Origin of the sequence: Streptomyces sp. NPDC051136 (assembly GCF_044455745.1) — a bacterium.
Classification (GTDB): Bacteria; Actinomycetota; Actinomycetes; order Streptomycetales; family Streptomycetaceae; genus Streptomyces.
On sequence record NZ_JBITFE010000006.1, the window covers coordinates 285360 to 396751 of the forward strand.

At 72.3% G+C, this 111392-nt stretch carries 105 protein-coding genes (1 of these 105 only partly in view); 43 read left to right on the top strand and 62 right to left on the bottom strand.

Going from position 1 to position 111392, the window contains the following annotated elements; all coding sequences use genetic code 11:
• Nucleotides 1-226: 226 nt before the first annotated feature.
• Both ACIBCJ_RS19190 and ACIBCJ_RS19195 read right to left on the bottom strand, forming a co-directional pair.
• Nucleotides 227-1930 carry a DUF3152 domain-containing protein gene (locus ACIBCJ_RS19190; protein ID WP_365980010.1) on the bottom strand — a complete coding sequence of 568 codons (1704 nt, stop codon included), beginning with the start codon at nt 1928-1930 and terminating at the stop codon, nt 227-229.
• Between the two features lie 8 nt (nt 1931-1938).
• On the bottom strand, nt 1939-2979 hold the full coding sequence (locus ACIBCJ_RS19195; protein ID WP_362107981.1) for an alpha/beta hydrolase: 1041 nt from the start codon (nt 2977-2979) through the stop codon (nt 1939-1941).
• A gap of 274 nt (nt 2980-3253) precedes the next feature.
• Here ACIBCJ_RS19195 and ACIBCJ_RS19200 point away from each other — a divergent pair, with 274 nt between their 5' ends.
• The 4 genes from ACIBCJ_RS19200 (at nt 3254) to ACIBCJ_RS19215 (ending at nt 5289) form a co-directional block, all read left to right on the top strand.
• Nucleotides 3254-3475 carry a hypothetical protein gene (locus tag ACIBCJ_RS19200; RefSeq protein ID WP_362107978.1) on the top strand — a complete coding sequence of 74 codons (222 nt, stop codon included), beginning with the start codon at nt 3254-3256 and terminating at the stop codon, nt 3473-3475.
• A 233-nt stretch (nt 3476-3708) separates the two neighbouring features.
• On the top strand, nt 3709-4350 hold the full coding sequence (locus ACIBCJ_RS19205) for a TetR/AcrR family transcriptional regulator (protein WP_133887233.1): 642 nt from the start codon (nt 3709-3711) through the stop codon (nt 4348-4350).
• A gap of 127 nt (nt 4351-4477) precedes the next feature.
• Entirely contained in the window at nt 4478-4705 is a 228-nt protein-coding gene (locus ACIBCJ_RS19210; protein WP_115744078.1) for a DUF3107 domain-containing protein, read from the top strand.
• A 314-nt stretch (nt 4706-5019) separates the two neighbouring features.
• The gene (locus ACIBCJ_RS19215; protein ID WP_362107973.1) at nt 5020-5289 is read left to right on the top strand and encodes a hypothetical protein; all 270 of its coding nucleotides are present in this window, start codon (nt 5020-5022) and stop codon (nt 5287-5289) included.
• 47 nt (nt 5290-5336) lie between these two features.
• Here ACIBCJ_RS19215 and ACIBCJ_RS19220 read toward each other — a convergent pair whose 3' ends face one another.
• The gene (locus ACIBCJ_RS19220; RefSeq protein WP_362107970.1) at nt 5337-6110 is read right to left on the bottom strand and encodes a ferritin-like domain-containing protein; all 774 of its coding nucleotides are present in this window, start codon (nt 6108-6110) and stop codon (nt 5337-5339) included.
• A 492-nt stretch (nt 6111-6602) separates the two neighbouring features.
• Between ACIBCJ_RS19220 and ACIBCJ_RS19225 the strand changes: the two genes are divergently transcribed.
• Nucleotides 6603-9239 carry a DEAD/DEAH box helicase gene (locus ACIBCJ_RS19225; RefSeq protein WP_365980011.1) on the top strand — a complete coding sequence of 879 codons (2637 nt, stop codon included), beginning with the start codon at nt 6603-6605 and terminating at the stop codon, nt 9237-9239.
• Between the two features lie 147 nt (nt 9240-9386).
• Nucleotides 9387-10319, top strand: coding sequence for an alpha/beta hydrolase (locus tag ACIBCJ_RS19230; protein ID WP_365980012.1), 933 nt, complete (start codon nt 9387-9389; stop codon nt 10317-10319).
• Here ACIBCJ_RS19230 and ACIBCJ_RS19235 read toward each other — a convergent pair.
• Entirely contained in the window at nt 10316-11212 is an 897-nt protein-coding gene (locus ACIBCJ_RS19235) for an NYN domain-containing protein (protein WP_362104588.1), read from the bottom strand. The two genes, ACIBCJ_RS19230 and ACIBCJ_RS19235, sit on opposite strands and share 4 nt — an antisense overlap.
• Before the next feature lie 293 nt (nt 11213-11505).
• Here ACIBCJ_RS19235 and ACIBCJ_RS19240 point away from each other — a divergent pair, with 293 nt between their 5' ends.
• The gene (locus ACIBCJ_RS19240) at nt 11506-11658 is read left to right on the top strand and encodes a hypothetical protein (protein ID WP_362104593.1); all 153 of its coding nucleotides are present in this window, start codon (nt 11506-11508) and stop codon (nt 11656-11658) included.
• Nucleotides 11659-11725: 67 nt separating this feature from the next.
• On the opposite strand, the gene ACIBCJ_RS19245 is transcribed toward ACIBCJ_RS19240, so the two are convergent.
• The 3 genes from ACIBCJ_RS19245 to ACIBCJ_RS19255 form a co-directional block, all read right to left on the bottom strand.
• The gene (locus ACIBCJ_RS19245; RefSeq protein WP_362104595.1) at nt 11726-12331 is read right to left on the bottom strand and encodes a MarC family protein; all 606 of its coding nucleotides are present in this window, start codon (nt 12329-12331) and stop codon (nt 11726-11728) included.
• Nucleotides 12332-12393: 62 nt separating this feature from the next.
• Entirely contained in the window at nt 12394-13251 is an 858-nt protein-coding gene (locus ACIBCJ_RS19250; protein ID WP_365980013.1) for a PHP domain-containing protein, read from the bottom strand.
• 170 nt (nt 13252-13421) lie between these two features.
• The gene (locus ACIBCJ_RS19255; protein WP_362104599.1) at nt 13422-14072 is read right to left on the bottom strand and encodes a DUF6758 family protein; all 651 of its coding nucleotides are present in this window, start codon (nt 14070-14072) and stop codon (nt 13422-13424) included.
• 181 nt (nt 14073-14253) lie between these two features.
• Here ACIBCJ_RS19255 and ACIBCJ_RS19260 point away from each other — a divergent pair, with 181 nt between their 5' ends.
• A complete protein-coding gene (locus ACIBCJ_RS19260; protein ID WP_365980014.1) occupies nt 14254-15477 on the top strand; it encodes an MFS transporter in 1224 nt (407 codons plus the stop codon).
• 157 nt (nt 15478-15634) lie between these two features.
• Here the strand turns inward: ACIBCJ_RS19260 and ACIBCJ_RS19265 are convergent, their stop codons facing one another.
• The gene (locus ACIBCJ_RS19265) at nt 15635-16231 is read right to left on the bottom strand and encodes a suppressor of fused domain protein (RefSeq protein ID WP_365980015.1); all 597 of its coding nucleotides are present in this window, start codon (nt 16229-16231) and stop codon (nt 15635-15637) included.
• Nucleotides 16232-16786: 555 nt separating this feature from the next.
• On the opposite strand from ACIBCJ_RS19265, the gene ACIBCJ_RS19270 reads away from it, so the two are divergent.
• Both ACIBCJ_RS19270 and ACIBCJ_RS19275 read left to right on the top strand, forming a co-directional pair.
• On the top strand, nt 16787-17902 hold the full coding sequence (locus ACIBCJ_RS19270; RefSeq protein WP_133887225.1) for a magnesium and cobalt transport protein CorA: 1116 nt from the start codon (nt 16787-16789) through the stop codon (nt 17900-17902).
• Between the two features lie 33 nt (nt 17903-17935).
• Nucleotides 17936-18448, top strand: a complete 513-nt coding sequence (locus tag ACIBCJ_RS19275) for a hypothetical protein (protein ID WP_362104606.1) — start codon at nt 17936-17938, stop codon at nt 18446-18448.
• Between the two features lie 41 nt (nt 18449-18489).
• Here ACIBCJ_RS19275 and ACIBCJ_RS19280 read toward each other — a convergent pair whose 3' ends face one another.
• Nucleotides 18490-19227, bottom strand: coding sequence for a hypothetical protein (locus tag ACIBCJ_RS19280; protein ID WP_362104608.1), 738 nt, complete (start codon nt 19225-19227; stop codon nt 18490-18492).
• A 285-nt stretch (nt 19228-19512) separates the two neighbouring features.
• On the opposite strand from ACIBCJ_RS19280, the gene ACIBCJ_RS19285 reads away from it, so the two are divergent.
• From ACIBCJ_RS19285 to ACIBCJ_RS19295, 3 genes are read left to right on the top strand one after another with little or no spacing between them, the layout of a single operon-like run.
• On the top strand, nt 19513-20832 hold the full coding sequence (locus ACIBCJ_RS19285; protein WP_362104611.1) for a magnesium transporter MgtE N-terminal domain-containing protein: 1320 nt from the start codon (nt 19513-19515) through the stop codon (nt 20830-20832).
• Nucleotides 20822-21421 (top strand): DUF1003 domain-containing protein, encoded by a 600-nt coding sequence (locus ACIBCJ_RS19290; protein WP_362104614.1) that lies wholly within the window; start codon nt 20822-20824, stop codon nt 21419-21421. Before ACIBCJ_RS19285 ends, ACIBCJ_RS19290 begins: the two co-directional genes overlap by 11 nt.
• A gap of 44 nt (nt 21422-21465) precedes the next feature.
• Nucleotides 21466-22599, top strand: coding sequence for an Mrp/NBP35 family ATP-binding protein (locus ACIBCJ_RS19295; RefSeq protein ID WP_365980016.1), 1134 nt, complete (start codon nt 21466-21468; stop codon nt 22597-22599).
• Nucleotides 22600-22666: 67 nt separating this feature from the next.
• Here the strand turns inward: ACIBCJ_RS19295 and ACIBCJ_RS19300 are convergent, their stop codons facing one another.
• The 5 genes from ACIBCJ_RS19300 to sigE form a co-directional block, all read right to left on the bottom strand.
• On the bottom strand, nt 22667-23338 hold the full coding sequence (locus ACIBCJ_RS19300) for a hypothetical protein (RefSeq protein WP_362104619.1): 672 nt from the start codon (nt 23336-23338) through the stop codon (nt 22667-22669).
• A 230-nt stretch (nt 23339-23568) separates the two neighbouring features.
• Nucleotides 23569-24030 (bottom strand): sec-independent translocase, encoded by a 462-nt coding sequence (locus ACIBCJ_RS19305; RefSeq protein ID WP_362104622.1) that lies wholly within the window; start codon nt 24028-24030, stop codon nt 23569-23571.
• A 147-nt stretch (nt 24031-24177) separates the two neighbouring features.
• The gene (locus ACIBCJ_RS19310) at nt 24178-26238 is read right to left on the bottom strand and encodes a trypsin-like peptidase domain-containing protein (RefSeq protein WP_365980017.1); all 2061 of its coding nucleotides are present in this window, start codon (nt 26236-26238) and stop codon (nt 24178-24180) included.
• Between the two features lie 94 nt (nt 26239-26332).
• Nucleotides 26333-27325, bottom strand: a complete 993-nt coding sequence (locus tag ACIBCJ_RS19315) for a zf-HC2 domain-containing protein (RefSeq protein WP_365980018.1) — start codon at nt 27323-27325, stop codon at nt 26333-26335.
• Complete coding sequence (gene sigE / locus ACIBCJ_RS19320; protein WP_362104632.1) at nt 27322-27990, bottom strand: RNA polymerase sigma factor SigE; 669 nt, start codon at nt 27988-27990, stop codon at nt 27322-27324. Before sigE ends, ACIBCJ_RS19315 begins: the two co-directional genes overlap by 4 nt.
• Before the next feature lie 290 nt (nt 27991-28280).
• Here sigE and ACIBCJ_RS19325 point away from each other — a divergent pair, with 290 nt between their 5' ends.
• The gene (locus ACIBCJ_RS19325) at nt 28281-28979 is read left to right on the top strand and encodes an O-methyltransferase (protein WP_166661816.1); all 699 of its coding nucleotides are present in this window, start codon (nt 28281-28283) and stop codon (nt 28977-28979) included.
• A 97-nt stretch (nt 28980-29076) separates the two neighbouring features.
• Here ACIBCJ_RS19325 and ACIBCJ_RS19330 read toward each other — a convergent pair whose 3' ends face one another.
• A complete protein-coding gene (locus ACIBCJ_RS19330) occupies nt 29077-29244 on the bottom strand; it encodes a DUF3117 domain-containing protein (protein ID WP_003966491.1) in 168 nt (55 codons plus the stop codon).
• Between the two features lie 359 nt (nt 29245-29603).
• On the opposite strand from ACIBCJ_RS19330, the gene ACIBCJ_RS19335 reads away from it, so the two are divergent.
• Entirely contained in the window at nt 29604-30407 is an 804-nt protein-coding gene (locus ACIBCJ_RS19335) for an enoyl-CoA hydratase-related protein (protein ID WP_362512387.1), read from the top strand.
• Between the two features lie 49 nt (nt 30408-30456).
• Here ACIBCJ_RS19335 and ACIBCJ_RS19340 read toward each other — a convergent pair whose 3' ends face one another.
• Both ACIBCJ_RS19340 and ACIBCJ_RS19345 read right to left on the bottom strand, forming a co-directional pair.
• Nucleotides 30457-31041: a DNA-3-methyladenine glycosylase I gene (locus ACIBCJ_RS19340; RefSeq protein WP_365980019.1), complete on the bottom strand. Its 585-nt coding sequence runs from the start codon at nt 31039-31041 to the stop codon at nt 30457-30459.
• Nucleotides 31038-31397, bottom strand: a complete 360-nt coding sequence (locus ACIBCJ_RS19345) for a DivIVA domain-containing protein (protein WP_362104815.1) — start codon at nt 31395-31397, stop codon at nt 31038-31040. Before ACIBCJ_RS19345 ends, ACIBCJ_RS19340 begins: the two co-directional genes overlap by 4 nt.
• Before the next feature lie 190 nt (nt 31398-31587).
• Here ACIBCJ_RS19345 and folP point away from each other — a divergent pair, with 190 nt between their 5' ends.
• Nucleotides 31588-32460: a dihydropteroate synthase gene (gene folP, locus ACIBCJ_RS19350; RefSeq protein ID WP_362104818.1), complete on the top strand. Its 873-nt coding sequence runs from the start codon at nt 31588-31590 to the stop codon at nt 32458-32460.
• Between the two features lie 29 nt (nt 32461-32489).
• Here folP and ACIBCJ_RS19355 read toward each other — a convergent pair whose 3' ends face one another.
• Entirely contained in the window at nt 32490-33248 is a 759-nt protein-coding gene (locus tag ACIBCJ_RS19355; RefSeq protein WP_362104641.1) for a TIGR00730 family Rossman fold protein, read from the bottom strand.
• Nucleotides 33249-33365: 117 nt separating this feature from the next.
• A complete protein-coding gene (gene dapE, locus ACIBCJ_RS19360; protein WP_362104644.1) occupies nt 33366-34445 on the bottom strand; it encodes a succinyl-diaminopimelate desuccinylase in 1080 nt (359 codons plus the stop codon).
• An 83-nt stretch (nt 34446-34528) separates the two neighbouring features.
• Between dapE and ACIBCJ_RS19365 the strand changes: the two genes are divergently transcribed.
• On the top strand, nt 34529-35518 hold the full coding sequence (locus tag ACIBCJ_RS19365; RefSeq protein WP_362104647.1) for a heavy metal transporter: 990 nt from the start codon (nt 34529-34531) through the stop codon (nt 35516-35518).
• A gap of 353 nt (nt 35519-35871) precedes the next feature.
• Nucleotides 35872-36303: an ATP-binding protein gene (locus ACIBCJ_RS19370; protein ID WP_362104650.1), complete on the top strand. Its 432-nt coding sequence runs from the start codon at nt 35872-35874 to the stop codon at nt 36301-36303.
• Between the two features lie 117 nt (nt 36304-36420).
• On the opposite strand, the gene ACIBCJ_RS19375 is transcribed toward ACIBCJ_RS19370, so the two are convergent.
• Entirely contained in the window at nt 36421-37518 is a 1098-nt protein-coding gene (locus ACIBCJ_RS19375; RefSeq protein WP_362104653.1) for a bifunctional succinyldiaminopimelate transaminase/glutamate-prephenate aminotransferase, read from the bottom strand.
• 119 nt (nt 37519-37637) lie between these two features.
• Nucleotides 37638-37958: a ferredoxin gene (gene fdxA, locus ACIBCJ_RS19380; protein WP_003973842.1), complete on the bottom strand. Its 321-nt coding sequence runs from the start codon at nt 37956-37958 to the stop codon at nt 37638-37640.
• A gap of 140 nt (nt 37959-38098) precedes the next feature.
• On the opposite strand from fdxA, the gene ACIBCJ_RS19385 reads away from it, so the two are divergent.
• Together ACIBCJ_RS19385 and ACIBCJ_RS19390 are read left to right on the top strand one after the other, a co-directional pair.
• On the top strand, nt 38099-39127 hold the full coding sequence (locus ACIBCJ_RS19385) for a GNAT family N-acetyltransferase (RefSeq protein ID WP_362104658.1): 1029 nt from the start codon (nt 38099-38101) through the stop codon (nt 39125-39127).
• A gap of 56 nt (nt 39128-39183) precedes the next feature.
• Nucleotides 39184-40071, top strand: a complete 888-nt coding sequence (locus tag ACIBCJ_RS19390; RefSeq protein WP_362104661.1) for a transglutaminase-like domain-containing protein — start codon at nt 39184-39186, stop codon at nt 40069-40071.
• 70 nt (nt 40072-40141) lie between these two features.
• On the opposite strand, the gene ACIBCJ_RS19395 is transcribed toward ACIBCJ_RS19390, so the two are convergent.
• The 5 genes from ACIBCJ_RS19395 to mshB all read right to left on the bottom strand — a co-directional run bounded on the left by ACIBCJ_RS19395 (nt 40142) and on the right by mshB (nt 45901).
• Entirely contained in the window at nt 40142-40756 is a 615-nt protein-coding gene (locus tag ACIBCJ_RS19395; RefSeq protein ID WP_362104664.1) for a response regulator transcription factor, read from the bottom strand.
• The gene (locus ACIBCJ_RS19400) at nt 40753-41919 is read right to left on the bottom strand and encodes a histidine kinase (protein WP_362104667.1); all 1167 of its coding nucleotides are present in this window, start codon (nt 41917-41919) and stop codon (nt 40753-40755) included. Before ACIBCJ_RS19400 ends, ACIBCJ_RS19395 begins: the two co-directional genes overlap by 4 nt.
• Nucleotides 41920-42114: 195 nt before the next feature.
• Nucleotides 42115-44439: a hypothetical protein gene (locus ACIBCJ_RS19405; RefSeq protein WP_365980020.1), complete on the bottom strand. Its 2325-nt coding sequence runs from the start codon at nt 44437-44439 to the stop codon at nt 42115-42117.
• Nucleotides 44440-44594: 155 nt separating this feature from the next.
• Complete coding sequence (locus ACIBCJ_RS19410) at nt 44595-45017, bottom strand: DUF6113 family protein (RefSeq protein ID WP_362508973.1); 423 nt, start codon at nt 45015-45017, stop codon at nt 44595-44597.
• Complete coding sequence (mshB, locus tag ACIBCJ_RS19415; RefSeq protein WP_362104676.1) at nt 45014-45901, bottom strand: N-acetyl-1-D-myo-inositol-2-amino-2-deoxy-alpha-D-glucopyranoside deacetylase; 888 nt, start codon at nt 45899-45901, stop codon at nt 45014-45016. The genes ACIBCJ_RS19410 and mshB overlap by 4 nt, the downstream gene beginning before the upstream one ends.
• Before the next feature lie 150 nt (nt 45902-46051).
• On the opposite strand from mshB, the gene ACIBCJ_RS19420 reads away from it, so the two are divergent.
• Entirely contained in the window at nt 46052-46915 is an 864-nt protein-coding gene (locus ACIBCJ_RS19420) for a helix-turn-helix transcriptional regulator (RefSeq protein WP_362104679.1), read from the top strand.
• Nucleotides 46912-47109: a DUF397 domain-containing protein gene (locus ACIBCJ_RS19425; RefSeq protein WP_362104682.1), complete on the top strand. Its 198-nt coding sequence runs from the start codon at nt 46912-46914 to the stop codon at nt 47107-47109. Before ACIBCJ_RS19420 ends, ACIBCJ_RS19425 begins: the two co-directional genes overlap by 4 nt.
• On the opposite strand, the gene ACIBCJ_RS19430 is transcribed toward ACIBCJ_RS19425, so the two are convergent.
• Nucleotides 47099-47293: a hypothetical protein gene (locus tag ACIBCJ_RS19430; RefSeq protein ID WP_121749054.1), complete on the bottom strand. Its 195-nt coding sequence runs from the start codon at nt 47291-47293 to the stop codon at nt 47099-47101. The genes ACIBCJ_RS19425 and ACIBCJ_RS19430 overlap by 11 nt on opposite strands.
• Nucleotides 47294-47479: 186 nt before the next feature.
• Here ACIBCJ_RS19430 and ACIBCJ_RS19435 point away from each other — a divergent pair, with 186 nt between their 5' ends.
• On the top strand, nt 47480-49603 hold the full coding sequence (locus ACIBCJ_RS19435) for a prolyl oligopeptidase family serine peptidase (protein ID WP_365980021.1): 2124 nt from the start codon (nt 47480-47482) through the stop codon (nt 49601-49603).
• Between the two features lie 132 nt (nt 49604-49735).
• Here the strand turns inward: ACIBCJ_RS19435 and ACIBCJ_RS19440 are convergent, their stop codons facing one another.
• From ACIBCJ_RS19440 to ACIBCJ_RS19460, 5 genes are read right to left on the bottom strand one after another with little or no spacing between them, the layout of a single operon-like run.
• Nucleotides 49736-50794 (bottom strand): dipeptide ABC transporter ATP-binding protein, encoded by a 1059-nt coding sequence (locus tag ACIBCJ_RS19440; protein ID WP_362104688.1) that lies wholly within the window; start codon nt 50792-50794, stop codon nt 49736-49738.
• Nucleotides 50787-51770, bottom strand: coding sequence for an ABC transporter ATP-binding protein (locus ACIBCJ_RS19445; RefSeq protein WP_362104691.1), 984 nt, complete (start codon nt 51768-51770; stop codon nt 50787-50789). The genes ACIBCJ_RS19440 and ACIBCJ_RS19445 overlap by 8 nt, the downstream gene beginning before the upstream one ends.
• Before the next feature lie 9 nt (nt 51771-51779).
• Complete coding sequence (locus tag ACIBCJ_RS19450) at nt 51780-52760, bottom strand: ABC transporter permease (protein WP_362104694.1); 981 nt, start codon at nt 52758-52760, stop codon at nt 51780-51782.
• Complete coding sequence (locus ACIBCJ_RS19455) at nt 52753-53676, bottom strand: ABC transporter permease (RefSeq protein ID WP_133887196.1); 924 nt, start codon at nt 53674-53676, stop codon at nt 52753-52755. The genes ACIBCJ_RS19450 and ACIBCJ_RS19455 overlap by 8 nt, the downstream gene beginning before the upstream one ends.
• Before the next feature lie 13 nt (nt 53677-53689).
• Nucleotides 53690-55324, bottom strand: a complete 1635-nt coding sequence (locus tag ACIBCJ_RS19460; RefSeq protein WP_365980022.1) for an ABC transporter substrate-binding protein — start codon at nt 55322-55324, stop codon at nt 53690-53692.
• Between the two features lie 199 nt (nt 55325-55523).
• On the opposite strand from ACIBCJ_RS19460, the gene ACIBCJ_RS19465 reads away from it, so the two are divergent.
• Nucleotides 55524-55967 (top strand): hypothetical protein, encoded by a 444-nt coding sequence (locus ACIBCJ_RS19465; protein ID WP_365980023.1) that lies wholly within the window; start codon nt 55524-55526, stop codon nt 55965-55967.
• A 68-nt stretch (nt 55968-56035) separates the two neighbouring features.
• Here the strand turns inward: ACIBCJ_RS19465 and ACIBCJ_RS19470 are convergent, their stop codons facing one another.
• The 7 genes from ACIBCJ_RS19470 to ACIBCJ_RS19500 form a co-directional block, all read right to left on the bottom strand.
• Nucleotides 56036-57184 carry a dipeptide ABC transporter ATP-binding protein gene (locus ACIBCJ_RS19470; RefSeq protein WP_362104705.1) on the bottom strand — a complete coding sequence of 383 codons (1149 nt, stop codon included), beginning with the start codon at nt 57182-57184 and terminating at the stop codon, nt 56036-56038.
• Nucleotides 57177-58226 (bottom strand): ABC transporter ATP-binding protein, encoded by a 1050-nt coding sequence (locus ACIBCJ_RS19475; RefSeq protein ID WP_362104708.1) that lies wholly within the window; start codon nt 58224-58226, stop codon nt 57177-57179. Before ACIBCJ_RS19475 ends, ACIBCJ_RS19470 begins: the two co-directional genes overlap by 8 nt.
• Before the next feature lie 11 nt (nt 58227-58237).
• Nucleotides 58238-59200 carry an ABC transporter permease gene (locus tag ACIBCJ_RS19480; RefSeq protein WP_362104711.1) on the bottom strand — a complete coding sequence of 321 codons (963 nt, stop codon included), beginning with the start codon at nt 59198-59200 and terminating at the stop codon, nt 58238-58240.
• Nucleotides 59193-60122, bottom strand: coding sequence for an ABC transporter permease (locus ACIBCJ_RS19485; RefSeq protein WP_133887191.1), 930 nt, complete (start codon nt 60120-60122; stop codon nt 59193-59195). Before ACIBCJ_RS19485 ends, ACIBCJ_RS19480 begins: the two co-directional genes overlap by 8 nt.
• Nucleotides 60123-60257: 135 nt before the next feature.
• On the bottom strand, nt 60258-61874 hold the full coding sequence (locus ACIBCJ_RS19490) for an ABC transporter substrate-binding protein (RefSeq protein WP_362104716.1): 1617 nt from the start codon (nt 61872-61874) through the stop codon (nt 60258-60260).
• A gap of 630 nt (nt 61875-62504) precedes the next feature.
• A complete protein-coding gene (typA, locus tag ACIBCJ_RS19495; protein ID WP_362104719.1) occupies nt 62505-64421 on the bottom strand; it encodes a translational GTPase TypA in 1917 nt (638 codons plus the stop codon).
• 132 nt (nt 64422-64553) lie between these two features.
• On the bottom strand, nt 64554-66800 hold the full coding sequence (locus tag ACIBCJ_RS19500; RefSeq protein ID WP_365980024.1) for an ABC transporter family substrate-binding protein: 2247 nt from the start codon (nt 66798-66800) through the stop codon (nt 64554-64556).
• Nucleotides 66801-67101: 301 nt separating this feature from the next.
• Here ACIBCJ_RS19500 and ACIBCJ_RS19505 point away from each other — a divergent pair, with 301 nt between their 5' ends.
• From ACIBCJ_RS19505 to ACIBCJ_RS19520, 4 genes are read left to right on the top strand one after another with little or no spacing between them, the layout of a single operon-like run.
• A complete protein-coding gene (locus ACIBCJ_RS19505) occupies nt 67102-67392 on the top strand; it encodes a hypothetical protein (protein ID WP_133887187.1) in 291 nt (96 codons plus the stop codon).
• 60 nt (nt 67393-67452) lie between these two features.
• Nucleotides 67453-68286 (top strand): hypothetical protein, encoded by an 834-nt coding sequence (locus ACIBCJ_RS19510; RefSeq protein WP_362508998.1) that lies wholly within the window; start codon nt 67453-67455, stop codon nt 68284-68286.
• Nucleotides 68287-68312: 26 nt separating this feature from the next.
• A complete protein-coding gene (locus tag ACIBCJ_RS19515; protein WP_365980025.1) occupies nt 68313-70262 on the top strand; it encodes a fumarate reductase/succinate dehydrogenase flavoprotein subunit in 1950 nt (649 codons plus the stop codon).
• Nucleotides 70259-71041 (top strand): succinate dehydrogenase/fumarate reductase iron-sulfur subunit, encoded by a 783-nt coding sequence (locus ACIBCJ_RS19520; RefSeq protein ID WP_365980026.1) that lies wholly within the window; start codon nt 70259-70261, stop codon nt 71039-71041. Before ACIBCJ_RS19515 ends, ACIBCJ_RS19520 begins: the two co-directional genes overlap by 4 nt.
• Here the strand turns inward: ACIBCJ_RS19520 and ACIBCJ_RS19525 are convergent.
• From ACIBCJ_RS19525 to ACIBCJ_RS19560, 8 genes are all read right to left on the bottom strand, one after another.
• On the bottom strand, nt 71038-72267 hold the full coding sequence (locus ACIBCJ_RS19525) for a glycosyl hydrolase family 18 protein (RefSeq protein WP_365980027.1): 1230 nt from the start codon (nt 72265-72267) through the stop codon (nt 71038-71040). The genes ACIBCJ_RS19520 and ACIBCJ_RS19525 overlap by 4 nt on opposite strands.
• Nucleotides 72268-72507: 240 nt before the next feature.
• Nucleotides 72508-75111, bottom strand: a complete 2604-nt coding sequence (locus ACIBCJ_RS19530; protein WP_362509007.1) for a SpoIIE family protein phosphatase — start codon at nt 75109-75111, stop codon at nt 72508-72510.
• 332 nt (nt 75112-75443) lie between these two features.
• A complete protein-coding gene (locus ACIBCJ_RS19535; protein ID WP_362104741.1) occupies nt 75444-75872 on the bottom strand; it encodes an ATP-binding protein in 429 nt (142 codons plus the stop codon).
• A gap of 38 nt (nt 75873-75910) precedes the next feature.
• Entirely contained in the window at nt 75911-76345 is a 435-nt protein-coding gene (locus tag ACIBCJ_RS19540) for a (deoxy)nucleoside triphosphate pyrophosphohydrolase (protein ID WP_365980028.1), read from the bottom strand.
• A gap of 61 nt (nt 76346-76406) precedes the next feature.
• Nucleotides 76407-76598 (bottom strand): SPOR domain-containing protein, encoded by a 192-nt coding sequence (locus tag ACIBCJ_RS19545; protein WP_362104747.1) that lies wholly within the window; start codon nt 76596-76598, stop codon nt 76407-76409.
• A gap of 427 nt (nt 76599-77025) precedes the next feature.
• Nucleotides 77026-77778, bottom strand: coding sequence for a GntR family transcriptional regulator (locus ACIBCJ_RS19550; RefSeq protein ID WP_133887178.1), 753 nt, complete (start codon nt 77776-77778; stop codon nt 77026-77028).
• A 147-nt stretch (nt 77779-77925) separates the two neighbouring features.
• A complete protein-coding gene (locus tag ACIBCJ_RS19555) occupies nt 77926-79059 on the bottom strand; it encodes a DUF4190 domain-containing protein (protein WP_365980029.1) in 1134 nt (377 codons plus the stop codon).
• A 199-nt stretch (nt 79060-79258) separates the two neighbouring features.
• Complete coding sequence (locus tag ACIBCJ_RS19560; RefSeq protein WP_365980030.1) at nt 79259-80089, bottom strand: oxidoreductase; 831 nt, start codon at nt 80087-80089, stop codon at nt 79259-79261.
• An 86-nt stretch (nt 80090-80175) separates the two neighbouring features.
• On the opposite strand from ACIBCJ_RS19560, the gene ACIBCJ_RS19565 reads away from it, so the two are divergent.
• Nucleotides 80176-81096, top strand: a complete 921-nt coding sequence (locus ACIBCJ_RS19565; RefSeq protein ID WP_362509016.1) for a LysR family transcriptional regulator — start codon at nt 80176-80178, stop codon at nt 81094-81096.
• 65 nt (nt 81097-81161) lie between these two features.
• On the opposite strand, the gene ACIBCJ_RS19570 is transcribed toward ACIBCJ_RS19565, so the two are convergent.
• Entirely contained in the window at nt 81162-81773 is a 612-nt protein-coding gene (locus tag ACIBCJ_RS19570) for an XRE family transcriptional regulator (RefSeq protein ID WP_362104760.1), read from the bottom strand.
• 113 nt (nt 81774-81886) lie between these two features.
• On the opposite strand from ACIBCJ_RS19570, the gene ACIBCJ_RS19575 reads away from it, so the two are divergent.
• Nucleotides 81887-82513, top strand: coding sequence for a class I SAM-dependent methyltransferase (locus ACIBCJ_RS19575; RefSeq protein WP_365980031.1), 627 nt, complete (start codon nt 81887-81889; stop codon nt 82511-82513).
• Between the two features lie 56 nt (nt 82514-82569).
• Nucleotides 82570-83067 (top strand): DinB family protein, encoded by a 498-nt coding sequence (locus tag ACIBCJ_RS19580; protein WP_362104766.1) that lies wholly within the window; start codon nt 82570-82572, stop codon nt 83065-83067.
• A 99-nt stretch (nt 83068-83166) separates the two neighbouring features.
• Here ACIBCJ_RS19580 and ACIBCJ_RS19585 read toward each other — a convergent pair whose 3' ends face one another.
• Together ACIBCJ_RS19585 and ACIBCJ_RS19590 are read right to left on the bottom strand one after the other, a co-directional pair.
• Complete coding sequence (locus tag ACIBCJ_RS19585; protein WP_362104769.1) at nt 83167-84432, bottom strand: hypothetical protein; 1266 nt, start codon at nt 84430-84432, stop codon at nt 83167-83169.
• Nucleotides 84429-85778, bottom strand: coding sequence for a ThiF family adenylyltransferase (locus ACIBCJ_RS19590; RefSeq protein ID WP_365980032.1), 1350 nt, complete (start codon nt 85776-85778; stop codon nt 84429-84431). The genes ACIBCJ_RS19585 and ACIBCJ_RS19590 overlap by 4 nt, the downstream gene beginning before the upstream one ends.
• A gap of 257 nt (nt 85779-86035) precedes the next feature.
• Between ACIBCJ_RS19590 and ACIBCJ_RS19595 the strand changes: the two genes are divergently transcribed.
• On the top strand, nt 86036-87340 hold the full coding sequence (locus ACIBCJ_RS19595) for a M14 family zinc carboxypeptidase (RefSeq protein ID WP_365980033.1): 1305 nt from the start codon (nt 86036-86038) through the stop codon (nt 87338-87340).
• A gap of 201 nt (nt 87341-87541) precedes the next feature.
• On the opposite strand, the gene ACIBCJ_RS19600 is transcribed toward ACIBCJ_RS19595, so the two are convergent.
• Entirely contained in the window at nt 87542-87853 is a 312-nt protein-coding gene (locus ACIBCJ_RS19600; protein WP_365980034.1) for a hypothetical protein, read from the bottom strand.
• Nucleotides 87854-88406: 553 nt separating this feature from the next.
• Between ACIBCJ_RS19600 and ACIBCJ_RS19605 the strand changes: the two genes are divergently transcribed.
• Both ACIBCJ_RS19605 and ACIBCJ_RS19610 read left to right on the top strand, forming a co-directional pair.
• Complete coding sequence (locus ACIBCJ_RS19605; RefSeq protein ID WP_362104781.1) at nt 88407-88622, top strand: DUF6199 family natural product biosynthesis protein; 216 nt, start codon at nt 88407-88409, stop codon at nt 88620-88622.
• Between the two features lie 125 nt (nt 88623-88747).
• On the top strand, nt 88748-89626 hold the full coding sequence (locus ACIBCJ_RS19610; RefSeq protein WP_365980035.1) for a hypothetical protein: 879 nt from the start codon (nt 88748-88750) through the stop codon (nt 89624-89626).
• A gap of 136 nt (nt 89627-89762) precedes the next feature.
• On the opposite strand, the gene ACIBCJ_RS19615 is transcribed toward ACIBCJ_RS19610, so the two are convergent.
• A complete protein-coding gene (locus tag ACIBCJ_RS19615) occupies nt 89763-91943 on the bottom strand; it encodes a DEAD/DEAH box helicase (protein WP_365980036.1) in 2181 nt (726 codons plus the stop codon).
• A 90-nt stretch (nt 91944-92033) separates the two neighbouring features.
• On the opposite strand from ACIBCJ_RS19615, the gene ACIBCJ_RS19620 reads away from it, so the two are divergent.
• Nucleotides 92034-92426 carry a DNA-binding protein gene (locus tag ACIBCJ_RS19620; RefSeq protein ID WP_365980037.1) on the top strand — a complete coding sequence of 131 codons (393 nt, stop codon included), beginning with the start codon at nt 92034-92036 and terminating at the stop codon, nt 92424-92426.
• Between the two features lie 126 nt (nt 92427-92552).
• Here ACIBCJ_RS19620 and ychF read toward each other — a convergent pair whose 3' ends face one another.
• Nucleotides 92553-93641 carry a redox-regulated ATPase YchF gene (gene ychF, locus ACIBCJ_RS19625; RefSeq protein ID WP_133887165.1) on the bottom strand — a complete coding sequence of 363 codons (1089 nt, stop codon included), beginning with the start codon at nt 93639-93641 and terminating at the stop codon, nt 92553-92555.
• Nucleotides 93642-93825: 184 nt separating this feature from the next.
• Between ychF and ACIBCJ_RS19630 the strand changes: the two genes are divergently transcribed.
• Complete coding sequence (locus ACIBCJ_RS19630) at nt 93826-94416, top strand: DUF6542 domain-containing protein (RefSeq protein ID WP_362104795.1); 591 nt, start codon at nt 93826-93828, stop codon at nt 94414-94416.
• A gap of 10 nt (nt 94417-94426) precedes the next feature.
• On the opposite strand, the gene ppgK is transcribed toward ACIBCJ_RS19630, so the two are convergent.
• Both ppgK and ACIBCJ_RS19640 read right to left on the bottom strand, forming a co-directional pair.
• Nucleotides 94427-95167 (bottom strand): polyphosphate--glucose phosphotransferase, encoded by a 741-nt coding sequence (gene ppgK, locus ACIBCJ_RS19635; RefSeq protein WP_362509052.1) that lies wholly within the window; start codon nt 95165-95167, stop codon nt 94427-94429.
• Between the two features lie 29 nt (nt 95168-95196).
• Nucleotides 95197-96222 carry a 4-hydroxy-3-methylbut-2-enyl diphosphate reductase gene (locus tag ACIBCJ_RS19640; protein ID WP_362104802.1) on the bottom strand — a complete coding sequence of 342 codons (1026 nt, stop codon included), beginning with the start codon at nt 96220-96222 and terminating at the stop codon, nt 95197-95199.
• Nucleotides 96223-96326: 104 nt separating this feature from the next.
• Between ACIBCJ_RS19640 and ACIBCJ_RS19645 the strand changes: the two genes are divergently transcribed.
• The 3 genes from ACIBCJ_RS19645 to ACIBCJ_RS19655 are packed head-to-tail and all read left to right on the top strand — an operon-like array spanning nt 96327 to nt 99246.
• Complete coding sequence (locus tag ACIBCJ_RS19645; protein WP_362509055.1) at nt 96327-97709, top strand: APC family permease; 1383 nt, start codon at nt 96327-96329, stop codon at nt 97707-97709.
• 55 nt (nt 97710-97764) lie between these two features.
• Nucleotides 97765-98973 carry an exodeoxyribonuclease VII large subunit gene (gene xseA / locus ACIBCJ_RS19650; RefSeq protein WP_362104808.1) on the top strand — a complete coding sequence of 403 codons (1209 nt, stop codon included), beginning with the start codon at nt 97765-97767 and terminating at the stop codon, nt 98971-98973.
• A 9-nt stretch (nt 98974-98982) separates the two neighbouring features.
• Nucleotides 98983-99246 (top strand): exodeoxyribonuclease VII small subunit, encoded by a 264-nt coding sequence (locus ACIBCJ_RS19655; RefSeq protein WP_362104811.1) that lies wholly within the window; start codon nt 98983-98985, stop codon nt 99244-99246.
• A 100-nt stretch (nt 99247-99346) separates the two neighbouring features.
• Here the strand turns inward: ACIBCJ_RS19655 and ACIBCJ_RS19660 are convergent, their stop codons facing one another.
• From ACIBCJ_RS19660 to ACIBCJ_RS19675, 4 genes are all read right to left on the bottom strand, one after another.
• Nucleotides 99347-99565: a DUF4287 domain-containing protein gene (locus ACIBCJ_RS19660; RefSeq protein ID WP_362107638.1), complete on the bottom strand. Its 219-nt coding sequence runs from the start codon at nt 99563-99565 to the stop codon at nt 99347-99349.
• 119 nt (nt 99566-99684) lie between these two features.
• Nucleotides 99685-101241, bottom strand: a complete 1557-nt coding sequence (locus ACIBCJ_RS19665; protein WP_365980038.1) for a polysaccharide deacetylase family protein — start codon at nt 101239-101241, stop codon at nt 99685-99687.
• Between the two features lie 100 nt (nt 101242-101341).
• Complete coding sequence (locus ACIBCJ_RS19670; RefSeq protein ID WP_365980039.1) at nt 101342-102805, bottom strand: glycosyltransferase family 2 protein; 1464 nt, start codon at nt 102803-102805, stop codon at nt 101342-101344.
• A complete protein-coding gene (locus ACIBCJ_RS19675; RefSeq protein ID WP_399282849.1) occupies nt 102802-104124 on the bottom strand; it encodes a nucleotide sugar dehydrogenase in 1323 nt (440 codons plus the stop codon). Before ACIBCJ_RS19675 ends, ACIBCJ_RS19670 begins: the two co-directional genes overlap by 4 nt.
• A 224-nt stretch (nt 104125-104348) precedes the next feature.
• On the opposite strand from ACIBCJ_RS19675, the gene ACIBCJ_RS19680 reads away from it, so the two are divergent.
• Nucleotides 104349-104939 carry a malonic semialdehyde reductase gene (locus ACIBCJ_RS19680; RefSeq protein WP_362107626.1) on the top strand — a complete coding sequence of 197 codons (591 nt, stop codon included), beginning with the start codon at nt 104349-104351 and terminating at the stop codon, nt 104937-104939.
• A 128-nt stretch (nt 104940-105067) separates the two neighbouring features.
• Here the strand turns inward: ACIBCJ_RS19680 and ACIBCJ_RS19685 are convergent, their stop codons facing one another.
• Nucleotides 105068-105604, bottom strand: coding sequence for a DUF4245 domain-containing protein (locus ACIBCJ_RS19685; RefSeq protein ID WP_365980041.1), 537 nt, complete (start codon nt 105602-105604; stop codon nt 105068-105070).
• 125 nt (nt 105605-105729) lie between these two features.
• Here ACIBCJ_RS19685 and glpX point away from each other — a divergent pair, with 125 nt between their 5' ends.
• Nucleotides 105730-106761 carry a class II fructose-bisphosphatase gene (gene glpX / locus ACIBCJ_RS19690; RefSeq protein ID WP_365980043.1) on the top strand — a complete coding sequence of 344 codons (1032 nt, stop codon included), beginning with the start codon at nt 105730-105732 and terminating at the stop codon, nt 106759-106761.
• A 259-nt stretch (nt 106762-107020) separates the two neighbouring features.
• Here the strand turns inward: glpX and ACIBCJ_RS19695 are convergent, their stop codons facing one another.
• Complete coding sequence (locus ACIBCJ_RS19695; RefSeq protein WP_133887154.1) at nt 107021-107398, bottom strand: WhiB family transcriptional regulator; 378 nt, start codon at nt 107396-107398, stop codon at nt 107021-107023.
• Nucleotides 107399-107503: 105 nt separating this feature from the next.
• Nucleotides 107504-108184, bottom strand: a complete 681-nt coding sequence (locus ACIBCJ_RS19700) for a DUF1707 domain-containing protein (RefSeq protein ID WP_362107614.1) — start codon at nt 108182-108184, stop codon at nt 107504-107506.
• Nucleotides 108185-108375: 191 nt separating this feature from the next.
• On the opposite strand from ACIBCJ_RS19700, the gene ACIBCJ_RS19705 reads away from it, so the two are divergent.
• A complete protein-coding gene (locus ACIBCJ_RS19705) occupies nt 108376-110052 on the top strand; it encodes a fumarate hydratase (RefSeq protein WP_365980044.1) in 1677 nt (558 codons plus the stop codon).
• A gap of 141 nt (nt 110053-110193) precedes the next feature.
• Nucleotides 110194-111392, top strand: the 5' portion of a protein-coding gene (locus ACIBCJ_RS19710; protein WP_362107608.1) for a class II fumarate hydratase. The gene runs 208 nt beyond the window's last position; the window shows 1199 of its 1407 coding nt (coding positions 1-1199); its start codon is at nt 110194-110196; its stop codon lies beyond the right edge, outside the window.

Consider the following 111392-nt stretch of genomic DNA (forward strand, 5'->3'; position numbering starts at 1 on the left):
GCCCCCCCCCCCCCCCCCGCCCGGCCCGGGGGGCGGGGCGGGCGGCGCCGCCCCCCCCCCCCCGCGGGCCGGGGGGGGGGGGGGCCCCGGCCCGCCCCCCCCCCCCCCCCCCCCCCCCCCCCACCAAAAGGGGTGAACGGTCGTAACTTTCCCGTGCGACGTGCGTTCGGTCGCGCTAAGGGATCAAGCGGTCACCCTGTGCGATGCACGGGCCCGGCCTGTCCGGTCAGTCGTTCGGGAAGGCCCAGGCGTTGGGGCGGCAGTCGATCCCGTCGTGGTCGACGAACTTGGTCTGCTGCTGCATGACCGGGGCGAGTTCGCCGTCCTTGTCACAGGTGACGTGGTTGAAGCCGATGCGGTGACCGACCTCGTGGTTGATCAGCATCTGCCGGTACGCGTGGATGGCGTCGCCGTACGGCTCGGCTCCCTGAGCCCACCGGTAGGCGTTGATCATCACGCGGTCGGTGGCGGCCGAGTCGCAGGACACGTTGTCCTCGGTGGTGTCCAGGCCGGACATGGCGCACCACTCCGCGGTGGTGCCGGGGCTGGCCAGCGTGATGACGAAGTCGGGCTGTCCCGAGTGGATACGCTCGAAGCTGCGCGCGCCGTCGTGCGCCCAGCTCCGGTCGTCGTTGAGCGTCTTCTGCACGGCCTCGGCGAAGAGTGCGCCGTCGAGACCGAGCCCCTGCTCCACGTCCACCCGGTAGGTGTACTTCTGCCCCTTCCCCGGCCCCTTGGCGGCGCCCGGGACCGCGTCGAACTTCCCCGAGGCCTTGAGCGTGGCCTTCATCGGGTACGTCTTCCCCATCTTCTGTGCGTACGTCAGCGGCGCCGCGGCGTCGGACGCGGCGGGCGGCCGTACGTCGTCCCGCGAGGCGGAGTGGGTGTCCCTGGCCTGGTCGGTGGCGGCCTGCGCGCGAAGGCCCGACCCGTCCGACCCGTCGGCCACCTGCCCGGCCACGACGACGGCGAGCACGGTGGTGACGGCGGCCGCCGCGATCCCCGTGAAGGTCCGCCCCTTCGCGCCCTTGGCCGGCGCGGGCTCACCCGCGGGCGCCCGGTCGTCCGCGTCGACGCCGCCACCACCGCCGCCGTTCCCGGCGGCGGCACCGTCGGCGGCGCTCCAGTCGGTGACGGAGGCGTACGGGTCGGCAGACCGGCCCGCGTCGGAGGCACGGCGCGGGGGGCGGGCGGCGAAGAGGTCGTCGTCCGCCTCGAAGGCGTCCAGGTAGTCCTGGCGCGGTCCGGCCTGGGGCCCACGCCGCTGCCGCGGGAAGGGCACGGACGGTGCGGACGCCCCGGAGGGCGAGGCCGGCGCGGAGGACGCGGGGGCGCCGGTGCGCGGTCCGGCCGCGGGTCCGGCTCCGGCACCGGGCCGCCTGCTCGGCTCGCCCCAGCCTCCACCCGGTTCCCGCTGCTCGGGGTGGCCGCCCCGGACCTCCGGCACACCGTGGGCCGGGGTGCCGTCGGAGTACCTGGGCACGCCGTGGGCAGGGGTGCCGTCGGTGACCCTCGGGACGCCCCGCGCGGGGGTGCCGTCCGCCATCCGCGGGAATCCGTGGGCCGGGGTGCCGTCCGCGAACCGCGCACCCGGACCTCGTCCCTGACCCTGGCCGGGGCCCGGAGCCGCGTACCCCTGGCGGCCGCCCTGGACCGCGCCCGGCGCCGCACCACGAACCCCCTCCGGCGCCCGCTGCGGCCAGTCCGGCTGATCGGACACGTGCGACCCGGCCGTCCCGTTCTGCTGCTGTCGCGACCCACGCGGCCCCTGCGACCCCTGCGGCCCGTGCTGCTCTGAGGACCCTGCCGGTCCTTGCGAGGGCCCGTCCGCTCGGCGCGGGTCCGGCCGCCCCGGGCGGCTGTCCCGGGCCGCGGCGGTGTCCGCGGCGTCGGCCTTCGGGGCGGGTCCTCGGCGGCTGTGGCGTCCCACGTCGCGCCTCAGCCTCCTGTCGTCTGGTTGGCGGGCTCGCTGTCGACGGCCCCGTCGGCCCTCTCACCGGCCACCGGCTTCCCGGTGCCCGCGGCGTCCACGGTGTCAGCGAGGAGTTCGCGGAACGCCGTGGCCACGGCCTCCGGGTACTCCATCATCGCCACGTGTCCCGCGTCCGGCAGGGTCAGCAGCCGGGAGTCACGGAAGGCGCGGGCAGCCCGCTGGGCCATGCGGTAACCGACGAGTTGGTCCCGACCACCGTAGACCAGGAGCGTGGGTGCGAGAACCCGCGCGGCCTGTCGCCACAGTCCGTGCTGGCCGCCCACCGTGTACGCGTTGACGAGTCCGCGGGTGGAACGCGCCATCGCGTCCCAGAAGTAGGGGAGCCGCAGCCGCCGCTCCATCTCCTCCACGGCGTTGCGGAAGCCTTCCTCGCTCACCCGGCCCGGGTCGCCGTGGCAGAGCGCCGTGACACCGCGGACCCGCTGCTCGGCGGTCCAGTCGCGGGTGAGCCGGCTGAACAGCGGCACCACGCCCGGCAGCGCCAGCAGTCCCGTCGGCACAGCGCTGCGCTGCACGCGGATCTCCGGCAGCGCGGGCGAGACGAGGGTCAGCGTCCGCACCAGGTCGGGCCGCGCCGCGGCGACACGGGTCACGACGGCACCGCCGAGCGAGTTCCCGAAGAGGTGCACGGGGCCGCGCCCGGCCGCGTCGAGGTGGCGGACGACCGCGCGCGCGTGGCCGGTGATCGAGTAGTCGCCGTCGTCCGGCGGCGGGGAGTCGCCGAAGCCGGGCAGGTCCAGGGCCTCGCTGTGGACGACACCGTCCAGCAGCGGCATGAGCGCCGACCAGTTCTGCGAGGAGCCGCCGAGACCGTGGACGTAGAGGGCGGGCGGCAGTCCTTCGCGGGCGGGCGGCCTCGACCGCACCGTCAGGGTGATGCCCGGGAGGTGGACCGTCCGCAGCCGCTCCCCGTCCGCGACCCTGACGGCCGCGACCTTCGGCAGCACGGTGGCGGGCGGCACGGACGGCGGCTCGGTCGAAGGCATGCGGCAATATTACGAGATGATCACGCAGGGGTTCATGTGTTCGCAGTCACAGGCGGTGCGGTGGCGGCGCCCCGGCGGGGTACGGATGCCGTGGGCGCCGGGGTCGTCGGGGACGACCGCCGGAGCCGCCCACGGCGTGTCGCGGGAGCCGTCCGCGCGGGACCGGGGGCGGGCGACGCATGGCGTCCGGAACGGGTGTCTCCTACGCTCGTGAAGTGGGCACCCGCGTGTGACCCCCTGCATCCCAGGGACGTTCGTAGGAAGGGAGCCCAGCATGACCGTCGACCCGACCGACCCCGAGACCTTCGCCGACGAGGCACGGGACGTGGAGGAACGCGATGTGGAGGCGCCGGACGCCGACACGGCCGAGCAGCGGGCGGACATCGGGCAGGAGCGCGACGAGCCGCTGACGGACGTGGAGCCGGACCGCGCCAACGAGGCCGACCTGGCCGAACAGGCCCGGGTCGTCTCGCACGACGAGGACGACTACCGCTGACACGAGGCTGCCGGGACGAGCACGGGTCACGACGCCACCGGGCGACGGAGACGCAGTTCCGAGCAGGAGGGAGGTCGATCTTTGCCCGGCCTGAGCCCTTTTGAAACCTGTTGTGCGGCTATCGCCGCCGTCCGGTCCGTGAAATTCTGCGCTCGCAGCACCCACACCACGGTTACCGAAAAGTACGATGTCGACGCGGCGCACACCGCACGAGGACGACTATGGGAGGCGGCGTGACAGCCATCGAGCAGACAGAGGCGGTACGCCCGCGGGGCACACGCCTTCCCCGCCGAGCCCGACGCAACCAGCTGCTGGGCGCCGCACAGGAAGTGTTCGTGGCCCAGGGGTACCACGCGGCCGCGATGGACGACATCGCCGAGCGCGCCGGTGTCAGCAAGCCGGTGCTCTACCAGCACTTCCCCGGCAAGCTCGACCTCTACCTCGCGCTGCTGGACCAGCACTGCGAGGCACTGATCCAGTCCGTGCGCAGCGCGCTCGCGTCGACCTCCGACAACAAGCAGCGCGTACGGGCCACCATGGACGCGTACTTCGCCTACGTCGAGGACGACGGCGGCGCCTTCCGCCTGGTCTTCGAGTCGGACCTGACCAACGAGCCCGCCGTGCGCGAGCGCGTGGACAAGGTCACGAACGAGTGCGCGGAGGCGATCTGCGACGTCATCGCCGAGGACACCGGCCTCTCCCGCGCGGAGTCGATGCTGCTGGCCTCCGGTCTGGGCGGCCTCGCGCAGGTGGTGGCGCGTTCCTGGCTGCACAGCGACCGCAGCGTCCCGCGCGACCAGGCGGTCCAGCTGCTGACCTCGCTGGCCTGGCGGGGCATCGCCGGCTTCCCGCTGCACGGCACCGACTCCCACTGAGCCTGTTCCCGTCGGCTGTTCGCTCCTGGCGTTCTCGGACGCAGCGTGTACGTCCCCTCACCGGGCTAATGTGTGCTGGTACGGCGCGGAAGGTCGCGCATTTACTGACCGTCGGAGGGACATAGCCGTGGAGGTCAAGATCGGCGTGCAGCACGCGCCCCGCGAGATCGTTCTGGAGAGCGGTCAGAGCGCCGAGGAGGTCGAGCGCGTGGTGGGTGAGGCACTGGCGGGCAAGTCGCAGCTGCTGAGCCTCGTGGACGAACACGGCCGCAAGGTCCTGGTGCCGGCCGACCGTCTCGCCTACATCGAGATCGGCGAGCCGGCTCCGCGCAAGGTGGGCTTCGGCGCGCTGTAGCCGGCGGACGCGGGCGACGGACGAGCAGCACGAGTGACGGGCGGGGCCCGGCGGAGGATCTCCGCCGGGCCCCGCCCTGTTTCCGCCGCCTCGTCTCCGCCGGTTTCCGCGGCCCCGTCTCCGTCGCCGGTTCCCGCCGCCTCGTCTCCGTCGCCCCGTTCCCATCACCCTGGCCCCGTAACCCCGTTCCCCCCACTTCGCCGTTCACGGGCGGAGCACAGTTCACCCACAGGGGGAGGGTTGCATTCCGCAGGTCAGGGGTATGTCGGCTGTGACCGTTTGGGGCAGGCCGGCCACGTGGGAGGGACCCAGACATGCTCTTGGAAGCGCTCAGCGCCGCGATCCTCGGCCTCGCCCTGGCATGGGCCGCCGCGCACCGTCTGCCCCACCGTCTGCCCGCCCCCCTCCTGGTCCTGCCGACCGGGATCGCCGGGGCCCTCTTCGGGGCGTTCGTCACGCACACCGCGCTGGGCGCCGGAGGGTTCGTGCTGGTGCTCCTGGGCGCGGCGACGCTCTCCGCGGCCTCGCTGTCGCTGCTGCTGCGCCCCGCCGGACGGCTGCGCCGCAGCTCGGCGACCGCCTGAGGGCAGCCGCCGTACCCGCGCCGGCGCCCGCACCCGTGCCGAGCGGGTCAGGCGGCCAGGCCCAGCGCCGCCATCCGCTTCGTGTGCGCCTCGGTGATCCGGGAGAACATCTTGCCGACCTCTGCCAGGTCGAAGCCGTCCGCGACCCCGCCCACCAGCATCGTCGACAGCGCGTCCCGGTCGGCCACCACCCGCTGGGACTGCGAGAGGGCCTCCCCCATCAGCCGCCGCGCCCACAGCGCGAGCCGCCCGCCCACGCGCGGGTCGGCGTCGATCGCCGCGCGCACCTTCTCCACGGCGAAGCCGGCGTGTCCGGTGTCGTCGAGCACGGCGAGGACCAGCTCGCGGGTGTCCGTGTCGAGGCGGGCGGCGACCTCGCGGTAGAAGTCGCTGGCGATGGAGTCGCCGACGTAGGCCTTGACGAGGCCCTCCAGCCAGTCCGAGGGGTCCGTCTGCTTGTGGAATCCGTCGTAGGCCGCCACGAACGGCTCCATGGCGCCCGTGGGCTCCTCGCCGATCTCGGCCAGCCGGTCGCGCAGCCGCTCGAAGTGGTGGAACTCCGCCGACGCCATCTTCGCCAGCTCCGCCTTGTCCGCCAGCGTGGGTGCCAGCTTGGCGTCCTCGGCGAGCCGCTCGAACGCCGCCAGCTCGCCGTACGCGAGCGCGCCGAGCAGGTCCACGACCGCGGCGCGGTACTGCGGGTCGGCCGCGGCCGACGCCCAGTCGCGGGCGGCGACCGGGGTGGCCCCGGCGGTACCGGCCGTTCCTGCGGTCTCGGCGGGTGCGTCTGCGGCGGTGCCAGGCTTGTCAGAGCTCGTCATGCAGCGCACAATAGCGGCCCCTTCGGGGGTGGTAAGGCCCTGGTCAGTCAGTGTGACGACGACTACGTGAGCAAATCGGCCATCGCGTGTGCGCGAATCCGGGGTATGGTGGTAATGCGCCTGCCGAGTATGTGACGTACGGGTACGTGACATCGTCGTCGGGCCGCACGCATGAGGATGCCCGGTCGGTGGCCCGATCGGCTCCGACCCGACAGCCCTCCCGCCGTACGCCACGCTGCGTACGGAGACCGGAGGGGGACCCTCAGTGGTACGAGCGCTGGAGCGTCGACAGAGGTCCCGTGTCCTACGGCTCAGTCCGTAAGGCAGCCGACGTCCCCGACACAGTCCGGCACGACCCGCGCGCTCGCCTCGCACCACGTACACAGAAGAGGCAGCACCCTGACTACGACGTTCCGATCCCTCGGGATCCTCCCCGAGACCGCCGAAGCCCTCGAAGCCGTCGGCATCACCACCGCCTTCCCCATCCAGGAGATGACGCTCCCCGTAGCCCTTTCGGGCAAGGACGTCATCGGCCAGGCGAAGACCGGCACCGGCAAGACGCTGGGCTTCGGCCTTCCGCTCCTCGAGCGCGTCACCGTCCCCGCCGACGTCGAGGCGGGCCGCGCCGCTCCCGAGGCCCTGACCGACGCCCCCCAGGCCCTCGTCGTCGTCCCGACGCGCGAGCTGTGCCAGCAGGTCACCAACGACCTCCTGACCGCCGGCAAGGTCCGCAACGTGCGCGTTCTCGCGATCTACGGCGGCCGGGCGTACGAGCCGCAGGTGGAGGCCCTCAAGAAGGGCGTCGACGTGATCGTCGGCACCCCGGGCCGCCTGCTCGACCTCGCGGGCCAGAAGAAGCTGAGCCTGAAGCACATCAAGAGCCTGGTCCTCGACGAGGCCGACGAGATGCTCGACCTGGGCTTCCTGCCCGACGTCGAGAAGATCATCAACATGCTGCCGGCCAGGCGCCAGACCATGCTGTTCTCGGCGACCATGCCGGGCGCGGTCATCGGACTGGCCCGCCGTTACATGTCGCAGCCGACGCACATCTCCGCCACCTCGCCGGACGACGCGGGCGCGACGGTCGCGAACACCAAGCAGTTCGTCTACCGCGCGCACAACATGGACAAGCCCGAGATGGTGGCCCGCATACTGCAGGCCGAGGGCCGCGGTCTGGCCATGGTCTTCTGCCGCACCAAGCGCACCGCGGCCGACCTGGCGGACCAGCTCAAGCAGCGCGGCTTCGCCTCCGGCGCGGTCCACGGCGACCTCGGCCAGGGCGCCCGCGAGCAGGCCCTGCGCGCCTTCCGCAACGGCAAGGTGGACGTGCTCGTCTGCACCGACGTCGCCGCCCGCGGCATCGACGTCGAGGGCGTGACGCACGTCATCAACTACCAGTCGCCCGAAGAGGAGAAGACGTACCTGCACCGCATCGGCCGCACCGGCCGCGCGGGCGCGAAGGGTACGGCGATCACGCTGGTCGACTGGGACGACATCCCGCGCTGGCAGCTGATCAACAAGGCGCTGGAGCTGGGCTTCAACGACCCGGCGGAGACCTACTCCACCTCCCCGCACTTCTACACCGACCTCGGCATCCCCGAGGGCACCAAGGGCGTCCTGCCGCGCTCGGAGCGCACCCGCGCCGGGCTCGACGCGGAGGAGCTCGAGGACCTGGGCGAGCCGGGCGGCCGCGGTGGCCGCGGGCGCGGTGACCGAGGCGGCCGGGGTGGACAGGGCCGCGACGACTCGCGTGCCGGTGACCGCGACCGTTCGTCCCGTACGACGCCGCGCCGCCGCCGTCGGATGCGTGGCGGTGCTCCGGTGGACGCGGAGACCGTCGCGAGCCCCGCGGCTCAGACCGTGACCGGCGGTGCGGACAGCGCCGCGGACGCGGGCACCGACGCCGCCCAGGGCCCCCGCACCCTGCGCCGCCGGCGCCGTACGCGGGGCGGCGAGGCTGCACGTCACCCGGAGACGGTCACGACGTCCCCCGCCGCCGAGGACACCGCTCCGGCGCCCTCCGGGGCCGCGGTCACCGAGGTCGCGCAGGCCGCCGAGGTCGTGGAGACCCCGGCGAAGCCGCGCCGCCGCCGCACCCGCAAGTCGGCCGAGACCCCGGCCGCTCCGCTGGACGCCGCTCCGGTGGCCACCGAGGCCCCGGTCGTGGAAGTCCCGGCGGTCGTCGAGGCCCCGGTGGCAACCGAGGCGCCGGCCGCCGAGAAGCCGCGCCGCCGCACCCGCAAGGCCACGGCCGCCGAGACGGCGGTCGACACCGCCGAGGGCGCGGCCGGGGCCGTGTCGGAGCAGGCCGAGCCGGCCGAGACCAAGCCGCGTCGGCGTACCCGCAAGGCGGCCACCGCCGAGCCCGAGGCCGCTACGGCTCCGGAGGCGGCCGAGGCCAAGCCGCGCCGCACCCGCAAGACGGCGGCCGCCAAGGCGACAGCGGTCACGGAGACCGCCGCGGAGGCCGCCGCCGACACCGCCGAGGGCACCGAGGCCAAGCCCAAGGCCCGCCGCACCCGCAAGACCGCGCAGTCGGCCGAGACGACCGGGGCCACCGAGGCCGCGGCCGACATCCCGGCGCAGACGGCGGCTCCGGAGGCGGCCGAGGCCAAGCCGCGCCGCACCCGCAAGACGGCGGCCGCCAAGGCGGCAGCGGTCACGGAGACCGCCGCGGAGGCCGCCGCCGACACCGCCGAGGGCACCGAGGCCAAGCCCAAGACCCGCCGCACCCGCAAGACCGCGGAACCGGCCGTTCAGGCTCCCGAAGCGGAAGCCCCGGTCGAGGCGAAGCCGCGGCGCACGCGCAAGACGGCGGCCGCCAAGGCAGCAGCCGTCACGGAGACGGCCGCGGAGACCGCCGCCGACACCGCCGAGGGCACCGAGGCCAAGCCCAAGACCCGCCGCACCCGCAAGACGGCCGCCGCCGAGGCGGAGACCGCCGCCGGGATTCCGGCCCAGACCTCGCAGGAGCCGGAGGCCGCACCGCGGCGCCGGACCCGCAAGGTCGCGGCTGCCGCGGAGGCGCCCGCCGAGGCCGCCGACCCGGCGGAGGCGAAGCCGAAGGCCCGCCGCACCCGCAAGACGGCCGCCGCCGTCGCGCAGCCCGCGGAGGCCGGCGAGAGCTGACCCGCACCGCTCGACCCAGACCGCCGGCCCGGTCCCGCCCACCACGCGGGACCGGGCCGGCGGCGTCGCCGTACCCGCACCCCCGCCCCGGCGGCGTCGCCGTACCCGCACCCCCGCCCGGCGGCCTCCGCCCGATAGCCTCTGCCCGTGAGCAGGAACGCCGCCTTCAGCCCGCCCCCGGACGCTCGCGCGTACCGGCTGCGCACCGCCCGCGGCGAGTTCGCCGTCGTCGACTCGCCCGTGGCCGACGGTGTCGCGCCGAGGGGCGTGGTGCTGATGCTGCCCGGGTTCACGGGGAGCAAGGAGGACTTCACCCTGCTGCACCGGCCGCTCGGGGAGTGCGGCTACCGCACCGTCGCCGTCGACGGGCGGGGGCAGTACGAGTCGGACGGACCCGAGCACGACGAAGGGCCGTACGCGCGGCCCGAGTTGGCCCGGGACGTGCTCGCGCAGGTCGCCGCCCTCGGGACGCGCGTGCACCTGCTCGGGCACTCCCTGGGAGGGCAGATCGCACGGGCCGCCGTCCTGCTCGACCACGCGCCGTTCCGGTCGCTCACTCTGATGTCCTCGGGTCCGGCGCGGATCTCCGAGTCGCAGCGGCAGCGGGTGAAGCTGCTGCGGGACGCGCTCGACACCATGACGATGGCTCAGGTCTGGAAGGTGATGCAGGCCATGGGTCCGCCGGAGGAGGCCGGTGCACCGGCCCCCGCCCACGGCCCGGAGGAGCCGGCCCGGCTGCGCGACCGCTGGCTGGGCACCAGGCCGGCCCAGCTGCTCGCCACCGGACGCCAGCTGTGCACCGAGCCGGACCGCGTCGCCGAGCTCGCCGCGGTGCCGCTGCCGTACCACGTGCTGTCGGGCGCCTACGACGACACCTGGCCCGTGCCCCTGCTGGACGAGATGGCCCTGCGGCTGGACGCGCGCCGGACGGTCGTCGCGGGCGCCGAGCACTCCCCCAACACCGACCGGCCGCTGCCGACCGCCCGGGCCCTCGCCGACTTCTGGGACGACCTGGACCCGGCCTCGCCGCCACTGCCGCCGCCACTGCCGCCGCCGGACGACCCGCCGGGCCGGTCCTAGTACTGCGCCCGCAGGTGCTCCCAGAAGCCGTCGCGCAGCGCCCGCCGCAGGTCTGCCTGGCCGCGCAGCGAGTACTGGAGCAGCCCCTCGGCCTCCACGAGCAGGTCCTGGTCCACGGAGCCGGGGAGGTAGGGATGGCCGGGGAGCAGTTCCACCAGGGATTCGCGCCCCCGCGCCGACAGCCACTTCGCGGCGATCTGCGCTCCCACGAAGCGGACGTCCTCGCGGAGGGGGCGCAGGCCGCCGGCCGCCTCGGCGGTGGGGACCGTGCGCCGGGAGACGTACGGCTTGAAGAAGTCCAGGTCGAGGGTGCGCTGGCTGTCGACCTCCCAGAGCAGCGCCTCGGCCTGGTTGCGGCCCTCGGGGGCCTCGATGCCCCACAGGTGGACGCGGGCACCGTACCCCTGGGCCGCCTCGACCGCGGACACGAGGTCCTCGTCGCCGCCGAGCAGGGCGGCGTCGCTGATGGCGCGGTGCCGGGCGAGGGACTCCAGGTCGGAGCGGATGAGGGAGTCGACGCCCTTCTGCTGGTTGTTGGCGTTCAGGTTGCCCAGGCGCACCTTGACGTCCGGCAGCTCGGCGATGGACTGCTGCTCGGCGGTGTGGATGCGGCGACGGGCGCCGTCGTACCAGTAGACGCGCAGCAGGCGGCTGTCCGCGAAGATGGTGCGGGCCTTGTCGATGAGCGCCTCGATCAGTCCCTCGGCGTCCAGGTCGAAGGCCCGGCGGTCCTCGGTCCCGGCCACCAGTCGCCCCGCCGCCGCGTACAGGTAGCCGGCGTCGACGAAGATCGCGTGGGTCGAGGGTGTCTTCGCCACCTCGGCGAGCATGCGCTGGAGCAGCTCGTTCGTGCGATCGATACGAGCGTTCAGGGGCGCGAGGTCGTCGTTCATCGCGTCCATTGTCCCGGCGGTCACGCTACGAACACAACCGGTCCCCGTCAGTCTTGTCCGGACGGCCCCGTCCCGTCCCGGCTCCTCGCGCCCGGCCTCGCCCCACCCCCGGGTCCCCGGGACCCGTAACAAGCGGCTTACTTGTCAGTAATTAGTCGTGCGAAAAATTTCCTTAGCGTAGGGAATGTTTGCACAGGGCATCCCGTTGACCACTACGGAAGCCCGGGCACCGACGACCCAGGAGCCACACCAGTAGTTCTCCGCAGGAGGATGACCAGATCAAGGGAGAGGCCATGCGCTTTGAAGTCATGCGACTCGACGACGTCGACGGGACCCCCGTGGACACGACTGTCGTGGACGCCGCCTCCGTGAACCGTATCGTTCAGCAGGCCGCTGCCGTGGGGCAGCGCCTGTGGATCCGCCCCGCCGACACCTCGGCCTTGTAACGCGGACCCTTCACACACGCCGGGGCCCCCGCACGGAACGAACCGTGCGGGGGCCCCGCCGCTCGTGTCACGCGCCCTGGACGACCTGGGTGACGCCGTTGATGATCTGCTGCACCGCGATCGCGGAGAGCATCATGCCGGCGAGGCGGGTCACCAGGACCACGCCGCCGTCCTTGATGACCCGGATGATCAGCAGCGAGTAGCGCATCACCAGCCACAGCACCACGTGGATGGCGAGGATCGCGGCCCACACCGAGACCTGCGTGGTGACGCTGTGCGCCTTCTGCACGGCCAGGATGACCGACACGATCGCCCCGGGCCCGGCCAGCAGCGGCATGCCCAGGGGTACGAGTGCGACGTTGACGTCCTTGGTCTGCTTGGGCTCGTCCGTCTTGCCGGTGAGCAGGTCGAGGGCGATCAGCAGGAGCAACAGCCCGCCCGCGATCATCAGGGCGGGCACGGAGACGTGCAGGTAGTCCAGGATCTGGTGCCCGAGCAGACCGAACACCGTGATCACGCCGCCGGCGACGCAGACGGCCTGGAAGGCCATCCGCCGCTGCACCTTGGCGGGGCGGCCGGCGGTCAGCGCGAGGAAGATCGGGGTGATCCCGGGGGGATCCATGATGACGAAAAGGGTCAGGAAGAGGGAGCCGAAGACGGCGACGTCGAACATGGGTGAGCCACTGGCCTTGCGAAAGAGGGGAGGATGGAGGGAGGTCGCGTGGGAGGTGAGGCTCAGGCCCCGCCGGCTCCCGGCACGGGGAACGCCCCGAACGCCCGTCGCGTGATCTCCCCGTACACCTCGGGGTCGGTCGTGTACTCGCCGAGCACACAGGTCTTCCGGCTGCCGTGGTAGTCGCTGGAGCCGGTCACCAGGAGCCCCAGCTCCTTCGCCGTCCCGCGCAGCCGGGCCCGCGTCCGCTCGTCGTGGTCCATGTGGTCGACCTCGATGCCGTCGAGGCCTGCAGCCGCCAGGTCGGCGATCGCGCTCTCGGGCACCGTACGGCCCCGCTTGGCGGCGGCCGGGTGGGCGAACACGGCGACGCCGCCCGCACCCTTGATCAGCCGGAGCGCCTCGAAGGGGTCGGTCTCGTGCTTCGCCACGTGGGCGCGGCCGCCGTCGGCCAGCCACTGGGAGGTGAAGGCGTCGTTCACGCTCGGCACGACGCCTAGTTCCACGAGTGCCGAGGCCACGTGCGGACGGCCGACCGAGCCCTCACCGGCGATCCTGGCGACCTGCTCCCAGGTGACGGGCACCCCCAGCTCGTTGAGCCGGGCGACCATGGCGCGGGCCCGCGGCACGCGGTCGTCCCGGACCAGCTCCCGCTCGGCGAGCAGGGCGGGCTCCTCGGGATCGAAGAGGTAGGCCAGCATGTGCATGCTGATGCCGTCGAGGCGGCAGGAGAGCTCGGCGCCGGTCACGAGGGTGAGGCCCTCGGGCAGCGCGGCGACGGCCTCGGTGTGGCCGCGGGTGGTGTCGTGGTCGGTCAGCGCGACGACGTCGAGTCCGGTCGCGGCGGCCTTGCGCACGAGCTGGGCCGGGGTGTCCGTGCCGTCGGACGCGGTGGAGTGGGTGTGCAGATCGATGCGCACGACGCTGACTCCAGGCGGTGACGGGGCGGACGGGGACGCTCAAGGATAACCGGAACTCGACCCGCCACCGTCACACCCGCAACGCCCCTGCGCCCCCTACGCACCCCGACGCCCGCAGCGGCGCCTCTCCGCGGGCACGGACGCCCGCACCCGCACGGCACCCCGCGCGATCACCGCGCCGTCGGCTCGATCAGCCGCGGCGACAGGGCCCCGCAGGGCACCAGGTCGACCTCGGCGCCCGCGTCCCGCAGGTCGGTCAGCACCAGCTCCTCGTACATCAGCAGCCCCGACCGCTCGGGCCACACGACCGCCCACAGCCACATCCCCAGGGCCTCCCCGGCGAAGACGGCGCGGTCGACGGGGCCGCCGGAGACGTGCCAGAGCGGGGTGGGGCGGCCCGCCGCCAGAACCTTGGCCTGGGGCGGCTTCTCGACGTCCATGTACGGCCCGGGGTCGGGGGCGTCGAGGCCCGCGTACCGCGCGCCGAGGCCGACGCCCAGCTCCTCGGCGATCAGGATCAGCTCGCCTATGCCGCCGAGCGGACCGGGTCCGGAGCAGGCGACGGCGGTGGCCCTGCCCCCGCTGCGGTCGTCACCCGCACAGGCGACGCCGGTGAACAGCCAGCCCACCGGCAGCGGCCAGGGCATCCAGACCGGCACCCGGGTGCGGTGCACCACGACGCCGAGCGCCTCGACGCTGGGCGGAAGCACGGGCTGCAGCGGGTGCACGGTGCCGTGCAGGTCGCACTGCCAGGAATCGGCGAAGAGGCCGGGAGCCCTGACCCGGCCACCACACTTCGGGCAACTGGGTTCGCCCCTCATAGAGCCCCACGGTCCTACCCTCACTCCCCCACGTCAAGGACGATCACCCATCCGGTGGCGGGTGCGCCGACCGGGCCGGATCCCGACGAGTTAGATGTAGTTTGCATTAATTAGCACAGCTAACTTACTATGTGTAAACGCCAACCATCTGGCACCGTCTCGTCGGTATTGGAGAGCAAGCATGGACACCTTCGACGCGGGTGCGGGCGGCATCCTGCGGCAGCCCAAGGCCGTGTGGGCGACCGCGGGCGCGTCCGTCGTGGCCTTCATGGGCATCGGGCTCGTCGACCCGATCCTGCCGTCCATCGCCAAGGGCCTGGACGCGAGCGCCGGCCAGGTCTCCCTCCTGTTCACCTCGTACTTCCTCATCACCGCGCTGGCGATGCTGGTCACCGGCTTCGTCTCCAGCCGCATCGGCGGCCGCAAGACGCTGCTGCTCGGCCTCGCCTTCGTGGTGGTCTTCGCGGGCCTCGCCGGCACCTCCGACACCGTCGGCCAGCTCGTGGGCTACCGGGCCGGCTGGGGTCTCGGCAACGCGCTGTTCGTCTCGACGGCCCTCGCGGTGATCGTCGGCGCGGCGGCCGGCGGCAGCGCCGCGGCGATCCTGCTCTACGAGTCGGCCCTCGGCCTCGGCATGGCCTGCGGCCCGCTGCTGGGCGCACTGCTCGGCGACGCCAGCTGGCGCTACCCGTTCTTCGGCACGGCCTTCCTGATGGCGATCGGCTTCCTGTGCATCTCGGTGTTCCTGAAGGAACAGCCCAAGCCGGCCCGCAAGACCTCGCTGCTCGACCCGATCAGGGCGCTGGGTCACGGCGGCCTCGCCTCCGCCGCGGTCTCGGCGTTCTTCTACAACTACACGTTCTTCACCGTGCTGGCCTTCACCCCCTTCGTGCTGAACATGACGCCGTACAAGTCCGGTGCCGTGTTCTTCGCCTGGGGTGTGCTGCTCGCCGTCTTCTCGGTGCTGGTGGCACCGCGCATGCAGAAGCGCTTCGGCTCGCTGAAGGTGCTAGGCGGCTCGCTGGTGCTGCTCGCGGCCGACGTCCTGGTCCTCGGCTACGGCAACCACACCACCGCGATCGTCTGCACGATCCTGTCCGGCGCGTTCATCGGCGTGAACAACACCGTCTACACCGAGCTGGCCCTCGGAGTCTCGGACGCGCCGCGCCCGGTGGCGAGCGCGGGCTACAACTTCGTGCGCTGGTTCGCCGCGGCGGCCGCGCCCTACTTCGCACCGAAGATCGAGGAGTGGACCGACGTCCACATCCCGTTCGTGGTGGCGGCGGTGACCGCCGTGCTCGGCGCGGTCGTGGTCGGCGTACGGCGCCGCGCGCTCACCCACGAGGCCGAGGAGCTGGAGCCGAAGCACGCGGCCGAGGACTCGGTGACGGTCTTCGCCGAGTGAAGCCCCGCCGGGCCACCGGCCCGGCCCACCGCCCGACCGGCCGACCCGCCAACCACCCGACCACCCGACCACCCGACCGGCCGACCGGCCGACCGGCGAGACGCTCCGGTGAGTTGTGTCACCCCGGCGTGCCGGTCCCGTGGGCCGGTCGCCCGCCTCAGTCCAGGGGAACGGACCTGCGCGACGGATCGCGCAGGTCCGTTCCGTGGTTCAGCCAGCGTTCCTGGAGGGCCGATGCGCCGTGCACGCGCTTCCAGGCGGCCTCGTTCGGCGTCATCGGCAGCAGCGGCAGGAACCGCACCGCCTCCATCGGGGCGTCCAGCTCCAGGTCCTCGACCAGGCCGCCCGGCTCGGCGACCAGGACCGACGTGAAGGGGGCTCCGGGCCACAGCGGCTCACCGACGTCGAGCGAGGCGCCGGGGGCCACGATCACGCCCTCCACCTGCGGGGAAGCGGCGAGTACGGCGAGCGGGCGCAGCACCTTGTCGGTGTCGGCCGCTCCGGCCCTCACGGAGAGCAGCAGCTCGGCGCGGGGCCCCTTGACCGGGTCGGCGAGCGCGGCGGTGGGGTCGGCCATGGGCTGGGCCGACATGCCGAGGGTGGCGTAGCGGACGACGTCGCCCTCCTGGCCGGCGGCGGGGAAACGCAGCACCTCGATGCGGTCGGTGCCGAGGAAGGTGACCGCCGCGCGCGCGTCCGGCTCGCCCAGCGCGCTGTGCAGCCGGGCCTCGACCAGAGGAAGAACATCAGCCATGCGGCGAGCATAGAACTCGTCGTGAAGAGGCAAAGCGGCGCCTTGACACGTCGGTGGCTGATACTCTGGCCCAGCGGTTCGGGGCAGCACGCAGAGCGTCGCGATCGAGTCCCCGACGCTGTGGTACTTCCCCTACGGGGAACCCCTCCAAACAAGGGGAATGGATCGTCCCTCACGAGGGACCGGCCGGAGGAGGTGGGGCTGGCATGGACCGAAGTCGACCGTGCAGTACCACCCGCTCTTCCGGCCGCTGACCGAGCCGTTCCGGTTCTTCCCGCTGCCGCTTTCCGTTCGCGCGCCTTCACACGGAAGAGCACTTCGTCCCGTTTTGCCTGATCTTTTGTCTGATCCGATCCGTCGACGCGGTCACCGCCGATCCCGTCGACCGCGTCGATCCGTGTCAGCAGCTGAATCAGCAGCGAAGTCGGCCACCGCGACGGTGCGGTGCCCCCCGCTTTGTGGACGCGCCGAGCACGCGTAGCCAGGACGTCCCCATTCCGGGCGGTTCCACCCGTCACCGGCCTCGTTCGCTGCCCCGCCGCGAAGGAGCCTGCCATGTCGATGATCCGTGACCTGCGCGCCGTGGTCCGCCCGTCCCGCGTCTCCCTGCGCAAGGACGGCGGCACCTACGACACCACCCGCGACCCGGCGACCGCCTCCGCCGTGGTGGACTGCGCCGTCTACCGCGACGGCACCCGCGTCGAGACCGACGTGCCGCTGACCCCGCACACCGCGATGCGCCAGGTGCGCCGCGACGGCGGCTTCGTGTGGATCGGTCTGCACGAGCCCACCGAGGACGAGTTCGCCGGTATCGCCCGGGAGTTCGGGCTGCACCCGCTGGCCGTGGAGGACGCCGTCCAGGCCCACCAGCGCCCCAAGCTGGAGCGCTACGACGACTCCCTGTTCACGGTCTTCAAGACCGTCCACTACGTCGACCACGACCAGCTCACCGCCAACAGCGAGGTGGTCGAGACCGGTGAGGTCATGTGCTTCACCGGTCGGGACTTCTTCATCACCGTCCGGCACGGCGGGCAGGGGTCGCTGCGTGCCCTGCGGTGCCGGCTCCAGGAGGACCCCGAGCTGCTGCTCAAGGGCCCCTCGGCGGTGCTGCACGCCATCGCCGACCACGTCGTCGACGGGTACATCGCGGTCGCCGACGCGGTGCAGGACGACATCGACGAGGTCGAGACCGAGGTGTTCTCGCCGGGCCGCAAGGGCACCCCGCGCGGCACGGACGCCGGGCGGATCTACCAACTCAAGCGCGAGGTGCTGGAGTTCAAGCGGGCGGTGGCGCCGCTGCTGCGCCCCATGCAGCTGCTCAGCGAGCGGCCGATGCGGCTGGTCGACCCGGAGATCCAGAAGTACTTCCGGGACGTCGCCGACCACGTGGCGCGAGTGCAGGAGCAGGTCATCGGCTTCGACGAACTGCTGAACTCCATCCTCCAGGCCAACCTCGCCCAGGCGTCCGTCGCGCAGAACGAGGACATGCGCAAGATCACCTCGTGGGCCGCGATCATCGCCGTGCCGACGATGGTGTGCGGTGTCTACGGCATGAACTTCGACTACATGCCGGAGACGCACTGGAGGTTCGGCTACCCGATGGTCCTGTCCGTCACGGTCGTCATCTGTCTGGGCATCCACCGCACGCTCAAGCGCAACGGCTGGCTCTGAAGCGGCCCGCGGGCTCCTGGATAGGCTGACCGCATGACAAGCGAGCTGCTCCGCCAGGCCCTCGTCGAGGAGGCCACCAAGAAGTCCGGCCTCATCTGGGTCGAGGGCCCCGGGGTGCCCGCACGGGCGCTGTGGCACGTCTGGCACGAGGGCGCGGCCTGCGTCGTCGGTGACGGACCCGGCGAGCAGCCGCTGCCGGGCCTGACCGACGGGGCCGCCGCCGAGGTGACGGTGCGCAGCAAGGACAAGGGCGGCCGGCTGGTCTCCTGGGCCGCGCGGGTCGTGGAGCTGCCCTCCGGTTCCGAGGCGTGGCAGGCGGCGGTCGGCGACCTCAAGGGCAAGCGGCTCAACGCCCCCGACGGCGAGGCCATGACCGACCGCTGGGCCCGCGAGTGCCGGGTGCTGCGCCTGGAGCCGACGGGAGACACTGCGCCGCTGCCCGACACCTCGCTGGCCGAGGCGCCGCTGCCCAGCCCGGCGACGACCCGCCGCCCCGCTCCGGCGGGGCTGCCCAGGCTGCTCCTGAAGCGCCGCAAGCGCCGCTGAGGTCCGGGGGCCGCCTCACGGACAGGCCCTGCCGGCTCTCCTCAGGACGCCGGCAGCTGCTTGCCGTAGTCCAGGGTGTCGTCCTTCGCCGGCTGCTCCAGCGCGAAGCCCTTGTTCCAGTCCGAGAAGCCGATCGTGCCCGCGCTGCCCGCACGCACCAGGCGCAGCGGGTAGGGCCTGCCCTCCAGGGAGACGTCGAGCGAGCCGCCGGCGCCGTCGTCCCCGGTGATCCGGATGGTGCGCACGCCCGCCTGCTCGTGCCGGCCGTCGGTCTTCACCGTGCCGTGCAGGGTCAGCAGACCGCCGAGGAGGACGTCCTTGTCCGTGAAACCGCTGAACTTCTTGTACGCGGGGTCGTTCTGCGGCACCTTCACGTACTTGCCGGCGAGCTTGTCGGCCGCCTTGGCGTCACCGTCGTCGTGGCTCCAGAACCCGGCGTCGGCCTTGAGGAAGAGCTGCTCGCCGACCCGCAGCAGTCCGAACGTCGTCCCCTGCGCGGCGACCGTCCCGGTCCCTCCGTCGGCCTTCAGCCGCATGTCGAGGGTGTACGTGTCGCCGCCGGCCTCCACCGAGCCGTGCAGACGTACCGTGTCCGCGGTCTCGGCGGCCGTACGGGCCTTGGCGTGGATCTGGTCCGCCGTGAGCTTCCCCAGGCCGTTGGTGCCCGCGTCGGGGTCTTCGCTGCCGCATCCCGTCAGCCCGGCTCCCGTCACGGCCAGGGCGCACACCGCGCCCAGCCAGGCGGCCCTGCGGATTCGGCGCCGGGGAGTCACAGACACAGGTGGGACTGCCTTTCTGTCGGGGCTGACACGGGGCCGGCGGACGTCGGCGGCGGACCGACCGGGCCAGGGCGCAGCGTACCGGGGCCGCCGACGGCGAACGGAGCCAGTCCGTCCGGACCGGCCGCCAGGGCACGGCCGATCGGGACGGGCTAGCCTGAAGCGCGTCCGAGCGGGCAATTCGGAAAAGGGACTCCGTACGAATCAGCTGTCACGCACTCTCACCCGACGACCTTCACGCGCGCTCGCCCGGACCCGCGCAGCGTGAGGAAAGGAGCCGCGGCCATGGCGGCTGGCGCCCCCCGGATCTTCGTCTCCCACCTCTCCGGCATCGCCGTGTTCGACCCGGCCGGCGACCAGGTGGGACGCGTCCGCGATCTGGTCGTCATGCTCCGCGTCGGCCGCAAACCCCCGCGCGTCCTCGGGCTGGTCGTCGAACTCACCACCCGCCGGCGCATCTTCCTGCCCATGACCCGGGTCACCGGCATCGAGTCCGGCCAGGTCATCACCACCGGCGTCCTCAACGTCCGGCGCTTCGAGCAGCGGCCCACCGAGCGCCTCGTCTTCGGCGAGCTGCTCGACCGGCGGGTCACGCTCACCGAGACCGGTGAGGAGGCCACGGTGCTCGACCTGTCGGTGCAGCAGCTGCCCGCCCGCCGGGACTGGGAGATCGACAAGGTCTTCGTCCGCAAGGGCAGGAAGGGCGGCGCCTTCCGGCGCAACAAGGGCGAGACGCTCACCGTCGAGTGGTCCGGCGTCACCGGGTTCTCCGTCGAGGAGCAGGGGCAGGGCGCGGAGAACCTGCTGGCCACCTTCGAGCAGCTGCGCCCCGCCGACCTCGCCAACGTCCTGCACCACCTGTCCGCCAAGCGCCGCGCCGAGGTCGCCGCCGCCCTCGACGACGACCGCCTGGCCGACGTGCTGGAGGAGCTGCCCGAGGACGACCAGATCGAGATCCTCGGCAAGCTCGCGGAGGAGCGCGCCGCGGACGTCCTGGAGGCGATGGATCCCGACGACGCGGCCGACCTGCTGGGCGAGCTGCCCGAGGCGGACAAGGAGCGGCTGCTGAGCCTGATGCAGCCCGCCGACGCGGCCGACATGCGGCGCCTGATGGCGTACGAGGAGCACACGGCCGGCGGTCTGATGACGACCGAGCCGATCGTGCTGCGGCCCGACGCCACCGTCGCCGACGCGCTGGCCCGCATCCGCAACCCCGACCTGTCCCCGGCGCACGCCGCCCAGGTCTACGTCTGCCGGCCGCCCGAGGAGACCCCGACCGGCAAGTACCTGGGCACCGTCCACTTCCAGCGCCTGCTGCGGGACCCGCCGTACACGCTGGTCGGCTCGATCCTCGACGACGACCTGCAGCCCCTGGAGCCGGACGCCGCGCTGCCGGTGGTCGCCGGGTTCTTCGCCGCGTACGACATGGTCGCGGCGCCGGTCGTCGACGACTCCGGGGCGCTGCTGGGCGCGGTCACCGTGGACGACGTGCTGGACCACATGCTGCCCGACGACTGGCGGGAGACCGAATACCACTTGGACGACGCCGACGACGCCGACGACGCGGCCGGGACGACGGGGGAGGCGGGCGCCGATGGTGCCTGAGCGCGAGACGACGACACGGGAGCGCGCCACGTCGGGGGCCACCGCGTCCTCCCGGGCCCGCGCCCGCCTCGACCAGCCCCGGCCGCCGCGCCGCAGGCTGCTGCCCGAGTGGGACCCGGAGTCCTTCGGCCGGCTGTCGGAGCGCGTGGCGCGCTTCCTGGGGACCGGGCGGTTCATCGTCTGGATGACGGTGGTCATCATCCTGTGGGTGGTGTGGAACGTCTCGGCGCCGAGCGGTCTGCGCTTCGACGAGTACCCGTTCATCTTCCTGACGCTGATGCTCTCCCTCCAGGCCTCCTACGCCGCCCCGCTGATCCTGCTCGCGCAGAACCGGCAGGACGACCGCGACCGGGTCAACCTGGAGCAGGACCGCAAGCAGAACGAGCGGTCGATCGCCGACACCGAGTACCTGACCCGGGAGATCGCCGCGCTGCGCATCGGCCTCGGCGAGGTCGCGACGCGGGACTGGATCCGCTCCGAGCTGCAGGACCTGGTCAAGGATCTGGAGGACCGGCAGAACGGTCACCACCCCGACCGCGGGGTATTCCCGGCAGACCGGACCGCGGGGCGTGACGTACACGACCGCTGACGGGGCTTTCCGTGCCCCGTGTGCGGCGCCGTACCATCGTCTTCATGGCTACGGAAGACGCGGTGCGCGAAGCACTGGCGACGGTGAACGACCCCGAGATCAACCGGCCCATCACCGAGCTGGGGATGGTCAAGTCGGTGGAGATCGGCGCGGACGGAGCGGTCGCGGTCGCCGTGTACCTGACGGTCTCCGGCTGTCCCATGCGGGACACGATCACGCAGCGCGTGACGGACGCGGTGTCGCGGGTCGAGGGTGTCACGCGTGTCGACGTCGAGCTGGACGTGATGAGCGACGAGCAGCGCAAGGAGCTGGCCACCGCCCTGCGCGGCGGGCAGACCGAGCGTGAGGTGCCGTTCGCCAAGCCGGGCAGCCTGACCAGGGTGTACGCGGTGGCGTCCGGCAAGGGCGGCGTCGGCAAGTCCTCGGTGACGGTGAACCTGGCGGCCTCGATGGCGGCCGACGGCCTGAAGGTCGGTGTCGTGGACGCCGACATCTACGGCCACTCGGTGCCGCGCATGCTGGGTGCCGACGGGCGTCCCACCCAGGTCGAGAACATGATCATGCCGCCCTCGGCCAACGGTGTGAAGGTCATCTCGATCGGCATGTTCACCCCGGGCAACGCGCCGGTGGTCTGGCGCGGCCCGATGCTGCACCGCGCGCTCCAGCAGTTCCTCGCCGACGTGTACTGGGGCGACCTGGACGTGCTGCTGCTCGACCTGCCGCCCGGCACCGGTGACATCGCGATCTCGGTGGCGCAGCTCGTGCCGAACGCCGAGATCCTGGTCGTGACGACGCCTCAGCAGGCCGCGGCCGAGGTGGCGGAGCGGGCCGGCGCCATCGCCGTGCAGACCCACCAGAAGATCGTCGGCGTGGTGGAGAACATGTCCGGGCTGCCCTGCCCGCACTGCGGCGAGATGGTCGACGTCTTCGGCACCGGCGGCGGGCAGATGGTCGCCGACGGCCTGACCCGCACGACCGGTGCGTCGGTGCCGGTCCTGGGGGCCATCCCGATCGACGTCCGGCTGCGCGAGGGCGGCGACGAGGGCAAGCCCGTCGTCCTGTCCGACCCGGACTCGCCGGCGGGCGCCGCCCTGCGCGCGATCGCGGGCAAGCTCGGCGGCCGTCAGCGTGGCCTTTCGGGGCTGTCGCTGGGGATCACCCCGAAGAACAAGTTCTGACCTCCCGTACGGGAGTGGGGGCGCTGTCCACCGGGACGGCGCCCCTCGTCGTGCGTACGGCCGCCGGTCAGGCGTACGCGGCGATGTCCTTGACGACGGCGAAGGCCAGCCCGTAGGCGCTCATGCCCCGTCCGTACGCGCCGAGGTGGACGCCCTGCCCGGTGGAACCGGCGAGCACCCAGCCGAACTCGGACTCCCGGTAGTGGAAGGGCGTGGGCACGCCGTCCACCGGGAGGGACAGCGTCGTCCAGTCCTCACCCTCCAGGTCGTCCGCGAGGACCCACGCGGTCTCCGTCTGCTGCTCCAGCCATTCGTCGCGCAGCGAGTGGTCCATTTGGCCGGGCCAGGTGAAGGACAGCAGTCCCACCCCGGCGAGCCAGGCCGCCGAGGAGACCGAGGTGGCCTCCAGCAGGCCCGTGCCGTCGGCGCTGCGCCGGTCGGGGTTGGCCGCGACGGTCACGACGACCGCGAACTTCTCCTTGGCGTCCTGCTCGTCGCCCGCCACGTGCTCGTTGCGCACCGACGGTTCGTCGCCGTGCCCGATCGAACCGTGCTCCACTGCCCCGTCGGCCGCCGTACCGATCTGCATCAGCCGGCGGGGCCCCGTGAACGCCTCGTCGAGGCCGTACCAGGGGAAGGGCGCACGCAGGTAGCCGTCGACCGTCTGCCGGCCGGAAGGGGACTGTGGTCCGCCCTCCGCGGCCGGCGCCTGCGCGACTGCCCGACTCGTCGTCTCCATGTGCCCGGACGCCTCCTCGCTCTCGTCGGACAGGAACGGCCCGCCCCCCTTCGGGCGCACTCGTCCGGTCCGCACAACAACCTGGGAAGCATAGCCACACCGCGGGCGGCAGCAGGGAAGCCGCCCGGCGCGTGGGCCGCGCGGGCGTCGTCCTCAGGGCCGGTGCGGCCCGTCCGGAGTACGGGGCACGTCGTCCTCGCGGCGCGTGGGCCGCGGTCCGCGGGCCGGGATCAGGTGGCGTCGGCGTCGTAGGGCGGGCGGTCGTCGGCGGGCTTGCCGGACTGACCGGACTCCTCGGGCTTCTTCGACATGTCGATCCGGCCGCCGCCGGAGGACCCGGACGACGACTTGGAGGACGAGGAGTCGCTGTCGCGGCCGTGGACCGCGTCGGTGACCTCGGCCATCTCCTTCTTCAGGTCGAAGCCGTTGCGGAGCTCCTTGAGGCCCAGCTCGTCGTTGTCCAGCTGCTTGCGGATGAACGTGCGGGGGTTCAGGTCCTCGAACTCGAAGTCCTTGAACTCGGGGCCCAGCTCCTGGCGGATGTCCTGCTTGGCGCTGTCCGAGAACTCGCGGATCTTCCGGATGGTGCGCGTCACGTCCTGGATGACCTTGGGGAGCTTGTCCGGACCGAAGACGAGCACGGCGAGGACGACGAGCGTCACGAGCTCTAGTGCGCCTATGTCATTGAACACCTGAAGCTCCTTGGAATGTCCGGGCCGCCACCACGGTACCCGCCGACCCCGCCCGACCGGTACCGTCCCGTGAGCCCCGAGCGCGTGTGGGTGAGCGCTTTCCGGATTGTTTGCCTTCCTGGCGCCTCGGGGAGACCTGTACGACGGTCAGTCGCCACCGGCGGAGCCGAGCACCAGTGAGACCTTCCTCTCCTTGCCGTCGCGTTCCAGGGTCAGCTCCAGCCGGTCCCCGGGGCGGTGGGCGCGGGTCTTCACGATGAGTTCCTCACCGGAGTGCACGCGCTGTCCGTCGACCGCGGTGATCACGTCCCCCGGCTCGATGCCGGCCTTGGCGCCGGGGCCGCCCGCGGTGACCGCGGGACCGCCGTCGCCGCCCTTGGCGCCCACACGGGCGCCGTCGCCCGTGTAGCCCATGTCGAGGGTGACGCCGATGACCGGGTGGGCGGCCTTGCCGGTGTTGATCAGCTCCTCGGCGACGCGCTTGCCCTGGTTGATGGGGATGGCGAAGCCGAGCCCTATGGAGCCGGCCTGGCCGCCGTCGGAGTCGGCGCTGCCGCTGTCGGCGGAGCGGATCGCGGAGTTGATGCCGATGGCCCGGCCCTGTGCGTCCAGGAGAGGGCCGCCGGAGTTGCCGGGGTTGATGGGCGCGTCGGTCTGCAGGGCGTCGACGTACGAGACGTCGCTGCCGTCGCCCTCCTCGCCGCCCGCGGTGATGGGCCGTTCCTTGGCGCTGATGATGCCGGAGGTGACCGTGCCGGCCAGGTCGAAGGGGGCGCCGATGGCGACGACGGGGTCGCCGACCCGCACGCTCTCCGAGTTGCCGAGGGGCATGGGGGTGAGGCCGCTGACGCCCTTGACCTTCACCACGGCGAGGTCGTACCCGCTGTCCCGGCCGACGACGGTGGCCTCGGCGGTGTCGCCGCTGTTGAAGGTCACCGTGATCTCGCCGCCGGTCCCGGCGGGTTCCACGACGTGGTTGTTGGTCAGGATGTGGCCCCGGTCGTCGAGGACGAACCCGGTGCCGGTGCCGGCCGCCTCGCTGCCGCTGACGTGCAGGGTCACCACGCTGGGCAGGGCGCGGGCGGCGATGCCCGCCACGCTGTCCGGCGCCCGCTCGGCGGCCTCCGGTGCGGCCTGCGGCAGCTCGACCGTGCCGACGCCGCCGTTGCGTTCCAGGTAGGCGCCCACGCCGCCGCCGATGCCGCCGGAGACCAGGGCGATGAGCAGGGCGCCGCCGACCAGCGTCCTCGCCGTCCGCCGTCGCTTCGGTGTCCGCTCCGCCGCCTCGCGGTGCTGGGCGACGGAGGCGGCCCAGGGGTCGTAACGTCCCCACGGGTCGGCGCCGGACTCGGCACCGGGCGCGGGAGCGGGCGGCCCCGCCCACGGGTCGCCGGCAGCCGCCGACGACGGGCCGGAGGGCGGCGGAACGGCGGGCGCCGGGGCGGCGGGTACGCCGTCGGGGCCTGTGGCGGGCGCTGCGGCCGCGGCGGCGGTGGGGGCTACGGGTGCCGGGGCCTGCGCGAACGCGGGGGCGGGCGCCGCGGGCGGAGGCGGGGACACCGGCGAGGCGCCCGCGGGTACGGGCGGGGCCGGCGCGGGAGCGGGCACTGCTGGTGCCTGCGGTGCCGGTGCGGGTGTGGCCGGTGCGGGCACGCCCGGTGCGGGTGTGGCCGCCTCCGTCACCGTGCCGTGTGCCGGTGTGGCCGTCGGGTGCTGGACCGGCGGAGCGGGGGCCCACGGGCCCGGCTCACCGTACGGCGGGGTGCTGTACGGGTCGGGATCGTGCAGCGGCTTGGGACGCTCGGCGACCGGGGCGGGGCCGGCCGGCGGGGCCGGATCCACAGCCGGGGCGGAGCCGGCGGGCCCAGCCGCCCCCTCGGGCGGCTGGGCGCCCGCGTCCACCGTCGGGGCGGCGTCGGCGGCGGGGGCCGGGCGCGGGTGCGGCGGGGTGCCCACCGTGTCCGCCGGCCGGTCCCGGGAAGGCCGGGGCAGGTCCAGCTCGTAGTCGCCCTGGTCGGTCGCGCGGGACGCCGGCGGACGCGCCGGTCCGGCGTCGCCTCCGTCCGTCCCGTGGGCGTCGGTGGCCGTACCCGTGCCCGCGGCGGGGGCCGGGCGGGGGCGCTCCAGTTCGAAGTCGCCGTCGGGCGTGCCTTCGGACGAGCGGGGACGACTCCACCACTTCACCTTCGTGGGCTTCGCCTCGTTCATGTTCTCCCCCGCAGCTGGCCGCAGATCGTCGGCTCCAAGGGCTCTGGCGCCACCCCGGATTCAATCAGGTTCGCGGACCGGCGCGCAGACGCCCTCAGCGAACCGGAGCGGAGGAGGCGGCCGGGGAAGCCACCGGGTAGGACGACGGAGCGGGGTCGGGGGCGGCGAGCAGGGCGGGCGGCCTGCCCTCCGGACTCGCCGGCCAGGCGCTGAGGGCGAGCGGCGCGACGGCTTCCAGCGGTCGTATCAGCGGGGACATGGCGGCGGCGCCGGCCGTCACCGGAGTGGTCAGCGCGCGTACCGCCTGCTGCCGTGCGTCGCCCCCGGAGGGGGCGGGCATCCCGGGCAGCAGCGGCGCGGAGGCCGAGGTGGAGGCCACGGGGGCATCGCCCAGCGCCCGCTGGCCCTGTCCGAGCAGGGGGCCGCCCGTGCGGCGGCGCTGGCTCTCGGAGCCGGTGGCCGCCGCCGTGCCCGGGGTGCGCACGGGCGTCACGTTGCTCCCGCTGCCCGAGCCGCGGGCGTCGGCGGTGGTGTCCGGGGTGCCGAGGGTGACGCCGCCCAGCGCGATCGCGGCCAGCGACACCGCGCCGGCGGCGGCGAAGGCGAACCGCAGGCCGCGTGAGGCCGAACGCTCGGACTCCGCCCGGCCCACGTCGTGGATCCGGAAGCCTCCCCGGCTCGGGGAGGAGGCCGGCAGCACGGGTGCGTGCGGCCGGGCGGGGACGTAGCCGAACTCGAACCGCTCGCCCCGCCGCGTGCCGAAGACGCCGGAGGCCGCGGTGGCTCCGATCCCTCCGGGCAGCCCGGCGAACGGTGAGCCGCCGCCGTCGGTGTCACCGCCGCCGGGGAGTCCCTGGAGGCGGGCCAGGAAGCTCTCGGACGGGGCCGGCGGAGCCGCTTCCGCGAAGACGTTCTTCAGCCGGCGCTGCGCGTCGACCTCCGCCTTGCACTTCGGGCAGGTCGCCACGTGGGCCAGCACGCGCTCCCGCGCGTCATGACCGAGCTCTCCGTCCACCAGGGCGGAGAGTCGGTCTCCCAGATGCTGCTCTGCGAGGTGTCCCTCGGACTGAGGCCGTGATCCGCTCACGCGCTCGCGCCCCCTCCTCCCAGCGCGGGCACACCGGTCGCGAACGAGCGGCGGTCGGCCCGCGCCTTGGGGGACCGGTGGGCGAGCGCCTTGCGCAGCTGGGAACGGCCGCGGTGGATGCGGGAGCGGACCGTGCCGAGCTTGACGCCGAGGGTCGCGGCGATCTCCTCGTACGAGAGTCCCTCGATGTCGCACAGGACGACGGCGGCCCGGAACTCGGGCGCGAGGGTGTCCAGGGCCTGCTGGACGTCCGCGTCGAAGTGGGCGTCGTGGAAGAGCTGCTGCGGGGTGGGCTCCCTGCTGGGGAGCCGCTCGGCCGCGTCGTCGCCGAGCGCGTCGAACCGGATGCGCTGCTTGCGGCGGACCATGTCGAGGAACAGGTTGGTCGTGATGCGGTGCAGCCAGCCCTCGAAGGTGCCGGGCGTGTAGGTCGACAGGGAACGGAAGACACGGACGAAGACCTCCTGGGTGAGGTCCTCGGCGTCGTGCTGGTTTCCCGTGAGGCGGTAGGCGAGGCGGTAGACCCGGCCGCTGTGGGTGCTGACGATCTCCTCCCAGGTGGGCGGAGTCCACGCAGGCCCGTCCGCGTCGCCGGTGAAGGTCGCGGTCTGGGCGGGTCCCTTGGCGGGACCGGCGTGGCTGTGGTCAGCAGCGGTGTCGTTCACGGATTTCGGCCTGCCTGCCGATCCGAGGAAGCGCCGCAGCACTCCGCCCCGATCCGCGGGTGCGGCCGCACCTCCCCTGTCGGCTCTGGTGGTGTCCAGTGGAGCCCCTACCATAGCCACCTCGCCCGTTAGCTCCGGATAAGCGGTTTTACGAGAATTTGATCGGGGCCGGTACGGCTCGTCCGGCCGCGTCGGCACCAGCTCGACGCCCTGCCTCATCCGCCGTCCTCCCCGTCGCGGCCGCGGCCGCTCAGTCGTCTCTTTGCTTGCCCCTTTAAACGACTGGTCCCATCTGCGGGTTCCCGACGCCAACGGATACAGTCACGCCGAGGCAACGACGGGGACAGGAGAGGGTCATTACCGGCAACCGGCAGACGAGCTGGGCGTTCGCCGACGCCTATGTCGCCGAGGACGACGCGCTGCTCTGGGCACGCGACCGGGCCCGCGAGGCGGGTCTGCGCTCGGTGACCCCGGGCACGGGGTCCGCCCTGGGCCTGCTCGCCGCCGCCGTGGACGCCAAGGCGGTCGCGGAGATCGGCACCGGCTGCGGCGTCTCCGGGATCCATCTGCTGCACGGCATGCGGCCGGACGGCGTGCTGACCACGGTCGACCCGGAGCCGGAACACCAGCAGTTCGCCCGCCAGGCCTTCCGGGCCGCGGGCTTCGCCAGCAACCGGGCACGGTTCATCCCCGGGCGGGCCCTGGACGTGCTGCCCCGGCTCGCGGACGCGGGCTACGACCTCGTCTTCTGCGACGGCGACCGTCTGGAGTACCTGGACTACCTCGCCGAATCGTTGCGCCTTCTGCGTCCCGGAGGTCTCGTCGCCTTCGAGGGGGTCTTCGGTGCCGGCCGCACGATCGACTCGGGTCCGCAGCCCACCGAGGTGCTGCGGCTGCGGGAACTCCTGCGCGCGGTGCGCGAGAGCCAGGAGCTGGTGCCGTCGCTGCTTCCGGTGGGCGACGGGCTGCTGTGCGCCGTGAAGCGCTGACCTGCCGTGCGGCGCGCCGAGTGACGCCGCCGGACGACAATCACCCCGGCACCAGGTGCGGTACCGGGGCGACTGAACGGGTATGGTCGCTCGCGCGTCAGCCGACGACCTTCTTGAGGGCGTCGCCGAGCGCGTCGGCCTCATCGGGGGTCAGCTCGACGACGAGTCGACCGCCGCCTTCGAGCGGAACGCGCATGACGATGCCCCGCCCCTCCTTGGTCACCTCGAGCGGGCCGTCGCCCGTCCGCGGCTTCATGGCCGCCATGCTCGTTCCCCTTCCTGATACCAGCTCACCGTCACCGCCGACGGCCCCTGAGGGCACGCGCAGTCCGGCTTGGACGCGCGACACCGGCATCGAACACATTGCTTCCCAGCCATTATCCCGCATCCCAGGACCCGATGACCAACATCGGTCGGCATCGCTTGGGCAACGCGCGCGAGCAAAACCACTCAATTCGGCGATGTGACTGCGATACTGCGCGCCCCCGCGCACCTCAGCCGAACGGAAACGGACCGGAATCCTTTGACGCAGGTCACATCGTCCGGGCGATCCGCAGCCGGTGATCTCCGTCATGCTGTCTGACGGACACCATCCAAGGCATGCCACTACGCGGAGGGGATCACATGGCCGACACCGTGCTCTACGAGGTGAGCGACGGGCTCGCGACGATCACGCTGAACCGCCCCGAGGCGATGAACGCGCTGAACATCGAGACCAAGGTCGCGCTCCGGGACGCGGTGCGCTCCGCGGCGGCGGACGACGCCGTACGGGCGGTGCTGCTGACCGCGGCCGGGGAGCGGGCGTTCTGCGTCGGCCAGGACCTCAAGGAGCACATCGGCCTGCTGGCCTCCGACCGGGAGACGGGCTCGGGGCAGACCATGAGCACGGTGCGTGAGCACTACAACCCGATCGTGCGGGCGCTCGCCGGGGCCGGGAAGCCGGTGGTCGCCGCCGTGAACGGCGTGGCGGCCGGGGCGGGCCTCGGTTTCGCGCTCGCGGCGGACTACCGGATCGTCGCGGACACGGCGGCGTTCAACACGTCCTTCGCGGGCGTGGCGCTCACCGCCGACTCCGGCGTGTCCTGGACGCTGCCGCGGGTCGTCGGCCCCGGGCGCGCCGCCGACCTGCTGTTCTTCCCGCGCAGCATCGGCGCGCAGGAGGCGTACGAGCTGGGCATCGCCACCCGGGTCGTCCCCGCCGCGGACCTGCGCGCCGAGGCCGAGAAGACGGCGCGGGCGCTGGCCGAGGGGCCGACGGTGGCGTACGCGGCGCTGAAGGAGGCGATGGCGTACGGGCTGACCCACTCGCTCTCCGAGACGCTGGACAAGGAGGACGAGCTGCAGTCCCGGGCGGGCTCCTCCGAGGACCACGCGATCGCGGTGCGGGCGTTCGTCGAGAAGGCGAAGCCGAAGTACCTGGGCCGGTAGCACCCGGCGGGCGGGCGGCCGCAGGTGCGGGCGGCGGGCGGTCGGCGGCTCAGCTCCGGCGGGCCACGCACGCCGCCAGGTGGTCGTCGACCAGCCCGCACGCCTGCATCAGCGCGTACGCCGTCGTCGGTCCGACGAAGCGCAGGCCCCGCTTCTTCAGGGCCTTGGACAGCGCCGTGGACTCGGGTGTGACGGCCGGGACGTCGGCGAGGGTCTTCGGGACCGGGCGCGCGGCCGGGTCCGGGGCGTACGACCAGATCAGCGCGTCCAGGTCGCCGGGCGCCCAGTCGGCCAGCACGCGCGCGTTGGCCAGGGTCGCGTCGATCTTGGCGCGGTTGCGGATGATGCCGGCGTCGGCGAGCAGGCGCTCGCGGTCCGCGTCGGTGAAGGCGGCGACCTCGGCGATCTCGAAGCCCGCGAAGGCGCGGCGGAAGCCGGTGCGGCGGCGCAGGATGGTGATCCAGGACAGGCCGGACTGGAAGGCCTCCAGGCTGAGCCGCTCGTACAGCGCGTCGTCGCCGCGGACCGGGCGGCCCCACTCGTCGTCGTGGTACGCGAGGTAGTCCTCGGTGGACACCGCCCAGGGGCAGCGCGGCGCGCCGTCCGGGCCCGCGAGGGCCTCCCCGGTGCTCACTGCTGCTCCTCGGGGGCCGGCTTGTCCATGACGGCGTGCCGGTGGGCCGCGGCGGCCCGGGCGCCCGCGAGCGCGGACTCCAGGCCGGCGATCCGGTCGTCGCGCTCGGCCAGCTCGGCGCCGAGGCGGCCGAGGGCGTCGTCGACGTCCGCCATGCGGTAGCCGCGGACCACGAGCGGGAAGCGCAGCCGCTCCACGTCGCCGCGACCCACCGGGCGGTCCGGCGGCAGGGCGTCCCGCACCCGCTCGGGTGCGGCGTCGGGCAGCGGCCCGCTGTCGCCGCCGCCCACCACGGCGAGCGTCACCGCGGCCACGACGACGGCCAGCGCGATGACGAGGAACAGGAACATGACCATCGCTGGGGCCCCCATGGTCGGGTCGGACTCCGGTCCGGGCCGGAGCCGGTCGTGCCGGAGTCTGTCTGAGTCGGAGTCGGTTGTGCCGGGTCCGATCGTGCCATGCGAGTCTGACAGTCGGGAGCGCGGCCGTCGAAGGACCGCGCGCCCGGGGCCGAGGCGGGACGAGAGAACGGGTATGGACGAGAAGATGTCACAGGGGACGCTCAGGCTGGGCAGGCGTGAGTTCGCGGCGCACGAGCCGGTGGTCATGGCGATCGTGAACCGGACCCCCGACTCCTTCTACGACCAGGGGGCGACCTTCCGCGACGAGCCGGCCCTCGCGCGCGTGGAGCAGGCGGTGGCCGAGGGCGCCGCCATCATCGACATCGGCGGCGTGAAGGCCGGTCCCGGGGACGAGGTGTCGGCCGAGGAGGAGGCGCGGCGCACGGTGGGCTTCGTCGCCGAGGTGCGGCGGCGCTTCCCGGACGTGGTGATCAGCGTGGACACCTGGCGGCACGAGGTGGGCGAGGCCGTGTGCGAGGCCGGGGCCGACCTGCTGAACGACGCGTGGGGCGGCGTCGACCCGAAGCTCGCCCAGGTCGCGGCCCGCCACGGGGTGGGCCTGGTGTGCACGCACGCGGGCGGCGCCGAGCCGCGGACGCGGCCGCACCGGGTGACGTACGACGACGTCGTGGACGACATCCTGCGGGTGACGCTGGGGCTGGCCGAGCGCGCGGTGGAGCTGGGCGTGAAGCGCGAGTCGGTGCTGATCGACCCCGGGCACGACTTCGGGAAGAACACGCGGCACAGCCTGGAGGCGACCCGGCGGCTCGGGGAGATGGTGGAGACGGGGTGGCCGGTGCTGGTGTCCCTGTCGAACAAGGACTTCGTCGGGGAGACGCTGGACCGGCCGGTGAAGGAGCGGGTCATCGGCACGCTGGCGACGACGGCCGTGTCGGCCTGGCTCGGGGCCCGGGTGTACCGGGTGCACGAGGTGGCGGAGACACGGCAGGTCCTGGACATGGTGGCGACGATCGCCGGGCACCGGGAGCCGGCGGTGGCGCGGCGGGGGCTGGCCTAGGCTCCGCCTCCCCCGCCGGTGACCGGCTGCTAGCGGCCCGCCTCCTTGGAGACCAGGGCCACCGCCTCTTCCACGTCGTCCGTGACGTGGAAGAGCAGGAGGTCCTTCTCCGCGGCCTTGCCCTGGGCCACCAGGGTGCCGCGGAGCCAGTCGACCAGGCCGCCCCAGTACTCGGAGCCGAACAGGACGATGGGGAAGCGGGTCACCTTCTGGGTCTGCACCAGGGTGAGGGCCTCGAACAGCTCGTCCAGGGTGCCGAGGCCGCCGGGCAGCACGACGAAGCCCTGCGCGTACTTCACGAACATCATCTTGCGGACGAAGAAGTAGCGGAAGTTCAGCCCGATGTCGACGTAGGGGTTCAGCCCCTGCTCGAAGGGCAGCTCGATGCCGAGGCCGACCGAGGTGCCCTTCGCCTCCAGGGCGCCCTTGTTGGCCGCCTCCATCGCGCCGGGCCCGCCGCCGGTGATGACGGCGAACCCCGCCTCCACCAGGCCGCGGCCCAGCCGGACGCCCGCCTCGTACTCCGGTGAGTCGACCGACGTACGGGCGGAGCCGAAGACGCTGATGGCGGGCGGCAGTTCGGCGAGGGTGCCGAAGCCCTCGATGAACTCCGACTGGATGCGCAGGACGCGCCAGGGGTCGGTGTGGACCCAGTCCGTCGGAGCGCGCTCGTCCAGCAGGCGCTGGTCCGTGGTGCTCTCCTGCACCTTGTCCCGCCGCCGGAGGACGGGGCCCAGGCGCTGCTCCTCCGGTGGCCGCTTCTTGCCCTCGGGGTTGCCGGTAGCCATGCGCGCTCCCTCCAGTCGCAGGTTCTTCCACCTCAGCGTAGATCTACGCGGGTTACGTACGAGGGACCTGAGCATGTCCGCCACGCTGCGACATAAACCCGTCGCCCGGGCCGTGGATCATGCCGTCAGCCACGACCGCAGGCGCTCCTCCCCCGCGAGGACCTTGGCCACCTCCACGCGCTCGTCGCGCTTGTGCGCCAGGTGGGGGTTGCCCGGGCCGTAGTTGACCGCGGGGACGCCGAGCGCCGAGAAGCGGGACACGTCCGTCCAGCCGTACTTGGGCTGCGGGGTGCCGCCCACCGCCTCGATGAAGGCCGCCGCCGCCGGGTGGGACAGTCCGGGCAGGGCCGCGCCGCTGTGGTCGTCGACCACGAAGTCCGTCACCCCGCAGTCCGCGAAGACCTCGCGCACGTGGGCGAGGGCGTCCTCGGGGCTGCGGTCCGGGGCGTAGCGGAAGTTGACCGTGACCACGCACTCGTCGGGGATGACGTTGCCCGCGACCCCGCCGGTGATGCCGACCGCGTTGAGGCCCTCGCGGTACTCCAGGCCGTCAATGACCGGGTTGCGGGGCTCGTACGCGGCCAGGCGCGCGAGGATCGGGGCGGCGGCGTGGATGGCGTTGGAGCCCATCCAGGAGCGCGCGGAGTGCGCCCGCTCGCCCGTCGTCCTCAGCAGGACCCGCAGGGTGCCCTGGCAGCCGCCCTCCACCTGGCCGTCGGACGGTTCGAGCAGCACCGCGAAGTCGCCCTCCAGCCAGTCGGGGTGCGCCTCGGCGACGTGCTTGAGGCCGTTCAGCTCGGCGGCGACCTCCTCGTTGTCGTAGAAGACGAAGGTGAGGTCGCGGTTGGGGGCGGGGACGGTGGCCGCGATGCGCAGCTGGACCGCGACGCCCGCCTTCATGTCGCAGGTGCCGCAGCCCCACAGGACTCCGTCCTCGTCCAGCCGGGAGGGGACGTTGCCGGCGATCGGCACCGTGTCGATGTGGCCGGCCAGGATCACGCGCTCCGCGCGGCCCAGCTCCGTACGGGCGACGACGTTGTTGCCGTACCGCTCGACCGACAGGTGCGGCAGGGCCCGCAGCGCGCTCTCGATCGCGTCCGCCAACGGCTTCTCGGTGCCGCTCTCGGACGGGAAGTCGACGAGCCGCGCGGTAAGCTCCGCGGCGTCCAACGTGAGGTCAAGCGGGGTATCGGCCATGGCCCCGACCCTAACTCCCTGCCCCTTCGGGCAGTGTCCGCACCCGGCGGACACCGGACCCTACCCTCCAGTACCTTGTACGCGTGCTTCAGCCGTCCCCACCCCGCAAACGCCGTGGCCGCCTCGCCCGTTCGGGCGCCGCCTCCGTGGCTCTCCTCGCGGTCGCCGGTTATCTGGCCGTGCAGTACGTCACCGGGGGCGCGGGCGCCCCGGGGTGCAGGGTGGCCTCCGGCGAGGGCGGCGGGACCACCTACGAGTTCACGCCGGAGCAGGCCGTGAACGCGGCGGCGATCACCGCCGTGGGCACCGCGCGCAAGCTGCCGGAGCGGGCCGTGACGATCGCGCTGGCGACCGCGCTCCAGGAGTCGGCGCTGCGCAACCTGGACCACGGCGACAAGGACTCGCTCGGCCTGTTCCAGCAGCGCCCCTCGCAGGGCTGGGGCAAGCGCGAGGAGATCATGGACCCGGCGTACTCGGCGGGCCTGTTCTACGACCACCTGGTCGAGATCCCCGGCTATCTGGACCTTCCGCTGACGGACGCCGCGCAGCGCGTGCAGCGCAGCGCCTTCCCGGACGCCTACGCCAAGCACGAGCCGGACGCCGAGCTGCTCGCCGCCGCCCTCACCGGGCGGTCCGCGGCGACGCTGACCTGCGACGGACGCCCCGGCTCGACGCCGGAGAAGGGCCCGGACGCGGTACGCGCGGCACTGGTGCGGGACTTCGGGCACACCGTGCTCCGGCCGGCCGGGGCGGAGGTGGCCGACGGCGGGGACACCGGCACGGGTGCCGCGCGGGTCGCGGGCGCCTCGGACGGGCGGACCGTGACGGTGCCCGTGACCGACGCCGGCCCGGGCGCGGAGCCGACGGGCGGGCGGGCGGCCGAGCGACGCGGCTGGCAGCTGGCGCACTGGGCGGTGGCCAACGCCTCCTCGCTGCACATCCAGCGGGTCGCCTACGCGGGCCGGGAGTGGACCGCGGGCAACACCGACAGCAAGTGGTCCCCGACGGACGCCGGGGGCACCAAGGGCGCGGAGCGGACGACGGGACCGGTGCGGATCACCTCCGTCCGGTAGCCCGCACCCCCGTCCGGCGTTCACCCGTACGAGCCGTCACCCCGGGGAGTGGCCCGCGTCGGCACGGGATCGACGTGGCGCACGGGTTGGGGAGCGGTCGCGGTCGCGGGCGCCGGAGGCCAGGAAAATCAAGGGCCGTAAGGATTCGGCAGACTTTCCGACCGGCGCCCTTTTGCCCGTTTTTCTGTGCACCTGATAATGCGACGCATTACCAACTCTTTACGTTGGGTCGCCGCAACCTTCGTGGCCTTCGAGCGGTAGTCACTGCGTCCGAGCCCGGTCGATCACACTCCGATCGCTCCGGGCACGGTCGGATTCCCATCGTTGTCGTCGACTTCCGTCGAAGGAGCATCATGTCCCTCCCCCTGACCCGCAGGATCGCCCGTGCCGCGCTGCTCGTCGCTGCAGGAGCGGCTGCCGGGGTCGGTGCGGCCGGCTCCGCGAGCGCGGCTCCCGAACTGCCGGCCGCCCCGAACCTCGGGGGACTGACCGCCCTGGACGGGGCGAACGTCGGCAACACCGTCGACTCCGCGGCCCAGAACGTCACCGAGACCGCGGGGGACACCGGCGGCAAGGCCGTGAAGAAGGCCGTGCCGGCCGCCGGCAAGACCGGTGGGTCGGTCGTCAAGAAGGCCACGCCCGCCGCGCAGAACGCCGCCGGGGACGCGGCGGGCTCCGCCGGGGACCTCGTGGGTGACACGGCTTCGACCGCCACGAAGGGTGGGCTGCCGACGGACGCGCTGGGTAAGGGTGGGCTGCCGGTGCAGGGTCTGCCGATCGGCTGAGCGCCGGGCTTGAGCGGCGCCGGGGCCCGGGGATTCTTCCCCGGGCCCCGGCGTTCTGCTGTCCTACGCCGGGGCGGTGGCCGCGGCCGGGGCCGTCAGGACGCCGTCAGGACGCCGTCAGGACTTCAGGCGGGTGACGGCTGCCTGGACGCGTTCGTCCGTTGCCGTGAGGGCGACGCGGACGAAGTTCTGGCCCGCGGGGCCGTAGAAGTCGCCCGGGGCCACCAGGATGCCGCGGTCGGCCAGGTGGGCGACCGTGTCCCAGCAGGACTCGTCGCGGGTGGCCCAGAGGTAGAGGCTGGCCTCGCTGTGCTCGATGCGGAAGCCGTGGCCGAGCAGGGCCTCGCGCAGGGCGGTGCGGCGGGACGCGTAGCGCTCGCGCTGGACGCGGACGTGCTCGTCGTCGCCGAGGGCCGCGACGACGGCGGCCTGGGTCGGCGCCGAGGTCATCATGCCGCCGTGCTTGCGGATCTCCAGGAGCGGGCCGAGGACCGCCGGGTCGCCGGCCAGGAAGGCCGCGCGGTAGCCCGCGAGGTTGGAGCGCTTGGACAGCGAGTGGACGGCGACGAGACCGTCGTACGAGCCGCCGTTGACGTCCGGGTGCAGGACCGAGACCGGGTCGGCCTCCCAGCCCAGCTCCAGGTAGCACTCGTCGGAGACCACGAGGACGCCGTGCTCGCGGGCCCAGGCCACGATCCGGGTCAGCTCCGCCCTGGACAGGACCTTGCCGGTCGGGTTCGACGGGGAGTTGAGCCAGAGGAGCTTCAGCCCCGCCGGGTCCAGCTCGGTCGGGTCGTCGTACGCCTCGTACTCCGCGCGGGCCAGGCGCGCGCCGACCTCGTACGTCGGGTAGGCGAGGCGCGGGAAGGCCACCCGGTCGCCCGGGCCCAGGCCCAGCTGGGTCGGGAGCCAGGCGACGAGTTCCTTGGAGCCGACGACGGGCAGTACGTGGCGGTGGGTGACGTCGCGGGCGCCGAGGCGGCGCTCGACCCAGCCGGTGATCGCGTCGCGCAGCGCCGGGGTGCCCCAGACGGTCGGGTAACCCGGCGAGTCCGCCGCGTCGACCAGGGCCTTCTGGATCAGCTCGGGGACCGGGTCGACCGGGGTGCCGACCGAGAGGTCGACGATGCCTCCGGGATGGGCTGCGGCCGTCTTCTTGTACGGCTCCAGCCTGTCCCAGGGGAAGGTGGGAAGACGGTCGGAGACTGCGGACACGGTGGGTGGCTCCCTTTCCTCGGCGGCGCGCGGTGCTACGGCAAACGCCTCGGTCCCGTGCGGCGCCGATCGGGGTGACCGGGCCGTACGGGACCGAGGCGGCGCGTTGCGGGCCGCTCTTACTGGTTCTGCGGCGGCAGCGCGGCGACGAAGGGGTGGTCGCGCTCGATCAGCCCCAGCTTGCTGGCGCCGCCGGGCGAGCCGAGCTCGTCGAAGAACTCGACGTTCGCCTTGTAGTAGTCCTTCCACTCCTCGGGAGTGTCGTCCTCGTAGAAGATCGCCTCGACCGGGCAGACCGGCTCACAGGCACCACAGTCGACGCATTCGTCCGGGTGGATGTACAAGGACCGCTGGCCCTCGTAGATGCAGTCGACCGGGCACTCCTCGATGCACGCCTTGTCCTTCACGTCGACACAAGGCTGCGCGATGACGTAGGTCACGCTGTCGTTCCTCCTCGATAGGGCGCTGGCGGGCCTCCGTAGGCTCCGCCGCCTGGCGCGCGGGAGCGCGGCGTCGTCGATGCCCGCCCCTAGTATCTCCGTTCTTGGGCATGATCCGAACAGGAGGGGTGGACAGACCTGTGGAAATCTCTGCCGCAGGGCGACTTGAGGTCCGTATCACCGCTGCTGACGTGGGCAAACGAGTCTCCGTACGGCGCTTGAGCGAAGCTGGTGTCGCGGGTGAGAAGTTCACCGACACGGTCGGCGTTCTCACATCATGGACCGACGGTGTGCTGCTGATCACACGAAAGAGTGGCGAGAGCGTCCGTGTCGCGGAGGCCGACCTGGTCGCCGGGAAGGTCGTACCGGCCGCGCCCGCCCGCCGGCGCGGTCCCGCCGCGTCCTACGAGGAGCTGGCGCGGGTCGCCGCGCGGGCCTGGCGTCCCGTGGAGAGCGAGCGGCTCGGGGCGTGGGAGCTGCGGGCGGCGGCGGGCTTCACCCGGCGGGCCAACTCCGTGCTGCCGCTCGGCGATCCGGGGCTGCCGCTCGACGAGGCGCTGACGGCCGTACGGCGCTGGTACGGCGAGCGCGGGCTGCCCGCGTACGTGCAGACCGCCACCGGCGCCGTCGGCACGGAGGAGCTGCTGTGCGCGGAGCTGGAGCGGCGGGGCTGGGTCCGTGAGGTGACGGCCGAGGTGTGGACCGGTCCGCTCGCGCCGGTCGCCGATCTGGCCGAGGGCTCCGGTGTGGTCCTGTCCCGGGAGGCGGACGAGGCCTGGCTGGCCCGGTACCAGCGCAAGGGCGTCAGCGAGGTGGCGCTGCGGGTGCTGGGCAGCGGGCCGTCGGTGTGGTTCGCCAAGGTGCCCGGCGCCGACGCGGACGCGGACGCCCCGGGCACGCCCGCGGCGATCGGGCGGTGTGTCGTGGACGGGCGTTGGGCGTCCTTCGCGGCGGTCGAGGTGGATCCCGCGCTGCGGCGCCGGGGGCTCGCGACCGAGGTGATGGCCGCGTTGGCCCGGCGGGCGCTCGACGAGGGCGCGTCGGCGGCGTGGCTCCAGGTGGAGACGGACAACGCCGGGGCCCGGGCGCTGTACGCCGGGATGGGCTTCGCGGCGCACCACGCCTACCACCACTACCGGGAGCCCGGGCCTACCGGGACGGACCGGTAGCCGACCGCCGCTACGGCACCGCAACCCGACCGCACCGAGAAAGGGCACGAGCCGGAATGCACCACCCTCACCCTCTCCAGCCCCCGTCGTCCGACCGCTCCGCCGAAGTGCGGCGGCGGTTCGCCGATGAGGCCCGGTCCGAGCGGCCCGACCTGGCCACCCTGTGCCTGCTGATGGGCGCGGAGGCGGACGGGACGCTGGACGAGGCGGGTCTGGACGCCGCGCAGGTCGAACTGGACCGGCTGGCCGGGGAGCTGCCGTTCCGGCCGGGTACGCCGCGGGCGTGGGCGGTGGCGCTGCGGGACCTGCTCGGCGAGCGGTATGGGTTCCACGGGGTCGCCGCGGACTACCAGCGGCTGGAGTCGTCGCTGCTGCACGAGGTGCTGCGGCGTCGGCGAGGGCTGCCGATCCTGCTGTCGGTGGTGTGGCTGGAGGTGGCCCGGCGGGCGGGGGCGCCGGTCTACGGGGTCGCGTTGCCGGGGCACTTCGTGGTCGGGCTCGGGTCGGATGCCGGGGCGGAGGCACCGGGTGCGGAGGACGGGCGGGTGCTCGTCGATCCGTTCGACGGGGGGCGGCTGCTCAGTGGCAAGGACGCGGAGGTGCTGGTCGCCGGGGCGACAGGGGCGGAGTTGCGGCCGTCGATGCTGAAGCCCGCGGCGCCGTTGGAGGTGGTGTCGCGGGTGCTGAACAACGTCCGGGCGTGGGCGGCGGGACGGCCGGAGCAGTCGGCGGTGGGGCTGTGGGCGATCGAGCTGGCGCTGCTGTTGCCGGCGCATGCGGCGCGGTTGCGGTACGAGCGGGCGCGGTTGCTGGTGCAGCGGGGGGAGTTCGTGGCGGGGGCCGGGGAGTTGGAGGCGTACGCGGAGATGGTGGGGGCGGTGGATCTCGCGGTCGCGGAGGAGGTGCGGGGGGAGGCCCGGGCGGCTCGGGCGATGTTGAACTGAACGTCGGGGGCGTGGGCCGGGGGTTGGGGGCGGCGTCGCGACAGCCACCGCAGCTGCGGGGGCCTTCCTCCTACAGCCAGCCCTTGTTTCTTGCCACCTGGACCGCCTCTGCTCTGTTGCGCACCGCCAGTTTCTGGATGGCCGTGGAGAGGTAGTTGCGGACCGTGCCCTGGGAGAGGTGGAGGGTGTGGGCGAGTTCGGCGTTGGTGGAGCCGTCGGCGGCGGCGCGGAGGACTTCGCGTTCGCGGTCGGTGAGGGGGTTGGCTCCGTCGGCGAGGGCCGCCGCCGCCAGGGTCGGGTCGATGACCCGCTCCCCTGCCAGCACCTTGCGCACCGCCTCGGCGAGTTGGGCCGCCGGGGCGTCCTTGACGAGGAAGGCGTCGGCACCGGACTCCATGGCGCTGCGCAGGTAACCGGGGCGGCCGAAGGTGGTGAGGACGACCAGCTTCACGGCCGGGAGCTCCCGGTGGAGCAGGGCCGCCGCCTCGATGCCGGTCGCTCCGGGCATCTCGATGTCCAGCAGGGCCACGTCCACGCCGTGCGTCCGGGCGGCGTCCAGCACCTCGTCGCCGCGGGCCACCTGGGCGACGACGTCGATGTCCTCCTCCAGGCCGAGCAGGGCGGCCAGTGCCTCGCGGACCATCGCCTGGTCCTCCGCCAGCAGGACCTTGATCGTGCGGCTCATGCCCCGGATCCTACGTCGGTGGCCACACCGGCCGGGACGCGGGCGACCAGCCGGAACCCGCGGTGGGACCCGGCCGCCTCCAGCGCACCGCCCACCTTCGCCAGGCGCTCGGCCAGGCCGGTGAGGCCGTTGCCGGGGGCGTTCACGGGGGCGGGGCCGCCGGAGCCGTCGTCCTCCACCGACAGCTCCAGCACCGCGCCGTCCAGCGTCTGGCGCCGCAGCAGCTCGACCACGCAGCGCCGGGCGCCGCTGTGCCGTACGACGTTGGTGACCGCCTCGCGCAGCGCCCAGGCGAGGGCCGCCTCGGACTCCTCGTCCAGGCCGGTCGGGTCCGGTTCGCCGGGCAGTTCCGCGGCCACTCCGGCCGCCGACAACGCGACCTTCGCCCCGGCGAGTTCGGGGGCTATGCGGGCACGGCGGTATCCGGTGACGGCCTCGCGGACGTCGACGAGGGCCTGACGGCTGACCTGTTCGATGTCGGCGACCTGCTGAGCGGCCTTGTCGGGGTGGTCGGGGAGCATGCGGCCGGCCAGCTCGCTCTTCAGGGTGATCAGGGAGAGCGAGTGGCCGAGCAGGTCGTGCAGGTCACGGGCGAGGCGCAGCCGCTCCTCGTTGGCGGCGAGCTGGGCGACGGTGGCGCGGGCCTCGCGCAGCGCGATCGTGGTGCGGATCAGCTCGCGTACGCCGGTCATGGCGAAGCCGCCCAGCAGAGCCGGTACGAGCAGCCCGCCGAGGAACGCCCTGCCGTCGGGCACCAGCAGGGCCAGCGCCGCCATCAGCGCGGACGCGCCCGGGATCGTCCAGCGGGCCAGCCTGGGCGGCAGGGCGGCGCCGGACGCGATGGAGACGTAGACGAGCAGGACCAGCCAGGAGCGGCCCAGGGTGAGGGCGAGGGCGGTGGACTCGGCGGCGAGGACGGCGAGTGAGCCGAGGACGACGCCGGACCGGTCACCGCGGCCCGTGCGGAAGACGAGCAGCATGTACCAGACGACGAAGACGGCCAGGGCGCCCCAGCCGAGCACCCGTACGCCGAGGGCGTGTCCTCCGTGCAGCAGGTCGTCGACGGGGGCGCCGAGGAAGGCCAGCCAGATGGCCGTCCACATGACCTTGATCGCCTTCTGCGTGCGATTCTCCGGGCGCTGCCCGATGTTGACGCCGCTCACGCGTGCAGCACGTCCTTCCGGTACGGCCGGGCCGTCGTCCTCGTCATACCGGTCAGCGTGGCAGAGGGCGGGTGCGCCGGGCAGTGCCGGCGGTCCCGGCTTGGGCGTGACAGGTGTCATGGCGTCCTTCCCCTCATCGACCGGCCGAAAGGGGCGCCCGGCGAGTGCCGGGCGCCCCTCTCTCCTGTGCCTGCGTCAGCTGGGGTCGGTGTCGATGACGGCCACCCGGTCGGTCTTGCTCTTCAGCGCCTGGCGCATGGCGCCGTAGACGTCCTGCGGGGTGACGGCCGTCTTCTGGCCGTTGGCCCGGGTGATGAGCACACCGTCGAAGGTCTGGCCGTAGAGCGCCTTGAGGGCGTTCAGGTCGGGCTTGTCGACCAGCTTGCCGTCGACGGCCGTGACCCTGAGGAACTTCCACAGCGACTTCTCGGGGCTCATCTGGATGGAGTGCGCGGCGTCCGTCTGCACGGTCACCCTGGCCGACATCGCCGGCTGGGCGAACTCCTTCAGCATCCGGTCGACCTCGGCGTTGGAGACCGTGGGCTGCTTCGTGGTGGTCGGCACGTTCACCGCGGCGGCGGTGCCCGTCTCCACCTGGGAGCGGTACGCGGCCCGCACCGCCTCGGTCGACTTGGCGACGTCTATGCCCTGGCCGGCCTTGCCGTACACGGGGACGGCCTTGCCGGACTCGAACGTGACCGTGCCCTCGGCGACCGACCCGGCCCCGCCCGCCGCGTTCTCCAGGGCGGCGTGCAGCTTCTCCTCGTCGACCGGCATGGCGGGCTCGACGACCCGCTTCTGGCCGAAGAGCGAGCCGATCACGGACATCGGGTTGTAGTCGCTCGTCGCCGCGTCGCTCGCCGTGGCCTGCGTGTCGAGCTGGAGTCCCGCCTGGTCCGGCTTCAGGGAGACGGTGTCGCCGCCCACGGTGAGCTTGAGCGGCTTGTCCGCACGGGCGCCGAGGGCCTTGTCCAGCTTCTCCACGGCGTCGTCGCGGGTGCCGCCGCCGATGTCGACGCCGAGCACGCTGGTGCCCTTGGGCACCTCGGAGCGGTTCATCAGCAGACCGGAGCCGTAGGCGACACCGGCGACGACGACCACGCCGCCGACGAGCAGCGGAAGCTTCTTGCGCCCCTTCTTCTTGGCGGGCTTGGCGGCCTTGGCGGAGCCCGCCGGGGGCGGGGAGACCGGCTCGGGCAGCTTCGGCGGCGTGTGCGGCCGCGGTCCGTCGCCGGACGGGTCCTGGAACGGCGTGCCGCGCCCGCCCGGTACGACGGGGATGCCGCTGGTCACGGTGTTGCCGGAGACGTTGTCCGGGTTGCCCATGCCGGGCGGGGCCGGCCGCTGCGGGGTGAGGATCGCGGTGTCGTCGCTGAGCCCGCCACCGGGGCCCGGGCGGGCGGCGTCGGGGCCCGCCCCGGGAACGCGGCCCGCGGGCCCGCCGGGTCCCCCCGGACCGCGCAGGTCCTGCGGGGCCTGTCCGGCGGGCGCACCGGGAGCACCGGGTGCCTGGAAGTCGAAGTCGCCGGCCGGGGGCGGCGTCAGCCGGCCCTCGCCGGTGGCCGGACCGCTGGTCGGACCGGCGGGACCCTGGGGGCCGCCGCCGTACGGGGACTGCCCGTTCAGACCGTTGTGCTGCCCGCCGGAGGCGCCGGCGTCCTGCTCGCTCCGGCCCTCCCCCGCGCCGTACGGCAGGTCCTCGCGGCGCGATCCGGCACCGGCGTCGGTGCCCGGCCGGGGGCCGTTGCCGTTGCCGTTGCCGCCCAGCGGACCGGCCGCCAGCGCCTCGGTCACGTCGAAGGAACCGGTGCCTCCACCGTGGCCGGGGGCCACGGGACCGCCGGTCGCGCCGGAGCGGGCGGCGCCGCCCGCGGAACCGGACCGGGAGACGCCGGGTGCGTTCATGGAGCCGACGACACCACCGGGACGGCCACTCCCGCCGCCCGGTCGCGCACCGGCACCGGCACCGGGAGCGCCCGTTCCCGTCGGACCCGCGCCGCGGGTGCCCGGGGCGCCGGGTGCGCCCGTCGTGCCGGCGCCCGCCGCCGAACCGCCGGGCAGCCCGGCACCGTTGGTCGAGCCGCCGCCCTGGGCGCCCTTGCCGGGACCCGACTTGCGGGGCGCGAACCAGTCGCTGGTCGGCTTGTCCTCGCCGGACTGCGCGGGCTGGGCGGGTTCCGCGGGGGCTTCGGGCGCGGGCGTGGGCGCGGCCGCGCTCGGCGTCGGCGCGGGCCGTTCCGCCGTCGTCGTCGCCTCCGTGTCGGCGGCGGTGTCCGCACCGTCCGCGACGGGCTTGCGCACGACGACCGGCGGAATGGGCCGCGACCCGGGGATGTTGATCCGGATCCGGGTCGTCAGCGTCGTCTCGGTCTTGCGCTCCTCCGGTCGCGTGGCCGAACGGCCCGCGTCCGCACCGGCGTCGGAAGCCGTGGGTGTCCCGTAGGGCGGGGTGCCCGACGGGTAAGCGGCTCCGCCGCGCCCGTGGGGCCCGGAGGACGAACTGTCAGTTTCACGACTCAAGGCAGGTTCTCCCGGTTGGCTCCGCCGCCCGTCACACCTTCAGCGGGCGGCTCGGCGGCGCGCACCACCATACTGGCCACCTCCTACGCGTATCCCGTGACCGCCGGGGAAACCCACACGGGACTCGCACGCCCGCGGCACGGCGAAGCGGTACGTCACTTGCGAAGTCGGACGGAGTCGCCGTCCGGTTGCCGCACCGGCACCAAGGTGGCGCAGATCACAGCGACGGCGATCCCGCCGAGCAGGAAGAGATAGGAGCCGCTTCCGGCGGCGAAGACGAAGTCGCCCTCCGGGCGGCTGGTGGTGAGCAGCACCACGGCGAGCGCCCAGCCGAGGGCGGGTGCGGCGGCTCCGCCACGGCGGCCCACGGCACGGCCCGCCCCGACGCACAGGCCCGCCTCGGCGGCCAGCGCGAGCAGCAGCCCGCCCGGGAACCAGGCCGGCTGCACCAGTGCGCCCGCCACGCCCAGGACGGCGCCGAGCACGAACAGCCCCACGTAGAGGACGGCCCGGCCGGGCGAGGGCGGGCGCAGCGGCTGGGCGAGTGCGGAACCGGCCGGCTCGTTGCGGCCGCTCACCGGGCCACCCCGCTCCCGGAAGTCGCGGGGATCCCGGCGAACAGGTCGCTCTCGCGCTCCGCACCGCCGTCCCGCGCACCGCGCACCAGTTCGTAGTACTCGGTGGTGAGGAGGGGCTGCGCCAGGTCGTTGGAGAGGACGAAGTACGGTTCGGCGACCGTGATCTGGGTGGCGTGCGCGCGCATCGCGGCGGCCTTGGCCGCGGCGTACGCGGTGCCCTCGCCCTGGATCTCGGTGGTGATCCTCTCGTCGTCGACGACGCCCGGTACGTCCTCGACCCCGGCCGTCTTCTCGAAGGGCAGGCCGGGCAGGTCGTCCCGGAGCCGGGCGAAAGCGGCCTCGATGCGGGAGCGCGGCACGCGGTTCCAGTAGACCTTGGCGACGGGGCACCCGGCCTCGGCCGCCAGCTCCACCGCCCGCATGGCGATGCGGTGGGCCTGGATGTGGTCGGGGTGGCCGTAGCCGCCGTCCGGGTCGTAGGTGACGAGCACCTGGGGCCGCACCTCGCGGATCACGTCGACGAGCAGGGCTGCGGCGGCGTCGACGTCCGCCTGCCACAGGCAGCCGGGGTCGTCGTTGTCGGACAGGCCCATCATCCCGGAGTCGGCGAACCGCCCGGGCCCGCCGAGCAGCCGGAAGTCGTCGACGCCGAGCGCGCGCATGGCCTCCGCCAGCTCGCCCCTGCGGTGGCCGCCCAGAGCGGCCCCGGACAGGTGGGCGAGGCCGGGCGGGATGACCTCGCCCCGCTCGCCGAGGGTGCAGGTCACCAGCGTCACGTGCGCGCCCTCGGCCGCGTACCGGGCCATGGTGACGCCGTTGTTGATCGACTCGTCGTCCGGGTGCGCGTGCACCAGCAGCAGACGCCGGCCGGGGAGTTCCGTCATGCCCCCACCCTATGAGGCCCGGCCGCCGTCCTCACGCCCGCACGGGCCGTACGGAACTGTCCAGGGCTTGTCCAGTGCCGTCGGCACTGTCGTCGGCGTTGTTCCGGGTAGGGCACGGCCGTGCGAGGCGGGACCAAGGAGGGGTGCGACATGTCGGTGGACGCGGGGACGGACCAGGTCGACGAGCCGGGGTGGGAGGTGGACCCGGACGACGACTGGGCCCTGGCCGTGATCGCCACGGTGGGCCGGCAGCTCCGGCTGCGCCGCGAGGCGGCGGGGCTGCGGGCCCCCGACTTCGCGGTGGCGATCGGCTACGGGGAGGACCTCGTCTACAAGGTCGAGGGCGGCAGGCGGATCCCGCGGCCCGAGTACCTGGACAGGGCGGACGAGGTGCTGGACGCCGGCGGGCTCGTCGCGGCGATGAAGGAGGACGTGAAGCGGGTCAGGTACCCGAAGAAGGTGCGGGATCTCGCGCAGATGGAGGCGCGGGCGGTGGAGCTTCAGCTCTACGACCCGCTGCATGTCCACGGGCTGTTGCAGACTCCTGAATACTCGCGCCAGCTGCTGTTGATGCGGCGCCCGACATACGCGAGTGACGAGGTCGAGCGGTTCATGGCGGCTCGGGAGGCCCGCAAGGCGATCTTTGAACGCGTCCCCGCGCCTGAGCTGGGTTTCGTCTTGGAGGAATGGACTCTGCGACGTCCACTGGGCGGGAAGCGGGTACTGCGCGGCCAGTTGGCACATCTGCTGGAGATCTGCGCCCTCCCGAGCGTGGAGCTTCAAGTGATGCCGATGGACCGCGTGGAGCATGCGGGAGTGGACGGCGGCATCGAGGTCCTGAAATTCGCGGACGGTTCGGCGTTGGGCCGTTCACCGGTCGTGGCTCACGGCCGCCCCCTTTCGGACCCCAGGCAGCTACGTATCCTGGACCTGCGGTACGGAATCATCCGTGCGCAGGCCCTGACGCCGCGGCAGTCAACGGCCTTCATTGAGCAACTGCTGGGGGAGACATGAACCACACCACCGGTCTGGCCTGGTTCAAGAGCAGCTACAGCAGCGGCAGCGAGGGCGACTCCTGCGTCGAGGTCGCCCTCGACCCCGGCGCCGTCCACGTCCGCGACTCGAAGAACCTGCCGGACACCGGCCCCCGGCTCGCGCTGACGCCGGAGGCCTGGGTCTGCTTCGTGGCCGGCACGGTCAGAAGTTGATGCTCCCGATCATCCCCGCAAGGTTCGTCGTCAGCTCGCTGATCGTGGGAGCGACGGTCGACGAGGCCAGGTAGAAGCCGAGAAGCATGCACACCACCGCATGCCCCGCCTTCAAGCCTGACTTCTTGACCAGCAGGAAGACGATGATCGCCAGCAGCACAACCGCCGAAATCGAGAGTGCCACGGCGGCTCACCTCCAATGGGCCCAGGGACACGGGGGGTCGGTCGCAGTCGGAGCTCGGAGCAGATAAATCCACGCAGCGGGCACCTGGTTGATACCCACTATGCGCTAGTGATCATAACTATCCGTGCGCGCGCATCTCTCGGCGCACGGCCGCACAAGGGGGCGCATGGCCAATATGGTCAAGGCATGACGACCGAGTCCGACTCCTTCCCCAAACTGCACGCGCGCACCCAGCGGTTCACGCTCGGCGCGCCGCGTTCGTTCACCGTGGCACCCGACGGTTCACGGGTCGCCTTCCTGCGCTCCGGCACCGGCACGGACCGGGCCAACGCCCTGTGGATCCTCGACGTCGAGCAGGGCGAGGAGCGCGTCGCCGCCGACCCGCGCGCCCTGCTGGACGGCGCCGAGGAGCACCTGTCGCCCGAGGAGCGGGCGCGGCGCGAGCGCAGCCGCGAGGGCGGCGCCGGCATCGTCGGCTACGCCACCGACGCGGCGGTCGAGCTGGCCTCCTTCGCGCTGTCGGGGCGGTTGTTCGCGGCCGAGCTGCGGATCGGCACCGCGCGCGAACTCCCCACCCCGGGGCCCGTGATCGACCCCCGTCCCTCCCCCGACGGCCGGCACATCGCCTACGTCGCCCAGGGCGCGCTGCGGGTCGTGGGCGCCGAGGGCGACGGGGACCGGGCGCTGGCCGAGGCGGACGGCGAGGGCGTCACGTACGGGCTCGCCGAGTTCGTGGCGGCCGAGGAGATGGCGCGCAACCGCGGCTTCTGGTGGAGCCCCGAGTCGGACCGGCTGCTGGTGGCGCGGGTGGACGACACGCCGGTGCAGCGCTGGTGGATCTCCGACCCGGCCCACCCCGGACGTGACCCACAACACGTGCCGTATCCGGCGGCGGGCACGCCCAACGCGGACGTACGCCTGTTCGTCGTCGGTCTCGACGGGGGGCGCACGGAGGTTCTCTGGGACCGGGCCCGGTATCCGTATCTGGCGCGAGTGCACTGGTCAGCGGCGGGTGCGCCGCTGCTTCTCGTACAGGCGCGCGACCAGCGCAGCCAGCTGTTCCTGGCGGTCGACGCCGGGTCCGGCACGACCCGCATGGTGCACGCCGACGAAGATCCAACTTGGCTGGAACTCTTCCCCGGCGTGCCCTGCTGGAGCCCCTCGGGGCACCTGGTGCGGATCGCCGACGAGGGTGGCGCACGGGTCCTCGCGGTAGGTGAACGCCCGCTCACCGGAGCCCAGTTGCACCTGCGGGCGGTGCTGGACGTCGGCGCCGACGACGTGCTGGTCTCCGCCTCGGCGGGCGAGGAGGCGGCCGAGCCGGAGATCGGCGAGGTGCACGTGTACCGGGTGAACGAACTCGGCATGGAGCGCGTGTCGCAGGAGCCCGGCGTGCACTCGGCGGTGCGCGCGGGGGGCGTGACCGTACTCGTCTCCGCGACGCTCGACCGGCCGGGGGCGCGGGTGCGGGTGCTGCGGGACGGGAAGCCGGCGGGGACCATCGCCTCGTACGCGGAAGACCCCGGTTTGTCCCCGCGCGTGACGCTCACCCTGGGGGGCGCACGACGTGTCCCGTGCGCCGTGCTTATGCCAACGGACTACCACGGTGACACCCCCCTCCCCGTGCTCCTCGACCCCTACGGTGGCCCGCACGGCCAGCGTGTCGTGGCCGCGCACAACGCCCACCTCACCTCGCAGTGGTTCGCGGACCAGGGGTTCGCGGTGGTCGTCGCCGACGGGCGGGGCACTCCGGGACGCTCGCCCGCCTGGGAGAAGGCCGTCAAGGACGACCTGGCCGCGGTCGTCCTCCAGGACCAGGTGGACACCCTCCAGGCCCTCGCCGCCGACTTCCCGCTGGACCTGGACCGCGTCGCCATCCGGGGGTGGTCCTTCGGCGGGTACCTGGCCGCCCTCGCGGCGCTGCGCCGGCCGGACGTCTTCCACGCCGCGGTCGTCGGCGCCCCGGTTACCGACCTCAGGCTCTACGACACCCACTACCAGGAGCGGTATCTCGGCGACCCCGGTGAGCAGCCGGACGTCTACCGCCGCAACTCGCTGATCGACGACGCCGGACTGGTCGACGCCGTCGAGCCGCACCGGCCCATGATGGTCATCCACGGCCTCGCGGACGACAACGTGGTGGTCGCCCACTCGCTGCGCCTGTCCTCGGCCCTGCTGGCGGCCGGCCGGCCGCACGAGGTGCTGCCGCTGTCCGGCGTCACGCACATGACCCCGCAGGAGTCCGTCGCCGAGAACCTGCTGCTGCTCCAGGTGGAGTTCCTCAAGCGGTCGCTGCCCTCACCGGCGTGACGCCTGCCGCGTCACCCGCGTGCCGACGCCTTTGACACGCGGGTAACCGCACCGAAGCGGCCCCGACACACGGCCGCGCGACGCTGATGCGCGTACGGCCGTGCGGGTGCCGTAAGCGGGCCGGGGACCATGTCACTCCGGCCCGCTGCCCTCGCCCTCGGGCGGCACCACCCGCTTCTCCTCCGCGAAGTGGCACGCCGAGTCGTGGGCCGCGGGCCCGGAGACCGAGCGGAACTCGGCGGGGACGGCCAGGGCGGGCACCTCCAGCGCGCACCGCTCCCGGGCCTTCCAGCAGCGGGTGCGGAAGCGGCAGCCGGAGGGGATGTTCGTCGGGGACGGGACGTCGCCGGCCAGGATGATCCGCTCGCGGTGCTCCCGGGCCTCCGGGTCGGGCACCGGCACCGCGGACAGCAGCGCCTGGGTGTAGGGGTGCGTGGGGTGGTCGTAGATCTCCGCGTCCCGGCCCGTCTCCACGATGCGGCCCAGGTACATCACGCCGACCCGGTCCGAGATGTGCCGCACGATCGACAGGTCGTGGGCGATGAAGATGTAGGAGAGGTCGAACTCGTCCTGGAGGCGGCCCATCAGGTTGATCACCTGGGCCTGCACGGAGACGTCGAGGGCGGAGACCGGCTCGTCGGCGACGATGATCTCCGGGCGCAGCGCGAGGCCGCGCGCGATGCCGATGCGCTGACGCTGGCCGCCGGAGAACTGGTGGGGGTAGCGGTTGATGTACTCCGGGTTGAGGCCGACCACGTCGAGCAGTTGCTGCACGCGCCCCCGGCGGTCGCCCTTGGGGGCCACCTCGGGGTGGATGTCGTACGCCTCCCCGATGATGTCGCCCACCGTCATGCGGGGGTTGAGGGAGGTGTAGGGGTCCTGGAAGACCATCTGGATGTTGCGGCGCACGGATTTGAGCGCCCGGCCCGACAGGCGGGTGATGTCCTCGCCCTTGTAGCGGATCTCGCCGGCCGTCGGCCGTTCCAGGTTGACCAGCATCTTGGCGACCGTGGACTTGCCGCAGCCGGACTCGCCGACGATGCCGAGGGTCTCGCCGCGGGCCAGTTCGAAGTCCACGCCGTCGACGGCCTTCACCGCGCCGACCTGCTTCTTGAAGAGGATGCCCGAGGTCAGCGGGTAGTGCTTGACGAGGCCGCGGACCTCCAGGAGCGGCTCGGTGGTCTCAGCCATGCAGGCACTCCCTCCAGAAGTGGCAGGCGCTGCCCCGCTCGGCGTCGGACTCCGTGACGTCGTACAGCGGCGGTACGTCGGTGCGGCAGACGTCCTGGGCCATCGGGCAGCGGGGGTGGAAGGCGCAGCCGGGCGGGATGCGGGTGAGGTTGGGCGGCAGGCCCTTGATGGCGTACAGCTCCTGGCCCTTCTGGTCCAGGCGCGGGATCGACTCCAGCAGACCGCGGGTGTACGGGTGGGCCGGGGCCTTGTAGATGTCGTGGACCGGGGCTGTCTCCACGATCCGGCCCGCGTACATGACGGCGATCTTGTCGGCGACGTCGGCGACCACGCCGAGGTCGTGGGTGATGAGGATCAGGCCCATGTGCAGCTCGCGCTGGAGTTCCGCGAGCAGGTCCATGACCTGGGCCTGGACGGTGACGTCGAGGGCGGTGGTCGGTTCGTCGGCGATGATCAGCTTGGGCTCCAGGGCCATCGCCATGGCGATCATGATGCGCTGGCGCATGCCGCCGGAGAACTGGTGCGGGTACTGCCGTACCCGCTCCCTGGCGGCCGGGATGCGGACCCGGTCCATCAGCTCGACGGCCTTGGCGTGGGCGTCCTTGCGGGACATGCCGCGGTGCACGGTGAACATCTCGGCGAGCTGGGCACCGACGGTCAGGACGGGGTTCAGCGAGGACAGGGCGTCCTGGAAGATCATCGCCATCTCGGCGCCGCGGACCTTCCGGCGTTCCTGCTCCTTCAGTTTCAGCAGGTCCCGGCCCTCGAAGAGGATCTCCCCCGCGGTGATCCGGCCCGGCGGGACGTCGAGGATGCCCATGACGGTCTGCGCGGTGACGGACTTGCCGGAGCCGGACTCGCCGAGCACCGCGAGGGTCTCGCCCGCGTCCACGCCGTAGCTGACGCCGTTGACGGCCTTGGCGACGCCGTCGCGGGTGTGGAACTCCACGTGCAGGTCGCGCACTTCGAGCAGCATGGCGACGGCTCACCTCAGCTTCGGGTCGAGGGCGTCGCGCACCGCGTCGCCGAGCATGATGAACGCGAGGACGGTGATGGCGAGGGCTCCGGAGGGCCACAGCAGCGCGTGCGGGGCGTTGCGTACGTAGGGGGCGGCGGAGGAGATGTCGATGCCCCAGGAGACGCTGGGCGGCTTGAGGCCGACGCCGAGGAAGGACAGGGTCGCCTCCAGCGAGATGTAGGTGCCGAGCGCGATGGTCGCCACGACGATGACCGGGGCTACGGCGTTCGGCGCGATGTGCCGCAGCAGGAGCCGGGAGTTGGAGGCGCCCAGCGCCCGCGCCGCCTGCACGTAGTCGTTCTGCTTGGCGGTGATGACGGAGCCGCGGGCGATGCGGGAGATCTGCGGCCAGCCGAGCAGCACGATGAAGCCGATGACCGGCCAGATGGTGTTGCTGGTGATGACGGAGAGCAGGACGAGACCGCCGAGGACGACCGGGATCGCGAAGAAGATGTCGGTGATCCTCGACAGCACCGCGTCCCCGCCGCCGCCGAAGAACCCGGCGAGGCCGCCGAGGACACTGCCGAGGACGGCGACGCCGAGCGTGGCGAGGATGCCGACCGCGACCGAGGTGCGGGCGCCGTAGACGGTACGGGTGTAGACGTCGCAGCCCTGGCCGTTGAAGCCGAAGGGGTGGCCGGGCTGGGAGCCCTCCTGGGCCTTGGCCAGGTCGCACTTGAGGGGGTTGCCGGAGGCGATCAGGGACGGCCAGATGGAGATCACGACGAGGAAGAGGATCACCAGCGCCGAGATGATGAAGACGGGGTTGCGGCGCAGGTCGTGCCAGGCGTCGGACCACAGGCTGCGGGGCTTGTCGCGCGGGTCGGCCCCGTCCGGTCCCGGCGGCTGCTCCAGCGTGACCGCCTCGCTGGCGCCGAGGTCCATCGTGCCGCCCATGCCGGTGCCGGCGATGGCACGCTCGGGCTCGTAGGGCTCCTGGTCAGGCATAGCGGATCCTCGGGTCGAGTACGGCGTACAGGAGGTCGACGACGAGGTTGGCGACGAGGAAGACGAGGACCAGGACGGTGACGAAGCCGACCACGGTCTGGGTGTTCTGGCGCAGGATGCCCTGGTAGAGCTGGTAGCCGACGCCGTGGATGTTGAAGATCCGCTCGGTGACGATGGCGCCGCCCATCAGGGCGCCGATGTCGGTGCCGATGAAGGTGACGACGGGGATGAGGGAGTTGCGCAGCAGGTGCCGGGTGATGACCCGGTGGCGGGGCAGGCCCTTGGCGATGGCGGTGCGGACGTAGTCGGAGCGCCGGTTCTCCGCGATCGAGGTCCGGGTCAGCCGGGTGACGTAGGCCAGCGAGACGGAGGCGAGGACCAGGCCGGGGACGATCAGCTCGCCGAAGAGCGCCTCGGAGGAGACGGCCGGGTCGATCCAGCCCCACTTGACGCCGAGCAGCAGCTGGAGCAGCAGGCCGGTCACGAAGGTGGGGACGGAGATGACGACGAGGGTCAGCAGCAGCACCCCGGTGTCGACGGGGCGGCCGCGGCGCAGACCGGTGACGACGCCGAGGACGATGCCGACGACGATCTCGAAGAGGATCGCGACGATCGTCAGCCGGATGGTGACCGGGAACGCGGTGCCCATCAGCTCGGTGACCGGCTGGCCGTTGAAGGCGGTGCCGAAGTCGCCGGTGAAGACGTTGCCCATGTAGGTGAGGTACTGCCGCCACACGGGCTGGTCGAGGCCGAACTCGTGCCGTAGCTGCGCGGCCGTGGCGGGGTCGCACTCCCGGTCGCCGCACAGGCCCGCGATGGGGTCGCCCATCACGTTGACCATCAGGAAGATCAGCAGCGTGGCCCCGATGAAGACCGGGATCATCTGGAGCAGCCGCCGGACGACGTAGCGTCCCATGGAGACCGCCTCCTCAGCCGACCTTGATCTCGTTGTAGACCGGCACGCTGAACGGGTTGAGCTCCACGTCGGAGAGCCGGTCCGAGTAGCCCGCGCTGCCGTTCTGGTACCAGAGGGGGATGGCCGCCATGTTGTCCCGGACGACCTCCTCGGCCTGCTGGAAGGTCTTCACCGCCTCGGCGGTGTCGGTCTGGCCGTTGGCCTTGTCGACGAGCCCGTCGAACTCCTCGTTGGACCACTTGCCGTCGTTGGACGAGGCGTTGGTGTAGTAGAGCGGCTGGAGGAAGTTCTGGATGAGCGGGTAGTCCATCTGCCAGCCGGCGCGGAAGGGACCGCTCATCTTCTTCCCGGTGATCTGGTTGCGGAAGTCGGCGAAGGTGCCGACCGGGTTGCCGGCGCAGGCGCGGTCGTTGTCCAGGGCGTTGTTGATGGAGTTGCAGACCGCGTCGACCCACTGCTTGTGGGAGCCGGTGTCGGCGTTGTAGGTGATCTTGACCTGGCCGCCGGGCAGCCCGCCGCCCTCCTTGACCAGCTTCCTGGCCTCCTCGGCGTTGTACTCGCAGGCGTCGCCGCACAGACCCGGCTTGTAGCCGCCCTCCTCGCCGAGGACCGGTGAGGTCCAGTCGGTGGCCGGGGTGCGGGTCTGCTGGAAGATCGTGTCGGTGATCTGCTTGCGGTCGATCGCCATGGACAGGCCCTTGCGCACCTTCTCGGACCCGGACTTGTTCCAGTCGTCGTCGTAGAACGGGAAGGCGAGGGTCTGGATGATGCCGGCGGGGGTGTTGATGTACCGGTCGCCTAGGTCGTTCTTGACGTTCTTGAGCTGGGAGGCCGGGACGTCGTCGACGAGGTCGAGGTTGCCCGCGATCAGGTCGGTGTAGGCGGTGTTGTTGTCGGTGTAGACCTTGAGGTCGACGCCGCCGTTCTGCGCCTTGTCGTTGCCCGGGTAGTCGTCCCACTTGCGCAGGGACATCTGGGAGCCCCGGGTGTAGTTGTCGACCTGGTAGGGGCCGTTGCCGACCGGCTTCTTCAGCCAGGCGTCGTGGTCGTCGAAGAACGCCTTGGGCAGCGGTGCGAAGGCGTTGTAGCCGAGGGTGTCGGGGAAGCTGGAGAACTTCTGGCCGAGCTTGACGGTGAAGGTGAGGGGGCCGGTCACCTTCAGACCGGAGAGCGTGTCGGCGCTCTGCCCGCCGCTCTCGGGGTGCACCTTGTCGTAGCCGTCGATGTAGGCGAAGAAGTAGGCGTTGCGCTGGTTGTTCTTCAGGCTCGCGCCGTAGTTCCAGGCGTCCACGAAGGACTGGGCGGTGACCTTCTCGCCGTTGCTGAAGGTCCAGCCGTCCTTGACGGTGATGGTGTAGTTCTGCGAGTCGGTGGTGTCGATCTTCTCGGCGAGCATGTCCTTGGCCTCGCCGGTCTTCGGGTCGTACTTCTTCAGCCCTCGGAAGATCATGTCGAGGACCTTGCCGCCCTGCACCTCGTTGGTGTTGGCCGGCTCCAGCGGGTTCTGCGGGTCGCCCCAGGAGGAGCTGAGCACCCCGCCGCCGTCCCCGCCGCCGTAGCCGTCCCCGCCCCCGCCGCCGCAGGCCGATGCCGCGAGCACCACCGCCGCCGCACAGGCGACCCTTCCGGCGTGCGTGACTCCGCGCATGGAGTGCCTCCTCGTGGCCTGACTCGTCCGCTGATCGGTTCCGTCCAGGCTCGGGGTGGTCCGCCCGGTGGCGCACACCCGACCGGTCCATACGGGTTGCGGGTGTCCTCCGGACGGGTGCTGAAGGCGCACGGGCACGGAGGGAGGACGGCGGCGGCCTCGCCCCCGGGTGTCAGTGCCCCCTGACAGGATCACCGGCATGACACCGCTGCTTCTCACCGACATCGAGCAGGCCGTCCGCGCCAGTTGGAGTGCCGAGACGTGCACCCCCGAGTACCGGTCGCGCTGGACCGGGGACAATCCGGCCCGGGACCAGTGCGGGGTGACCGCCATGGTGCTCAACGACCTGCTGGGAGGCGAGCTGATCCGGGGAGAGGTCCACGTCGGCGGAGAGCGGGTGGACTACCACTGGTGGAACCGCCTGGGCATGGGCGTCGAGATCGACCTCACCCGCGAGCAGTTCGGGCCCCGGGAGACCGTCGTCGGAGGCGTCGTCGTGCCCCGCCCGGCCGAGATACGCAGGCTGCGCGAGGAGTACGAGCTGCTGCGCGACCGCGTCCTGGACCGGCTCGGCACGCGGCGGCCGGCGGCCCCCGCCGCCGCGCCCCGTCCTGCGGTCCGGACCGTGCGGCCCGGGGCCTGAACGGGAAGAGCCGGTTCCCGGTCACCCCGTGCGGGGTGCCGGGAACCGGCTCGTGCCGTCAGGTGCGGTCAGGCCGCGTGGACGACGTCCTTCTCCTCGGCGAAGTGGCAGGCCGACTCGTGGGCCGCGGGAGTGTCCGAGGTCTTGAAGCGCTCGGGCACCGCCAGCAGCGGGACCTCTTCGGCGCACTTGTCCTGGGCCTTCCAGCAACGCGTGCGGAAGCGGCAGCCCGAGGGCGGATTGGCCGGGGACGGCACGTCGCCGGTGAGGATGATCCGCTCACGGCCCTCGCGGGCGTCCGGGTCGGGGACCGGGACCGCCGACAGCAGCGCCTGGGTGTAGGGGTGCGTCGGGTGGTCGTAGATCTGCGTGTCCGTGCCGATCTCGGCCATCTTGCCGAGGTACATCACGCCCACGCGGTCCGAGATGTGCCGGACGATCGACAGGTCGTGCGCGATGAAGAGGTAGGACAGGTTGAACTCGTCCTGCAGCTTCCCCATCAGGTTGATGACCTGTGCCTGGACGGACACGTCCAGCGCGGAGACCGGCTCGTCGCAGATGATGATCTCGGGGTTGAGGGCCAGGCCGCGGGCGATGCCGATGCGCTGGCGCTGACCGCCCGAGAACTGGTGCGGGTAGCGGTTGATGTACTCGGGGTTGAGACCGACCACGTCCAGGAGCTCCTGGACCTTGCGGCGCCGGTCGCCCTTCGGTGCCACCTCCGGGTGGATCTCGAAGGTCTCCCCGATGATGTCGCCCACCGTCATGCGGGGGTTGAGCGAGGTGTACGGGTCCTGGAACACCATCTGGATGTTCCGCCGGACCGCCTTCAGCGCCCGCCCGGACAGCTTGGTGATGTCCTGGCCCTTGTAGAAGACCTCGCCCGCGGTCGCCTTCTCCAGCATCATCAGGAGCTTGGCGACCGTGGACTTGCCGCAGCCGGACTCGCCGACGATGCCGAGCGTCTCGCCCTGGTAGAGGTCGAAGGAGATCCCGTCCACGGCCTTGACCGCACCGACCTGGCGCTTGAACAGGATGCCCTGGGTCAGCGGGAAGTGCTTCACCAGGTTGCGCACCTGGAGGATCGGCTCGCCCCGGTCGACGGGCGCGTCGACCGCGGCCACCGCCTCTTCCTCCGTGGCGGCGTCGACCGTCTCCACGTCGGTGACGTTGGGGGTGGCGTCCATGGACTCGTCCGACTTCCTCAGCTCAGCCATGGATCGTCTCCTTCCAGAAGTGGCACGCGCTGCCGCGGCCGGCCAGCTCGCCGCCGTCCCGCTCGGTGACGGGGAACAGCGGCGGGATGTCCGTACGGCAGATGTCCCGTGCCTGCGGGCACCGCGGGTTGAAGGCGCAGCCCGACGGGACACGCGTCAGGTTGGGCGGCAGTCCCTTGATCGCGTACAGCTCCTGGCCCTTCTGGTCCAGGCGCGGGATCGAGTCGAGCAGCCCCCTGGTGTAGGGGTGCGCCGGCCGCTTGTACAGCTCGTGCACGGGCGCGGTCTCCACGATCCGCCCCGCGTACATGACCGCGATCTTGTCCGCGACGTCGGCGACGACGCCGAGGTCGTGGGTGATCAGGATCAGACCCATGTGGTACTCGCGCTGGAGCTCCGCGAGCAGGTCCATGACCTGGGCCTGGACGGTCACGTCGAGGGCGGTGGTGGGCTCGTCGGCGATGATCAGGTCCGGCTCCAGGGCGAGCGCCATCGCGATCATGATGCGCTGGCGCATACCGCCCGAGAACTGGTGCGGGTAGTCGTTGACCCGGGCCGCGGCGGCCGGGATCTTCACCCGGTCCATCAGCTCGATCGACTTCGCCTTGGCGGCCTTCTTGGACATGCCCTGGTGGACGCGGAACATCTCGCCGAGCTGGTAGCCCACGGAGAGCACCGGGTTCAGCGAGGACAGCGCGTCCTGGAAGATCATCGCGATCTTGTTGCCGCGGATCTTCCGGCGCTCCTCGCCGGACATCTTCAGCATGTCCTGGCCGCGGAAGAAGATCTCTCCCTTGGGGATGCGGCCGGGCGGCATGTCGAGGATGCCCATGATCGCCTGCGCGGTGACGGACTTGCCGGAGCCGGACTCGCCGAGCACGGCGAGCGTCTCGCCCGCGCCGACGGAGTAGTTGACGCCGTTGACGGCCTTGGCGACCCCGTCGCGGGTGCTGAATTCCACGTGCAGGTCGCGGACCTCGAGCAGCGGTTGGCCCGTGCCCTGCGGCCCGAAACTCTCGGCCGTTTCATCGATGATGGTCACGTACGCCTCCCTCAGCGCAGCTTGGGGTCGAGGGCGTTGCGTACCGCATCGCCGAACATGAGGAACGAAAGCACCGTGATCGAGACCATCACCGACGGAACGATCAGGGTGTGGGGGGCGATACGGAGCTGCTCCCGTCCGCGCGCCACGTCGCCACCCCAGGATACGGCCGAGTCGCCGAGGCCCACGCCCAGGAAGGACAGGGTGGCTTCGGCCGCGATGTAGCCGCCGAGTGCGATGGTCGCCACGACGATGATGGGCGCGACCGCGTTGGGCAGGATGTGCCGGAACAGGATCCGGGACGTCGAGGCACCGAGCGCCTTGGCGGCCACCACGTAGTCCGCCTGCTTGATGGTGATCACCGCGCCGCGGGCGACGCGGGCGATCTGGGTCCAGCCGAGGAAGGCGAGGGCCATGATGACGACCCAGACGGTGCGGTCGTCGAAGGAGTTGAGGATCACCAGGGCGCCGAGCAGGAACGGGATGCCGAGGAAGATGTCGGTCAGCCGCGAGAGCAGGGTGTCGGTCCACCCGCCGAAGTAGCCGGCGATCATGCCGATGATCGTGCCGACGACGGTGACGGCGACGGTGACACCCACACCGACGGTGATCGAGGCGCGGGCGCCGTAGACGACACGGGCGTAGATCGAGCGGCCCTGGACGTCGTAACCGAGCCAGTCCCCGGCGAAGACGTGTCCCCAGTTGGGCTTGCCCAGGTAGTGCTTGGCCAGGTCGGCGTGGTTCGGCGACGTGTCGGTGAACAGTCCCGGCCAGGCCGACATCACCAGCAGGAACACGATGAGCACGGCCGACACCAGGAACAGCGGATTGCGCCGCAGGTCGTGCCAGGCGTCGGACCACAGGCTGCGCGGCTTCTCGGGCGCCGGGCCCGCGTCGGTCACGATGACGCCGGCGGTGCTCGCGGTGTCGCCGGGCAGGGCGTCGACCCTGGGCTCGATGGTCTTGTCAGGCATACCGGATCCTCGGGTCCAGGACCGCGTAAAGCAGGTCGACGATCAAACTCGCGGCGAGGTAGATGAGCACCATCAGCGAGGCGATGCCCACGACCGTGGCGCCTTCACGCCGGGTGAGCGCCTCGTAGATCTCGACACCGATACCGCGCACGTTGAAGATGCCCTCGGTCACGATGGCGCCGGTCATCAGGCTGCCGAGCTCGATGCCGAGGAAGGTGACCACGGGGATCAGCGAGTTGCGCAGCAGGTGGACGCCGATGACCCGGCGGCGCGGCAGCCCCTTGGCGATGGCGGTGCGCATGTAGTCGGAACGGAGGTTCTCCGCGATCGACGTGCGGGTCAGTCTCGCCACGTAGGCGAGGGACAGCGACCCCAGCACGATGGCGGGAAGCGCGAGTTGGCCGAAGTTCGTCGAGTCGGTCACGGTCGGCGTGGTGACGGACCACTTGAACGCGAGCAGGTACTGCAGCAGGAAGCCCAGCACGAAGGACGGCATCGAGACCAGGACCAGCGTCAGCGTCAGCAGTCCGCGGTCCCGCAGCGTGTCGGGGCGCAGGCCGGCGATGACGCCGAGGGAGATGCCCACGACCGTGACGAAGGTGAAGGCGAAGATCGTCAGCCGGATCGTCACCGGGAAGGCGTCGGCGATGACGTCGCTGATGGGCCTCTGGCTGGCGATCTGGGTACCGAAGTCACCCTGGAACAGCCCGGTCATGTAGTGGACGTACTGCTGCAGCAGCGGCTGGTCCAGACCGAGGTCCTTCTTGATGCTCGCGACCACCGTCGGGTCGTACGCCTGATCCCCCATCATCGCCCGGACGGGGTCGCCGGGCAGGGCGTACATCATACAAAAGATGATCAAGGTTGACCCGATGAAGACCGGGATCATCTGGAGCAGTCGTCGTGCGACATAGCGCCCCATAGGTGCCTCCGTGAGGGGTTAACGCAGGCGAGGGGGCCGCCTCTGCGTGACGAGGACGGCCCCCCACACCTCCCACCGCTGTCTGAGCGGCGGCGGCGGACTTACGGCCGAGTTGGAAGAGCCCTGCGGCCCCTCTTACTTGGTGGTGACGGCCCACACTTCGAGGTCACCGTGGAAGTCGACCTCGACGTTGTCGACGTTCTTGCCGTGGCCGCCGTTGATCCGGTAGTACCAGAGCGGGATCGCCGGCATGTGCTCGACCAGTTTCTTCTCGACCTCCTGGAAGTCCTTCACGGACTCCTCGAGGGAATTGGCCTGGTCGGCCTTGTTCATCAGACCGTCGATCTCCTTGTTGGAGAAGCGGCCGTTGTTGGCCTCGGCGGTGGTGTGGTACAGCTCCTTCATGAAGTTGGCGTTCACCGGGTAGTCGGCCACCCAGCCACCGCGGTACATGCCCTTGACCTGGTCGTTGTCACGGGCCTCGAGGTCCGTCGCGAAGTCCGGCTTGGGGTCGCCCGCGCAGTTCACGCCGGTGGCGTTGCGGATGGACTCGCAGACCGCGGTCACCCACTCCTTGTGCCCACCGTCGGTGTTGTACTGGATGGTGAACTTGTTGCCCGGGACGCCGCCACCCTCCTTGATGAGCTGCTTGGCCTTCGCCGGGTTGTACGTGAACACGTCGGTGTCCAGGTCCTGGTAACCCTTGACGCCGGGCGGGGTGAAGCCCTTGGCCGGCGTGCGGGTGTTGTTCAGGACGGTCTTGGTGATCGTGTCGCGGTCGATCGCCATCGACAGACCCTGGAGGACCTTCGGGTCGATGTCCTTGAAGGTCTTGGAGTAGAACGCGGGGGTCAGCGTCTGGATGGCCGCGTACGGCTGCTCGATGGCGCCGTCGCCCAGGTCCTGCTTGTACTTCGGCAGGTCCGTCGGGCCGACCTGGCGGATCATGTCCAGGTTGCCGGAGACGACGTCCTTGTAGGCGGCCTCGAGCGTCGTGTAGGCCTTGAACTGGACGCCCTTGTTCTTCGCCTTGTTCGGGCCCTTGTAGTCGTCGTAGGCCTTGACCTGGATGAGCTTCTTGTGGTCCCACTTCTCGAACGTGTAGGGACCGTTGCCGACCGGCTTCTGGCCGAACGCCTTCGGGTCGTCGTAGAAGACCTTGGGCAGCGGGGCCCACGTCGCGTAGCCCAGCTTGTAGTTGAAGTACGGCATCTTGTACTTCAGCTCGATGGTGAAGGTGTGGTCGTCCACGGCCTTCAGGCCGGACATGGTGTCGGCCTTCGGGTCACCCTTCTCCGGGTGGACGTCGTCGTAGCCCTTGATGTCCTGGAACCAGAAGGAGTTCTGCTGGTTGTTCTTGATGTTGGCGTACCAGTTCCAGGCGTCGATGTACGACTTGGAGGTGACGTCTTCTCCGTTGTGGAACTTCCAGCCGTCCTTGAGCTTGACCGTCCAGGTCTTGGAGTCCTGGGTGGTCACCGACTCGGCGTTCGTGTAAACGATGTCGCCCTTGGCGTCGAAGTCCAGGAGCTGCGTGAACAGGGACTGGATGACGTACGAGCCGTTGGACTCGTTGGTGTCGGCCGGGATCAGCGGCTTCTGCGGCTCGCCGACGTCGATCGAGACGTACCCGGCGGGGCCGGAACCCTTGCTCTTGCCCTCGCTGTCACCGTCGCTGCCACCACAGGCAGTAGCGGCCAGCGCGACGACTATCGCACCCGCGACCCACTTGGCGCTCTTGGCACCGCGCATGGGTTCCTCCTCATGAGTCCATTGGTTCACCGCAAAGAGGAGCACATGCCATCTCGCCGTCCACTGCCCGTCGCCGGTGTCGGAGATTGTCAGGTGCCCCCACGCTCGTGAGTCGGCGCCGTCAGCGCGTGACCCGTTAGTCCGAGCTCTACGCGCCTAACTATCTGCCATGTTCAGGGGAACGAACCACAGGTTCGAGGTCTCGGTTCGATCACAGATAGAGGCCAGATCTTTCAAAATCCGGACAAAGGGTTTGGTGCGAGATCGCTGCGAAACGGACTTGTTACACATCTAACGGAGGTCACTGTCCGTATAACGGACGTCCGGAACTCGAAAATTGATTGCGCGTAAGGTCTGCCGGAGTGCAAGCTGACCCGCAGGTATGTCTCGCGCCAAGCCCACCCGTCGAATCCGGCCGATCGGCTCCCGGTGCCGGGGGCCCGCCGGCATTCCGGGCGAGGTGTTTGCGCGCAGATTAGTGCGGTCCCGGCCGCTCTGCGAAGCCGCACCGGGAAATCGAGGGTTTTCCCTACCCCCGCACCGGCCCCACGACGAACGGCACCGCCCACCACAGGATGCGTGGTGGGCGGTGCCGTTCGTCGGTGCGCCGGCGTGCGGCGCGACCGGCCGTCAGCCGTGCTTGGCGCGGCTCGCGGCGCGGGCGCGCTCGCGGGCGTCCAGGTTCACCTTGCGGATGCGGACGGCCTCCGGGGTCACCTCGACGCACTCGTCGTCACGGCAGAACTCCAGCGACTGCTCCAGCGAGAGCTTGCGCGGCGGGACGATCGCCTCGAACGAGTCGGCCGAGGACGACCGCATGTTCGTGAGCTTCTTCTCCTTGGTGATGTTCACGTCCATGTCGTCGGCGCGGGAGTTCTCGCCGACGATCATGCCCTCGTACACCTCCGTGCCGGGGTCCGTGAAGAGCACGCCGCGCTCCTGGAGGTTCGTCATCGCGAACGCGGTGACGGCGCCGGAGCGGTCGGCGACCAGCGAGCCGTTGTTCCGGGTCGTGAGGGTGCCGAACCAGGGCTCGTGGCCCTCGTGGATGGAGTGGGCGATGCCGGTGCCGCGGGTCTGGGTCAGGAACTCCGTCCGGAATCCGATCAGGCCGCGCGAGGGCACCACGAACTCCATGCGGACCCAGCCCGAGCCGTGGTTGGACATGTTGTCCATCCGGCCCTTGCGCACGCCCATGAGCTGCGTGACCGCGCCCATGTGCTCCTCGGGCACGTCGATCGTCATGCGCTCGACGGGCTCGTACGTCTTGCCCTCGACCTCCTTGGTGACCACCTGCGGCTTGCCGATGGTCAGCTCGAAGCCCTCGCGGCGCATCTGCTCGACCAGGATGGCCAGCGCCAGCTCACCACGGCCCTGCACCTCCCAGGCGTCCGGGCGCTCGGTGTCCAGGACGCGGAGCGAGACGTTGCCGATCAGCTCGCGGTCCAGCCGGTCCTTGACCTGGCGGGCGGTGACCTTGCGGTCCTTGACGACCGCCTTGTTGTCGGCGCCCTTGCCGGTGGCGCCGCGGCCGACCAGCGGGGAGGTGTTGGTGCCGATGGTCATGGAGATCGCGGGCTCGTCCACCGTGATCAGCGGCAGCGGGACCGGGTTCTCCACGTCGGCCAGGGTCTCGCCGATCATGATGTCCGGGATGCCGGCGACCGCGCAGATGTCACCGGGGCCGGCCTTCTCGGCGGGCTTGCGGGTGAGCGCCTCGGTCATCATCAGCTCGGAGATCCGCACGTTCTGCACGGACCCGTCGCGCTTCATCCAGGCGACGGTCTGGCCCTTCTTCAGCTCGCCCTGGTGCACGCGCAGCAGCGCGATGCGGCCGAGGAAGTTGTCGGCGTCCAGGTTGGTCACGTGCGCCTGGAGCGGGGCCTCGGCGTCGTAGGTCGGCGCCGGGATGTAGTCCAGGATCGTCGAGAAGAACGGCTCCAGGCTGGTGGAGTCGGTCGGGACCGTGCCGTCCTCGGGCTTGGTCAGGGAGGCGACGCCGTCCCGGCCGCACGCGTAGACGATCGGGAACTCGATCTGCTCCTCGTCGGCGTCCAGGTCGAGGAAGAGGTCGTACGTCTCGTTGACGACCTCGTCGATCCGGGCGTCCGGGCGGTCCGTCTTGTTGATGCACAGGATGATCGGCAGCCGCTGGGAGAGCGCCTTGCGCAGCACGAAGCGGGTCTGCGGCAGCGGGCCCTCGGAGGCGTCCACGAGCAGCACGACACCGTCGACCATCGACAGACCGCGCTCGACCTCGCCGCCGAAGTCGGCGTGGCCGGGGGTGTCGATGATGTTGATCGTGATCGGGTCCCCGCCGTCCTTCGGGTGATACTTCACCGCGGTGTTCTTGGCGAGGATCGTGATGCCCTTCTCACGCTCCAGGTCGTTCGAGTCCATCATGCGGTCGTCGACACCTTCGAGCTGGTGCGCGGCGAAGGCGCCGGCCTGCTTGAGCATGCCGTCGACGATCGTGGTCTTGCCGTGGTCGACATGGGCAACGATGGCGACGTTGCGGATGTCGTGACGCGTTGTGGACGCGGTCATATGAGGCGTACTCCCGGAGGGTGTGATGACGGCCCTCGCGGACGTCCGTGTCACGCGGGCCTGCCGGGCGGTACATGCCACGGCCTCACCCAATGGTACGGGGCTCCGGGGACTGCGGCTTGCCGGGAGGGGTCAGGACGACGGCGAGGACGTCGACGGGGCGGTGGGGCGGGAGCCCTGGGCGCCCTTCTTCAGGAAGCCCATGTCCTCGTAGACCGGCGTCCGGAAGCCGAAGGCTCCCGCGTTGGCGAGGGTCTTGCGGGCCGCCGTCAGCTGGGGGCGCTGGTAGAGCGGGACGGAGCCGGCCGCCGCCCAGATCCGCGAGTCGGCCTTGCGCAGCAGGTCCCGGGCCTCCTTCTGGTCCAGGGTCGCCATGGCCCGGTCGAACAGCTGGTCCACCTGGTCGGTGCCGACCCGGGTGTAGTTCTGCGCGACGTTCAGGGAGCCGTCGGCGGCGGGGACGGGCTTGGCGTAGATGGGGCGGGCGTCGGTGGCGGGGAAGGCGGAGGCGGGCCAGGAGTAGAGCGCCAGGTCGTACTCGCCGGCCGCGATGTGGTCCTTGAAGTAGCTCTCGTCCGGCACCTTGGTGATGTCGGTGCCGATGCCGATCTCCTTCAGCATGTCCGTGACGTGGTCGGCCACGGTGCGCAGCGTCTCGGAGCCGGGGCCGGAGGGGAGCACGAAGCGCAGGGTGAGCGCCTTGCCGTCCTTGGCCAGCGGGGCCGCCGCCGAGCCGGCCGGGGCCGCGGTGCCCTTGGGGGCGTAGGCGCCGGGCGCGCCGCCCTGCGCGGTGTTCTTGCCGCTGCTGTCCTCGTCGCCGCCCGCCCGGTCGCCGTCGTCGCCGCTCTTGTCGTCCTCGCCGACGATGTACGTGCCGTCGTCGCCGTCGCCGGAGGTCTCCGCGTCGGTGCCTTCGCCGTCCTGGTCGCTCTTCTCGCTCTTGTCCTTCTTCTCCTGCTCGGCGCCGGCCGCTTCCTCGCCGTCCTCGGCCTTCTTCAGCGGCCCGCCGGGGACCCAGCCGGCGTCCGCGAGCAGCGCCCGGGCCTCCTTGGCGTTCTGCTCGCCCAGTGCGCCGCTGCCGTCGGCGTAGGCGGGCTGGCCGGACAGGGCGAGGTGGCTGCCCACCGGCTCGGCGGGCAGGCCGAGCGGCTTCAGCACCGCCTCGGCCAGCTTCCCGCGGTCCAGGGCACGGGCGACGGCCCTGCGGACGCGTTCGTCTGCGAGGGGGCCGTCGGAGCCGTTCAGGGCGAGCTGGGTGTAGGCGGGCTCCAGCGACTTGCGGACCTCGAAGCCGCTCAGCGCCTTCTGCCGGCGCAGCGCCTTCGCCTCGGCCTCGCGCCGTTCCTCGCGGGCGAGGACCTCCTCCTCGGCGGCCTCCTCGTCGGAGCCGTTGGCCACGGCCCAGGAGCGCAGCTCCTGAGCGGCGGACCTGCCCTGCGGGCCGGCGGCCGGGGAGCCCTCGGGGCCCATCAGCGGGGTACCGGTGGCCGGGCCGGGGGGCGCGGCGGCCACGGCGACCTCGTCGGCGCTCTCCGGGTCGATCTCCGCGAGGTCGAGCTCGCCGGCGACCAGCTCGGAGACCCGCTCGTCGCGGGGCACGGCGCGCAGCACGATCTCGTCCAGCTTCGCGGGCGCGCCCCACCAGCGCGGGTTGCCGGTGAGGACGACCCGGTCGCCCTTGGTGTCGACCTTCTTGACCGCGAAGGGCCCGGCGGTGACCTTGAGCGTCCGCCGCGCACCGTCGTTGAAGGCGTCTGGGGTGCCCATGACGTCCTTCGGGTACAGGGGCGTGAACAGGGCCTTCCAGTCGGCGTAGGGGCGGCTGAAGGTGACCTTGACCTCCAGGTCGTTCGCCCCGCGCTCGATCTTCTCGATGCGGTCGTAGCCGGCGTTGCGGGCGGTCCAGTAGGCGCTGTCCTTTCCGGACAGGGCCCGCCACTGGGCGGCGAAGTCCGCGGCGCCGATCTCCCGGCCGTCGCTCCAGACGGCCTGCTGGTTCAGCTTGTAGACGACGACCTGCTTGGGCTCGGTGTCGACGACCTCGGCCGACTCCAGGTAGTCGGGGTTGCGCACCGGGCTGCCGGCCTCGTCCAGCGTGTACATCGAGGGCAGCACCGCCTGCGCGACGCGGGACGTGGTGGCGTCGGCGTCCGACTGGAAGGCGTTCAGCGTGTCCGGGACGGAGTCCACGGCCCAGCGCAGGGTGCCGCCGTCGGAGACCTTGGCGCGCGCCGCGGCGGCGACGTCCTGTCCGGCGAGCGGCTTGCTCGCCGGGCCGTCGGAGGTGCAGCCGGCCAGCGCGGGGACCGCGAGGACACCCGCGGTGAGGAAGGCGACCGAACGCATGACCGCGCGCGGTGCGACGCCGACGTGGGACATCTGTGCTACCTCCGGAAGGCCGCGTTTGCGGTATTTGCCGTATTCAGGTTGATCATTTGTATCCGGACGGGGATGCGGCCACTGAAGGGGAAACGGTTCGGCGACGCTGGGAGACACGGCGGCAACGGTGCGTAAGCTCACCCGGCCGGCCCAACGCCACCCGCCGTGCACCGACGCGCCCCGGCCAATCGCGGCACATCCCTTCCCAGCGACAGGTGTGACGCGCGACACTCTCAGGCGCATGAGCGTGAGACCCCGCCCGGCCGCTCCCTGCCGTGTCCGACGGAAGTGAGGTCACGTCTTGTCCGTGCACGACGATCTGTCATCGGTGCAGCGCTGCCTCGACGAACTGTCCCGGACGGTGACCCGGCTGGAACAGCAGCTGGGCAGCGGCGGCCTGGAGGTCCGCCGGGTCCGTACCGACGCCGACCACCTGCGCGAGAGCCTCGCGCTGCTCCGGGCGGCCGCCGCCGCGCCGGGCGCGCCGAGGCGCCCCGACCTCGTCTCGATCCCCGACACGCCGTACGACGGCTCGCTGTGGACGGACTCGGACGACGAGGGCCTCGGCGCCCGCGACCGCCGCGCCCCGTAGGGCCCGCTCCGCGACCCGAGACAGGCCCTCCACCCCGACCCGACCGACCGGAGCCGCCCAGTGGCCACTGGTACCGAACCGCCAGCCACCGAAGACCGTCCGCCGGGCGGCGTCCACACCCCGACGCGGGCCGCGATCCGCGCCCCGCACCTGCGCACCGACCGCTGGTGGCTGGCACCGGCCGCCACCGCGGCGGGCCTGCTGGCCTTCGTCGTCTACTCGACCTGGCGGGCCTTCGCGAACGCCGACTACTACGCGGCCCCGTACGTCTCGCCCTTCTACTCCCCGTGCCTGGCGGAGAACTGCGAGCCGATGCGCTCCGGGCCCAACTGGGGCCTCTTCGGCACCTGGTGGGGCATCTCCCCGGCGATCATCATCCTGATCTTCCCGCTCGGCTTCCGCCTGACCTGCTACTACTACCGCAAGGCCTACTACCGGGGCTTCTGGGCGTCCCCGCCGGCCTGCGCGGTGGCCGAACCGCACAAGAAGTACACCGGCGAGACCCGCTTCCCGCTGATCCTCCAGAACGTCCACCGGTACTTCTTCTACGCGGCGCTCCTGGTCGCGGGCATCCTCACCTACGACACCGTGCTCGCCTTCCGCGACGAGCACTACGGGTGGGGCCACATGGGTCTCGGCACCCTGGTGTTCCTGGCCAACATCGTGCTGATCTGGGCGTACACCGTCTCCTGCCACTCCTGCCGGCACATCGTGGGCGGCAAGCTCAAGCACTTCTCCCGGCACCCCGTGCGCTACCGGATGTGGCAGCTGGTCGGCAGGCTCAACGCCCGGCACATGCAGCTCGCCTGGGCGTCGCTGCTGAGCGTGGCGCTCGCCGACTTCTACGTGTACCTGGTGGCGTCCGGCGTCTTCGACGATCCGCGCTTCTTCTGACGAGTCCCGATGAGTGAGGCCTTCTGATGTCCGTGGTCGACCGGCAGGAGTGGGACGTCGTCGTGGTGGGCGCGGGCGGCGCCGGACTGCGCGCCGCCATCGAGGCCCGCGAGCGGGGCGCCCGTACGGCCGTGATCTGCAAGTCGTTGTTCGGCAAGGCGCACACCGTGATGGCGGAAGGCGGCATCGCCGCCTCCATGGGCAACGTCAACTCCGGCGACAACTGGCAGGTCCACTTCCGCGACACCATGCGCGGCGGCAAGTTCCTCAACCAGTGGCGGATGGCCGAGCTGCACGCCCAGGAGGCTCCGCAGCGGGTGTGGGAGCTGGAGACCTGGGGCGCGCTGTTCGACCGCACGGAGGACGGCCGGATCTCGCAGCGCAACTTCGGCGGCCACGAGTACCCGCGCCTCGCCCACGTCGGCGACCGTACGGGTCTTGAGCTGATCCGCACCCTCCAGCAGAAGATCGTCTCGCTCCAGCAGGGGGACTTCCGCGAGACCGGGGACCACGAGTCCCGGCTGAAGGTCTTCCAGGAGTGCACGGTCACCCGTGTCCTCAAGGACGGCCGGACGGTCTCGGGCGTCTTCGGCTACGAGCGCGAGAGCGGCCGCTTCTTCGTCCTGGAGGCTCCCTCGGTGGTGATCGCCACCGGCGGCATCGGCAAGTCCTTCAAGGTGACGTCCAACTCCTGGGAGTACACCGGCGACGGGCACGCCCTGGCACTGCTGGCCGGGGCGCCGCTGCTCAACATGGAGTTCGTGCAGTTCCACCCGACGGGCATGGTCTGGCCACCGTCGGTGAAGGGCATCCTGGTCACCGAGTCGGTGCGCGGCGACGGCGGGGTGCTGCGGAACTCCGAGGGCAAGCGGTTCATGTTCGACTACGTCCCCGACGTCTTCAAGGAGAAGTACGCCGAGTCGGAGGAGGAGGGCGACCGCTGGTACGACGACCCGGACCACAACCGGCGCCCGCCCGAGCTGCTCCCCCGCGACGAGGTGGCCCGCGCGATCAACGCCGAGGTGAAGGAGGGCCGTGGCTCTCCGCACGGCGGGGTCTTCCTTGACGTGTCGACCCGGATGTCCGCCGAGGTGATCCGGCGGCGGCTGCCCTCCATGTACCACCAGTTCAAGGAGCTGGCCGACGTCGACATCACGGCGGAGGCCATGGAGGTCGGGCCCACCTGCCACTACGTGATGGGCGGTGTCGCCGTCGACTCCGACACGGCCGCCGCCCGCGGGGTGCCGGGGCTGTACGCGGCGGGCGAGGTGGCCGGCGGCATGCACGGCTCCAACCGGCTGGGCGGCAACTCGCTGTCCGACCTGCTGGTGTTCGGGCGCCGGGCCGGGCGGTACGCGGCCGAGTACGCGGCGGGGCGGCCGGACGGGGGCACGCGGGCCCGGGTGGACGACGCGCAGGTGGACGCCGCCGCGGCGGAGGCGCTGCGGCCGTTCTCCGCCGAGACGCACGAGCCGGACGCCGGGCCGCCGGAGAATCCGTACACCCTCCACCAGGAACTCCAGCAGACGATGAACGACCTGGTCGGCATCATCCGCCGCGAGGCGGAGATGAAGCAGGCCTTGGAGAAGCTGGCGGAGCTGCGGGTGCGCGCCCGCCGGGCCGGGGTGGAGGGGCACCGGCAGTTCAACCCCGGCTGGCACCTCGCCCTGGACCTGCGGAACATGCTGCTGGTCAGCGAGTGCGTGGCCCGGGCGGCGCTGGAGCGCACCGAGTCGCGCGGCGGACACACCCGCGAGGACCACCCGTCGATGGAGCGGCGCTGGCGCCCGGTCAACCTGCTCTGCTCGCTGGCCGGCCCGGCGGACGAACTCGCGGCGGCGGCCCCGGAGCGCGGCCGGATCGACCTGGAGCGGCAGCCCACCGAGCCGATCCGGCCCGACCTGCTCGCCCTGTTCGACAAGGAGGAGCTGGTGAAGTACCTCGCCGACGACGAACTGGAGGGCCGGTCCGAATGAGCGGCTACGAGGCCCGCTTCAAGGTGTGGCGCGGTGACGTGGAGGGCGGCGGCCTCCAGGACTTCACGGTCGAGGTGAACGAGGGCGAGGTGGTCCTGGACATCGTCCACCGCCTCCAGGCCACCCAGGCCCCCGACCTCGCGGTGCGCTGGAACTGCAAGGCGGGCAAGTGCGGTTCGTGCTCGGCGGAGGTCAACGGGCGGCCGCGGCTGCTGTGCATGACCCGCATGTCCGTCTTCACCCGCGAGGAGACCGTCACCGTCACGCCGCTGCGTGCCTTCCCGGTGGTCCGGGACCTGGTCACGGACGTCGGCTTCAACTACACCAAGGCCCGCGAGGTCCCGGCCTTCGTACCGCCCGCCGACCTCGGTCCCGGCGAGTACCGGATGATGCAGGAGGACGTGGACCGCTCGCAGGAGTTCCGCAAGTGCATCGAGTGCTTCCTGTGCCAGGACACCTGCCACGTGGTGCGCGACCACGAGGAGAACAAGCCCGCCTTCGCGGGCCCGCGCTTCCTCATGCGCGTCGCCGAGCTGGACATGCACCCGCTGGACGCCGCCGGTGACACCGGCCTTGACCGCTCCCGCGCCGCCCAGGACGACCATGGCCTCGGCTACTGCAACATCACCAAGTGCTGCACCGAGGTCTGTCCCGAGGGGATCAGGATCACGGACAACGCGCTGATCCCGCTGAAGGAACGGGCCGTGGACCGCAAGTACGACCCGCTGGTGTGGCTGGGGTCGAAGATCGGGCGCCGCCGGTCCCCGGACGGGTCCTAGCGCACCCAGCCGTCCCGGTACGACGTCCAGTCCTCCTCGGTCGCCGCGAAGTCGATGTACGCGGCGACGCCGAACCGCTCCCGGTCGGCGTCCGTGCGGGACAGGCCGAGGCGGACGCCGCGCACGGCGGCGGCCACGGTCTCCGCGTGGTTCCAGTGGCCGAAACGGTTCTCGTGGTAGAAGGGCAGGCCCATCAGGAGGTGGGTCGTCGGCGGGGTGGCCTCCAGGGCCAGTGCGGTCTGCTGGGCGACGTACCCGCCGTACAGGCTCTCCAGCGGCTGCATCGTGTCGTACGACATCACGGCGACCTGGTCGACGCGGCGGGCGACCTGCCCGAAGAACGCCTGGGACCACCACTTGGGGTGCCCGGCGACCGTGCCCCAGAAGGAGTGGAAGCCCGGCAGCGGGTCGATCTGGTGGGCGGCGACGGAGAGCTGTGCGTCGCGGGCGCGGGTGACGGCGCGGACGTCGTCCAGGAGGGAGAGGTAGTTCCGGTCGCCCGAGTGCAGGGGCTCCAGGTCGAGGTGGACGCCGTCGTAGCCCACGTCCAGCACCTGACGGGCCGAGTCGACGACGGCGGCGCGGGTGGCGGCCCTCTCCAGGCGCATGCCGTCGGGGCTCTCGGTGGCGAGCACGTCGCCGAGGTAGGCCTGAACCCGGACGCCGGGCAACTGCCTGTGCACGGCGTCGATCAGCCAGTGAGCCCTGGGGTACAGGGATTTCGGCAGTGTGCCGTCGTGTTCCATCGGGCCGGTGTGGACGTACAGGTCGCGGATGCCGGTCGTCCTGACGCGGCGGGCGAAGGCGGCGAGGTCCGCGTCGGTCTTGCGGCCGTCGACCCAGGCGTGGCCGAGCCAGATCGCGTCGCGGTTCCTGGTGTACGTGCCGTCGGCGGGGTCGCCCATGTAGGTGACCCGGAGGGCGGCCTCGGCGGTGAGGAGGGGGACGAGGAGGACGAGGAGGACGGTCAGGGCGATGCGGCGGGTGCGGCGAAGCCGCTTCTTCTTTTTCGTTGCCCCACCCGCGCCGCCCGTGCGGCTTTCGTCGTCGGGGGCGGGTGGCCCCGGCTCGGGCTGATCGCCGTCGGCGGCAGCCGGGCCGGTCTCCGGTTCCGCTGCCGGACCGGTCTTCCGTTCCGCAGCCGGGCCGGTCCCCGGCTGCGCTGCCGGATCGGCTTTCCCCGGCTCGGCCGCCGCATGGGCTTTCCCCGGCTCCGTGTCCTCCACGGTGTCCCCTCCCTGTGGCCCGTCCCGGTCGCGTCCGCCGTGCGCCGCGCTTACGCTCCGAGCGTGTTGCCAGCGGGGACGAGTCGAACCGGTGTTCCGGTTGCGGTCAGGGGTGCGCGGTGATGATCTCCGCCGATCTGGTGCCGCCCCTGGTCACGGCCGGGGCGGCCCTGCTGCTGGCCGGGTACGGCCGCAGACGCCGCACCCGGCGGGCCCGGACCCGGACGACTCCGGGCCGGGTCAGAACAGGCTCAGCAGCGCCTCCGCCGGGTCGGTGAGCTGGGTGTCGGCGCCCGGCAGGGGCAGTTCGAACCACACGGTCTTGCCGCGCGGCGTACGGCGCGATCCCCAGGCCGCGCTGAGCAGGCCGACCAGTTGCAGGCCGCGGCCGCCCTCGTCGGTGTCGCGGGCCCGGCGCCGGCGGGGCTGGACCAGGCCGGAGTCCCAGACCTCGCAGACCAGGGTGCGGTCGAGGAGGAGGCGGAGGCGGATCTCGCCCTCGCCGTAGCGCAGCGCGTTGGTGACGAGTTCGCTGACGAGCAGTTCCGTCGTGTCGACCAGCGGCTCCATGTCCCAGGCGAGCAGCTGGGCGCGGGCGTACTCGCGGGCCCGGCCGACGCTGCGCGGCTCGCGCGGCAGGGTCCAGTCGCCGACGGACTCGCTGGGCAGGCCCTGGACGCGGGCCATCAGCAGGGCGATGTCGTCCTCACCGTGGTGGCTGTCCAGGGTGTTGAGGACGTGGTCGCAGACGTCCTCCAGCGGCTGGGCGGGGTCGGCGAGGGCGCCGACGAATGCCTGGAGGCCCTCGTCGAGGGGGTGGTCGCGGCTCTCGACCAGGCCGTCGGTGTAGAGGGCGAGCAGGGAGCCCTCGGGCAGCTCGACCTCCACCTCCTCGAAGGGCTCCCCGCCGACACCGAGCGGCAGGCCGGGCGGCACGTCCAGCATCAGCGCGGACTCGCCCGGCTCGACCAGGACGGGCGGCAGGTGGCCCGCGTTGGCGAAGGTGCAGCGCCTGGTCACCGAGTCGTAGACGGCGTACACGCAGGTCGCCAGGTAGACCTCGGACAGGTCGGCCTCGCGGGGGCGGCGGGCGGCCCGGGTGGCCTGCTGGACGCCCGAGGGCGCCCCGAGGCCGCGGGCGATCTCGTCCAGCTGGGAGAGCACCTCGGCCGGTTCGATGTCGAGCTGCGCCAGGGTGCGTACCGCGGTGCGCAGTTCGCCCATCGCCACGGCGGCGCGCAGCCCGCGGCCCATCACGTCGCCGACGACGAGCGCGGTGCGGTGGCCGGGGAGTTCGATGACGTCGAACCAGTCACCGCCGACCTCGCTGGCCCGGCCGGTGGCCGCGTTGCCGGGCAGGTAGCGGCAGGCGATGTCGAGTCCGGACGCCTCCGGGTCGCCGGGCGGGAGCAGGGAACGCTGGAGGATCAGCGCGCGTTCGTGCTCGCGGCGGTAGAGGCGGGCGTTGTCGATGCAGACGGCGGCGCGCGCGGCCAGTTCCACGGCGAGGTCGCGGTCGCGGTCGCCGAACGGTTCGCTGCCCTTGGTGCGGGAGAACTGGACGAGTCCGACCACCGTGTCGTGGGCGACCATCGGCACGGCGAGCGTGGACTGCACGAGGCCGCCGTCCTCGGCGGGGACCGTGACCGGGCGGGCGGTGCGCAGGGCGTCGGCGCAGGGCGAGTTGAACGGGTAGTGGTGGACGGCGCCGAGCTCGACCCGCTCACCGGTGCCGTGGAAGGGGGCGTCGGAGACGGCACTGGAGAAGGCGACGCGGCGCAGTTCGGCGCTGCCGTCGGCGAGGCCGGGCGGGGTCTCGTCACCCACCAGCAGTCCCTGGTAGAGGTCGACGGTGGCCAGGTCGCAGAAGCCGGGGACGACGACGTCGAGGAGCTCGCGGGCGGTGGTCTCCAGGTCGAGGGAGTTGCCGATGCGGGCACCGGCTTCGTTCAGGAGGGCGAGATTGCGCCGGGCGGCGGCGGCCTCGCGGGCGGCCTGGCGCCGGGCGGTGATGTCGGTGCCGAGCCAGGCGACGCCGATGGGCCGGCCCGAACCGCTGTGCACGCGGTAGAGGTTGACGGACCAGTGACGCCGTTCCTCCGAGCCCGGCACGAAGCCCGTGACGTGCATGTCGGTGATCGAGTCGCCGGTCTCCAGCACCCGGCGCAGGGTCGCGCAGACCCGGTCGGCCTCGGCGCGCGGCAGGTAGTCGTGGACGCCCTTGCCGCGGTGGTCGTCGGGGGTGCCGCCGAAGATGGAGGCGAAGCGCTGGTTGGCGCGGCGCACCGTCAGGTCGGGGTCGATCAGCAGGAAACCGAAGGGAGACTGGCCGAAAATGGCCTGCGAGGCGGCGAGATCGGTCTCGATGCTCCGCAGGACGCGGACGTCGACGACGATGCAGACGGCGGCCTTTTCCCCGTCCTCGGTGCGCGTCGGCATGACGTACACCTCGGCCAGCCCGCGCCGCCCGCCCTCTCGCGGCCCGCGCCCCCCGGTGTCGGCCGGCGCCCTGAACGGGACCACTCCGGTCCACTCCCGGCCGTCGAGGATCTCGGTCATCTTGCGCTGGCCGCGTTCGCGCAGGTCGGGGTCGATGAAGGTCTCGATGGGATCGGCGCCCACGGCGTCCTCGGCGCGGATGCCCAGCAGTTGCTCCGCCCGCAGGCTCCACTGGTCGACGAGACCGTCGGGCCCGATGGAGAAGGAGGCGACCTTGATGTAGTCGTAGATGGAGCCGGGCGGGCTGCTCTGCCACACCGCGTCACCGAGTGGCGCGCCGTGCGACGGGCCCCCGGACGCCGTGGACTCCGTGGGCTCCTCGGCCCTCGCTGGTATCTCGCTCACGCGAACCGTCCCCTCCAGCTCACCGCGTCCGGCACCGGTCACCGGAGGCGGCTGCCCGCAGTATCCAGCACTACGGCGCCGCACGACACGGTGTTCACGATCACAGCACGGTCCCGATGCTTTTCGGTCCGGACCGTGACAACACTTCCAGTCTTCTAACCAGCGGACACGGCATCGAACCACGCAGTTCCACAACTGCCACCGGCCTGTACCGGAGGGCGGACGAACGGGCGGCGGATTCCCCCACATTCCGGACGGACGCGGGATTGGTGGCGACGGTGCGTCACAAGGCGGTCGCCCCCACCGTCACCCCGCCGCGGCCTGGCGTGGCCCTAACGCGGCACCGCGAGTTCGAACCACACCGTCTTCCCGGCCTCCCCGGGGCGGGTGCCCCAGCGGTGCGTGACGGACGCCACCAGTTGCAGACCCCGGCCGTCCTCGTCGTCGGGACGGGCGACTCGCTCGCGGGGCAGCTCCGGCAGCGGGTCGGAGACCTCCACCAGCAGGATCCCGGGGGTGGCGGCCGGGCGGCACAGGCGGACGCCGATGGGCCCGGTGGCGTGCCGCAGGGCGTTGGTGACCAGCTCGCTGACCAGCAGGACGGTGAGGTCCTCGACGCTGTCGAGCCGCCACTCGTCCAAGGTGCGGCGGACCAGGGAGCGGGCGCCGCGCACGGCGTCCGGCGCCGCGGGGAAGACCCACTCGGCACAGTCGCCGTCGCTGCCGCTCACGCCGATCACTTCCCCGGCCGCCACCCCCACCGCCGTCCCTTTTCGTGGGGTTAATGGGCACATACCCTTTATCCGGGCTCGGTACCGCTCGCCGCAGCCTCCGCCTCCGGCCCCACGTGGGCGAGCACGGCCTCGACCGCCGGTACGTCCTGGTCGAGCCAGGGCACGTCCCAGATCTCGCCGGGGGCCAGCCAGCGCAGGGCGTCGTGGTCCTCCAGCGGTTCGGGGGCAGCGGAGCCGGGGCGCAGGCGGGCGGTCCACACCCGCAGGACGAACGGCGCCCTCAATGGCCACTGCCCCGGGACGCGCTCACCGGTCTCGGCCGCCACCCCGAGCTCCTCGCGCAGTTCACGCACGAGCGCCGCCTCGGGCGTCTCGCCCGCCTCGACCTTGCCGCCGGGCAGCTCCCACCGTCCGGCCAGTTCGGCCGGTGCGCTGCGGCGTGCGGCGAGCAGGCGCCCGCCGTCGAACAGGGCGGCGCCCACCACGATCCGTTCCGTCATGCGCCGGAGCCTACGGCCTGCACGGCCACCGGATCCGGGCGCCGCCCGGCGCCGGCGCGGGTCAGTCCGCCGCGCCGGGGGCGGCCGCGCCCAGCTTCTCGACCCAGTAGAGCTGCTTGTGTCCGCGGCCGTCGAGGGTGTCCGCGATCTGCTGGGCCTCCGCCCGGGTCGCGTACCTGCCCACGCGGTAGCGATTGCCGTTGTCGTCCTGCCGGAAGACCAGCCAGGGAAGAGTGACCGTGCTGTCGTTCATCGCGCCCCTCCACCTCCCGTTCCCGCCGTCCACGGCACCTTCTGCGCCCCGCCCGCCGAGGAAACCGCAATCCGCATATGCCCGAGCCTACGCCCAACCTTCACGGAGCGAATACGACTTTGCACAAAGAGGTACGCAACCAGCCAGAACGCAGGGGGCGCACGATGCGGAACGCGCCGTCCACGCACACCGACGCCTCCGGTCACAGGCATGACGGAGCGGATACGAGCGACCTGCGGGAACGGCCGGATTCGGGCGCCGTACGGACGCTGCCGGACGAGGTGACCCCGGGGCCGGCAGGTGCGCGTGCGGAGGAAAGAGGCGCGGGAGGCGCACGACGGGCGTGCGCCATCTCACACCACGAGGGCGCGTGAACGACCTTCGGGAGCGCATCGATTGACGACCCATCAGGCCGCCGGGCCCCGGGCTACCTCACGGGCAGGTGGTACGCCACCCGGTACCGGTCGGCCGGGACGACCACGTCGGCGGTCTCCACCGCGCGGCCCGAGGCGTAGAACGTGCGCTGGACCACCAGCACCACGTGTCCAGGGACGCCGCCCAGGGCGTGCAGCTCCTCGGCGAGGCCGGGGCGGGCGCCGACCTCCTCGGTGACGTTGTCGACGACGACGTCGATGGCGGCCATCCGCTCGACGACGCCCATGCCGCCGAGCGGGCCTTCCTCGGGCAGCATCACCGGCGTGCGCCCGGTCAGGTCCAGCGGCTCCCAGGACGTGGAGAGCATCACGGCCTCGCCGGCCTCCCGGAAGACGTACCGCGTGCACATCACCCGGTCACCGGACTTGATCCCGAGCCGCTCCGCCACGGCACCGCTCGCCTCGGCCTGTTCGCTGCGCGACTCCCAGGTGCCGCGGGCGTCGCCGTCGGCCTGCTCCTGCCGGAAGGGCGTGGCACCGCCGGCCGGCCGGTACCCGGAGCGCGCGACGCGCCGCGGGACGGGCCGCTCGCGCACATAGGTGCCGGACCCGGAGCGGCCCTCGACCAGACCCTCGGCCATCAGCACCTTGCGGGCCTCCAGGGCGACGGTGTCCGAGACGCCGTACTCCTCGCGGATGCGGGCCTGGGAGGGGAGGCGGGTATGGGGCGGCAGCAGGCCGTCGGCGATTTTCTTGCGGAGATCACCCGCGACACGCAGATATGCCGGCTGCTCACCGAATGTCACTGGCCGCTCCCATCAGGTTGTACAGACAGCAACAGCGTGGCAACCGTAGGTTGGACGGGGCAAGCAAAGGCCAAAGAATCACTCGATGTGATGACTTGTGCGGCCCGAGGGCTTTACGCAGGCACTTTCTCCCCGCTATGGCCGCTCTCACACCTCCATACCGGGGTCGTCTCCCCCGCCGTCACCGTCGCCCTCGTGGTCCGGCGGTGTGGTGGCCAGCCCCAGGGCCTTGCGGGCGGTGACCGTGCTGTCGGCCACGATCAGGTCGTAGCCCTTGCCGTAGTGGTCGTAGTACGCGTCGGGGTCGGCGGCCTTCGCGGCCAGGGCCCACTCCGTCTGCGCCGCGCGCAGGTCGCCGGTCAGCTCGGCGAGCGGACGCCGGGCGCCCGCGCCCCAGTCCCGCCGGTCCAGCATCGCGGTCTCCTCCCTGAGCGCCTCCGACACCTGCCCCGCCCAGACCCGGTAGCCCGCGAGGTCGTCCTCGACGGTGTCCGCCGCGGGCGCCTCGTCCATGGCCCGGTTCAGGTGGCCCTCCGCCAGCAGGTACGTGTGCTGGTCGGGGTCGAGCCGTGCGCCGTCGTTGCGCAGCGAGCCGGTCAGCGTGTCCTGCTCGTCCGTGTTCCCGAACAGGCAGGTGATCTCGCGGTCGCCGGTGCGCCAGCTCGCGGCGGTCGGGGTCAGGTAGTACACGTCGACGTCGGCCGGCAGTGCCCACCGGTCCATCGCGTAGGCGTCCTGGAGGGCGTAGCACCGGTCGTCGGCGGCCCGCGTGATCTCCCCGTCGCCCGGGTAACGGCCGTCGGGCAGGTCGAAGGAGGCGAACACCTCGCCGTCGTGGGCCTCGTCGCAGGGCACCTGGTCCACGTCGTACGTGACGCCCTGGAGGGAGCCGCCCGGAGTGGTGAAGCACTGGCCCTCGCGCAGGGAGTAGGCGGTGCCCTCGCCGCGCGCGGCGTCCCGCAAGCCGCCCCAGAAGTCGGCGGCGACGCCGGTGGAGAGGTTCAGCGCCCACAGCACCAGGCCCAGGGCGGAGAGGACGCATCCGGCCACCGCGAAGCCCTTGCCGCGTTCCCCGCGCTTGCGGATCCCGGCCAGCGCGACCAGTCCCAGCACGAGGCCGACCGCGGGCACGAAGCACAGCACGCCGAGCACGAAGGCGGCGACGGCCAGCCCGTTCAGGGGCGCCTGCCGGGGGTAGGGCCCGCCAGGGTGGCCCCACTGCGGAGCGTACGGGCCCTGCGGGTAGTGCCCCTGGGGCCCCGGCGGTGGCGGTATCGACACGGGTTCCGTGCTCCTCTTCGAGGGTTCGGACGGTTCCGGAGCCTTCGGAAGCTGCCCCGCCGCATCGTAAGCGCGGCCCGCCCGGCCACCGGTGCGCGGGGCACGGGCGCGCCGGGCGTCGTCGCTGCTCCGCGGCCGTCCGAACACCGCGTCGACCGGCCACAGGGCGTCGAGACCGCCGACGGCAGCCCGGTGCGGCTCAGTCGTCGAACGCGGTGGCCCGGGTCTGCTTCTCCCACGCCTCGACGTCCTCGCGGACCTGGTCGAGGTGGCCGAGGACCGCGCCGACGCCGTCGTCGCCCAGGGGCAGGCGCAGCGGGGTGTGCTCGGCCGCGAGGGCGGCCCGGATGACCGCCGCCGCCTTGGCGGGGTCGCCGGGCTGGCTGCCGTCGCTCCCGGCGATCATCCCGCGGGTCTCGCCGACCTTGGCGTACACGCCGCTGTCCGAGCTGATCCCGGCGTTGCCCGCCTCGAACAGGCCGGTGCGGAAGGAGCCCGGCTCGACGATGAGCACCTTGATGCCGAAGTCCCGGACCTCGTCGGCGAGCCCCTCGGACATGCCCTCCAGTGCGAACTTCGTGCCGCTGTACGCCGAGAAGCCCGCGAAGGACATCTGCCCGCCCATGCTGCTCATCTGCACGATCGCGCCCGAGCGCCGCTCCCGCATGAAGGGCAGCACCGCGCGCGTCAGCGCGGCCGGCCCGAAGACGTGCACGTCGAACAGGGCGCGCAGTTCGTCCTCGCCGGTCTCCTCGAAGGCGCCGACGTGGGTGCGGCCCGCGTTGTTGACCAGGACGTCGATCCGTCCGTGCCGTGCCACCACGTCCCGCACGGCGTCCCCGGCGGCCGCCGTGTCGGCGACGTCCAGGCGCAGCGCCTCCATCTGGTCGGGGTGGGCGGCCACCAGGTCGTCGAGCGCCTCGGGGCGCCGGGCCGCGCCGACGACGACGTCACCGTCGACCAGGGCCGCCTCGGCGATCGCCCGCCCGAAGCCGCTGCTCGCCCCGGTAATCAGCCACACCTTGTTCATCGTCGTCTCCCTCGTGTCTGCCGTTCCGACGTCAACGACCCTCTCGCGAAAGCCGGTTGTCCGTCCAAGACCCAGAGTGATAACCCATGGTTATGACGACGGACGTACACGTGCGCGAGCTGCGCTACTTCGCGACGGTGGCCGAGGAACTGCACTTCACCCGGGCGGCCGAGCGCCTGTACGTCTCCCAGCCCGCGTTGAGCAAGCAGATCCGGGCGCTGGAGCGCCAGTTGGGGGCCGAGCTGTTCCGCCGCGATCCGCAGGGCGTGACCCTCACCGAGGCGGGGACGGCGCTGCTGCCGCACGCCCGGCGGGTGCTGGCCGACTGGTCCGAGGGCGCGGCGGCGGTGGAGGCGGCCCGGGAGGCGCGGCGCGGCACCCTGGTGGTCGGCATGAGCACCAGCCCCGGCCGCGGTGGTCTGCTGCCGGCGATCCGCTCCCGCTTCACGGCGGCCCACCCCGGGGCGGCCCTGCGGTTGCGGCAGCTGAGCTGGGAGGACTCGACCGCGGGCCTCGCCGACGGCACCGCCGACGTCGCCTACGTGTGGCTGCCGCTGCCCGACGCCGACCGCTACGCCTGGACGGTGGTCGCGGAGGAACCCCGGCTGGTCGCCCTCCCCGACACCCACCCGCTCGCCGCCCGCCCGGTGCTGGACTTCGCCGACCTGACCGACGAGCCGTTCCTCGCCCTGCCCCAGGAGGCGGGCGTGCTGCGCGACTTCTGGCTGGCGCTGGACGAACGGCGCGCCCTGGCCGCCGGCCCACCGCGCGTCGGTGCCGAGATCTCCGGCACGGAGGAGACGTACGAGGCGCTGGTCGCCGGCCTCGGCGTGTGCCTGGTGGCCACGGGCAACGCCCCGCTGATCACCCTGGGCGGCGTGACCACCCGCCCGGTCCGCGGCCTGTCCCCGAGCCGCTACGCGCTGGCCCGGCGCCGCGAGGACGAGGAGCGGCCACTGGTGCGGGGCTACGTGGAGGCCTGCCGCCGGGTGACGCGACGGGGCTGACGGCGGCTCGGCACGCCGGCCGGGCGGGGCCGGGCGGGCGGGGCCGGGCAGGGCCGGGTGGGCCCTCAGTCACCGTCGCCGTCTCCCCCTGTGGCACGGCCGCTGCGCACGTGGGCGCGCACCCCTTGCAGGCCGAACAGGACGAGCAGTTCGACCGCGCCGCCGTCGGCGCTGCCCAGCCAGTGCGGCAGGGAGGTGTCGAACTCGGCCGCCTCGCCGGGCGCCAGCGTGAGGTCGCGCTCGCCGACCAGCAGCCGCAGCCGGCCGCTGAGCACGTACAGCCATTCGGAGCCCTCGTGGGTCTGCGGGGTCGGTTCGAGGGGCGCCGGACGGCTCGGGATGATCATTTTGAAGGCCTGGGTGCCGCCCGGCCGCCGGGACAGCGGCACGAAGACCATGCCGAAGCGCCGGATCGGCTTCAGGTGGATCCGCGGGTCGCCCGTGCGCGGTGCGCCGACGAGGTCGTCCAGGGGGACGCCGTAGATCCGGGCCAGCGGCAGCAGCAGTTCCAGGGTCGCCCTGCGCTGCCCGCTCTCCAGCCGCGACAGGGTGCTCTCCGACACCCCGGTCGCCGTCGAGAGGTGGGCGAGGGTGATGCCGCGCTCGCGGCGCAGGGCACGCAGTCGCGGGCCCACCGCGTCGAGTACGTCGTCCACGTCGTCCGTACGGGCGTCCATCGGGCCACCTTGCCACAACGGCAAGTTTCCGTGCCGGATCCGGCCGCCGCTGTCGAGACTGGCCGCATCCGCCGCGCGCGACCGGCGGTCCGCGACCGACCGGAGGAGTCCCCATGAGTGCCACGGAAGCGGCCACGTTCTGGGACGGTGTGTACGCCGCCCGTACGGCGCCCGACGCCCCGCGGCCCAACGTCCGTCTCGTCGGGGCGGTCGCCGGCCTGCCTCCCGGCGACGCGCTCGACCTGGGGTGCGGCAGCGGCGGCGACGCGCTGTGGCTCGCTCGTAAGGGCTGGCGGGTCACGGCCGTGGACATCTCCGGCGTGGCGGCCGAGCGGCTCGCGGCGCACGCCCGCGCGCACGGACTCGGCGACCGGGTCGACGCCGTACGACACGATCTGCGCGCGTCCTTCCCCGCGGGCCGGTTCGACCTGGTGTGCGCCCACTACCTGCACACGCCCTTCGGCCTTGACCGTGCGGAGGTCCTGCGGGCGGCCGCGGACGCGCTGCGTCCCGGCGGGCGGCTGCTGGTCGTCGACCACGGCTCGACCGCGCCGTGGTCGTGGGAGCAGGACCCCGACGTCCGGTACCCGGCTCCGGAGGAGGTCGCGGCGGACCTGGCTCTGGACCCGGCGACGTGGCGGGTCGAACGGGCGGAGGCCGCGCGCCGGACCGCTACCGGACCGGACGGGCGCACCGCCGAGGTCGTCGACCACGTCCTGCTCGTCCGCCGCACGGCCTGACCGCGCCCGTAGACGAGGGCGCCGCCCACCGGACGCCCGTCCACCAGGAGGTCACCATGTCCACCACCCCCCGAACCCGCCGCCGGGACACCCCGCCGCCCCGGACCGGAGGCAGCGAGGCGGAGACGCTGCGCGGGTTTCTCGACTATCTGCGGACCTCGGTCGCCGGCAAGGTCGACGGCGCCCCGGAACCCCAGGTCCGTACGGCCGCGGTGCCGTCCGGCACGAACCTGCTCGGGCTGCTCGAACACCTGGCCCACGTCGAGCGCGCGCTCTTCCTCGGGGAGGAGGTGCGGAGCTGGCCCGCGACCTTCCGGGCCGCGCCCGGGGACGGCGTGGCCGAGGTCGTGGCCCGCTACCGGGACGCCGTCCGGCGGGCGAACCTCGTCCTCGACGCCTGCACCGACCTCGGGGCACCGCTCCCCCGGGCCCGTCCGGACCGTCCGGCGCCCAGCGTCCGCTGGGCCCTCACCCACATGATCGAGGAGACCGGCCGCCACGCCGGCCACGCGGACATCCTGCGCGAGCTGATCGACGGCGGTACGGGACGCTGACCGCCCCGGTGTCTCGGCGCCCTCGGAGGTCCAGGCTTCCCGGTGCCCAGCGTCCAGGTGTTCAGGCGTTCAGGCGTTCGGGCGTTCGGGCGGAGGCCCTCACCGCCGGACGGCACTCGTGGTCCGGCGTGCCCGGCGGTTGCGCCACCAGGTGACCAGCCAGAGGACGTTGACCCCGCCCAGCACCACCAGCACCGTCACCGCGTCGGCGTTGCCGGCCAGGCCGTGCTCCGGTCCCAGGCCCCGTACGGCGCGGACCAGGAGGACGATGTCGGCAGGCAGGGTGACCGCGGCCATGAAGGCCAGGCAGACCGCCGTGCCGATCACGAGGACGACGCTGTAGAGCCGCACGGCCCGACGCTCGTGTGCGGGCAGCCGGGTGCTCGGATCGTCCCGTCCCGAGGCCGCGGCCCGCGCACCGGCGCCGCGACGCACCGCGCCCACCGCGCGCCACCACCGGTACCGGGCGTACGCCAGGCCGTCGCCGTACAGGTCCCGGCAGCCGGTGAGGTCCTGGAGGACGAAGTAGAGGTCCGTGCGGGTGAAGACCATGCACTGGAAGGGCAGCGGGAGCAGGGCAAGCAGCAGGGCCGCCGCCAGCAGCCGGTGCGCGGTCGTCCCGGGCTCGGTCACCGCGAGGACCAGGACCAGGGACGACGCCACGGACAGGTTGAGGGCGATGCCGGCCAGGTAGGCCGTCAGGCGGTGGCGGCGGGGGGCGAGTTCGATGCCGCTGATGTCGGTCTGCATGACGAGGAACTGCAACCGGGTGCCCAGCCGCATCCTCCCCGGCACGCCCGCCGCGCGGGCGGTGACCAGGTGCGCCAGTTCGTGGGCCAGCAGCAGCGTCCAGCCGGCCGCCGCCCCGGTGAGCAGGACGGCGCTGCCGTGCCGGCTCCACAGGAGGTCGCGGTAGCCGGGAAGCAGGTCGGGGCGGCGCACCAGGGCGACGACGGCGGCCGTCAGCAGGGCCCCGAACAGCAGCGGGAGCACCGGGTGCAAGGCGAGGCGGACGTGGTGGGGGCGCAGCCGCGGCAGGGACGCCCGCGGCGGTTCGGCGTCCGGGACCGTACGGTCGCCGATCCGCGCCACGAACCCCAGCGCGGCCAGGTCCCCGACGAAGTCCGCGATGTCGAACTCCTCCCCGGTCTCGGCACGCAGCGTCTCCTCCGTGCGCGCCACGCTCAGCCCCCCGCCCAGGAGTTCCACCGCGCGGGCCCCGGCCGCCGGCAGGGCGACGAAGGTCCGGGTGGCCATGCGGCCCACGATCCACTCGTCGCGGTCCCGCCGTACCGCCAGGTCGTGCAGGGCGACGCGGGTGGCCGGCCCGATCCGGGGAGGGACGTCGGCGGCGGTGTCCGTCACGACGGGCCCTGGTCGCCGGAGCCGGGGCGCGCGGCCGCTGCGGGGCCCGCGACCCCCAACGCCACCGGGGCCGGGTCGGGGCCCACCCCGCAGGACGGGCAGTCGGGGCGCCGCTGCGAGCGCTGCATGACCGGGTCGCCCGGCATCATGAGGTTGAGGCCGAACCGGCATCCGGGTTCGACGGGCGGGACGCCGCACAGCAGCATCAGGGCGGCGTGGGCGAGCAGGCCGCCGGACAGGCCCGCGGTCACGGCGTTGGCCGGGTTCCAGGGCATTCGGGGCGAGGCCGCGTCCTCGTCCTGGCCGGGGCCGAGCCGCAGGTCGCGCCGTTCGACCTCGGCGTCGCGCAGGCACTGCCAGCACGCGCCCCGGCCGGGGGTGAAGACCCCCACGCCGACCAGCGGCCCGCGGTAGCCGGCCTCGGCCCACGGCGTGCGCGTGGCCAGGCAGACCCGGTTGGCCCATCTGCGGATCTCGGCGGGCCGGTCGGCGGCGAGCAGCAGGACGTCGTAGCCCGACGCCCGGGTGTCCCCGGTGGCGTCGCCGTCAACGGTGCGGTCGCGAAGGGCGCTGTCACCGGTGCCCTCGCAGCCGGCCCTGTCACCCGTGGCGTCGGTGCCGTACGGGCCGTCGGTGCTGCCGGCACCGGCATGGGCGCCGGCGCGGAGCAGGTCTTCGAGGTCCGCCGGGCCGCGCACCTCGCGCCGCTCGCCGGTGACCTCGGTGTCCGGGTTCAGCGCGCGCAGGGCGGTGAGCGCCGCGTCGAGCTTGGGTCTGCCGAGGTCCTGCTCGCGGTAGAGCGTCTGCCGGTTGAGGTTGGACAGTTCGACCACGTCCGGTTCGACGCAGTGCAGGTGCCCCACTCCGGAAGCCACCAGGTCCCGGGCGGCGGCCGAGCCGGTGCCGCCGACGCCGATGAGCAGGACGCTCGACCGGCGCAGCAGCAGCTGCGGCTCCCAGGCACTGCCCCTGGGGCTCAGGTCCATCCAGCGCAGCAGCGTCATGCCCCGGCTGTATCGCTCACGTTCGCGCTCGGACAGCTCCGCCGGCGGCTCGGCACCCGCGTCCTCGACGAACCCGGCCTCGGTCAGGTCCGTCATCGCCTGGGCGATGTCCGGGTCGGGCAGCCGCAGTTCCGGGTGGCGCCGGGACACCACGGCGACGACGTCCGCGGCGTCCCGCGTCCCGTCCATCGCCTGGACCAGCGTCCAGATCCAGCCGTCGGCGTCCTGGACCTCGGCGCCGATGCCGTGGACGACGCTGCCGATCCTCACGTGGCCGTCCACGGTCCGGTAGGCGCGGTGCTCCGGCTTGATCCGGGGTCTGCGCATCGCGTGCACCGTCATGTTCGCGCCAACCTCGCCACCCCCAACCACGTACGGCACAACGGACATTGACAACAGTGACCCGGTCGGCCAACGCTGACAAGAGCACAACGTGCCTCGCACGCCACCAGCACCACGGTCGCCACGGCCCTCACGGCCGTCACGGCCACCACCGGAAGGAGACGGCATGGCGAACAAGATCGAGATCCGTCCGCTGGACAAGAAGGAGACCACCGGCGACAGCGGTGGCAACGGCGGCGCCTGAGCGGACGCGCCCGATGCACCGCCACCTCACGGTCGCGGAAGTCACCGAGTCGGCGCGGCGGCTGGTCACCCGGTTCCCCGGGTCCGGCCGCCTGCGCCGTATCGGCACGTCCCGGGGCGGCCGGCCGATCCGGATGCTGTCGGTGGGACACGGACCGCGCCACGTCCTGGTGGTGGCCCGGCCGCACCCGGACGAGCCGGTGGGCGGCGCCACGGCGCTGGCGCTCGCGGAGCGGGTCGCAGCCGGTGACCGGCGGTCCCCGGCGACCGATCCCGCCGCCGTCACCTGGGACATCGTCCTGTGCCTCGACCCGGACGGCGCCGCACTGAGCGAGGACGTCGAGGCGGCGACGGCCGGACCCGGCCCCGCCCTGGCCCGCTACTACCGTGCCGCGTTCCGCCCGGTCGCGGCGGAACAGCCGGAGTGGGCTCCGATCGTCGGGCGGCAACTCCCGGAGAGTCGCGCCCTGTTCGACACGATCGACGACCTGCGCCCCGTGCTCCAGGCCTCCCTGCACAACGTCGACGCGGGCGGCACCTGGATCCAGCTGACCCGCGACCTGCCCGGACTCGCCGCGCCCTACGCGGCGGCCGCGGCCGAGGCCGGCGTCCCGGTCCAGCACGGCACGTACGACGCCCTGTACTGGGAGAATCCGGCCCCCGGCATCCACGTCCTGCCGCCGCCGCACAGCACCGCACGGCTGGCGGCCGGGTCCGAGAACATCGGCCGGTCCACCTGGTGCGCGCCCCAGCGGTACGGCGGCGTCACGGCGATCGTCGAGGTACCCCTGTGGGCCACCGGCCCGGCCGACGATCCGTCCCCGCACCCGGACCCCGCCCGGGCCCTGCGCGAGCTGTCCGGGCTGGTCCGCGAGGGCGGTCGGCAGGTCACCGCCGTCCTCGAAAAGGCCCGCGGCTTCCTGCCGACGGCCGAGGACAGTCCACCCAGACGCGTACTGGAGTGGATGGCCGACGACCTGTACGACCTGGTGGCCGACTCCTGGGAGCCCCTCGTCCGGCAGGCGGAGGCGGTACCCCCCGCCCCCGCCTCACCCGCGCTGACGACGGCCGGGATCAGCGCCCTCGAGGTCGTCGCGCGCCGCCAGCCGCTCCGCGCGGCGGGACTGCTGCTGCGGCTCCTGGCGGCGGCCGACGATCCGGCGGCCGCCGGTCTCCACCACGAACTGGACGGGCTCCTCACCGCCTGGTGCACGGAGTTCGAGGAGTCGCTGCGCCTGCGCCCGGTCCCCGTGCCCACCCAGGTGGAGCTCCAGACCCGGGCGGTCGTGGCCGCGGCGGAGTGCGCGCTGGAGCTGTGAGACGGCCCCTCGGCTACGGCGGTGCGGAGACGGGGGTACGGGGAGGGGGCGCGGAGGTGGACCGCAGGACGCCGCCGCCTCCGCCTCCGCCTCCGCCTCCGCAGCACGGTGGAGGCCGTGCCCCGCTCAGCCTTCGGCGACGTGCCCCCTCAGCCGTCGGCGACGTGTCCCGCTCAGCCGTCGGCGACGTGTCCCGGACCGTCAGGCGGCCTGGTCCCACTCGTCGGGCACGTCCTCCTCCCCGTCCTGGTTCGCGGCCTTCTCCCTGGCCCGCAGGCAGGCCCAGGCGACGGCGGCCGCACAGGTGAGGAACCAGGGCAGCGGCCACAGCACCCGCCACCAGTCACCTCGTGGGGCGAGGAGCAGATCGGTGGCGGCGGTGGCCATGCCGGCGGCGAGGCTCCAGCACAGCAGCCGGCCGGCCCGTTGGACGGAACGGGTGAGCCGGTGCGGCGGAACGTGGTGCCGACGGGTGGCCGAGGAGCAGGGCATGCGTCTGCCCGGTGCGCTCATGGGAGGTAGTCCTTCGCGACTGAGTGGTTGCCGCGGGCTGGGGGACCACGCATGCAGGACGGACCAAGTGTGCATTTCGTGAAGTCACGCACGCAGCAGCGTCTCAGCTCCCCCACAGCCTCTGAGACAACTTGACGGCTCAACCGTTCCCCGCCGTGACCAGCGAGAACATCCACTTCCTGGGCCGACGCGGAGTGGCACTGCGGTCTGAACCTGACCGAAAATCAGCCTTCGCGGCCCCCCGAAGGACCGGCAATCGTCACCACCGAGCGATTCCGGTCAGGCCATCCCACCCCTTCACCGGCCGAACGCGGCAACTCTCGCGCCTTTCATGCGCTTTCGCGGTGAATGGCCCGCCCGGTCCCGACGAAGCGGCGGGTCTGATTCCGGCCCGCATGCCCACGCACCCAGCGGGAAAAGCGCGTCGACCGCTTCTCCCCCCGCCGCCCCGTTCAACCCGTCCGACCAGGTCACCGCGGTCGCGGGCGGGAGATTCAACAGGCACCCCAGGGGCAGCCGAACTGCACTGCACCGGCGAGGAGAGGTCCCTTTCATGAGCGTAGTGATCCTGTGCCTGTTCATCGTGATGGCCCTGGTCCAAGTGGTCAGACCACAACTCCTGTGGAGGCTGAACCGGCCCCTCCAGAAGCCGTTCGTGAAGGACTACGACGCCTCGGAGCCCTCCCCTGCGGGCTACACGATGCAGCGGGTCGTGGGAGGGGTCGTACTCGTCGCCGCCATAACCATGCTGGTGGTGGCCCTGAACTAAGAGCCGTTGCCCAAATCCCCTCATATACAGGTGTGTTGGGATTGGTCCGGGGCATCCGGCACATCGTGCGGGCGAGACGACCACGGCCGCAGCTCGTCGAAGGCGATGAGGATATGGGGAGTCACATGCGTGTCAAGCGGACGAAGACCGGTGCGATCGTGCTTTCCGCGCTCATGGGAAGCGTCGTCCTGTCGGGGTGCGGCGGGGACGGTGAGTCCGGGGCCAAGGGGGGCGACGCGTCACCGAGCACGAGCGCGAGCAGGACCACCGGCGCCCGCGAGCAGGGCACGGTGGAGGTGCGCGCGGCCTACGACAAGACGGCCGAAGCCGAGTCGGCACGGATGACCGTGGACATGAAGCTCTCGGCGAAGGGCAGGACGATCACGTCCGACGCCAAGGGCGTCATCGACCTGGCCGAGGGCGACAGCGTCATGACCGTCACGGCGCAGGACAAGAGCATCGAGCAGCGAGTGGTCGAGCAGGTCCTCTACCAGAAGGTTCCCGGTCAGAAGGCTCCCGGCGGCAAGTCCTGGATCAAGATCGACCTGAAGAAGGTGGCCGCGCGGCAAGGGGTGAGCAACCAGCAGATCGGCGACCCCGCGCAGACCGCGGCCTACGCCAAGGCGATCACCGACAAGAACGTCGAGAAGGTCGGCACCGAGAAGATCGACGGAGTCGACACCACGCACTACAGGGTTTCCGTGGACGTCTCCAGGATTCCGGGCGGCGACCAGCTGGCCAAGCAGCTCGGCCCGACGCTGCCCATGCAGGTCTGGCTCGACGACGAGGGCCGCCTCCGGCGCCAGCAGATCGACATGACCGTCAAGGCTCCCGCCTCCGCGTCCGCCGCGCCGGACGGCAGCGGGTCCCCCGAGCAGCTCAAGATGACCACGGTGATGCAGTACTCGGACTTCGGCACCGAGGTCGACGCCGAGGCCCCGCCGGCCGGGCAGGTGGCCGACATGACGGACCAGGCACTGCAGGGCACCGGCACGCAGGGCTGACCTCCCCGCGCGGCGCGCGCCGCACCGCCCGACGGACGAACGAACGGTGCCCTCGCCACGACGAACGGCGAGGGCACCGACCTGCGCCGCTCACCCCTGTCGGCCTGCGGACTTGACTGCGGACCGGAGGACACCCTCACTCGGCCGACATGAGCCTCTCGTCCGTCATACCCAGACGTGCCTGTTCCTCCTCGACGATCCGACGTGCCAGCTCGGTGTCCGACACGTCGACCGCGTCCGGGGTGGCTTCCGCCACGGCGCTGCGGCGGGCATAGGCATCGAACAGGCGCGTCTTGGCTTCCAGCATCTGGACCATGCGTTCGTCCACGCCTCCGGTGGCGAGGAGACGGTGCACGCGAACCGGCCTGATCTGGCCCATGCGGTGGGCCCGGGCCACCGCCTGGTGTTCGATGGTCGGCTTGATCTGGGGTTCGCAGATGACGACTACGGAGGCAGCTTGCATGTTGAGGCCGACGCCCGCTGCCTGGATCTGCCCCAGGAGCACCGCCGGGCCCTGGACACCGGCGAAGTCGTCGACGATCTCTTGGCGACGCTGGGCCGGGACGCCGCCGGTCAGCGGGCCGAACACCGGAGTGGCCCTGGCGGTTCTGGCCGCGAGGGCATCTTTCACCACGCCCAGTACGTCCTTGAAGTTGGAGAAGACCACCGTCTTCTGCCCGTTCTCGCCGGCCTCCTGAACGATCTCCCGGAGCCGGTCCAACTTGGCCGACTTCTCGGGGCGCATGTACGCGGCCCTGCGCATGGCCATGAAGTTGCCCGCGCGCACGGCTTCGCGGTACGCCTCCTCGTCCGAAGCGCTCAGCTCCTCCCACTCGTCGGTCTGCTGAAGGCTCGGGAGTTCCGTCAGCACGTCCTCCTGGTTGCGCCGCAGGTAGACCGGGGCCACCGCCTTGCGGAAGGCGACCGATCCGGCCAACGCGTCCCGTTCACCGAGGGAGTCCGCGACGTTGCCGTCGAGCATCTGGACCAAGTTGCGGAACTCCACGACCCGGTTCTCCATCGGGGTTCCGGTCATGAAGAGGCGGCGCTCACAACGCTCCGTCCACAGGGCGACCGACTGAGACCGCTTGGTCTTCGGGTTCTTCACGGAGTGCGCTTCGTCGACTACCAGCAGCCCGACCTCCCCGCCGCCCGGTGCCGGAAAGCCGCGCAGCGCGTCGAACGTGGTCACCCCGACGCCGCCCCTCCCTTTCCAGTCGGCAAACGCGTAGTGCCGGTCGGGACCATGGAGCACCGCGACGCGCAGGGCGCTGCGGGCCTCGATCTCCCGTGTCCAGTTCACGAGGACGCTCGCCGGGCAGACGACCATGAAGTGACTCTGCCCCTCGGCGGCCAGGTGCGCGAGGACGGCGATCGCCTGGATGGTCTTCCCGAGACCCATCTCGTCGCCGAGTATCACCTTGCGCTGCGCAAGCGCGAACCGTGCGCCGAACGACTGGTATCCGCGCAGGGAAACCCGTCGGTGCGTGTCGTCGAGGTGCTGGGTCCGTACCCGCTCCGCAATCTCATCCGGCAGAAAGCCCTCTGCGGCAGCCGCGTCCGGCTGCCGCCCGGAAATCTCGGCGAGCAGGCTGTAGTACTCGGCGGAGCGGAGTTCGAAGTCCACCCAGGCCGCGACGTCGGACGAGAGCCCCCGGAGCAGGTCCACCGACGCCTGGGCGAACAGCTCCGGCAGGCCGGCCTGCTCCGCCTCGTCCACCAGCGACCGGGTCTCGGCGACCGTCGCCCACGCGCGAGCCTTCTTCTCCCGGCCGGCCAGCAGCATCCGGACCCTTCCTGCGGCGGGCCTGGCGTCGGCCAGCAGCGGACCGAGCTGTTCCGCCAGGACGGTGGCCTTGTCGACCGCACGCTGGGCGTTGGGGCCGGCCTCCACCAGGACATGCAGGGCCATGACGAGCGCAGTGGTGCTCGGTTCCGGCCGGTCCACGTCGATGTGGACGGCCACGGTCTCGTGCACGGCCTCGGAGAGCCGGCGGGCGGCGGCGAGCATCTGGTCGACGGTGCGCTGCCCTACACCGGGAATCTGCCGCAGCCGGTAGGGGCCCGCATCGAGAACACTGCCCACGGTGCGCAGTCCGCTCTTCTCGACGCTCCCCAGCCTCAGCCGCCCTTCGGTGACGTCCTGCAGCCGGGCGACGGGAATGGCGTCGAGCTCCCGCTTCACCGCCGCATCATGGATCGGTTTCAGTGCCGCCCGTACCGCCTCCACTGCCCTTTCATGGTCACCGACCACTGCCTGCGCCGCCTCGTACAGTCGCGTTCCCCTCGCGACTGTGTCCCGCTCGCCACGCCCCACGCTTCCCGCCCCTCTCTGGCCCTCCCCGCATCTTTCCACCGCCCGATCGGGGCCTCGACGGGCAGTCGCAGCTCCCGGGGCCGCCGCCTGATGCCCGGCACCCTCCTGCTCGACAGCGAAGGACTCTCCAAGCTCTGCCGCAAGGACCGCACCGTGGTGGCCCGGGTCCAGCCGGCGTCGGAGGAGGGCGTCCGAGTCGTCACCAGCGCCATGACCACGCTTGAGGCCGACTACGAGCGCATTCACCCGGCCCGCATCAAGTGGGTCCTCTCCCGCGTCGACGTCCACGACGTCACCAAGGAGATCACCGACCGGGCCGCAGTCCTCCTTCGCACCCATCACCTTCACGGCCACAAGTACGCCGTCGATGCCGCTCTCGCCGCCATCGCCCGCAACGCGCCCCAACCGGTCACCGTCGTCACCTCCGACCCCGAGGATCTGACACTCCTTTGCGGTCCTTCCGTGGAGGTCGTCAAGGTCTGAGACCGCGTCGCTGCCACGCCGCCCGGCCAGACGCTCTCACCGCATCGCGGGACCGGGGGATCACTGCGGACACAAAGCTGTGCCCGACCCACCAACAGGAGGGTCGGGCACAGGTACCGACTAGCGTCAGACGTTGAAGCGGAACTCCACCACGTCCCCGTCCTGCATCACGTAGTCCTTGCCCTCCATGCGGGCCTTGCCCTTCGCGCGGGCCTCCGCGACCGATCCCGTTTCGACCAGGTCGCCGTAGGAGATGACCTCGGCCTTGATGAAGCCCTTCTGGAAGTCGGTGTGGATGACACCGGCGGCCTCGGGGGCGGTGGCGCCCTTCTTGATGGTCCACGCGCGGGATTCCTTGGGGCCGGCCGTCAGGTAGGTCTGCAGGCCGAGGGTGCGGAAGCCGACGTGGGCGAGGGTGGCGAGGCCGGGCTCGTCCTGGCCGACGGACTGGAGGAGTTCGAGGGCCTCGTCCTCGTCCAGCTCTGCGAGGTCCGCCTCCAGCTTGGCGTTGAGGAAGATCGCCTCGGCGGGGGCGACCAGGGCCCGCTGCTCGTTCTTGAAGTCGTCGTCGGTCAGCTCGTCCTCGTCGACGTTGAAGACGTAGAGGAACGGCTTCGTCGTCAGGAGGTGCAGGTCGTGGAGCAGCTCGTTGCGCTCGGTGCCCTGGACGATGCCGTGGGCGAAGAGCGTGTCGCCCTTCTCCAGGATCTCCTTGGCCTCCTCGACCGCCTTGACCTTGGGAGCCACGTCCTTCTTGATGCGCGACTCCTTCTGGAGGCGCGGCAGGACCTTCTCGATGGTCTGGAGGTCGGCGAGGATCAGCTCGGTGTTGATCGTCTCGATGTCGTCCTTGGGCGAGACCTTGCCGTCGACGTGCACGACGTTCTCGTCCTTGAAGGCGCGGATGACCTGGCAGATCGCGTCGGACTCGCGAATGTTGGCCAGGAACTTGTTGCCCAGGCCCTCGCCCTCGCTCGCGCCGCGCACGATGCCCGCGATGTCGACGAAGTCGACCGTGGCCGGGAGGACCTTCTCGGAGGAGAAGATCTCGGCCAGTTTCGTCAGGCGGGGGTCGGGGACGCCCACGACGCCGACGTTGGGCTCGATCGTGGCGAACGGGTAGTTGGCCGCGAGCACGTCGTTCTTGGTCAGGGCGTTGAACAGGGTCGACTTGCCGACATTCGGCAGACCGACGATTCCGATCGTGAGCGACACGTTGCGACTTCCCGTACGTGAGATGCGGAGGCTGGAGGGGAGTGACAGGGCCAGGCGTGGGCCGATCCACCAGTCTACGGGGTGTGCCGCGCCGGCCTCGTCCGGAGTCGAACGCTTGGCCAAGGCGCGTCCTACGGCGTGTCTGTCGGGCCGTTCAGCACATAAACCGACCTAAGTTGGTCCAGTGGAGCAACACAGGACGCGACCTGCACAGTACGGACCGCGACGGAACGGGGCGCCGCTGCCCTCGCAGGGCCGGAACGGCGCCGCCGCCGGGCGGCCCCTCGGGCGGCCGGTGAGGCAGCGCACGGTCCCGGCACGACCCGCCCCCGGGCCGGTTTCGCCGGTGGCCGGAGTGGTGCGCGCCCTGCGCGGGATGCCCAACCCACGGCTGACCGGGCTGGGCAGCGGTCTGTTCTGCGCGGCCCTGATGACGCTGCTGGGCTTCGTGGACGAGCTGCTGTTCGGGGCGTCCCTGACCGTGTACGGGGTGCTGTTCGTGCCGGTGAGCCTGCTCACCGCGCTCTGGGTGCGCAGGGGTGACCTGCTGACCGCCCCGGTGGTGGTGCCGATCGCCTTCGCCGTGGGCCTGGTGCCCGTCGCCGACGGCGGGGACGGCCTCGGCGGGCGGCTGATGGGGCTCGTGACCGCGCTGGCCACCGAGGCCGGGTGGCTGTACGGCGGGACGCTGGTCGCCGGGTCGGCGGTCATCGTCCGCCGGATCCGGCTGGTGCGGCGACGACGGGCCGCCGCGCGCAACCGCCCCGCGGTGTGACGGGCGGTGCTCAGCCGGCGGCGTGCATCGCCGCCCCCACGATCCCCGCGTTGTTCTGGAGCTGAGCGGGGACGATCTCCGCCCGGATGCCCTCGACGTGGGGCAGGAACTTGTGGGCCTTGCGGCTGACCCCGCCGCCGATGACGAACAGCTCGGGCGAGAACAGCATCTCGACGTGGGCGAGGTACTTCTGGACGCGGTGGGCCCAGTGCTCCCACGACATGTCGTGGTCCTCCTTGACCTTGCTGGAGGCCCGCTTCTCCGCGTCGTGCCCGTCCAGCTCCAGATGGCCCAGCTCGGTGTTGGGGACGAGGACCCCGTCGGTGAAGACCGCGCTGCCGATGCCGGTGCCGAAGGTGAGCAGGACGACGGTGCCCTTGCGGCCGCGGCCGGCCCCGAAGCGCATCTCGGCGACGCCCGCCGCGTCCGCGTCGTTGACGACCGTCACGTCCAGTCCGCCCAGCCGCTCGCTGAACAGGGCGCGCGCGTCGGTGTCGACCCAGCTCTTGTCGACGTTGGCCGCGGTGCGCACCATGGCGCCGCTCGTGACCACGCCCGGGAAGGTGAGACCGACCGGGCCGGTCCAGCCGAAGTGCTCCACGACCTCCTTGACCCCGTCGGCCACGCCGTCGGGGGTCGCCGGGTGCGGGGTCAGCACCTTGCAGCGCTCCTGGGTCAGGTCGCCCCTGTCGAGGTCCACAGGGGCGCCCTTGATACCGGATCCGCCGATGTCCACGCCGAAGATCTGCATGGCCCCACGTTACGACGGACGACTGACGGTCACGCCCCGGGCGTACCCGCCGTGCCCGAGCCGCCCCGCTCCGCCACCAGGGACGCCGCCTCCTCGCGCAGGTCGCGGCGCAGCTCCTTGGGGAGGGAGAAGGTGATCGACTCCTCGGCGGCCTTGACGATCTCCACGTCCTCGAAGCCGCGCTGCGAGAGCCACTCGAGGACCTGCTCGACCAGCACCTCGGGGACGGAGGCGCCGGAGGTGACGCCGACCGTGGTGACGCCGTCCAGCCAGGTCTCGTCGATCTCGTCGGCGAAGTCCACCAGGTACGCCGCGCGGGAGCCGGCCTGCTTGGCGACCTCGACGAGGCGCTTGGAGTTGGAGGAGTTGCGGGAGCCGACGACGATCACCAGGTCGGCCTCGGCGCCCATCTGCTTCACCGCGAGCTGGCGGTTCTGCGTGGCGTAGCAGATGTCGTCGCTCGGCGGGGAGATGAGCTGCGGGAACTTGTCCTTGAGCGCGTCGACGGTCTCCATGGTCTCGTCGACGGAGAGGGTGGTCTGGGAGAGCCAGACCACCTTCGACGGGTCGCGGACCTCGACCTTCGCGGCGTCCTCGGGTCCGTCGACGAGCTGGATGTGGTCGGGGGCCTCGCCGGAGGTGCCGATGACCTCCTCGTGGCCCTCGTGGCCGATCAGCAGGATGTCGTAGTCGTCGTTCGCGAAACGTACGGCTTCCTTGTGGACCTTGGTGACCAGCGGGCAGGTGGCGTCGATGGTGGCGAGCCGGCCGCGCTCGGCCTCCTCGTGGACGACGGGGGCCACGCCGTGCGCGGAGAACATCACGATGTTCCCCTCGGGCACCTCCTCCGTCCGCTCGACGAAGATCGCGCCCTTCTTCTCCAGGGTCTGGACGACGTACTTGTTGTGGACGATCTCGTGGCGGACGTACACCGGAGCCCCGTACTGCTCCAGGGCTTTCTCGACGGCGATCACGGCGCGGTCCACACCCGCGCAGTAGCCACGGGGGGCGGCGAGCAGGACACGGCGGCCAGGCGAAGCAGTCATGGCACCCATCGTAAGGCCGCGTTCGGCGGGTCAAAGATCGCGTGGGTGCGGCGTTGCCGGGGAGACTGGCGGGAACGTCTGGAGACGGAGTCCGAGGCGCAGGCGGAGGAACGATGTCGCAGAACGGTACGACGGCCCCGGGGGCCGGTGAGCAGCAGCAGCTGAGGCGCAGCCTGGGCTTCAGGGACCTGGTCGTCTACGGGCTGCTGTTCATCGCGCCCATGGCGCCGGTCGGCGTGTTCGGCACGCTGGACGCCAAGTCCCACGGTGCGGTGGCCCTGGTCTACGTCGTCGCCACGGTCGCCATGGCGTTCACCGCGTTCAGCTACGCCCAGATGGTGCGGGTGGTCCCCCAGGCGGGGTCGGTGTTCGCCTACGCGCGCGCGGGGCTCGGCGACGGGGCCGGGTTCGTCGCGGGCTGGATGGCGATGCTGGACTACATCCTCATCCCGGCGGTGGCCTACCTGTTCTCCGGCATCGCGATGGAGGCGCTGGTCCCCGAGGTGTCGCGGTGGGTGTGGACGGCGATCGCGGTGGTCGTCACGACGCTGCTGAACCTGTGGGGGGTGCGGACGGCGGCCCGGGTGGGCTTCCTGGTGCTCGCCATGGAGATCGTCGTCCTGCTCGTCTTCGTGGCCACGGCGATCGTGGTCCTGGCGCAGGACGGGGCCGAGCGGGACTGGCTGTCGCCGCTGTCCGGGGACGGCACGCAGGGGGCGTTCGCGCTGTCGGCGGTGGTCGGCGCGGTGTCGGTGGCGGTGCTGTCGTACCTGGGCTTCGACGCGATCGCCACGTTCGCGGAGGAGGTCACCGGAGGGTCGGCGAAGGTCGCGCGGGCGCTGCTGTTCTGCCTGGCGCTGGCCGGTGTGCTGTTCGTGGCGCAGACCTACCTGGTGGCGCTGCTGGAGCCGGTGTCGTCGGCGCGGCTGGCGGCGGAGCCGGAGCTTCAGGGGTCGGCGTTCTACGACGCCGTGGACGCCTCGGTGGGCACGTGGCTGCACGACCTGGTGGCGGTGAGCAAGGCGATCGGCGCGGCGTTCGCGGCGCTGGCCGGGCAGGCGGCGGCCGGGCGGCTGCTGTTCGCGATGGGCCGCGACCGGCGGCTGCCGGGCGTGCTGGCCCGGACGGACGCCGGAGTGCCGCGGGTGGCGCTGCTGGCGTCGGCGGTGATCACGATGGCGGCGGCGGTGTGGGCGGCCCGCCGGGACGACGGCCTCGACCACCTGGTCTCGGTAGTCGACGTCGGCGCGCTGACCGCGTTCACGCTGCTGCACGCGAGCGTGGTGGGCTGGTTCGCGGTCCGGCGCCGAGGGGGGCCGGTGAGCTGGTGGCGGCACCTGCTGGTGCCGGTGCTGGGCGCGGCGATCACCATCGCGGTGATCGTGGAGGCGTCGGGGACCGCTCAGGTGGTCGGGGCGGTCTGGCTGGTGGTGGGTCTGCTGGTGCTGGCGGTGCAGTGGAGGGGCCGCAGGGACGCGGACCCGGCGGGCGTGTGACGGGGGACCGACGCGCGGGGCCGGATTGTCGGACCCGGCCGTTACGCTCGGGCGCATGGCTGCCAACTCGACCCCCGAAAGCCCCCTGCCCGTGGGCGAGGTGTCCCGGCTGATCGGGGGCTGGATCGACCGGCTCGGCGCGGTGTGGGTCGAGGGGCAGATCACGCAGTTGTCGCGGCGGCCGGGCGCCGGTGTGGTGTTCCTGACGCTGCGCGACCCGTCGTACGACATCTCCGTGAGCGTGACCTGCTACCGGCAGGTGTTCGACGCCGTGGCGGACGTGGTGGGCGAGGGCGCCCGGGTGGTCGTGCACGCCAAGCCGGAGTGGTACGCGCCGCGGGGGCAGCTGTCGCTGCGGGCCGCCGAGATCAAGCCGGTGGGCGTCGGCGAGCTGCTGGCCCGTCTGGAGCAGCTGAAGAAGTCCCTCGCGCGCGAGGGACTGTTCGCGGCGGAGCGGAAGAAGCCGCTGCCGTTCCTGCCGCAGCTGATCGGCCTGGTGTGCGGGCGGGCCTCGGCGGCCGAGCGGGACGTCCTGGAGAACGCCCGGCACCGCTGGCCCGCCGTCCGCTTCGAGGTGCGCAACGTCCCCGTGCAGGGGGTGCACGCGGTGCCGCAGGTGGTGCAGGCGGTGAAGGAGCTGGACGCGATCGACGACGTCGACGTGATCGTCGTCGCGCGCGGCGGGGGCAGCGTCGAGGACCTGCTGCCGTTCTCCGACGAGCAGCTGGTGCGGGCGGTCGCCCAGTGCCGTACGCCGGTCGTCTCGGCGATCGGCCACGAGCCGGACAGCCCCCTGCTCGACCTGGTCGCCGACCTGCGCGCCTCCACGCCGACCGACGCCGCGAAGAAGGTGGTGCCGGACGTCGGCGAGGAGTACGAGCGGGTGCGCCTGCTGCGCGACCGCGCCCGGCGCTGTGTGGCGGCGTTCGTCGACCGTGAGGAGCGGGGGCTGGCGCACGCGCTGGCCCGGCCGTCGATACAGGATCCGCACCGGATGATCGAGGAGCGGGCCGAGCAGGTGACGGCGCTGCTCGACCGGGGCCGCCGTGCCCTGCGCCACCACCTCGACCGGGCCGACTCCGAGCTGACGCACACGCACGCGCGCGTGGTGGCCCTCTCCCCCGCCGCGACGCTCAAGCGCGGGTACGCCGTGCTGCAGCGGGCCGACGGCCACGCGGTCCGGGACCCCGGCGAGGTGGAGCCGGGCGAGACCCTGCGTGCGCGGGTCTCCGAGGGCGATTTCTCCGTACGAGTCGACGCATAGGGTGGGTGGATGACCAGCGAGGTGGAGCAGCCGACGGCGATGTCCGAGGCGCTCGGGTACGAGCAGGCGCGGGACGAGCTGATCGAGGTCGTCCGGCGGCTGGAGGCCGGCGGTACGACGCTGGAGGAGTCCCTCGCCCTGTGGGAGCGGGGCGAGGAGCTGGCGAAGGTCTGCCGCCGCCGGCTGGACGGCGCCCGGGCCCGCCTGGACGCGGCGCTGGCCGAGGAGGAGGCGGACGCGGAGGACACGGCCGCCGGCGGGGACACCCCCTAGCGGGTCTCGTTCGGATCTTGCCGCGGTCGCGGGGTCCGGGGTCGGCGACGAGGGACCGCTTCCCGGAGCCGGCCTGATCCGAACGACACCCCCTAGCCCTCTAGCCCTCCTTCGCCGTGTCCTCGGCCAGGGTGTGCGCGACGAGCGCGTTGGCGTGCCCGTGGCCCAGGCCGTGTTCGGTCTTGAGCCAGGTGACCAGTTCCATGTGCTTGGTGAGCGGCGAGGACCGGACGAGGTCCTTCCACTCCGCGACCGGGCGGCCGTACTTCTTCTCGATGGACGGGAAGTAGGAGGCCGGGCCCTTCACGGTGGCGGTCATGTCGATGGGCTCCTTGTGTGCGAGGCGGCGAGGGTGCCGAGGTACGGGTCCGCGTGGTGTTGTGCCCTTGTAGACCGCGGCCGGCGCGAGAACTGATCGCCGACCGCCTGTGATGCACGTCACCCGACCTTCAGCGAGGTGAAGCGGGGCCACTGCCGCTCCGGCCCGTCGTTGTGCACGCTGAGCGCGAAACCGCCGGCGCTCTCCGTGGCCGGCCACCGGCCCGCGCGGACCGTCGTACAGGGTTCGCCGTCGACGCTCACCCGCACCCGCCGCGGGGTCACCGAGACGGTGATCCGGTGGGTGGCGGAGGGGTCGAGCCGGCAGCCGCGCCGGTCGCCGGTGTCCTTCCGGCCGTCCGTGGCGAGGCTCGCCGTGTTGCGGCCCACGGAGAGCGACACCGGATGCTCACTGCCCGCCCGCAAGGTGATGCCGGCACTGTTGGAGGTGCCGTGCAGACCGCCGACGGTGGCCCGCAGGCGGTAGTCGGTCCACCCCGCGGTGCCGAGCGGGCGGTAGTCGGCCGACGCGTGCGCGGTGCCGCCGCGGGGACGGCGGTCGCCCGTGAGCAGTCCGAGGGCGAGCTGCTCGGTGTCGCCGGTCGCCTGCCAGTGCCCCGGGTGGGACAGCGGCCGGTCGACGTCCCGCGGCGCCACCGGGGCCCAGCGGGCCAGCTCGCGCAGCAGTCCGGCCGGGTCGGTGTCCCGGGTGACCTCCAGGCGCTGCACCTGGCCGACGGCGACGGCGTGCGGTCCGGCGGGCAGCGGCCGTGCCGGATTGTTGGTGAAGGTGGCCGTGAAACGCTTGCGCAGCATGGACCGCAGGGCCTCGGCGTCGCGCTCGTCCAGGTTGGACTGGTCCAGCCGTTCCGAGAAGGGGTAGGCGAAGAGCCGCGGGCGGGGCAGGTCGTGCGCGAGGAGGTCGCGGATCGACCGGTCGAGGTCGGCCGCGATCCGGCGCCGGTACTCGGCGGAGGTCTCCACGCGCCCCTCGTCCGCGAGCCACAGCCGGTTGGTGAACACCGAGCGCTCGTGTCCCGCGGCGTCCACCGCGGCACGTTCGTGGCTGAGGTGGGTGTGGGCCTGGAAGTCCCAGCGTCCGGACCGCGCCATCCGTCCGACCTCGGCCCAGGAGAGGTAGTACGGCCGGTGGGTGCCCACCTGCCCGGTGATCAGGTAGGCGGCCGCCTTCATCCCGTACCTGGCCAGGACCGGGTCGGCGTGCGTCCACAGTCCGTGGGTGCCGTCGTCGAAGGTGAGGTGGACGGTGCGCGGTCCCGGGGTGCGGCCGGTGCGCAGGAAGTCGGTGAACTCCCGGGTGGACAGGGTGCGGTAGCCGGCGTCGCGCAGGGCGCGCAGCTGTGCGTCGAAGTGCTCCAGCGAGACGGTGTAGCGACTCCGGTCGTCCGGACCGATGTCGTGGTAGGCGAGGACGACCGGCGCGCTCGCGGCGGGCGCCGGTTTCGCGTCGGCGTCGGCGCCGGGGCCGCCGGGCGCGGGCGGCGCGGTCTGGTCGGCCACCGCCCGGCGCAGGGCGTCGTACTGCCAGGCGGCGGTGAAGGGCAGGGCCACGGCGGCCGCCGTGAGCAGTCCGAGGGCGGCGCGCAGCAGCGGTCGCCCGTCCCGGAGCCGGCTGGACCGGAGGAGCCGGTGTCCGCTGGAACCGTCGCTTTTCACATCCACCGTCCCCGGGTGACGACGAACAGGTAGACCAGGGCTACGGCGGCACAGGTGAGGCCGACGGCGAGCGAGCGGCCCAGCCCGCGCAGCAGGACTCTCATGCGGCACTCCTCGTCCAGACGCCGCGGCGCAGCGTGAGCAGGGCGTACGGCAGCAGCCAGGCCAGTACGCAGCAGGACAGCAGGCTCATCAGGGGGCGGTAGCGCCAGGCGCGGTCCCCGGGGTGGTCGATCCGGTAGGCGAGGCCCCAGACGCAGCCCTTGAGGACGACGCCGCCCAGGTACAGCAGGGTCAGCAGGCCGGCCAGGTGCAGCGGGGCCCACAGCAGGTGCCGTACGACCAGGGCGGGTGCCGCGATCACCCACAGGGCGTGGCCGTAGTAGAGGGCGGCGGCGGCCGGGCCCCGGCGCCACATGAAGCGGCCGGTGAAGAAGAGGTTCCTGATGAAGCTCTTCTTCCAGCGGACCTGCTGGCGCAGGAAGGAGCCGGGGCGGGACGGGACCCGGGTCCACACGCGGGCCGCCCGGGTGTAGCCGACCTCCCAGCGCCGCTCGGGGTAGTCGTGGTCGCGGACGAAGGGGGAGTCGGCGTGCCGGTCCTTGAGGGCGCGGCCGTGCCAGGCCTGGCCCAGGACGTAGCCGGTGAGCTGGCGGTCGGTGGCGAAGCGGAAGGGGGCCCCGAGGAAGCGGTCCTCGGCCCAGGCGGGCAGGTAGTTCCAGACCGCCTCGCGACGGAAGGCGGCGAGTGGTCCGGAGACGCAGGTGACCGACCCGAAGGCGGCTTCGGCGGCCTTGCTGATCCGGAACTGTCCCTCGTACCAGATGTCCTGGACCCGGGCCAGCAGGCCGGCGTCGGTGTTGAGCGCCCGGCAGTGTCCGCCGACCGCGCCCAGCTCCGGGTGCCGCACCAGGGCGGCGACGCAGTGCCGTACGGAGTCCGGCGCGACGACGCAGTCGGAGTCGGTGAACAGCAGCACGTCCCCGTCGGCGACGGCGCAGGCGCGGACCAGCGCGCCCTTCTTGCCGAGGTTCTCCGCCAGCCGGATCACGGTGAGCGGCAGTTCCCCGGCGAGGCGTTCCAGTACGTCGGGCGTGCCGTCGTCGGAGGCGTCGTCGACCACGATCAGCTGGACGTCGGGGTAGTCCACGGCGGCCATGGAGCGCACGCAGTCCTCGATGTGCGCGCGTTCGTTGCGCACGGCCAGCAGGAAGCTCACCCGGGGCCGCGCGGGCAGGGGCGGAAAGGCCTCGGCGTGGCGGGGGCGGCTGCGCAGCGGGCGCAGGGCGGGGTCGTCGTAGTGGCTGTAGGCGACGTGCAGGAGGCAGACGGTGCCGGACAGGACGGCCAGGCCGTAGAGGGTGAGCGGGTCGAAGGCGTGCGGCAGGCGTACGGCGCTGCGCGCCAGCAGCAGCAGGAGCGGCAGCAGGGCGAGGACGGTGAGCAGCCGTACGACGTCGCGGCGGACGCCGGGGGCGAGGCCGTCGAGGCGGGCGCCGAGCCGGTGGCGGGCGCCGGCGCGCAGCGGGGTGACCGGCCCGTGGCCGGGGCGCAGGACGGTCATGCGGTGGCCTCCGCCGCGGGAGGGACGCCGGTCCCGGCCCGTGCCGCCGCCCGGGCGAGGGGGCCGCGCTCGCGGGTGTCCAGGACGGGCGGGGCGTCGGCGGCGCACAGCCAGGTCAGGTCGTGCACGGGGTGGACGGTGTTGAGGACGACCAGGTCCCAGGGGCGGGTGTGCGGGTCCGGCACGTGGTGCAGCGCGTCGGTGCCGACACGGAGCGACGGCACCAGGGGATCGCAGTAGGCGACGTGCGCGCCGGCCCGGGTCAGCCCGGCGAGGATCTCCAGGGCGGGGCTCTCCCGGACGTCGGCCACGCCCTCCTTGTAGGCGACGCCGATCAGCAGGACGCGGGCGCTCCGGGCGGGGACGGCGGAGGCCGCCAGCAGGTCGAGGGCGCGTTCGGTGATCCGCGCGGGCCTGTCGCTGTTGGCGGCGAGGGCGGTGGCGACCAGCGGCGCCTGCTGCCGCATCCTGCCCAGCTGCCAGAGCAGGTAGTGCGGGTCGCACGGGATGCAGTGACCCCCCACACCGGGGCCGGGATAGAAGGGCATGAAACCGTACGGCTTGGTCGCCGCGGCCTCGATCACCGGCACCGGCGCCAGCCCGAGCGAGTGGCAGGCGTCGGCGAGTTCGTTGGCCAGGGCGATGTTGACGGCGCGGTAGGTGTTCTCCCAGAGCTTGGCCATCTCGGCGGTCTCGGGGTCGGGGACCGTCCGGACGACGGAGGCGGTCGGCGCCAGCAGCTCCGCGGCGGCGCGACTGCTGCGCGGTCCGGCGCCGCCGACCAGGCGCGGGGTGCGTTCGGGGGTGTGGTGCTCGTTGCCGGGGTCGATCCGCTCGGGGGCGAAGGCCACGTACACGTCCTCGTCGGCGGTGAGCCCGCGGGCCCGCAGCGGTTCGACCAGGAGGTCACGGGTGGTGCCGACGTAGCTGGTGGAGGTGAGCACGATCAGCTGGCCGGGCACGGCGTGTTCCACCACCGAGGCGCAGGCGGCGGACAGCGCGGTGAGGTCGGGCTCGCGCCGGGCGTCGACGGGGGTCGGCACACAGATGACCACGGCGTCGGCGCCACGCACCGCCGAGGCGTCCGAGGTGAGCCGGAAGCGGTCGCCGGCCGAGGCGCAGGCGAGCTGCGCGTGGTGCAGCGGCAGCAGGTCCACGGCACCGCGTGCGATGTCCCGCAGCCGGCCGGGGCTGCTGTCGACGCCGACGACGGTGGCGCCCGCGTCGGAGAGGGCGAGTGCGGTGGGCAGTCCGACATAGCCGAGTCCCACGACCGCGACGGTCGGTCCGGATACGTGATGGTCCGCGCTGTTCGGCATGAATTTCACATCGTCATATAGACGCAGTTCGCCTTGGCCCCGCCGTCCCGACACACGGGGCGCCGCACTCGCCAGACCCCCTTCACTCCGGCGGCGGTGTGAAGCGGATCACCACCCTCCCGTTTTGGTTGAATGTTGAACTTCCTTGCCGTAGTGTCGTGCCCGTCAACGGCTCCCGGACCCACGGGACGCGGAGCCGACGCACCCCCCGAGAAAGATCACGCATGTCTCTCGTTCTTGACCCCGCCGCCCAGGACCTGCTCTTCCGCGAGGCCCGCACCGCGAACACCTTCACCGACGAGCCGGTGACCGAGGAGCAGGTGCAGGCGATCTACGACCTGGTCAAGTACGGCCCGACCGCCTTCAACCAGTCGCCGCTGCGCATCACGCTGGTCCGCTCCCCCGAGGCCCGCGAGCGCCTGGTGGCGCACATGGCCGAGGGCAACCGGCCCAAGACCGCCACCGCCCCGCTGGTCGCGATCCTCTCGGCGGACAACGAGTTCCACGAGGAGCTGCCGCAGCTCTTCCCGCACTTCCCCGCCGCGAAGGACGCCTTCTTCAGCGAGCGCCCGGTGCGCGAGGGCGCCGCCACGCTGAACGCCGCCCTTCAGGCCGCGTACTTCATCGTCGGCGTCCGCGCCGCCGGCCTGGCCGCCGGACCGATGACCGGCTTCGACTTCGAGGGCGTGCGCAAGGAGTTCCTGGACGACGACCACACCCCGCTGATGGTCGTCAACATCGGCCGCCCGGGCCCGGACGCCTGGTTCCCGCGCTCCCCGCGCCTGGCCTACGACCAGGTCGTCACCACGGTCTGAGCACCGCGGTCCGCGCGCCGGGGTCCTCCGGGACCCGCGCACGTCTCGAAGCCCCCGGTCACGCACCGGGGGCTTCGTCATGCCCGCGGGGACGGCCCCGCGCAGAACCGTGCGGGTACGGCGCCGGCTCAGGCCAGCTTCAGCGCCGCGGCCATGCTGCCCAGCTGCTCGAACGACCCGGTGCCGGCGACGACCGTCGTCGCGCCCTTCACGCCGTCGGTGTCCCGCAGCACCAGGGCCTCGTACCGGCCACCCGTGTAGCGGGTCCAGGTCCGGCCGCCGATCTCCTCGGTGGTCCCGGTCCTGCGCCCGCCCTGGCTGGCCTCCTCGATGAAGTCGTCCGGCTTCCGCGTCGACTGCTCCACGGCCACGTACTCACCGTCGGGCGCGTGGTAGCCCAGGTGCCAGGAATCGCCCTCGGTGCCGCGGTAGCGGACGGAGGTCGGCTTCCACTCCTCGGCCAGCCCCTCGGGCGCCGCCACCGGGTACGGCGCGGCGCGGCGCGCGGTGGTCAGCTCGACCGTGTAGTCGACCCGCTTGAGGTCGGGCCCGCCGTCGTCGTCGTGCGGGATGAAGAGATACATGACCAGTCCCGCGAGAACGATGACCCCCAGGGAGAGGACCATGTCCCGGGCCGTCTTCTGCTTGCCGTTCGTACCTGCCACGCCCCCATCGTCGCAGGTCCCTCATGTGCTCATACGTGGGGTCCCCTGCTCATTTTGTCGGACTGACGATAGAGTCGTGGCCACACCCTCATCCGGCCGTCGTCGTATCAGAAAGGTGCGTTCCGATGACCGAGCATCATCTCCCCTCCGAGCTGGACGTCCCCTCCGAGGCCCCCGACCGCAACCTCGCCATGGAGCTGGTGCGGGTCACCGAGGCCGCGGCGATGGCCGCCGGCCGCTGGGTCGGGCGCGGTGACAAGAACGGCGCCGACGGTGCCGCCGTGCGCGCCATGCGCACCCTCGTCCACACCGTCTCGATGAACGGCGTCGTCGTCATCGGCGAGGGCGAGAAGGACGAAGCCCCGATGCTCTTCAACGGGGAGCGGGTCGGGGACGGGACCGGCGCCGAGGTCGACATCGCCGTCGACCCGATCGACGGCACCACGCTGACCGCCAACGGCATGACCAACGCGATCGCGGTGCTGGCCGCCGCCGAGCGCGGCTCCATGTTCGACCCGTCCGCGGTCTTCTACATGGACAAGCTGGTCACCGGCCCCGAGGCCGCCGACTTCGTCGACATCAACGCGCCCGTGGCCGTGAACGTCCGCCGGATCGCCAAGGCCAAGCGCCGCACGCCCGAGGACGTCACCGTCGTCATCCTCGACCGCCCCCGGCACCAGGGCCTGATCAAGGAGGTCCGGGAGACCGGCGCCCGGATCAAGCTGATCTCCGACGGCGACGTGGCCGGCTCCATCCTGGCCCTGCGCGAGGGCACGGGCATCGACCTGCTGCTCGGCATCGGCGGCACGCCGGAGGGCATCATCTCGGCCTGCGCCGTGAAGTGCCTGGGCGGCACCATCCAGGGCAAGCTGTGGCCCAAGGACGACGAGGAGCGGCAGCGGGCGGTGGACGCCGGGCACGATCTGGACCGGGTGCTGACCACCGACGACCTGGTCTCCGGGGACAACGTCTTCTTCGTCGCCACCGGCATCACCGACGGCGAGCTGCTGCGCGGGGTGCGCTACCGGTCGGAGACGGCGACGACCGACTCGATCGTGATGCGGTCCAAGTCGGGCACGGTGCGGCGGATCGACTCCGAGCACCGGCTGAGCAAGCTGCGGGCGTACAGCGCGGTGGATTTCGACCGGGCGAAGTGACTCCGTCGGTTTCGCGGGGCGCCTCTTGAGCTGGGGGCGCCTTTCGCAAGGCGGGTGCGGGTGCGTCGTGGCTTGTCGCGCAGTTCCCCGCGCCCCTTGGGCGGCTGCGCTCCCCGGCGTCAGAAAGTTGCCGCCCGCCGCGCCCACGGGGCGGAGCCGCAGATCGGGCACAGCCCCGCGCCCCCCGGGTCGGCGGCGGCCCCCGGCGTCGAAAGGGCACCCTCGGTGCGGAGAGGGTGCCCTTTCGGTCGCCTGAGGTCTAGCCGGCCGCGGCTATGCGGCCCGTCTGGCGGGCGGCGTTCTTGAGTTCCACCTCGCGGCGGCGGCGCCGGGCCAGGACCACGCGGCGCTCGGCGGCGGTGAGGCCGCCCCAGACGCCGTAGGGCTCGGGTTGCAGCAGGGCGTGCTCGCGGCACTCGACCATGACCGGACAGCGCGCGCAGACCCGCTTCGCCGCCTCTTCGCGGGAGAGCCGGGCGGCGGTCGGTTCCTTGGAGGGGGCGAAGAACAGTCCGGCCTCGTCGCGCCGGCACACCGCCTCGGTGTGCCACGGAGCGTCTTGGTCCCTGTCCCGCACGGGCCCCCGCTGGGCCGGAACGGCAGCTACCTGCAGGGACGAATGCGGCGGTTGCAGCACGGGTCTACTCCTGACGACGGCTTCGCTAGCGAGAGACGATGCGTCAAGGCTTACCCGTTGTACGCGTGCCTATGCACTGAGTCCCCGACCGCCGGCGGTGCCGCGCTACAGGTGCTTGCGCATCCCCTTCTCGACGCGGCGGTGCACCCGGTCGAGGATGTCCGCGACGATCTTGCCGCGCCTCGGGCGCACCTCGACGCTGCCGAGAACGGCCCAGCCGTCGACGTACACGACGGGGGCCTCGGCCTCGGCGGAGTCGTGGGTGTGGACCTCGAAGCTGCCGAGGACGCAGCCCCCGGCACCGCGCACCGACACGTTCTCCGGGACCCGGACCTCGACGCTGCCGAAGACGGAGAACGCCTTGACGACGACCTGCTGGTACTCGAAGACCGCCTCGCTGAGGTCGATCTCGACGCTGCCGAAGACCGCGTAGGCGTGGATGCGGCGGTTCGCCCGCCAGCGGCCCTTGCGGACGGCGCTGCTGAAGACCGCCACCACGTTCTCGTCGGGTTCCGCGGGGACGGCGCCCGGGGTGGGCCGGCTGGGCGCCGGGGCGGCGGGCTCCCGGTCCCGGTGGGCGGCGGGCAGGTCGCGCACGAAGACGTCCAGCTCGCCGACGGTCTTGGCGGCCAGCACGCCCTCGACGCGCTCGGCGTGCTCGTCGGCGGTGAGCCGCCCCTCGGCGAGGGCTTCGCGCAGCATGTCGGCGACACGGTCGCGGTCGGCGTCCGAGGCGCGCAGCTCGGAGGTACGCGGGACGGCTGGGGCGTGCTTGTGAAGGTCCACCGCCGTAGCGTACCGAAACGCGATAGATCGCGACCAGCCCTGTGGACGACCTTGTCGAGGACGGGCGGCGGCCGACTGAGCCTTACCTCACAAGCCCGGCGCCGCGGCCAGGTTCTACGCTGGTTGGCGCTGCCGATGGAGGCCAGCCGTCGTTGCTGAGGAATCCAGCCGCGCGTGATGTCGAGTGAGGAATGGGCGAGATGCCTGAGTTCGCGTACACCGATCTGCTCCCCCAGGGTGAGGACACCACTCCGTACCGGCTGGTGACCGCCGAGGGCGTGTCCACCTTCGAGGCCGACGGGCGGACCTTCCTCAAGGTGGAGCCGGAGGCGCTGCGCAAGCTGGCCGAAGAGGCGATCCACGACATCCAGCACTACCTGCGCCCGGCGCACCTGGCGCAGCTGCGCCGCATCATCGACGACCCGGAGGCGTCCGGCAACGACAAGTTCGTGGCGCTCGACCTGCTGAAGAACGCGAACATCGCGGCGGCAGGCGTGCTGCCGATGTGCCAGGACACCGGCACGGCGATCGTCATGGGCAAGCGCGGACAGAACGTGCTGACGGCGGGCGGCGACGAGGAGGCACTCAGCCGCGGCATCTACGACGCCTACCAGAACCTGAACCTGCGGTACTCGCAGATGGCTCCGCTCACCATGTGGGAGGAGAAGAACACCGGCTCCAACCTCCCGGCCCAGATCGAGCTGTACGCGACCGACGGCGGCGCCTACAAGTTCCTGTTCATGGCGAAGGGCGGCGGCTCGGCCAACAAGTCCTTCCTCTACCAGGAGACGAAGGCCGTCCTGAACGAGTCCTCCATGATGAAGTTCCTGGAGGAGAAGATCCGCTCGCTCGGCACGGCCGCCTGCCCGCCGTACCACCTGGCGATCGTGGTCGGCGGCACGTCGGCCGAGTACGCGCTGAAGACCGCGAAGTACGCCTCCGCGCACTACCTGGACGAGATCCCGGCCGAGGGTTCGGCGCTCGGGCACGGCTTCCGGGACAAGGAGCTGGAGGAGAAGGTCTTCGAGCTGACCCAGAAGATCGGCATCGGCGCGCAGTTCGGCGGGAAGTACTTCTGCCACGACGTGCGCGTGGTGCGGCTGCCCCGGCACGGGGCGTCCTGCCCGGTCGCCATCGCCGTGTCGTGCTCGGCCGACCGGCAGGCCGTCGCGAAGATCACCGCCGAGGGCGTCTTCCTGGAGGAGCTGGAGACCGACCCGGCGCGCTTCCTGCCGGAGACGACGGACGAGCACCTCGACGAGTCCGGCGACGTCGTGAAGATCGACCTGAACCAGCCGATGGACGCGATCCTCGCCGAGCTGGCCAGGCACCCGGTCAAGACCCGGCTCTCGCTGACCGGTCCGCTGGTCGTGGCCCGCGACATCGCGCACGCCAAGATCAAGGAGCGGCTGGACGCGGGCGAGGAGATGCCCCAGTACCTGAAGGACCACCCGGTGTACTACGCGGGCCCCGCGAAGACGCCGGAGGGCTACGCCTCGGGTTCCTTCGGCCCGACCACCGCCGGGCGCATGGACTCCTACGTGGAGCAGTTCCAGGCGGCGGGCGGCTCCAAGGTGATGCTGGCCAAGGGCAACCGCAGCAAGCAGGTCACCGACGCCTGCGACGCGCACGGCGGCTTCTACCTCGGCTCGATCGGCGGCCCGGCGGCCCGGCTCGCGCAGGACTGCATCAAGAAGGTCGAGGTCGTCGAGTACGAGGAACTCGGCATGGAGGCGGTCTGGAAGATCGAGGTCGAGGACTTCCCGGCGTTCATCGTCGTGGACGACAAGGGCAACGACTTCTTCCAGGACCCGGCCCCCGCACCCACGTTCACGACGATCCCGGTACGGGGCCCCGGGCTGGCCTGACACCCCCCGCGACGCGTGAGGCGGCCCCCACCCGGCGACGGGGTGGGGGCCGCCCGCGTGTGGCGGTACGGCGCGGGTCGGCCCGTACGGACGGGGAATAGGTACGTCCGACCCTGTGCTGATCTTCCTGGAGGTACGACGATGACGACGAGCGGAACCGACGACACCGACTACCGGGTCGAGCACGACTCCATGGGCGAGGTCCGGGTCCCCGCCCACGCCAAGTGGCGGGCGCAGACGCAGCGTGCGGTGGAGAACTTCCCCGTCTCCGGGCAGCGCATCGAGCGCGCGCACATCGAGGCGCTCGCGCGGATCAAGGGCGCGGCCGCCAAGGTCAACGCCGAGCTGGGCGTGCTCGACCAGGACGTCGCCGCCGCGATCCGGGAGGCGGCCGGCGAGGTCGCCGAGGGGAAGTGGGACGAGCACTTCCCCGTCGACGTGTTCCAAACGGGGTCGGGGACCTCGTCCAACATGAACGCCAACGAGGTCATCGCCACCCTGGCCGGTGAGCGGCTCGGCCGTGACGTGCACCCCAACGACCACGTCAACGCCTCCCAGTCGTCCAACGACGTCTTCCCGTCCTCGATCCACATCGCCGCGACCGCCGCCGTCACCCGGGACCTGGTCCCGGCCCTCGACCACCTCGCCGGCGCCCTGGAGCGCAAGGCGGCGGAGTTCGCCGACGTGGTGAAGTCGGGGCGTACGCACCTGATGGACGCCACGCCGGTCACGCTGGGCCAGGAGTTCGGCGGGTACGCCGCCCAGGTGCGGTACGGCATCGAGCGGCTGGAGGCGTCGCTCCCCCGCCTCGCCGAGCTGCCGCTGGGCGGCACCGCCGTCGGCACCGGCATCAACACCCCGCCCGGTTTCTCCGCCGCCGTCATCGAGGAGGTGGCCCGGGTGACCGGGCTGCCGCTGACCGAGGCGCGCGACCACTTCGAGGCGCAGGGCGCCCGGGACGGCATCGTCGAGACGAGCGGACAGCTGCGGACCATCGGCGTCGGCCTGACGAAGATCGCCAACGACCTGCGGTGGATGGCGTCCGGGCCGCGCACCGGACTCGCGGAGATCGCGCTCCCCGACCTCCAGCCCGGGTCGTCCATCATGCCCGGCAAGGTCAACCCGGTGATCCCCGAGGCGGTCCTCATGGTCGCCGCCCAGGTCACCGGCAACGACGCGACGGTCGCCGCCGCCGGAGCGGCCGGCAACTTCGAGCTGAACGTGATGCTGCCGGTCATCGCCAAGAACGTGCTGGAGTCGGTGCGGCTGCTGGCCAACGTCTCCCGGCTGCTGGCCGACCGGACCGTGGACGGCATCGTCGCGCACCGCGAGCGGGCCCG

Coding starts and splice junctions, on each gene's coding strand:
- ACIBCJ_RS19540 (WP_365980028.1), bottom strand. CDS start 76,345: ATGACGGAACGGATCGTGGTGGGCGCCGCCCTGTTCGACGGCGGGCGC.
- mshB (WP_362104676.1), bottom strand. CDS start 45,901: ATGACGGAACTCCCCGGCCGGCGTCTGCTGCTGGTGCACGCGCACCCG.
- xseA (WP_362104808.1), top strand. CDS start 97,765: ATGGCTGCCAACTCGACCCCCGAAAGCCCCCTGCCCGTGGGCGAGGTG.
- ACIBCJ_RS19460 (WP_365980022.1), bottom strand. CDS start 55,324: ATGCGCGGAGTCACGCACGCCGGAAGGGTCGCCTGTGCGGCGGCGGTG.
- glpX (WP_365980043.1), top strand. CDS start 105,730: ATGACCGAGCATCATCTCCCCTCCGAGCTGGACGTCCCCTCCGAGGCC.
- ACIBCJ_RS19580 (WP_362104766.1), top strand. CDS start 82,570: ATGTCCACCACCCCCCGAACCCGCCGCCGGGACACCCCGCCGCCCCGG.
- ACIBCJ_RS19680 (WP_362107626.1), top strand. CDS start 104,349: ATGTCTCTCGTTCTTGACCCCGCCGCCCAGGACCTGCTCTTCCGCGAG.
- ACIBCJ_RS19645 (WP_362509055.1), top strand. CDS start 96,327: ATGTCGCAGAACGGTACGACGGCCCCGGGGGCCGGTGAGCAGCAGCAG.
- ACIBCJ_RS19335 (WP_362512387.1), top strand. CDS start 29,604: ATGGCCGACACCGTGCTCTACGAGGTGAGCGACGGGCTCGCGACGATC.
- ACIBCJ_RS19445 (WP_362104691.1), bottom strand. CDS start 51,770: ATGCTGCTCGAAGTGCGCGACCTGCACGTGGAGTTCCACACCCGCGAC.
- ACIBCJ_RS19425 (WP_362104682.1), top strand. CDS start 46,912: ATGAACCACACCACCGGTCTGGCCTGGTTCAAGAGCAGCTACAGCAGC.
- ACIBCJ_RS19290 (WP_362104614.1), top strand. CDS start 20,822: ATGGTGCCTGAGCGCGAGACGACGACACGGGAGCGCGCCACGTCGGGG.
- ACIBCJ_RS19515 (WP_365980025.1), top strand. CDS start 68,313: ATGTCCGTGGTCGACCGGCAGGAGTGGGACGTCGTCGTGGTGGGCGCG.
- ACIBCJ_RS19255 (WP_362104599.1), bottom strand. CDS start 14,072: ATGAGGGGCGAACCCAGTTGCCCGAAGTGTGGTGGCCGGGTCAGGGCT.
- ACIBCJ_RS19560 (WP_365980030.1), bottom strand. CDS start 80,089: ATGAACAAGGTGTGGCTGATTACCGGGGCGAGCAGCGGCTTCGGGCGG.
- ACIBCJ_RS19675 (WP_399282849.1), bottom strand. CDS start 104,124: ATGCCGAACAGCGCGGACCATCACGTATCCGGACCGACCGTCGCGGTC.
- ACIBCJ_RS19440 (WP_362104688.1), bottom strand. CDS start 50,794: ATGGCTGAGACCACCGAGCCGCTCCTGGAGGTCCGCGGCCTCGTCAAG.
- ACIBCJ_RS19640 (WP_362104802.1), bottom strand. CDS start 96,222: ATGGGTGCCATGACTGCTTCGCCTGGCCGCCGTGTCCTGCTCGCCGCC.
- ACIBCJ_RS19200 (WP_362107978.1), top strand. CDS start 3,254: ATGACCGTCGACCCGACCGACCCCGAGACCTTCGCCGACGAGGCACGG.
- ACIBCJ_RS19345 (WP_362104815.1), bottom strand. CDS start 31,397: ATGGTCATGTTCCTGTTCCTCGTCATCGCGCTGGCCGTCGTCGTGGCC.
- ACIBCJ_RS19395 (WP_362104664.1), bottom strand. CDS start 40,756: ATGAGCCGCACGATCAAGGTCCTGCTGGCGGAGGACCAGGCGATGGTC.
- ACIBCJ_RS19610 (WP_365980035.1), top strand. CDS start 88,748: ATGCGTGTCAAGCGGACGAAGACCGGTGCGATCGTGCTTTCCGCGCTC.
- ACIBCJ_RS19450 (WP_362104694.1), bottom strand. CDS start 52,760: ATGCCTGACCAGGAGCCCTACGAGCCCGAGCGTGCCATCGCCGGCACC.
- ACIBCJ_RS19240 (WP_362104593.1), top strand. CDS start 11,506: ATGCGCTTTGAAGTCATGCGACTCGACGACGTCGACGGGACCCCCGTG.
- ACIBCJ_RS19490 (WP_362104716.1), bottom strand. CDS start 61,874: ATGCGCGGTGCCAAGAGCGCCAAGTGGGTCGCGGGTGCGATAGTCGTC.
- folP (WP_362104818.1), top strand. CDS start 31,588: ATGTCACAGGGGACGCTCAGGCTGGGCAGGCGTGAGTTCGCGGCGCAC.
- ppgK (WP_362509052.1), bottom strand. CDS start 95,167: ATGCAGATCTTCGGCGTGGACATCGGCGGATCCGGTATCAAGGGCGCC.
- ACIBCJ_RS19465 (WP_365980023.1), top strand. CDS start 55,524: ATGACACCGCTGCTTCTCACCGACATCGAGCAGGCCGTCCGCGCCAGT.
- ACIBCJ_RS19605 (WP_362104781.1), top strand. CDS start 88,407: ATGAGCGTAGTGATCCTGTGCCTGTTCATCGTGATGGCCCTGGTCCAA.
- ACIBCJ_RS19590 (WP_365980032.1), bottom strand. CDS start 85,778: ATGACGGTGCACGCGATGCGCAGACCCCGGATCAAGCCGGAGCACCGC.
- ACIBCJ_RS19655 (WP_362104811.1), top strand. CDS start 98,983: ATGACCAGCGAGGTGGAGCAGCCGACGGCGATGTCCGAGGCGCTCGGG.
- ACIBCJ_RS19470 (WP_362104705.1), bottom strand. CDS start 57,184: ATGGCTGAGCTGAGGAAGTCGGACGAGTCCATGGACGCCACCCCCAAC.
- ACIBCJ_RS19285 (WP_362104611.1), top strand. CDS start 19,513: ATGGCGGCTGGCGCCCCCCGGATCTTCGTCTCCCACCTCTCCGGCATC.
- ACIBCJ_RS19330 (WP_003966491.1), bottom strand. CDS start 29,244: ATGGCGGCCATGAAGCCGCGGACGGGCGACGGCCCGCTCGAGGTGACC.
- ACIBCJ_RS19670 (WP_365980039.1), bottom strand. CDS start 102,805: ATGACCGTCCTGCGCCCCGGCCACGGGCCGGTCACCCCGCTGCGCGCC.
- dapE (WP_362104644.1), bottom strand. CDS start 34,445: ATGGCCGATACCCCGCTTGACCTCACGTTGGACGCCGCGGAGCTTACC.
- ACIBCJ_RS19215 (WP_362107973.1), top strand. CDS start 5,020: ATGCTCTTGGAAGCGCTCAGCGCCGCGATCCTCGGCCTCGCCCTGGCA.
- ACIBCJ_RS19595 (WP_365980033.1), top strand. CDS start 86,036: ATGCACCGCCACCTCACGGTCGCGGAAGTCACCGAGTCGGCGCGGCGG.
- ACIBCJ_RS19565 (WP_362509016.1), top strand. CDS start 80,176: ATGGTTATGACGACGGACGTACACGTGCGCGAGCTGCGCTACTTCGCG.
- ACIBCJ_RS19600 (WP_365980034.1), bottom strand. CDS start 87,853: ATGAGCGCACCGGGCAGACGCATGCCCTGCTCCTCGGCCACCCGTCGG.
- ACIBCJ_RS19270 (WP_133887225.1), top strand. CDS start 16,787: ATGTCGATGATCCGTGACCTGCGCGCCGTGGTCCGCCCGTCCCGCGTC.
- ACIBCJ_RS19575 (WP_365980031.1), top strand. CDS start 81,887: ATGAGTGCCACGGAAGCGGCCACGTTCTGGGACGGTGTGTACGCCGCC.
- ACIBCJ_RS19245 (WP_362104595.1), bottom strand. CDS start 12,331: ATGTTCGACGTCGCCGTCTTCGGCTCCCTCTTCCTGACCCTTTTCGTC.
- ACIBCJ_RS19500 (WP_365980024.1), bottom strand. CDS start 66,800: ATGTCCCACGTCGGCGTCGCACCGCGCGCGGTCATGCGTTCGGTCGCC.
- ACIBCJ_RS19225 (WP_365980011.1), top strand. CDS start 6,603: ATGACGCTCCCCGTAGCCCTTTCGGGCAAGGACGTCATCGGCCAGGCG.
- ACIBCJ_RS19235 (WP_362104588.1), bottom strand. CDS start 11,212: ATGAACGACGACCTCGCGCCCCTGAACGCTCGTATCGATCGCACGAAC.
- ACIBCJ_RS19545 (WP_362104747.1), bottom strand. CDS start 76,598: ATGAACGACAGCACGGTCACTCTTCCCTGGCTGGTCTTCCGGCAGGAC.
- ACIBCJ_RS19435 (WP_365980021.1), top strand. CDS start 47,480: ATGACGACCGAGTCCGACTCCTTCCCCAAACTGCACGCGCGCACCCAG.
- ACIBCJ_RS19420 (WP_362104679.1), top strand. CDS start 46,052: ATGTCGGTGGACGCGGGGACGGACCAGGTCGACGAGCCGGGGTGGGAG.
- ACIBCJ_RS19310 (WP_365980017.1), bottom strand. CDS start 26,238: ATGAACGAGGCGAAGCCCACGAAGGTGAAGTGGTGGAGTCGTCCCCGC.
- ACIBCJ_RS19485 (WP_133887191.1), bottom strand. CDS start 60,122: ATGGGGCGCTATGTCGCACGACGACTGCTCCAGATGATCCCGGTCTTC.
- ACIBCJ_RS19480 (WP_362104711.1), bottom strand. CDS start 59,200: ATGCCTGACAAGACCATCGAGCCCAGGGTCGACGCCCTGCCCGGCGAC.
- ACIBCJ_RS19275 (WP_362104606.1), top strand. CDS start 17,936: ATGACAAGCGAGCTGCTCCGCCAGGCCCTCGTCGAGGAGGCCACCAAG.
- ACIBCJ_RS19265 (WP_365980015.1), bottom strand. CDS start 16,231: ATGGCTGATGTTCTTCCTCTGGTCGAGGCCCGGCTGCACAGCGCGCTG.
- ACIBCJ_RS19520 (WP_365980026.1), top strand. CDS start 70,259: ATGAGCGGCTACGAGGCCCGCTTCAAGGTGTGGCGCGGTGACGTGGAG.
- ACIBCJ_RS19570 (WP_362104760.1), bottom strand. CDS start 81,773: ATGGACGCCCGTACGGACGACGTGGACGACGTACTCGACGCGGTGGGC.
- ACIBCJ_RS19705 (WP_365980044.1), top strand. CDS start 108,376: ATGGGCGAGATGCCTGAGTTCGCGTACACCGATCTGCTCCCCCAGGGT.
- ACIBCJ_RS19295 (WP_365980016.1), top strand. CDS start 21,466: ATGGCTACGGAAGACGCGGTGCGCGAAGCACTGGCGACGGTGAACGAC.
- ACIBCJ_RS19260 (WP_365980014.1), top strand. CDS start 14,254: ATGGACACCTTCGACGCGGGTGCGGGCGGCATCCTGCGGCAGCCCAAG.
- typA (WP_362104719.1), bottom strand. CDS start 64,421: ATGACCGCGTCCACAACGCGTCACGACATCCGCAACGTCGCCATCGTT.
- ACIBCJ_RS19390 (WP_362104661.1), top strand. CDS start 39,184: ATGCACCACCCTCACCCTCTCCAGCCCCCGTCGTCCGACCGCTCCGCC.
- ACIBCJ_RS19220 (WP_362107970.1), bottom strand. CDS start 6,110: ATGACGAGCTCTGACAAGCCTGGCACCGCCGCAGACGCACCCGCCGAG.
- ACIBCJ_RS19195 (WP_362107981.1), bottom strand. CDS start 2,979: ATGCCTTCGACCGAGCCGCCGTCCGTGCCGCCCGCCACCGTGCTGCCG.
- ACIBCJ_RS19660 (WP_362107638.1), bottom strand. CDS start 99,565: ATGACCGCCACCGTGAAGGGCCCGGCCTCCTACTTCCCGTCCATCGAG.
- ACIBCJ_RS19370 (WP_362104650.1), top strand. CDS start 35,872: ATGTCCCTCCCCCTGACCCGCAGGATCGCCCGTGCCGCGCTGCTCGTC.
- ACIBCJ_RS19455 (WP_133887196.1), bottom strand. CDS start 53,676: ATGGGACGCTACGTCGTCCGGCGGCTGCTCCAGATGATCCCGGTCTTC.
- ACIBCJ_RS19300 (WP_362104619.1), bottom strand. CDS start 23,338: ATGGAGACGACGAGTCGGGCAGTCGCGCAGGCGCCGGCCGCGGAGGGC.
- ACIBCJ_RS19620 (WP_365980037.1), top strand. CDS start 92,034: ATGCCCGGCACCCTCCTGCTCGACAGCGAAGGACTCTCCAAGCTCTGC.
- ACIBCJ_RS19355 (WP_362104641.1), bottom strand. CDS start 33,248: ATGGCTACCGGCAACCCCGAGGGCAAGAAGCGGCCACCGGAGGAGCAG.